The 115343-nt window shown below is 68.2% G+C and carries 111 protein-coding genes and 1 pseudogene (2 of these 112 cut by a window edge); 62 read left to right on the top strand and 50 right to left on the bottom strand.

The genetic code is table 11. The annotated features are described in order from the left end of the window. The 4 genes in view from LEL84_RS08945 to LEL84_RS08930 are tightly spaced (at most 46 nt apart) and all read right to left on the bottom strand, a layout consistent with a single transcriptional unit that may run on beyond the window. Positions 1-728: the 5' portion of an AIM24 family protein gene (locus LEL84_RS08945; protein WP_226513836.1), read on the bottom strand. The gene continues 700 nt to the left of window position 1, outside the view; only the first 728 of its 1428 coding nucleotides appear in the window; it begins with the start codon at positions 726-728; its stop codon lies off the left edge, out of view. A 46-nt stretch (positions 729-774) separates the two neighbouring features. Next, complete coding sequence (locus LEL84_RS08940) at positions 775-4173, bottom strand: helicase HerA domain-containing protein (protein WP_226513835.1); 3399 nt, start codon at positions 4171-4173, stop codon at positions 775-777. Positions 4174-4177: 4 nt separating this feature from the next. After that, positions 4178-4858: a MarR family transcriptional regulator gene (locus LEL84_RS08935; RefSeq protein ID WP_078113090.1), complete on the bottom strand. Its 681-nt coding sequence runs from the start codon at positions 4856-4858 to the stop codon at positions 4178-4180. Continuing rightward, positions 4840-5955, bottom strand: coding sequence for a DUF559 domain-containing protein (locus LEL84_RS08930; RefSeq protein ID WP_226513834.1), 1116 nt, complete (start codon positions 5953-5955; stop codon positions 4840-4842). The genes LEL84_RS08935 and LEL84_RS08930 overlap by 19 nt, the downstream gene beginning before the upstream one ends. Before the next feature lie 191 nt (positions 5956-6146). Between LEL84_RS08930 and LEL84_RS08925 the strand changes: the two genes are divergently transcribed. Next, the gene (locus LEL84_RS08925; protein WP_226513833.1) at positions 6147-7589 is read left to right on the top strand and encodes a PLP-dependent aminotransferase family protein; all 1443 of its coding nucleotides are present in this window, start codon (positions 6147-6149) and stop codon (positions 7587-7589) included. A 257-nt stretch (positions 7590-7846) separates the two neighbouring features. Continuing rightward, the gene (locus tag LEL84_RS08920) at positions 7847-7990 is read left to right on the top strand and encodes a hypothetical protein (RefSeq protein ID WP_226513832.1); all 144 of its coding nucleotides are present in this window, start codon (positions 7847-7849) and stop codon (positions 7988-7990) included. 22 nt (positions 7991-8012) lie between these two features. On the opposite strand, the gene LEL84_RS24825 is transcribed toward LEL84_RS08920, so the two are convergent. From LEL84_RS24825 to LEL84_RS08870, 11 genes and pseudogenes are all read right to left on the bottom strand, one after another. Then, positions 8013-9506 carry a sugar transferase gene (locus LEL84_RS24825; protein ID WP_413466974.1) on the bottom strand — a complete coding sequence of 498 codons (1494 nt, stop codon included), beginning with the start codon at positions 9504-9506 and terminating at the stop codon, positions 8013-8015. A gap of 33 nt (positions 9507-9539) precedes the next feature. Beyond that, a pseudogene (locus LEL84_RS24820) lies at positions 9540-10169 on the bottom strand (glycosyltransferase family 1 protein); the annotation flags it as partial. Between the two features lie 32 nt (positions 10170-10201). Next, complete coding sequence (locus LEL84_RS08910) at positions 10202-11665, bottom strand: O-antigen ligase family protein (RefSeq protein ID WP_226513830.1); 1464 nt, start codon at positions 11663-11665, stop codon at positions 10202-10204. 74 nt (positions 11666-11739) lie between these two features. After that, positions 11740-12351 (bottom strand): DUF4262 domain-containing protein, encoded by a 612-nt coding sequence (locus LEL84_RS08905; protein WP_058251985.1) that lies wholly within the window; start codon positions 12349-12351, stop codon positions 11740-11742. An 85-nt stretch (positions 12352-12436) separates the two neighbouring features. Continuing rightward, positions 12437-13645, bottom strand: a complete 1209-nt coding sequence (locus LEL84_RS08900) for a nitrate/nitrite transporter (RefSeq protein ID WP_078113085.1) — start codon at positions 13643-13645, stop codon at positions 12437-12439. Beyond that, positions 13642-14391 (bottom strand): respiratory nitrate reductase subunit gamma, encoded by a 750-nt coding sequence (gene narI / locus LEL84_RS08895; RefSeq protein WP_058251983.1) that lies wholly within the window; start codon positions 14389-14391, stop codon positions 13642-13644. The genes LEL84_RS08900 and narI overlap by 4 nt, the downstream gene beginning before the upstream one ends. An 8-nt stretch (positions 14392-14399) precedes the next feature. Continuing rightward, on the bottom strand, positions 14400-15065 hold the full coding sequence (gene narJ, locus LEL84_RS08890; RefSeq protein ID WP_226513829.1) for a nitrate reductase molybdenum cofactor assembly chaperone: 666 nt from the start codon (positions 15063-15065) through the stop codon (positions 14400-14402). Continuing rightward, a complete protein-coding gene (narH, locus tag LEL84_RS08885; protein WP_226513828.1) occupies positions 15062-16750 on the bottom strand; it encodes a nitrate reductase subunit beta in 1689 nt (562 codons plus the stop codon). Before narH ends, narJ begins: the two co-directional genes overlap by 4 nt. After that, positions 16750-20493: a nitrate reductase subunit alpha gene (locus LEL84_RS08880; protein WP_226513827.1), complete on the bottom strand. Its 3744-nt coding sequence runs from the start codon at positions 20491-20493 to the stop codon at positions 16750-16752. The genes narH and LEL84_RS08880 overlap by 1 nt, the downstream gene beginning before the upstream one ends. 125 nt (positions 20494-20618) lie before the next feature. Further along, positions 20619-20960: a LuxR family transcriptional regulator gene (locus LEL84_RS08875; protein ID WP_082652937.1), complete on the bottom strand. Its 342-nt coding sequence runs from the start codon at positions 20958-20960 to the stop codon at positions 20619-20621. Positions 20961-21241: 281 nt separating this feature from the next. Next, on the bottom strand, positions 21242-22342 hold the full coding sequence (locus tag LEL84_RS08870) for a PQQ-dependent sugar dehydrogenase (RefSeq protein WP_226513826.1): 1101 nt from the start codon (positions 22340-22342) through the stop codon (positions 21242-21244). A gap of 271 nt (positions 22343-22613) precedes the next feature. Between LEL84_RS08870 and rpsH the strand changes: the two genes are divergently transcribed. The 14 genes from rpsH (at position 22614) to LEL84_RS08800 (ending at position 34994) form a co-directional block, all read left to right on the top strand. Continuing rightward, entirely contained in the window at positions 22614-23012 is a 399-nt protein-coding gene (gene rpsH, locus LEL84_RS08865) for a 30S ribosomal protein S8 (protein ID WP_004023571.1), read from the top strand. A 15-nt stretch (positions 23013-23027) separates the two neighbouring features. After that, entirely contained in the window at positions 23028-23564 is a 537-nt protein-coding gene (gene rplF, locus LEL84_RS08860) for a 50S ribosomal protein L6 (RefSeq protein ID WP_058251979.1), read from the top strand. Positions 23565-23567: 3 nt separating this feature from the next. Further along, positions 23568-23972, top strand: coding sequence for a 50S ribosomal protein L18 (rplR, locus tag LEL84_RS08855; RefSeq protein ID WP_058251978.1), 405 nt, complete (start codon positions 23568-23570; stop codon positions 23970-23972). A gap of 46 nt (positions 23973-24018) precedes the next feature. Beyond that, on the top strand, positions 24019-24666 hold the full coding sequence (rpsE, locus tag LEL84_RS08850; protein ID WP_058251977.1) for a 30S ribosomal protein S5: 648 nt from the start codon (positions 24019-24021) through the stop codon (positions 24664-24666). Between the two features lie 2 nt (positions 24667-24668). Next, positions 24669-24854, top strand: a complete 186-nt coding sequence (gene rpmD, locus LEL84_RS08845; RefSeq protein WP_058251976.1) for a 50S ribosomal protein L30 — start codon at positions 24669-24671, stop codon at positions 24852-24854. Further along, a complete protein-coding gene (gene rplO, locus LEL84_RS08840) occupies positions 24851-25291 on the top strand; it encodes a 50S ribosomal protein L15 (protein WP_004023566.1) in 441 nt (146 codons plus the stop codon). Before rpmD ends, rplO begins: the two co-directional genes overlap by 4 nt. Before the next feature lie 206 nt (positions 25292-25497). Further along, positions 25498-26826 carry a preprotein translocase subunit SecY gene (gene secY, locus LEL84_RS08835; protein ID WP_058251974.1) on the top strand — a complete coding sequence of 443 codons (1329 nt, stop codon included), beginning with the start codon at positions 25498-25500 and terminating at the stop codon, positions 26824-26826. Continuing rightward, a complete protein-coding gene (locus LEL84_RS08830) occupies positions 26823-27377 on the top strand; it encodes an adenylate kinase (protein WP_004023564.1) in 555 nt (184 codons plus the stop codon). The genes secY and LEL84_RS08830 overlap by 4 nt, the downstream gene beginning before the upstream one ends. Before the next feature lie 54 nt (positions 27378-27431). Further along, positions 27432-28229 carry a type I methionyl aminopeptidase gene (gene map, locus LEL84_RS08825; RefSeq protein ID WP_058251973.1) on the top strand — a complete coding sequence of 266 codons (798 nt, stop codon included), beginning with the start codon at positions 27432-27434 and terminating at the stop codon, positions 28227-28229. Between the two features lie 136 nt (positions 28230-28365). After that, the gene (locus tag LEL84_RS08820; RefSeq protein ID WP_226513825.1) at positions 28366-30453 is read left to right on the top strand and encodes a bifunctional lysylphosphatidylglycerol flippase/synthetase MprF; all 2088 of its coding nucleotides are present in this window, start codon (positions 28366-28368) and stop codon (positions 30451-30453) included. Between the two features lie 88 nt (positions 30454-30541). Then, a complete protein-coding gene (locus LEL84_RS08815; RefSeq protein ID WP_226513824.1) occupies positions 30542-31456 on the top strand; it encodes a carbohydrate ABC transporter permease in 915 nt (304 codons plus the stop codon). Between the two features lie 116 nt (positions 31457-31572). Beyond that, positions 31573-32409: a carbohydrate ABC transporter permease gene (locus LEL84_RS08810; protein ID WP_226513823.1), complete on the top strand. Its 837-nt coding sequence runs from the start codon at positions 31573-31575 to the stop codon at positions 32407-32409. Between the two features lie 91 nt (positions 32410-32500). Further along, complete coding sequence (locus LEL84_RS08805; protein ID WP_065631826.1) at positions 32501-33814, top strand: ABC transporter substrate-binding protein; 1314 nt, start codon at positions 32501-32503, stop codon at positions 33812-33814. A 49-nt stretch (positions 33815-33863) separates the two neighbouring features. After that, a complete protein-coding gene (locus tag LEL84_RS08800) occupies positions 33864-34994 on the top strand; it encodes an ABC transporter ATP-binding protein (RefSeq protein ID WP_065631827.1) in 1131 nt (376 codons plus the stop codon). Here the strand turns inward: LEL84_RS08800 and fdhD are convergent. From fdhD to LEL84_RS08775, 5 genes are read right to left on the bottom strand one after another with little or no spacing between them, the layout of a single operon-like run. Next, entirely contained in the window at positions 34966-35832 is an 867-nt protein-coding gene (fdhD, locus tag LEL84_RS08795; RefSeq protein WP_226513822.1) for a formate dehydrogenase accessory sulfurtransferase FdhD, read from the bottom strand. The two genes, LEL84_RS08800 and fdhD, sit on opposite strands and share 29 nt — an antisense overlap. A gap of 40 nt (positions 35833-35872) precedes the next feature. After that, complete coding sequence (dtd, locus tag LEL84_RS08790; RefSeq protein ID WP_226513821.1) at positions 35873-36322, bottom strand: D-aminoacyl-tRNA deacylase; 450 nt, start codon at positions 36320-36322, stop codon at positions 35873-35875. Between the two features lie 40 nt (positions 36323-36362). Beyond that, positions 36363-37112 (bottom strand): SIMPL domain-containing protein, encoded by a 750-nt coding sequence (locus LEL84_RS08785; RefSeq protein WP_226513820.1) that lies wholly within the window; start codon positions 37110-37112, stop codon positions 36363-36365. Further along, on the bottom strand, positions 37109-37501 hold the full coding sequence (locus tag LEL84_RS08780; protein WP_058251965.1) for a phage holin family protein: 393 nt from the start codon (positions 37499-37501) through the stop codon (positions 37109-37111). Before LEL84_RS08780 ends, LEL84_RS08785 begins: the two co-directional genes overlap by 4 nt. Positions 37502-37528: 27 nt before the next feature. Next, positions 37529-37936, bottom strand: a complete 408-nt coding sequence (locus LEL84_RS08775; RefSeq protein ID WP_226513819.1) for an iron chaperone — start codon at positions 37934-37936, stop codon at positions 37529-37531. Positions 37937-38120: 184 nt separating this feature from the next. On the opposite strand from LEL84_RS08775, the gene infA reads away from it, so the two are divergent. The 8 genes from infA (at position 38121) to truA (ending at position 42930) form a co-directional block, all read left to right on the top strand. Then, positions 38121-38342 carry a translation initiation factor IF-1 gene (gene infA, locus LEL84_RS08770; protein ID WP_004023539.1) on the top strand — a complete coding sequence of 74 codons (222 nt, stop codon included), beginning with the start codon at positions 38121-38123 and terminating at the stop codon, positions 38340-38342. Positions 38343-38459: 117 nt separating this feature from the next. After that, a complete protein-coding gene (gene rpmJ, locus LEL84_RS08765) occupies positions 38460-38573 on the top strand; it encodes a 50S ribosomal protein L36 (protein WP_005207978.1) in 114 nt (37 codons plus the stop codon). 210 nt (positions 38574-38783) lie between these two features. Next, a complete protein-coding gene (rpsM, locus tag LEL84_RS08760; protein WP_004023537.1) occupies positions 38784-39152 on the top strand; it encodes a 30S ribosomal protein S13 in 369 nt (122 codons plus the stop codon). After that, positions 39152-39559, top strand: a complete 408-nt coding sequence (rpsK, locus tag LEL84_RS08755; RefSeq protein ID WP_004023536.1) for a 30S ribosomal protein S11 — start codon at positions 39152-39154, stop codon at positions 39557-39559. The genes rpsM and rpsK overlap by 1 nt, the downstream gene beginning before the upstream one ends. Positions 39560-39583: 24 nt before the next feature. After that, entirely contained in the window at positions 39584-40189 is a 606-nt protein-coding gene (gene rpsD / locus LEL84_RS08750) for a 30S ribosomal protein S4 (protein WP_058251964.1), read from the top strand. Positions 40190-40280: 91 nt separating this feature from the next. Further along, the gene (locus LEL84_RS08745; protein ID WP_058251963.1) at positions 40281-41333 is read left to right on the top strand and encodes a DNA-directed RNA polymerase subunit alpha; all 1053 of its coding nucleotides are present in this window, start codon (positions 40281-40283) and stop codon (positions 41331-41333) included. 81 nt (positions 41334-41414) lie between these two features. Further along, a complete protein-coding gene (rplQ, locus tag LEL84_RS08740; RefSeq protein ID WP_065631830.1) occupies positions 41415-42035 on the top strand; it encodes a 50S ribosomal protein L17 in 621 nt (206 codons plus the stop codon). Further along, complete coding sequence (truA, locus tag LEL84_RS08735) at positions 41992-42930, top strand: tRNA pseudouridine(38-40) synthase TruA (RefSeq protein WP_226513818.1); 939 nt, start codon at positions 41992-41994, stop codon at positions 42928-42930. Before rplQ ends, truA begins: the two co-directional genes overlap by 44 nt. Before the next feature lie 89 nt (positions 42931-43019). Here the strand turns inward: truA and LEL84_RS08730 are convergent, their stop codons facing one another. The 3 genes from LEL84_RS08730 to LEL84_RS08720 are packed head-to-tail and all read right to left on the bottom strand — an operon-like array spanning position 43020 to position 45395. After that, positions 43020-43700: a TM2 domain-containing protein gene (locus LEL84_RS08730; RefSeq protein WP_226513817.1), complete on the bottom strand. Its 681-nt coding sequence runs from the start codon at positions 43698-43700 to the stop codon at positions 43020-43022. A gap of 59 nt (positions 43701-43759) precedes the next feature. Then, positions 43760-44284 carry a hypothetical protein gene (locus LEL84_RS08725; protein ID WP_065631832.1) on the bottom strand — a complete coding sequence of 175 codons (525 nt, stop codon included), beginning with the start codon at positions 44282-44284 and terminating at the stop codon, positions 43760-43762. Positions 44285-44318: 34 nt separating this feature from the next. Then, entirely contained in the window at positions 44319-45395 is a 1077-nt protein-coding gene (locus LEL84_RS08720; protein WP_065631833.1) for an alpha/beta fold hydrolase, read from the bottom strand. Positions 45396-45636: 241 nt separating this feature from the next. Between LEL84_RS08720 and LEL84_RS08715 the strand changes: the two genes are divergently transcribed. Then, positions 45637-46263, top strand: a complete 627-nt coding sequence (locus tag LEL84_RS08715; RefSeq protein ID WP_065631897.1) for a DedA family protein — start codon at positions 45637-45639, stop codon at positions 46261-46263. A 298-nt stretch (positions 46264-46561) separates the two neighbouring features. Here the strand turns inward: LEL84_RS08715 and LEL84_RS08710 are convergent, their stop codons facing one another. Further along, on the bottom strand, positions 46562-48208 hold the full coding sequence (locus LEL84_RS08710) for a MinD/ParA family protein (protein WP_226513816.1): 1647 nt from the start codon (positions 48206-48208) through the stop codon (positions 46562-46564). 373 nt (positions 48209-48581) lie between these two features. Here LEL84_RS08710 and LEL84_RS08705 point away from each other — a divergent pair, with 373 nt between their 5' ends. The 12 genes from LEL84_RS08705 (at position 48582) to ahcY (ending at position 57557) form a co-directional block, all read left to right on the top strand. After that, entirely contained in the window at positions 48582-48962 is a 381-nt protein-coding gene (locus tag LEL84_RS08705; protein ID WP_226513815.1) for a hypothetical protein, read from the top strand. Positions 48963-48970: 8 nt separating this feature from the next. Further along, positions 48971-49282 (top strand): YbaB/EbfC family nucleoid-associated protein, encoded by a 312-nt coding sequence (locus tag LEL84_RS08700; RefSeq protein ID WP_226514273.1) that lies wholly within the window; start codon positions 48971-48973, stop codon positions 49280-49282. Between the two features lie 58 nt (positions 49283-49340). Beyond that, complete coding sequence (locus LEL84_RS08695; protein WP_058251955.1) at positions 49341-49649, top strand: type VII secretion target; 309 nt, start codon at positions 49341-49343, stop codon at positions 49647-49649. A gap of 47 nt (positions 49650-49696) precedes the next feature. Further along, positions 49697-50989 (top strand): hypothetical protein, encoded by a 1293-nt coding sequence (locus LEL84_RS08690; protein WP_226513814.1) that lies wholly within the window; start codon positions 49697-49699, stop codon positions 50987-50989. Beyond that, positions 50986-51297: a PE family protein gene (locus LEL84_RS08685; RefSeq protein WP_137810653.1), complete on the top strand. Its 312-nt coding sequence runs from the start codon at positions 50986-50988 to the stop codon at positions 51295-51297. The genes LEL84_RS08690 and LEL84_RS08685 overlap by 4 nt, the downstream gene beginning before the upstream one ends. Before the next feature lie 78 nt (positions 51298-51375). Next, a complete protein-coding gene (locus LEL84_RS08680) occupies positions 51376-52431 on the top strand; it encodes a PPE domain-containing protein (protein ID WP_226513813.1) in 1056 nt (351 codons plus the stop codon). Further along, the gene (locus LEL84_RS08675; RefSeq protein WP_226513812.1) at positions 52428-53249 is read left to right on the top strand and encodes an ESX secretion-associated protein EspG; all 822 of its coding nucleotides are present in this window, start codon (positions 52428-52430) and stop codon (positions 53247-53249) included. Before LEL84_RS08680 ends, LEL84_RS08675 begins: the two co-directional genes overlap by 4 nt. A 118-nt stretch (positions 53250-53367) precedes the next feature. After that, positions 53368-53688 carry a WXG100 family type VII secretion target gene (locus LEL84_RS08670; RefSeq protein WP_226513811.1) on the top strand — a complete coding sequence of 107 codons (321 nt, stop codon included), beginning with the start codon at positions 53368-53370 and terminating at the stop codon, positions 53686-53688. 46 nt (positions 53689-53734) lie between these two features. Beyond that, on the top strand, positions 53735-54037 hold the full coding sequence (locus tag LEL84_RS08665) for a WXG100 family type VII secretion target (RefSeq protein ID WP_058251950.1): 303 nt from the start codon (positions 53735-53737) through the stop codon (positions 54035-54037). Between the two features lie 188 nt (positions 54038-54225). Further along, positions 54226-55803, top strand: a complete 1578-nt coding sequence (locus LEL84_RS08660) for a sodium-dependent transporter (protein ID WP_226513810.1) — start codon at positions 54226-54228, stop codon at positions 55801-55803. Beyond that, positions 55800-55979 carry a methionine/alanine import family NSS transporter small subunit gene (locus LEL84_RS08655; RefSeq protein WP_058251948.1) on the top strand — a complete coding sequence of 60 codons (180 nt, stop codon included), beginning with the start codon at positions 55800-55802 and terminating at the stop codon, positions 55977-55979. Before LEL84_RS08660 ends, LEL84_RS08655 begins: the two co-directional genes overlap by 4 nt. Before the next feature lie 108 nt (positions 55980-56087). Next, positions 56088-57557 (top strand): adenosylhomocysteinase, encoded by a 1470-nt coding sequence (gene ahcY / locus LEL84_RS08650; protein ID WP_058251947.1) that lies wholly within the window; start codon positions 56088-56090, stop codon positions 57555-57557. 81 nt (positions 57558-57638) lie between these two features. Here ahcY and LEL84_RS08645 read toward each other — a convergent pair whose 3' ends face one another. Together LEL84_RS08645 and LEL84_RS08640 are read right to left on the bottom strand one after the other, a co-directional pair. Further along, entirely contained in the window at positions 57639-58154 is a 516-nt protein-coding gene (locus LEL84_RS08645; RefSeq protein ID WP_226513809.1) for a hypothetical protein, read from the bottom strand. Between the two features lie 379 nt (positions 58155-58533). After that, entirely contained in the window at positions 58534-59187 is a 654-nt protein-coding gene (locus LEL84_RS08640) for a dTMP kinase (RefSeq protein WP_226513808.1), read from the bottom strand. 88 nt (positions 59188-59275) lie between these two features. Here LEL84_RS08640 and mtrA point away from each other — a divergent pair, with 88 nt between their 5' ends. The 3 genes from mtrA to lpqB are packed head-to-tail and all read left to right on the top strand — an operon-like array spanning position 59276 to position 63377. After that, positions 59276-59962 (top strand): MtrAB system response regulator MtrA, encoded by a 687-nt coding sequence (gene mtrA, locus LEL84_RS08635; protein WP_091344371.1) that lies wholly within the window; start codon positions 59276-59278, stop codon positions 59960-59962. Continuing rightward, complete coding sequence (gene mtrB / locus LEL84_RS08630; protein WP_058251944.1) at positions 59959-61632, top strand: MtrAB system histidine kinase MtrB; 1674 nt, start codon at positions 59959-59961, stop codon at positions 61630-61632. Before mtrA ends, mtrB begins: the two co-directional genes overlap by 4 nt. Further along, complete coding sequence (gene lpqB, locus LEL84_RS08625; protein WP_226513807.1) at positions 61629-63377, top strand: MtrAB system accessory lipoprotein LpqB; 1749 nt, start codon at positions 61629-61631, stop codon at positions 63375-63377. The genes mtrB and lpqB overlap by 4 nt, the downstream gene beginning before the upstream one ends. Before the next feature lie 17 nt (positions 63378-63394). Here the strand turns inward: lpqB and LEL84_RS08620 are convergent, their stop codons facing one another. Further along, positions 63395-64024: a ComF family protein gene (locus tag LEL84_RS08620; RefSeq protein WP_137810668.1), complete on the bottom strand. Its 630-nt coding sequence runs from the start codon at positions 64022-64024 to the stop codon at positions 63395-63397. A gap of 395 nt (positions 64025-64419) precedes the next feature. On the opposite strand from LEL84_RS08620, the gene hpf reads away from it, so the two are divergent. The 9 genes from hpf to LEL84_RS08575 all read left to right on the top strand — a co-directional run bounded on the left by hpf (position 64420) and on the right by LEL84_RS08575 (position 76451). Further along, complete coding sequence (hpf, locus tag LEL84_RS08615) at positions 64420-65241, top strand: ribosome hibernation-promoting factor, HPF/YfiA family (RefSeq protein WP_058251942.1); 822 nt, start codon at positions 64420-64422, stop codon at positions 65239-65241. 152 nt (positions 65242-65393) lie between these two features. Beyond that, positions 65394-68222, top strand: a complete 2829-nt coding sequence (gene secA / locus LEL84_RS08610) for a preprotein translocase subunit SecA (protein ID WP_058251941.1) — start codon at positions 65394-65396, stop codon at positions 68220-68222. Positions 68223-68485: 263 nt separating this feature from the next. Beyond that, positions 68486-69007, top strand: a complete 522-nt coding sequence (locus LEL84_RS08605) for an Rv3235 family protein (RefSeq protein ID WP_319005263.1) — start codon at positions 68486-68488, stop codon at positions 69005-69007. 55 nt (positions 69008-69062) lie between these two features. Then, the gene (locus tag LEL84_RS08600) at positions 69063-70553 is read left to right on the top strand and encodes a wax ester/triacylglycerol synthase domain-containing protein (protein WP_058251939.1); all 1491 of its coding nucleotides are present in this window, start codon (positions 69063-69065) and stop codon (positions 70551-70553) included. Between the two features lie 66 nt (positions 70554-70619). Further along, positions 70620-71186, top strand: a complete 567-nt coding sequence (locus tag LEL84_RS08595; protein ID WP_226513806.1) for a DUF6912 family protein — start codon at positions 70620-70622, stop codon at positions 71184-71186. 76 nt (positions 71187-71262) lie between these two features. Further along, positions 71263-72378, top strand: a complete 1116-nt coding sequence (locus LEL84_RS08590) for a ferredoxin reductase (RefSeq protein WP_226513805.1) — start codon at positions 71263-71265, stop codon at positions 72376-72378. A 106-nt stretch (positions 72379-72484) separates the two neighbouring features. Next, on the top strand, positions 72485-73603 hold the full coding sequence (locus LEL84_RS08585) for a GNAT family N-acetyltransferase (protein ID WP_137810661.1): 1119 nt from the start codon (positions 72485-72487) through the stop codon (positions 73601-73603). 232 nt (positions 73604-73835) lie between these two features. Next, positions 73836-75179 (top strand): fatty acid desaturase family protein, encoded by a 1344-nt coding sequence (locus tag LEL84_RS08580; RefSeq protein ID WP_065631850.1) that lies wholly within the window; start codon positions 73836-73838, stop codon positions 75177-75179. A gap of 72 nt (positions 75180-75251) precedes the next feature. Then, positions 75252-76451 carry a fatty acid desaturase family protein gene (locus LEL84_RS08575; protein WP_226513804.1) on the top strand — a complete coding sequence of 400 codons (1200 nt, stop codon included), beginning with the start codon at positions 75252-75254 and terminating at the stop codon, positions 76449-76451. A gap of 12 nt (positions 76452-76463) precedes the next feature. Here the strand turns inward: LEL84_RS08575 and rsgA are convergent, their stop codons facing one another. The 4 genes from rsgA to LEL84_RS08555 all read right to left on the bottom strand — a co-directional run bounded on the left by rsgA (position 76464) and on the right by LEL84_RS08555 (position 79512). After that, entirely contained in the window at positions 76464-77498 is a 1035-nt protein-coding gene (rsgA, locus tag LEL84_RS08570; RefSeq protein ID WP_226513803.1) for a ribosome small subunit-dependent GTPase A, read from the bottom strand. A gap of 22 nt (positions 77499-77520) precedes the next feature. After that, positions 77521-78822: a 3-phosphoshikimate 1-carboxyvinyltransferase gene (gene aroA, locus LEL84_RS08565; RefSeq protein ID WP_226513802.1), complete on the bottom strand. Its 1302-nt coding sequence runs from the start codon at positions 78820-78822 to the stop codon at positions 77521-77523. Positions 78823-78894: 72 nt separating this feature from the next. Beyond that, positions 78895-79278: a VOC family protein gene (locus LEL84_RS08560; RefSeq protein WP_058251932.1), complete on the bottom strand. Its 384-nt coding sequence runs from the start codon at positions 79276-79278 to the stop codon at positions 78895-78897. Further along, the gene (locus LEL84_RS08555; RefSeq protein ID WP_211538392.1) at positions 79279-79512 is read right to left on the bottom strand and encodes a hypothetical protein; all 234 of its coding nucleotides are present in this window, start codon (positions 79510-79512) and stop codon (positions 79279-79281) included. A 156-nt stretch (positions 79513-79668) separates the two neighbouring features. On the opposite strand from LEL84_RS08555, the gene LEL84_RS08550 reads away from it, so the two are divergent. Then, positions 79669-80046, top strand: a complete 378-nt coding sequence (locus LEL84_RS08550) for a cupin domain-containing protein (protein ID WP_226513801.1) — start codon at positions 79669-79671, stop codon at positions 80044-80046. Between the two features lie 28 nt (positions 80047-80074). Here the strand turns inward: LEL84_RS08550 and LEL84_RS08545 are convergent, their stop codons facing one another. After that, the gene (locus LEL84_RS08545; protein WP_226513800.1) at positions 80075-81784 is read right to left on the bottom strand and encodes a nucleobase:cation symporter-2 family protein; all 1710 of its coding nucleotides are present in this window, start codon (positions 81782-81784) and stop codon (positions 80075-80077) included. Between the two features lie 79 nt (positions 81785-81863). On the opposite strand from LEL84_RS08545, the gene LEL84_RS08540 reads away from it, so the two are divergent. Next, positions 81864-82379 (top strand): NUDIX domain-containing protein, encoded by a 516-nt coding sequence (locus LEL84_RS08540; protein WP_413466952.1) that lies wholly within the window; start codon positions 81864-81866, stop codon positions 82377-82379. Here the strand turns inward: LEL84_RS08540 and LEL84_RS08535 are convergent. The 4 genes from LEL84_RS08535 to LEL84_RS08520 all read right to left on the bottom strand — a co-directional run bounded on the left by LEL84_RS08535 (position 82310) and on the right by LEL84_RS08520 (position 85903). Then, positions 82310-82975, bottom strand: a complete 666-nt coding sequence (locus LEL84_RS08535; protein WP_068970092.1) for a TetR/AcrR family transcriptional regulator — start codon at positions 82973-82975, stop codon at positions 82310-82312. The genes LEL84_RS08540 and LEL84_RS08535 overlap by 70 nt on opposite strands. A 41-nt stretch (positions 82976-83016) precedes the next feature. After that, the gene (locus LEL84_RS08530; RefSeq protein ID WP_413466951.1) at positions 83017-84789 is read right to left on the bottom strand and encodes an FAD-dependent oxidoreductase; all 1773 of its coding nucleotides are present in this window, start codon (positions 84787-84789) and stop codon (positions 83017-83019) included. 209 nt (positions 84790-84998) lie between these two features. Further along, positions 84999-85430: a chromate resistance protein ChrB domain-containing protein gene (locus LEL84_RS08525; RefSeq protein WP_004023491.1), complete on the bottom strand. Its 432-nt coding sequence runs from the start codon at positions 85428-85430 to the stop codon at positions 84999-85001. Next, on the bottom strand, positions 85427-85903 hold the full coding sequence (locus tag LEL84_RS08520) for a Chromate resistance protein ChrB (protein ID WP_226513797.1): 477 nt from the start codon (positions 85901-85903) through the stop codon (positions 85427-85429). The genes LEL84_RS08525 and LEL84_RS08520 overlap by 4 nt, the downstream gene beginning before the upstream one ends. Positions 85904-86075: 172 nt before the next feature. Between LEL84_RS08520 and chrA the strand changes: the two genes are divergently transcribed. Continuing rightward, positions 86076-87530: a chromate efflux transporter gene (chrA, locus tag LEL84_RS08515; RefSeq protein WP_065631860.1), complete on the top strand. Its 1455-nt coding sequence runs from the start codon at positions 86076-86078 to the stop codon at positions 87528-87530. Positions 87531-87555: 25 nt separating this feature from the next. Here chrA and LEL84_RS08510 read toward each other — a convergent pair whose 3' ends face one another. The 6 genes from LEL84_RS08510 to LEL84_RS08485 form a co-directional block, all read right to left on the bottom strand. Further along, a complete protein-coding gene (locus LEL84_RS08510) occupies positions 87556-89064 on the bottom strand; it encodes a PH domain-containing protein (RefSeq protein WP_068970086.1) in 1509 nt (502 codons plus the stop codon). Continuing rightward, the gene (locus LEL84_RS08505) at positions 89051-89569 is read right to left on the bottom strand and encodes a PH domain-containing protein (RefSeq protein WP_159371296.1); all 519 of its coding nucleotides are present in this window, start codon (positions 89567-89569) and stop codon (positions 89051-89053) included. Before LEL84_RS08505 ends, LEL84_RS08510 begins: the two co-directional genes overlap by 14 nt. 30 nt (positions 89570-89599) lie before the next feature. Then, a complete protein-coding gene (locus tag LEL84_RS08500; RefSeq protein WP_065631863.1) occupies positions 89600-90361 on the bottom strand; it encodes an SDR family NAD(P)-dependent oxidoreductase in 762 nt (253 codons plus the stop codon). A 65-nt stretch (positions 90362-90426) separates the two neighbouring features. Continuing rightward, positions 90427-92286 carry an acyl-CoA dehydrogenase gene (locus LEL84_RS08495; protein ID WP_226513796.1) on the bottom strand — a complete coding sequence of 620 codons (1860 nt, stop codon included), beginning with the start codon at positions 92284-92286 and terminating at the stop codon, positions 90427-90429. Between the two features lie 203 nt (positions 92287-92489). Then, positions 92490-93680, bottom strand: coding sequence for a helix-turn-helix transcriptional regulator (locus tag LEL84_RS08490; RefSeq protein WP_226513795.1), 1191 nt, complete (start codon positions 93678-93680; stop codon positions 92490-92492). A 32-nt stretch (positions 93681-93712) separates the two neighbouring features. Beyond that, complete coding sequence (locus LEL84_RS08485) at positions 93713-95095, bottom strand: FAD-binding oxidoreductase (RefSeq protein WP_226513794.1); 1383 nt, start codon at positions 95093-95095, stop codon at positions 93713-93715. Between the two features lie 734 nt (positions 95096-95829). On the opposite strand from LEL84_RS08485, the gene LEL84_RS08480 reads away from it, so the two are divergent. Continuing rightward, entirely contained in the window at positions 95830-97089 is a 1260-nt protein-coding gene (locus LEL84_RS08480) for an HNH endonuclease signature motif containing protein (protein WP_226513793.1), read from the top strand. A 517-nt stretch (positions 97090-97606) separates the two neighbouring features. Here the strand turns inward: LEL84_RS08480 and LEL84_RS08475 are convergent. Next, positions 97607-98812, bottom strand: a complete 1206-nt coding sequence (locus LEL84_RS08475; RefSeq protein WP_226513792.1) for a serine hydrolase domain-containing protein — start codon at positions 98810-98812, stop codon at positions 97607-97609. Then, positions 98809-100023 (bottom strand): pyridoxal phosphate-dependent aminotransferase, encoded by a 1215-nt coding sequence (locus LEL84_RS08470; protein WP_226513791.1) that lies wholly within the window; start codon positions 100021-100023, stop codon positions 98809-98811. The genes LEL84_RS08475 and LEL84_RS08470 overlap by 4 nt, the downstream gene beginning before the upstream one ends. A gap of 82 nt (positions 100024-100105) precedes the next feature. On the opposite strand from LEL84_RS08470, the gene LEL84_RS08465 reads away from it, so the two are divergent. Further along, complete coding sequence (locus tag LEL84_RS08465) at positions 100106-100579, top strand: NUDIX hydrolase (protein ID WP_068971499.1); 474 nt, start codon at positions 100106-100108, stop codon at positions 100577-100579. A gap of 101 nt (positions 100580-100680) precedes the next feature. Then, positions 100681-100881, top strand: a complete 201-nt coding sequence (locus LEL84_RS08460) for a hypothetical protein (RefSeq protein ID WP_078113354.1) — start codon at positions 100681-100683, stop codon at positions 100879-100881. Between the two features lie 7 nt (positions 100882-100888). On the opposite strand, the gene LEL84_RS08455 is transcribed toward LEL84_RS08460, so the two are convergent. The 4 genes from LEL84_RS08455 to LEL84_RS08440 form a co-directional block, all read right to left on the bottom strand. Then, positions 100889-102247 carry a hypothetical protein gene (locus LEL84_RS08455; protein ID WP_226513790.1) on the bottom strand — a complete coding sequence of 453 codons (1359 nt, stop codon included), beginning with the start codon at positions 102245-102247 and terminating at the stop codon, positions 100889-100891. Further along, a complete protein-coding gene (locus LEL84_RS08450; protein WP_226513789.1) occupies positions 102222-102521 on the bottom strand; it encodes a hypothetical protein in 300 nt (99 codons plus the stop codon). The genes LEL84_RS08455 and LEL84_RS08450 overlap by 26 nt, the downstream gene beginning before the upstream one ends. Further along, entirely contained in the window at positions 102518-104353 is a 1836-nt protein-coding gene (locus LEL84_RS08445) for a hypothetical protein (protein ID WP_065631870.1), read from the bottom strand. The genes LEL84_RS08450 and LEL84_RS08445 overlap by 4 nt, the downstream gene beginning before the upstream one ends. 84 nt (positions 104354-104437) lie before the next feature. Continuing rightward, positions 104438-105079 carry a hypothetical protein gene (locus LEL84_RS08440; protein WP_065631902.1) on the bottom strand — a complete coding sequence of 214 codons (642 nt, stop codon included), beginning with the start codon at positions 105077-105079 and terminating at the stop codon, positions 104438-104440. A gap of 374 nt (positions 105080-105453) precedes the next feature. Between LEL84_RS08440 and LEL84_RS08435 the strand changes: the two genes are divergently transcribed. The 6 genes from LEL84_RS08435 to malQ all read left to right on the top strand — a co-directional run bounded on the left by LEL84_RS08435 (position 105454) and on the right by malQ (position 111782). Next, positions 105454-106404 carry a ParA family protein gene (locus LEL84_RS08435; RefSeq protein ID WP_226513788.1) on the top strand — a complete coding sequence of 317 codons (951 nt, stop codon included), beginning with the start codon at positions 105454-105456 and terminating at the stop codon, positions 106402-106404. A 56-nt stretch (positions 106405-106460) separates the two neighbouring features. Continuing rightward, positions 106461-106904 carry a lipoprotein LpqH gene (locus LEL84_RS08430; RefSeq protein WP_226513787.1) on the top strand — a complete coding sequence of 148 codons (444 nt, stop codon included), beginning with the start codon at positions 106461-106463 and terminating at the stop codon, positions 106902-106904. 181 nt (positions 106905-107085) lie between these two features. Continuing rightward, a complete protein-coding gene (locus tag LEL84_RS08425) occupies positions 107086-107361 on the top strand; it encodes a GlsB/YeaQ/YmgE family stress response membrane protein (RefSeq protein ID WP_004023462.1) in 276 nt (91 codons plus the stop codon). Between the two features lie 168 nt (positions 107362-107529). Next, positions 107530-108183 (top strand): SDR family oxidoreductase, encoded by a 654-nt coding sequence (locus tag LEL84_RS08420; protein WP_226513786.1) that lies wholly within the window; start codon positions 107530-107532, stop codon positions 108181-108183. Then, on the top strand, positions 108164-109570 hold the full coding sequence (locus tag LEL84_RS08415; RefSeq protein WP_226513785.1) for an FAD-binding oxidoreductase: 1407 nt from the start codon (positions 108164-108166) through the stop codon (positions 109568-109570). Before LEL84_RS08420 ends, LEL84_RS08415 begins: the two co-directional genes overlap by 20 nt. Before the next feature lie 79 nt (positions 109571-109649). Beyond that, positions 109650-111782: a 4-alpha-glucanotransferase gene (gene malQ, locus LEL84_RS08410; RefSeq protein WP_226514272.1), complete on the top strand. Its 2133-nt coding sequence runs from the start codon at positions 109650-109652 to the stop codon at positions 111780-111782. Here the strand turns inward: malQ and LEL84_RS08405 are convergent. Beyond that, the gene (locus tag LEL84_RS08405; RefSeq protein ID WP_137810413.1) at positions 111754-112971 is read right to left on the bottom strand and encodes an MFS transporter; all 1218 of its coding nucleotides are present in this window, start codon (positions 112969-112971) and stop codon (positions 111754-111756) included. The genes malQ and LEL84_RS08405 overlap by 29 nt on opposite strands. 118 nt (positions 112972-113089) lie before the next feature. Between LEL84_RS08405 and LEL84_RS08400 the strand changes: the two genes are divergently transcribed. Beyond that, positions 113090-114571, top strand: coding sequence for a flavin-containing monooxygenase (locus LEL84_RS08400; protein ID WP_226513784.1), 1482 nt, complete (start codon positions 113090-113092; stop codon positions 114569-114571). A gap of 102 nt (positions 114572-114673) precedes the next feature. On the opposite strand, the gene LEL84_RS08395 is transcribed toward LEL84_RS08400, so the two are convergent. Beyond that, positions 114674-115343: the 3' portion of an SOS response-associated peptidase gene (locus LEL84_RS08395; RefSeq protein ID WP_226514271.1), read on the bottom strand. It continues 107 nt past the right edge of the window; the window shows 670 of its 777 coding nt (coding positions 108-777); the start codon falls outside the window, past its right edge — the gene reads right to left on this strand; the stop codon is at positions 114674-114676.

Raw genomic sequence — 115343 nt, 5'->3', positions numbered from 1 at the left:
GTGACCTCGGCGTGGGACGGCGCGAACAGATCGCTGTGCATGGGAACTCCCTGTGGTTGGGCGGTGACCGGGGGCCGGGGCGGAGGCGGCGGTGTGGACGGTGTATTCCATTGCGGGGCCGGTGGTTCGGGTGTCGGCGGCGGCGCGGTTGGCGTCGACGCGGCCGGCGGCCAGGGCTGCGGATCGGTGACTCGCGGCGGCCGTCCAGGAGGCGGCGTCGCGGGCTCGTCGTCGACCTCGATGCCGAAGGCGGTGGCGAGGCCCGCGAGACCGGCGTCGTATCCCTGGCCGACGGCACGAACCTTCCAGACGTCGTTGCGCCGGTAGATCTCGAGGCACACGACGGCCGCTTCGCTGGTGAGACCGGAGGGGCTGAAGACGAGTTCGGTGCCGCCTCCGGTCAGCGTCGCGCTGAGGGCGCCGGCGGTCGCGAAACTCGTGGGCCCGGTCCCGTCGAGGCTCGCCGCGACGACGACCGTCGCGATCTCCCGAGGCAGCGCGGCGGTGTCGACCGAGATGATGTCGGCCGAGCCGGCAGACCGGTATCCGACGCCGGGGCCGCTGGGCTGGTTGTAGAAGACGAGGTCCGCGTCGGAGCGGACGCGACCGGCATCGGTGAGCAGGATCGCCGAGGTGTTGACCGGCGATGCCGAGCGCACCGAGACGGTCACGGCCGTCGACGGCAGCGGACGGTTCTCTCCGGCGGTCAGCGTGAGCACGGTGTCCATTGTGCCAACCATCGTCTTCGGCCGTCGGCGAAGTCGGGCCCGGCCGTCACCGCGGACGCGGTGTCGTGGAGCGCGCCAGCTCGACGACCTCGTCCTCGGTAGGCGGACTCGACGGGTGGTAGGTGAGACAGAGCGGCGTCTCGGCCTTGGCGAACCGCCCGCCCTCACTCGCGATGTAGAACGTCCCCGCCGGGAGCTTGCCGATGTCGGGAATCCTGCTGCCCTTGTTGGCGGCGAGTTCCTTGGCGCGGTCGATCTGCGTCGGATGATTGAGCAGTCCGAAGATCTGGGTCGAGGAGTTGGCCGAGATCTTGTTGTCGATGCCGGTGGGCGACTGGGTCGCGAAGATGAGCCCGAGGCCGTACTTGCGAGCCTGCGACGCCAATGCGCTCGTGCTCTTCGACGCCGCGGTCATCCGGACGGACGGGGCGAAGTTCTGCGCCTCGTCCATAACGAGCAGTCCGCCGAGTGGCCGGTCGGCGGCCGGATTCTTCTTGATCCAGGCGAACAGCGCCATCTGGAGCTGATTGACGAAACCGGCCCGCCGGTCGTCAGTGCCCAGGCCGGCGAGGTTCACGACCGACACCCGGGCCCGGAAACCCGGTGAGGGAGTGAGCAGATACCCCGGGTCGGCCGGGGCGGCGTCACCCCCGAAGACCGGATCGATCGCCATCGAGGCCTTGAGGTTCTCCGCGAGTTCGGCGGCGAGCTTCGGGGCGTCGGCGAGGGTGCTCGCGTCGTCTGGCAGTTCGGTCAGCAGTCCGACGTATGCCTGCAGGGCGCCGCCGCCGCGACGTCCGAAGGCCTCCATGGACTGCTGCAGGACGGCTTGCTGCCGATAGGCTTTCGCGCTGGTCCCGATGGCCCGGGCATGCGGGATCAGGGCGCCGACGGCGGAGTCGACCGCGGCACGGAACTCGTCGGGGTTGCCGACCACCGTGCTGAAGTCGGGTAGCGGCTGGAAAGTCAATGGCCGCCCCGATGCCCGACCCGGCGTGAAGACCGCGACCTCGGTGTCGTGCAGGTAGCGCTTGGCGCGCTCGCGGTCGTCGGGCGTCCACGGACGCGGGTCGGCGTCCGGCCACGGTGTCCCCAGGCGTGCGAGGTCATTGTTCACGTCGAGGATGATCGACGAAACGCCCTGCAAGGCAGCCTCTTCGACGATGCGGCGGATCAACACCGTCTTCCCCGAACCGGATCCGGCGAACAGCGCCACATGCTTGCGCAGGGCGAGCAGCGAGACGGTCACCGCCTCGCCGGTGGCGACACTTCGCCCGAGGGTGATCGACTGTTCGCCGGCGGGTGCGGTTCGCGACGACGATTCGGCGGTGTCGTACCCCGCCGTCCCCGACCGAGGGTCGGTCGACCGGAACTCGTCCGTCGTCGTCTCGCGGGGTGGCGTCGTGGTCGAGCGTTTGTCCGCGGTGCCGGGCTCGTGGCGTTTGGCAGGCGTGTCCGAAGTAGTTGCCGCGGAATCCGTTGACTGCACGCGTGGCGCCGGCGCCTCGAGTGCGGGGCCCAGGATGTCGGTGAGAAAGGCGATCTCGGCAGCCGGGTTGCGGTCGGAGATCCACTCCCGGAGATGCGAGGGCCGTTCGGCCCGCAGTTGTGCCAGCGCGCTCAGCCGTTTGATGTCCTGTTCGGTCCAGGCGACGACCCGTCCGCCCCGATCGTGCAGTTCCTCGACCATCTGCCGGGTCTTGGGCCCGGTGGGCCAGGGATCTCGCCGCAGGATCACCAGGGTGCGTTCGATGTCGCCGAGGGTGAAACCGGAGGTCGTCGTCGCGCTCGACAGGCGCGTCTGGACGGCACGCGCGTTCGATGCCGCGATGGCACGGAAGCTCCAGGACTGCTCGATGTCCCGGTTCGGGTCGACGAGTTGTCGGATCCGCCCGTGCAGCGGACTCTTCGGTCCCGGCCGGGCATCGAGCTGCCAGCGGTCGGCGTCGCGGGACAGTGCCTGGATCCACGTCGCCAATCCGGCATGGAGCAGCGAGGGGACGATCCGGTCCTCGGTGTCGGGTACCAATGCGGGTAGCGGGTCGGCACGCCGGATCAACTCCGCGTACCGCTGGTCGAGCTTCGCGAACGCGGGATTGTCCGAGGTGGTCGTCGACGACGAGTCGGTTGACGACGACCCCGCAGACGACGACCCTGCAGACGACGATTCAGCAGACGACGAGCGCCCCCGAGCGGACGCCCCCGTGTCAGGAACGTCTGTCGTGGTGCGGGACTGGTTGATCAGGGGGAGTGTGCCCTGGCCGGCGGAGGTCTTGGACGTGGCGCCGGAGAGGTCGGTGATCTCGGCGAACGTGTCGCTGCGGAGCATCGCGGCGATCTGGCGGTCCACGGTCACCATCAGCTCGCGCGGGGTGTAATCGGTGGCCGCCGTCAGTGCGGTGTCGGTGACCGGCCAGGTGGGATGGGGCGGCGTGAATCCGACGCCGGCGAAACCCGGCGCGAAACGCCGGGCGAGCAGGAGCCGGCCGAAGTCCGCACTCGCGGGCCGTTGCAGGGTGGGTGGCAACCGGAACCGATCAACCGCTGATCGCATGACGTGTCCGGCGAGGTACTCCCACGCGGCGGTGATCGAGGAGACCACACATGTGGTCCGACTCATGGTGTCGCGCACCGACATCAGGCCGTGCGCCAGTTTCTCCACCTGTGATTCCTCGCCCGGCTCGGCGGTCTTGCCGGCCTCGATCAGGGTGTCGATCTGGTCGATCGCGAGAACCGCCGCATCGTCGAACGCGATGATCCGCGAGATGTTCTCGACGATCTCCTGATAACCGAGGCGGGCATTGCGGATGCCCCAGGCGGCGAGTTCCTCCGCGTCGTCGATGTCCAGGTGCAGAAACGCCTCGCCGAGGTCTTTGGCCGCGAAGTCGTCGGACTCCAGCAGTACGAGCGCACGCAGGATGTGCTGCGACCGGCGTCGGTGCCGCGAATGGCGGGTGTAGACGCCGTGGACGAAGTCATCGAGAGCGGCGGGTGTCAGCGACGCGCCGCCGGTCACGGCGTCACGTGTCCCGTCCGAGACCCCGGCGTCGATCGCGAGGCGGTGGAGGAGCTGATTCAGCTGCGAGCGGTGGCGGGGCGTCGGTCGGCCGAGGTCCTCGATGATCGCCACGAGCACCGAACGCCAGAAGTCGGTGGCGTCGAGCAGCTTGACGAGAAAGAAGTACCCGCCCTCCTCTTGGACACGATGCCGGACCCGGCCCAGGAGATGGGTCTTGCCGGATCCGGCCGGACCGCGCACCGTGACCCCGATCGGACTCCCCGACGGCGAACGACGGGCGTCGTCGAACGAACGGATGATGTCGACGATGGTGTCCTCGTGCAGGCCCCCGACGTGGAAGGGGTCGGCGGTGCCCCACACGTCGTCGGGGGTGTCGGCCCAGTTGAGGCGGATCGATTCCAGTGCGTGACGGGCGTCGGCGTCCATCGGATCAGCTCTCCTCGATCGCGAACAGATGGCACGGTTGCGTGCCCACCGTCACCGCGGCCGCCCGGTCGGCCGGAGTCAGCAACGCCTGGTCTTCCTGCGGGATGAGGCTGACCCCCGGCGCGCGCTGGAACTCCACCATCGTGGCGTCGAAGACCTCGTCGCTCATCCCGGGCAGGTCGGCGCGCAGATCGGTGACGAGGACGAAGTCGCCCGCTGTGGCGGCCCGGGCGCGGTAGGCGGCCGCGATCTGGTCCCGGGGATCGACGGTGGACGACGCCGGGTCGGACGTAGCCGTTGCGATCGGGGTCCCGGGCTCCTCGTGGGTGGGGCGTCGGGGACGGCCGAACACCTCGTGGAGACGGAGGTCCTCGTCGTCGAGGTACCGGGCGAGGCCGGCGAGGACCGCGTACATGGCCTTCGTCGGTGCGGTCGACCTCTTCGGTGGCTCGGATGTCAGTTCGGCCGCGCACCAGGCCCACCCGCGGTCGGTCAGGGTGTGGAAGTACGCGCGGCGCGCGCCGAGTCGAGAGTCGACGAGGCCGAGGGCGTTGAGATGGTTGCGAGCAGGCTTGTCCAGCGCTGCACCGAACTCCTTCAACTCTGGGTTGGAGAGCTCTCGGGACTCGGCCAGCAGGACGAACAGCGCCGCACTCTGGATCGGCGTCAGCTGGGCGTGGTCCACGGATGCTCCTCGCGGGTCGAAGGGGGTCGGTCGGGCGTCGGTCGGGACGGCGCCGGGTGTCGGGAGCGCTCGGCGATCACGGCGGCCAGCTCTGCGACGACAAGGGACGTGTCGTCGAGAACGTGGTCGTTCGTGTAACGCAGAACGAGGTACCCGGCACGCTGAAGCATGTTGTCGCGACGTCGATCTCGCGCGTACTTTACCGGGCCGCGATGATCCGCGCCGTCGACCTCCACGACCACGCGTTCACTCGGCCACAGCAGGTCGACGATCACCGCGGGGTGGAGCGGATCGAGGTCGCGCGGACTCCGGTTCCACTGTCGGTCGCGAGCCCACGGTGCACGCGCGAGGGCGCGTTCGAGGGTTTGCTCGGCATCGCTGTGCGGTGCCGGTCTCCCCGACGGACGGGAGGCGACGAGGACGGGTCTCGCCGAGGCCGATGACGGATCGGGCAGCGCCTCCACCGGACCGGACGGCGGGAATCGCCGCCCCGCGGGTACCCCGATCCGGATGGCCGGCACCCTGGTGACCGCGGGCAGGGCGTCGGCGGTGAGCCACACGGTGAGGGCCGCGCGGTCGGCCAGCCATTCGTACGCGGCGGCCGCCGCGTGCTGGGCCCGCTCGGCCAATGTGGTGTCCGCGCGCACGGCCAGGACCACGGAACCCCGTCCGTATCCCCGTCGCAGGAGGAATGTCAGCGCGGCCGCCCGGGCGTCGTCGGCGGGGCCGGGGCCGGGACGTCGCGCGCCGGCGGCCGCACGGGCCAGATGGATGACGGCGGGCGAGGGGAAGCCGGCGTCCCGGCACAGCAGGCGCGCCGTGGCCTCGGCGTCGTCGGCGTCGACCGGCAGGCCCGGCTCATGGCCCGGGAGCCAGACCGGGAAGAGGGCGACGACGATGTCCTCGAGCGCGTCGAGGACCTCCCGGACGACCTCCCGGGCGTTGCGATCGCCGGGCCCGCGATGGTCCAGGAACACCGGTAGGTCAGCCGAGACCGAGTCGACGAGGTCGGCCAGGGCGAGGCCGTCGACGTCATCGACACGTAGCACGTGCCCGGGACGCACGGCCGCGTCGAGAGCTGACGGGCGGATGTTCATCGACGCCGACGATATCGCCCGAACCCGACAGCCGCCCGGTGGTCACGGGTGATCTGTGGACCGCCACCACCGCTCGACGGCAGTCCACCGACCGCGGATTGGACCTTGTGGTGCCCGCGGGCACTGCGTTTGACTGGACGTCGACGGCCGCAGGGCGTCGTTGGACCCTGGCGACCGGTGAGGAGGATTCTGTGGGTGCACCGCGAGCCATCGGCCGGCCGGTGGCTCGCTCGAACCTCGGGGTGAAGCAACTTGTCACGCTGCTCGGTGAGTGGGAGAGCGCCTACGCGGCCTACGCGGCCCTCGCCGCCCGCATCCGACTCCTCATCGACGACGGCCGGATCGCGACATACACGCGGTTGCCCGCCGAGCGAATCCTCGCCGATGCGCTCGGGCGGAGTCGGACCACGGTGGTGTCGGCGTACGGAGCGCTGCGCGAGGCCGGCTATCTGGTCAGCGTCCGGGGATCCGGCTCCGTCGCGATGCTCCCGCGGAGGGGTCCGGGCGCGGTTGCCGAGATCGACTTCGCGCACGCCGTTCCCGAACCGGTGCCCGGTCTCGAGGCGATCATCGAGCGGGTCACGGGCAATGTGCCCGACCTGCTGCGCCGGCCCGGACTCGACCTGGTGGGCGATCCGCTGCTACGCCGACGAATCGCCGATCGATACACCGACCGCGGACTGCCCACGACCCCGGCGCAGATCGTGGTGACCCTCGGTGGGCAACACGCCATCGCACTCGTCGCGCGGACCCTGCTCCGACGAGCCGACCGGGTGGTCGTCGAGACCCCGACCTATCCGCACGCCTACGAGGCGATCGCCGAGGCCGGCGGACGGCTCGTGTCGACGCCGGTCACCGCGGCCGGTTGGGACATGGACCACTTCCTCGAGATCCTCAACCGGATGCGACCCGAGATGGCTTATTGCATACCGGATTTCCAGAACCCGACGGGCGCCTCGATGCCGTCCGCCCATCGAGAGCGACTCGCCGACGCGGCGCGCCGGGCCGGGACCGCGCTGCTCGTCGACGAGACGACTGCCGAGCTCGACATCGATCGTCGGACGGACCATTTCCCGTTCGCCGCGCATGCGCCGGTGAGGTCCTCGGTGCCGGTGGTGACGATCGGATCGCTGGGCAAGACGGTGTGGAGTGGATTGCGGGTGGGATGGATTCGTGCCGACGAGGACATCGTCGACCGGATCGTCCGACGGCGACCCGCCGGTGACCTCGGTTCGCCGATCATCGACCAGCAGATCGCCGCCGAGGTCTTGGCCGGTTACGACGACCTGCTCGCGGTTCGTTCCGCGCAGCTTCGTATCGGCCGGGACACGCTCACCGGACTTCTACGAAATCATCTGCCGGAGTGGGAGATTCCCGACGTCAACGGTGGGTTGGCGATGTGGGTCGGGCTCGGGGCGCCGCTGAGTTCCGCGCTCGCGGCCGCCGCCCTGAACCGAGGTGTGCGGATCAGCGCCGGACCGAAATTCGGCGTCGACGGGGCGCACGAACGCTACATCCGCGTTCCGTTCACCGAGGATGCCGACGACCTCGCCGCCGGCGTCGACGTGTTGCGGGACGTATGGGCATCACTTGATCGCCCGGGGGCACCGGACGCGTTGACGCGCCCGGCGTGAGAGATACCGACCGTCGCGGACTGCGTGTCGTCGCCGCACCGCACTTCTCGGCGGTGTGCCGAATGATGCTGTCCGTCGGCGATGCCGTCGCCGGACCCCGGCACCGGCCCGCGGGAGAAAATCAGTGGCGCCGCCCGGCGGAGTCGCGTCACCATGGGCGGGCAATTGAGTCCACGGATGCGCGGTTGGCATCTACCACCAGGTCGTGATCGGCGATTGAATGCCGGCAGACCATGTTCCGGCGTCAGGAGGTCGTCATGACCGCACTGCTCCTCGCGATCGTCTGCGGCATCATCCTGCTCGTCGTCGTCGTCGCCCGCACGTTGATCGTCACCATCCGCGACGAGCGGGGACGGGTGCCGTATCGCCCCGCGTACGACACCCGACGTCCGACGATGTGACGAGGCGGGTGGGTAACCGCGGCTACTCCGCCCGTTTGAGCACCGCGAGCACGGTCAGGAGCAGGATCTTGACGTCGAGCCAGAGTGACCAGTTCTCGATGTAGTAGTTGTCCCACTCGGCGCGGTCGGCGATGGAGGTCTGACCGCGCAGGCCGTGCACCTGCGCCCAGCCGGTGACCCCGGCCTTCACCCGGTGGCGTTCGCCGTATCGCCGGATCTGCACCTCGAACAGCGAGACGTACTCGGGACGCTCCGGGCGTGGACCCACGAGACTCATGTCCCCGCGGATCACGTTGAGCAGCTGGGGTAGTTCGTCCATCGACGTCGAGCGCATGATCTTGCCGATCCTGGTGCGGCGGTCGACGCCCTCGACGCCGCCGGGAGCGCTGCCCTCGGTCGGCCGGAACTTCTCCGCGGCGGGGTCCTCGGGCCGCATCGAGCGGAACTTCAGGCAGTTGAACACCCGCGCGTCGCGACCCACCCGCGGCTGGGCGAAGAAGATCGGGCCCGGCGAGCTCAGCCGGACCAGCAGCATGAGCGTGAAGAACAGCGGTGAGATCGCGGCGAGGATCAGGGCTCCGACCACCCGGTCCCCGATGTGTTCGGTCCGGAACTGCCACCCCCGCGGGTTGGTGTGCGGGACCGACATCAGGGGCAGCCCGCCGATGTGATCGACCCGACTGCGGCGTCCGACGACGTCGAACATGCGCGGCACGATCCACACCTTCACCCCATGCCGGTGGGCGATACGGACGGCGGCGGTGAGCCTTTCGACATTGGTGACCGCGAAGGCCACGACCAGGACCTCGGCCTTCGTCGCCCGGATCGCGTCGTCGAGTTCGTCCACCCCGCCGAGCTGCGCGATCTCGTTGGTGGGTCCCTCGTCCCGATCGGCGCGGGGTGGCGCGCCGGCGGCCAGGATGCCGACCGGCCGGAGACCGTGCTCCGGCGCGGCCACCATGCGGCCGACGACCTGTGCGGTGATCGGCCCGTCGCCGATGATCAGCGTGGGGGACAGCAGATGACCGTTCTTGCGCAGGCTCCGCTGGATGATGTCGCGGATGAGACGACCGAACGGAACCCAGAACAGCGCCGACACCCACACCTTGGTGACCGCGGCGCCGGGTCTGTCGTCGGAGTAGGGGAGGAGCAGAGAACACAGCAGGATCATCGCGGTGATCGTGCACCCGGTCATGACCCGGCCGACCTCGTCGAGGAACCGGCGATTGAGCCCCCGACGGTAGACCCCGCGCAAGGAGAAGACGATCACGAGGATCGGCACGAAGGTGATGAGTGTCCACAACGGCGGGTTCGCGCCGCTGCCACTCCTCACCCACCAGATCCCGGCGGCCACCGCGATCGTCGCGGACAACACGTCGATCGACACGGTCACGATCGTGCTCAGGGGATCGTCGCGGATCAGCTCGTGAAAGGTGCGCCGACCGTTGGGCGACGAGTACACCGGGGTGCGCCTCGTGGTCTGCGGGAACTCGGCCTGCGATACACGGGTCGACAAGTCCACTCCATCCGAAAGAACAGCCCCCCGTCCGGTCGCCGCGGCGTAGAGCGCCGGCAGGTCCCCGACATCGACGTAACCGAGCCCGACCGCCGACGACGGGGCATCCGGGCCCGTCGAACCCGCGCCGCCGAGCACGCACGGAATGTCGAGGCGCCGGGCGACCGCCGCGACGAGTTCGACGTTCTTGCGGGGTTCGACGGTGCCGATCTGCATCACGAAGCGTTCCGGCAGATCGTATTTCGCCCGAACCCGTTCGACATCGGCCGGCGCGGGTGGGCGGGCCCAGTCGGCGGGCGCGAGTTCGGTGACGTGGGCATCCCGTCCGCAGGTCTCGCGGATTCGTTCGGCGGTGAAGTCGGAGACGGCGATCAGCACGTCGGCCCGACGGAGGGTCGAGCGGACGAGTACGGATTCGCCCGCGGCGCGAAACCGGCTCGACGCGGACGGCATGTCGAGCACCGACAGGTCGTGCACGGTCGCGACCGTGGTGGCGGGGCCGGCGACCGGTAGGTCGACGTCGAGACCGTGGAACACGCCGCCCGAGCGGGTGGGGAGTACGCCGAACACCGCCCGTCGGACACCGTCGGCGACGGGACGCTCCACCGGGGTGATCGCCGGGGGCAGTTCGCCGACCGCGTCGGTCTGCACGACTGCGGACAGGGCGGCGCCGTCGACGTGGCCGGGCAGTGCCCTCAGGAGTTCGCGGATGTAGGTCTGGACGCCGCTGCCTCCGGGACGAAGTGCAAGCGCACCGTACGTGATTCGTGTTGTGCCGTCGCGCATCCAGCAGCTCCCAACAGTAACCAGAAGTAGAAGTCGAGCGGGAAGATCTCGAAGTAGGTGGCGACCAGGCAGGCCACCATCGCCGCGACCATCGACGCACTGACACCCAGGACGAGGGCTCCATCCGGGTCGGGCATCCGGCGCGAGTACTGCACGCACCAGATGATCGCGGTCACGATCAGGGCCAGGAACAACCACAACCCGATCGGCCCGAGTTCGATGAGCAGCTTCACGTAGTAGTTGTCCGGCTGGTAGTTCTTCGACAACTGCTGCACGGTACCGCCGGCGCCGGCGGTGATCGTCCGCGTCGTGTCGCCCTGGGCCGCCGACATCGCGTCGGCCGCCGATCCGCTCGACGCCAGGCCGGTCCCGAGCGGGTGCACCCAGATGCTCGCGAAGATCTCACCCCACCCGGAGCCGCGCTGACTCAGGCTGCTCGACGAGAAGAACACCTTGGTGACGTTCGACGGCAGGAACGGCAGCGAGATGACGGCGACGACCCCGACTGCGAGCAGCGGGGTGATGAGGCGGCGGAAGCGAAGGGCCGCAAGCCAGATCACACCGACGATGAGGCCGAGGATCGCCGCCCGCACCACCGACGTGGCCATCGTGATCGCCATGACCGGCCAGCAGACGAGGAACAACCGGTTGCGCCGGCGGGCGGTGTCCGACAGCGCCACTGCTCCGCCGACGAGCAGGGCCAGCGTGACGAAGAGTCCGAAACCGAAGGGCTGATTGAACGTGCTGAACGTCCGGAACAGCGGACCGCTCGTCCGCACCTGCTCGCCGAAGGTGTAGCCGAGTTCGACCAGCCGCGCCGGCCCCAGGAGCTGCTGGCCGATGCCCACGAGGGTGGTGAGCACCCCGAGCGCCATGATGATCGAGACCAGTCGGTCGCGGTCGAGCGTGTCGAACGGCGTCAGCCAGAGCGCGAGGACCACGAAGAGGTAGAAGAAGGTGACCTTGACGCCGTACAGCCCGATGGGGCCGTAGACGTAGAGCGCCGACACGACCCCGAACGCGACCAGCACGGCCGCGGCCGGCCACCACGGCAGCTGCAACGGCGGGTCCGTCCGGTCGGCGGGCCGGACCCGGCGATTGGCCGCGCAGATCAGCGTCAGCGCGAGGACGCCCTCCTTCCACGCCGAGGCGACGCCGGGCAACGGGGCGATGTCGAGGAGACCGTCGAGGGGGGTGAGCGCGGCCAAGACCAGGAGACCGCGTTGCGGACGCCGGTAGATGACGGCGACGAAGGCGACCGCGAGGACGAGGGCGACGAGTGCAGCGACCACGACCGGGAGGTGCGCCACGCCGACCTGCCTTCCACGTGCCCCCGTGGTCTGTTCGAGCCCCCAGACCAACCATGGTGGCATCTCCGGGCTCCGTTTGTCCGGGGCAACACGGACACATGTCGCCCCGGACACGCCGGGAGGCCGCCGGCCGCAGGTCAGTGACCCGAGATGCGACGTGCCCGTCGCGGGCGGGTTCGGTCGGGCCCGGATTCGGTTGTGAGAAGGCGTGGTTGCGGGCGCGGGGGATCCAGGAGTTGCGGCATCCCCTTCACCGGCTGGTGCATCGGGAGCAGGGTGTAGCCGTCTTCCCACGGGAGGTGGCCGTGGTCGTCGGGCCAGACCACCTGCAGTTTCGGGTGGTCGGGGAACAACAGGTTGGCCAGGAGCAGCTCGTCGTGGTCGAGTTGCTCGATGAGTCGGACGGTCACGGCGACCGTCTGCAACGGGATGTCGGACTGCGCGGCGACGAGATCACGCCAGTCCTCCTGGTGGAGCAGGGCGCCCAGTTCGTTCAGCACGTGCGTCGCGGTCAGGGGATCGACGCCGTAGATCGAGAGCTCCGGGATCGAGTGCAGCGAGAGTCCGGAGGTGTAGGAGAATCCGCACTCGGTTCGAGCACCTGCAGGCGGTGCGTCGAACTCGGCGTCCGCCTCGCCGACCGAGGTCACCTGCCAGCCGCAGCGCCGGATGGTCTCGATGGTGGAACGGATGAGCGGATTGGGATGCCACCGGGGCAGACCTCGGATCGCGGCAGCGTGGTCTGACATGGATCGCTCCTTTGTTCGACGGGTGCGAACATCAGAACACGAGGCCCCGACAATTCTCCCGACGCCGCAGCCGGTGAGGCGGGCGTCAGGTGTTCGCCGTGCGTCGGATGCCGAACACGGTGAACAGGGCCGCGCACGTGGCGAAGACGACCAGCAGTGCGAGCCCGATCGTGTAGCTGTGGGTGGTCGCGTCGTAGGTGGCCCCCATGACCATGGGCGGGAAGAAGCCGCCGAGCCCGCCGAGGGCACCCACGATCCCGGTGACCGAACCGACCCGCTCGGCGGGCGCGGCCTGCGCGACCCAGCTGAAGACCGACCCCGAACCGAGTCCCATGCAGACCGCCATCAGGACGAAGTCGAGACCGGCGGGTATCTCGAGGGGCGGCTTGGTGATCATCCACACGGCGAGCACGGCGGCACCGCCACAGGAGATCACGGTGATGATGCGCGGTCCGAAGCGATCGGACAGGACACCGCCGACGGGCCGGGCGATGACGGCCGCGATCGCGAAACCGGCGGTGCGCGTGCCGGCCGCCTGGAGGTCGAAGTCGTAGACGTCCTTGAGGTAGGTCGGCAGGTAGGTGCTGAAGGCGACGAAGCCGCCGAACGCCGCAGCGTAGAGAAAACCGAGCTGCCAGGTGATCGGCAGTTTGGCCGCACCGATCAGTTTGGGGACCACCGAGTCGTGGGACGCGGCCCACCTGGGTGAGTCGCGCATGAACAACCAACAGACCACGGCGACCACCGCGAGCGCGACGGCGATGATGATGTGCGTCGCGATGTATCCGAACCACGACACGAACCGGGGGGTGAAGAAGGCCGACAACGCCGTCCCGCCCATCCCGGCTCCGAAGACGCCGGTCGCGAACCCGCGCCGGGACTTGTCGTACCAGGCGTTCACGAAGGGGATGCCCACGGCGAACGTCGTCCCGCCGACGCCGAGGAAGAAGCCGGCGACGAGCAGCAACGCGTAGCTGTCGAAATGTCCGGCGGCGGCGACCAGCAGGACGAACGGAATGGTGGCGACCAGCAGAACGGTGAACATGAGGCGGCCGCCGAAGCGGTCGGTCAGTGCGCCGGTCAGGATTCGCCCGAGCGAGCCGACCAGGATCGGGATGGCGACGAGGATCGACTTCTGGGTGGCGCTCAGGTCGAGTTGGTCGGTGTAGACGACCCCGAGCGGACCGATGAGGTTCCAGGCCCAGAAGCTGATCGTGAACGCGAGTGTCGCGAGAGCGAGGTTCGTGGTCTGCGCACGCGAGCTGATGGCGGGCGTCGTGGTGTCGGTGCTCATCGATCACGATCCTTCACTCCGACGGGCGCCCACCCCGGCCGATGGGGCTGGTTACCCGGCGCGACACGTCGGTCGCGGCTTCGGTACACGATGTAGGGACGGAAGAGGTAGTGCACCGGCGCGGTGAAGATGTGCACCAGCCGGGTGAAGGGGACCATCGCGAATAGGAGCATCCCGATCAGGATGTGCACGTGGAAACGCAAGGGCGCCGCCGCCATCGCCGTGACGTCCGGTTGCAGCACGAACAGTGAACGGAACCAGGGCGAGACGGTCTCGCGGTAGTTCACGCCGGGCGCGTGCGGGTCGAGCGTGCCGATCAGCGTGATGTAGGTGCCTGCCACCAGCGCCGTGACCAGCACCAGGTACATCGCCTTGTCGTTACGCGTGGTGGCCATGAACACCGGGCCGACGGTCCGCCTGCGGTACACCAGCATCGCGACCCCGACGAGGGTGGCGACGGCCGCCAGGATCCCGAAACCCCCGGCACCCCAGTGGTACAGCGTCTCCGAGACGCCGATGGCCTCCGTCCACGACTCCGGGATCAGCAATCCGATCGCGTGGCCGATGATCACCACGAGCACGCCGTAGTGGAAGAGCGGCGACGCTATCCGCAGGAGGCGGGACTCGTAGAGCTCCGATGACCGCGTCGTCCACCCGAACTTGTCGTAGCGATAGCGCCAGATGGTTCCACCGATGAGCAGTCCTAGCGTCGCGTAGGGCACCACGCCCCACAGGAAGATGTCCACGGGTCACCTCACGCTCGGGTCGGGTTGATCGGCAGCAGGCGGGGGTCGAAGGGTTCCAGGCCCACGGTCTCCGTCGGTGCGGGTGCGCACATCGCGAGCGCCGTGGCCCGGTCGGGTGGGGAGGGACTGGGCAGGGTGGCGCACACCGCCGCCACCGCGCCGGCGTACGGCGACTCCGCGCCGAGCAGGGCGAACCGGATCAATTCCAGTGCTGCACGGTGCTTCTCGAGCAGCTCGACGCCGCGGCCCGGATCGGCCCGCGCGCTGAACTCGAGCACGATCGGCAGATGGTCGGGCAGTTCACCGCGCAGGTCCACGAGAAATCCACTGTCGCGGTAGGCCTGCTTGAACTCGCCCAGCGACGCGCCCCGACGCCGGGTGTCGCCGTCGGACCAGTACGACAGGTAGAGCGTGTGCCGTTTGGACAGGTCGAACACGTCGATGTACTCGCGGCGGAGGGCAATGGGTTCGCCACCGCCGAGGTGATCGACGGTCTGTCGCAGCAATTCTGTCGCGCGGGAGTCGTCCTGTTCGGCGAGGGCGGCCCGCATCAGATCGACGCGGCCGAGGACCTCGTCGTCGGGGTAGCTCAGACACCAGGACGCGATCAACCGTATGACGGTGCCCTCGTCGGTCGCCCGCGAGCGACGCGCGAACAACCGTGGTCCCCTCATCGTGCTTCCTCGTCGGGAGTCGACGGCCCGGGTACGCGTTCGGGGAACAGACCCGGTGGGGCCCCGTTCCCGTCCCAGTTGAGGAGGTTGGTCCGGCCCGCCATCGTGTGATCGCCGGCCGCGGTGTCGGTGGTCTGACGCTGACGCAGCGCATGGAACGTCTCCACCGACACCGGCGCGGGACGACCGCTGGCCTCGCCGAACGGCGACGAGTCGAACATGCCCGGGCCCTCGTCGTAGTCCAGTGAGCAACCCATCTCGTCGAGTTTCTCAGCCTGTTCCAGATGAGCCGTGGGGATCACGTAGCGCTCTTCATATTTCGCGATCGCCATCAGGCGGTACATCTCGTACACCGCCTCCTCGGTCATCCCCACCGCGGCCGGTATTCCGGCGTCGGGTTCACGGCCCAGGGTCACGTCGCGCATGTACGAGCGCATGGCGGCCAAGCGGCGCAACACCGTGTCGATGACGACCGTGTCACCGGCGGTGAACAATTCGGCCAGGTACTCCACCGGAATCCGAAGGGCCTCGATCGCGCCGAACAGCGTTCCCGCGCCCTCGGCGTCGTGACCCTGCTCGGCGAGCAGGTCGACGATCGGCGACAGCGGTGGGACGTACCAGACCATCGGCATCGTGCGGTATTCCGGGTGCAGCGGGAGCGCGACACGGTACTTCTTCGCCAGCGCGTAGACCGGCGATCGGCGCGCGGCCTCGAGCCAGTCGTCCGGGATGCCGTCGCGTCGAGCGGCGGCGATCACGTCGGGATCCTCGGGGTCGAGCATCAGATCGAGTTGCGCCTCATACAGATCGCGATCATCGGGGACCGAGGCGGCCGCCGTCACGGCATCGGCGTCGTAGAGGAAGATGCCCAGGTAGCGAAGCCGGCCGACGCACGTCTCGGAACACACCGTCGGCTGCCCGACCTCGATGCGCGGGTAACACAGCGTGCATTTCTCGGCCTTGCCGGATTTGTGGTTGAAGTAGATCTTCTTGTACGGGCAGCCCGTGATGCACTGCCGCCAGCCGCGGCAGCGGTCCTGGTCGACGAGCACGATGCCGTCCTCGCTGCGTTTGTAGATCGCACCGGAGGGGCACGACGCCATGCATGACGGATTGAGGCAGTGTTCGCAGATCCGCGGCAGATAGAACATGAAGGTCTGCTCGAAGCCGAACTTCACCGCGTCCTCGGACTCGCGCCGGAGCTTTTCGACGATGGGGTCGCGCTCGGCGAGTTCCGGTGCACCGCCGAGGTTGTCGTCCCAGTTCGCCGACCAGGTGACCTTGGTGTCCTTGCCGGTGAGCAGGGACTTGGGACGGGCGACCGGGAAATCGTCGCCGAGCGGGGCGTCGATGAGGGTCTGGTAGTCGTAGGTCCAGGGTTCGTAATAGTCCTCGATGGTCGGCTGGACCGGACTCGCGAACAGGGTCAACAGCTTCCGCACGCGGCCGCCGGCGCGCAGGCGCAGCCTGCCGTTGCGGTTGAGGACCCAGCCGCCCTGCCAGGTCTCCTGGTCGTCGTACCGTCGCGGATACCCCTGTCCGGGACGGGTTTCGACGTTGTTGAACCACACGTACTCGGTGCCGGACCGATTGGTCCACGCCTGCTTGCAGGTCACCGAGCAGGTGTGGCACCCGATGCACTTGTCGAGGTTCATCACCATCCCGACCTGGGCCATGACCCGCATCAGTACGTCACCTCCTGGCTGCGTTTGCGGATGGTCGAGACCATGTCGCGTTGATTGCCGGTCGGTCCGAGATAGTTGAAGGCGTAGGACAACTGGGCGTAACCGCCGATGAGGTGGGTCGGTTTCACCAGCAGCCGCGTCGGCGAGTTGTGGATGCCGCCCCGGCGGCCCGTCGCCTCCGACTTCGGGACGTCGATCGTGCGTTCCTGGGCGTGGTGGACGTAGCAGACCCCGGCCGGCATGCGATGGCTGACGATTGCACGGCACACGAAAACGCCGTTGGCGTTGGTGCATTCGATCCAGTCGTTGTCGGCGACGTCGATCGAGGCGGCGTCCTGGGGACTCAGCCAGGCGATGGGCCCGCCGCGGGAAAGCGACAACATGAATAGGCTGTCCTGATACTCGGAATGGATCGACCACTTGGAATGCGGCGTCAGGTACCGCACCGTGATCTCCCGCGACCCGTCGGCGCCGAGCTTGGGTTCGCCGAACAGGCGGTGCATGTCCAGCGGCGGCCGGTAGATCGGGAGCGACTCGCCCATGTCGATCATCCAGTCGTGGTCCAGATAGAAGTGCATCCGTCCGGTGAGCGTGTGAAACGGCTTGAGCCGCTCGATGTTCACCGTGAACGGGGCGTACCGGCGGCCGCCGGTCTCCGACCCGGACCACTCCGGCGACGTGATCACCGGCACGGGTGCCTTCTGGGTGTCGGCGAAGCGGATGCGCTTCTCCTCCGAACCGCGCGCGAGGTCGTCGAGGCGGAAGCCGACGCGTTGCTGCAGCTGTTCGAAGCCGGCCACCGCGAGTTCGCCGTTCGTGGTCCCCGACAACGTCAGGATCGCCTCGGCGAGTTTCTCGTCGGTGTCGATGGCCGGTCGGCCGTCGCCGGCGCCGCCGAGCATCACGCCGTTGGTTTCGCCGAGTGTGCGTGTTTGTTTCTCGAGCGGGTAGGTCACGTTCTTGACGGTGAAGCCGAGGGTGTCCGCGAGCGGTCCGATGGACGCCAGCTTGTCCGCGATCGCGGTGTAATCCCGTTCCACCACCGTGAAGTTCGGCATGTTCCGGCCTGGCTGTCCGACAACGCCGTCGTGTCGCCAGTCCAGAACCCGGCCGTGCGGTTGTGCAACCTCACCCGGGGTGTCGTGCTGCAGGGGGACGCTGACGAGATCGCGCCGTGTACCGAGGTGGGTGCGTGCCAGGTCCGACAGCTTGCGTGCGAGCCGGTGGAACAGGTCGAAGTCGGACTTCGCCTCCCACGGCGGGTCGATCGCCGGCGTGAACGCGTGGACGAACGGGTGCATGTCCGTCGAGGACAGGTCGTGCTTCTCGTACCAGGTCGCAGCAGGCAGAACGATGTCCGACAGCAGCGTGGTCGAGGTCATCCGGAAATCCGCCGACAGCAGCAGGTCGAGCTTCCCCTCCGGAATGTCGTCGTGCCAACGGATCTCGGCAGGCCTCGGGGTCTCGGGTTTCTCGGCGCCGAGTACGTTGTGGTGGGTGCCGAGCAGGGTCCGGAGGAAGTACTCGTTGCCCTTCGCCGACGAACCGAGCAGGTTGGATCGCCACAGCACGAGGGTCCGGGGCCAGTTCTCCGGTGCGTCGACGTCGGTGATCGCGGGTGTCAGTTCGCCGTTCTGCAGACGCTCGGCGACGTAGGACGCCGGATCGGCGGCGTCACCGCGGTCGACCGCAGCGGTAGCCTCGTCGGCGACGTCGAGAGGGTTGGTGGAGAACTGGGGATAGAAGGGCATCCAGCCGAGCCGCGCCGACTGGGCGATGGCGTCGGCGGTGTGCTCGTGGTCCATCGTGCCGCGCGACAGCGGAGAGGCGAGTGAGGATGTCGAGTATCCGTCGTTGCGCCATTGCCCGGTGTGCATGTACCAGTACGAGGTCCCGGTCATCGTCCGCGGCGGGCGCGTCCAGTCCAGCGCGTTCGCCAGCGAGATCCAGCCCGTGATCGGACGACACTTCTCCTGCCCGACGTAGTGCGCCCAACCGCCGCCGTTGCGGCCCATGCATCCGGTGAGGATGAGCAGGGACAGGATCGCCCGATAGGTCGCGTCACCGTGAAACCACTGGCAGATCCCGGCGCCCATGATGATCATCGAGCGGCCGCCGGATTCTTCGGCGTTGGCGGCGAATTCGCGCGCGACGCGAATCGCCGCCGCGGCCGGCACGCCGGTGATCTCGGCCTGCCACGCCGGTGTGTACGGCGCCGATGCGTCGTCGTAGCCGGTGGGCCACTCGCCGGGGAGCCCGTCCCGGGTGACGCCGTACTGCGCGAGCATCAGGTCGAAGACGGTCGTGACGAGCCGTCCCCCGATCCGCCGCGCGGGGACACCTCGGCGGACCACGGCGCCGCTGCCGTCGGGGGCATCGAAGACCGGGAACGCGACTTCGACGAATTCGGCCGCATCGCTCATGAGTGACAGCGCGGGTTGCGCGTCGTCGAGATCGAGATTCCATCGCCCCGCACCGGAGTCGGCGTACCGGAACCCCATTGAGCCGTTGGGCACCACCGGCTCATCGCGTGCCTCGTCCCAGCACACCGTCTTCCAGACGTCCTCGGAGGCAACAACTTCCGCGCCGGGCAACTCGTCGGCGGTCACGAACTTCCCGGGAACGAATTTCCCGGGTACGTCGGTGCCGGTCGAGTCGCCGTCCGGTCCGCCCGGTTCCTCGTCCAAGTGGATCAGGAACGGGAGGTCGGTGTAGCGGCGCGCGTAGTCGTCGAAGAAACGGGTCGAGCGCCGGACGAAGAACTCGGTGAGGATGACGTGTCCCATCGCCATCGCGAGCGCCCCGTCGGTGCCGGCCTGCGCGGGCAGCCATTCGTCGGCGAACTTGGTGTTGTCGGCGTAGTCGGGGCTGACCGAGACCACCTTGGTGCCGCGGTAGCGCACCTCGGCCATCCAGTGCGCGTCCGGGGTCCGCGTCACCGGGACGTTGGAACCCCACATCATCAGGTACGTCGCGTCCCACCAGTCCCCGGACTCCGGGACGTCGGTCTGGTCGCCGAACACCTGGGGACTGGCAACCGGCAGATCGGCGTACCAGTCGTAGAACGAGGTCATCACCCCGCCGATCAGCTGGATGAACCGGGTGCCGACGCAGTGGCTGACCATCGACATGGCCGGGATCGGGGAGAAACCCGCGCACCGGTCCGGGCCGTGGGTCTTGATCGTGTGGACGTGCGCTGCCGCGGCCATCTCGACGGCCTCGTCCCAGGAGACGCGAACGAGCCCGCCCTTGCCCCGTGCGCGCTGGTAGGAGCGTCGGCGCAGCGGGTCGCCGACGATGTCGGCCCACGCCAGCACGGGATCGCCCAGCCGGCGCTTCGCCTCGCGGAACATCTCCACCAGCACGCCCCGGGCGTACGGGTGTCGGACCCGGGTGGGGGAGTAGGTGTACCAGGAGAAGGCCGCGCCCCGCGGGCATCCGCGGGGTTCGTACTCGGGCCGGTCCGGGCCCACCGAGGGGTAGTCGGTCTCCTGGGTCTCCCAGGTGATGATCCCGTCTTTGACGTAGACCTTCCACGAGCAGGAGCCCGTGCAGTTCACGCCGTGTGTCGAGCGCACGATCTTGTCGTGGCTCCACCGATCCCGGTAGAACACGTCACCAGCGCGGCCGCCGTCCCGGAAGACGACCCGACGATCGTCGGTCTCGTCCCACTTGGTGAAGAATCTGCCGATGTCCAGCAGCGCGGTGGCTGCAGAACCCTGTACATCTTCTGACCGGGCCATGAGCGACACCCTACGGAGGGTCGGCCATTGTTTTTTCCCGAATCGCGAAGTCGATCAGATATGCCGAAATCGTTTGTGAGAAATACACCCGCCGGTCATTCGGGAAACAATTGTGGTCGCTTCGGTCAACGCGTGGCAACCGTCAACAGGATCGCCGAGTCCTCTTGTGCGGTCAGGCCGTGACGCGTCGACGGAATGGTCACCAGGTCGCCGGTGGCGCCCTCCCACCGGCCGGCCGGGTCGCCGTCCGCCGAGGTCAGGACGACATGCCCGCGCAGGACCTGCAGCGTGGCCTCGGTGGGACTGTCGTGATCCGACAGTGCCGCGCCCGCGACCAGTGCGATCACCGTTTGTCGAAGGTGGCGAGAAGAGTTGCCGTGCAACGTATGAGAGGCCCGCCGGCTCGATGCTTCGCGGGCCGAGGACAGGAGCTCGTCGACGAGCTCGGGCAGATGAGTCGAATCCACGTGTTCCACCATGACATCGCGGCGCGGCGACGAGGTGATGTTCGGTGGATCGAGGCCAGTTCGTTGTTCCGCTGTCGACCGACGCGGTGATCCTGCCGCCTGGAATAGGCCACACAATCGTTGCGAAAACACCCGGTGATGACGGGCTCGCACCCATGCGAGTCGGGCGATGAGACGGTTTCGGAAAATGGTTCCGCGAAATGGTTTGAGAATCGAACTGTCGATTCCGGACAGAACCGATCGACCGTCGGATGGCTTCGGGTCCGCGCGCCGAACTGGGGTCAGCCGAGCCGCATCCGGAGCAGACGATCGTCGCCGCCGGCCGGCCGGCCGCGTCCGTCGGTGTTGCTCGTGCCGAACCACAGTGAGCCGTCGGGCGCGGCGGCCACGACGCGCAGCCGCCCGAACTCGTCGGCGTACCTGCTCACCGGCTCGCCGGCGGCCGACTCCGTGAGCGGTATCTCCCACAGCCGCCGGCCGCGGAGCGCGGCCATGTAGGCGCGGTCGCCGATGATCGCCAGCCCGGCCGGGGACGCCTCCTGCGTGGTCCAGGTGGCGGCCGGCGCGACGAACCGCGGATCATCGGAATCGCCTTCGACCTCCGGCCACCCGTAGTTGCCACCCGGTCGGATCAGATTGAGCTCATCGCGACGGTTCTGTCCGAACTCACTGGCCCACAGCCGGCCTGCGCCGTCGAAGGCCAGGCCCTCGACGTTGCGGTGCCCGTACGAGTGGACCTCGTTGCCGAACGGGTTGCCCGGCCACGGGCGGCCATCCCGGTCCACCCGCAGGATCTTGCCGTTCAACGCGGTGACGTCCTGGGCGACCTCGGGTACGGCGGCATCGCCGACCGCGACGAACAGGCTTCCGTCCGAACCGAAGGCGAGGGCGCCGCCGTGATGGTTGTAGGCCGCGTCGAGTCCGGTGATCAGCGGTCGGGGACGGGTGAGCCGGTCGCCGTCGAAGTCCAGGCGCACCAGCCGGTTGTCGGTGGCGGTCGTGTAGTAGACGAACACCGCGCTCTCGTCGCCCGGGGCCACCGCGATGCCCTGCAACCCGCCTTCGCCGCGCGGAGCGGCGTCAGCGAACTCGCCGACGGTCCGGACCTCGCCCCCAGGGGACACCCGCACGACCGTGGCGTCGTCACGCTGGGTGACGAGGGCATCGCCGTCACCGAGGAAGGCCAGCGCCCACGGCACGTTCAGCCCGGATGCGACGGTCTCGACCGACGCGGCGTCCGCGGACGTGCCCGTCGGACCCGAGCCGGATCGATCCCGCGTCGGCGGATCGTCGGTGGCGCACCCGGTCACCAGCGACGTACCGGTGATGCCGAGCAGCCCGGCCCCGAGCAGGCCCGTTTTGAGGAGTTTGCGTCGATCCATACCCTCGATGGTGCCTGATGGTCGCCACTGCCGACCGGTGCCGATTTGGGTCTACGCTGCGGATTCCCTACACTAGACCGGTTGCCTGTGCACCTCAGGTGTCCGGGACACAACTGAATAGTCTCCGGTGCCGGCGAAAAGCCAAGGGCATCGGCGGCGAGAACCTTCAGAAACAACTATCCACTTCGTGGAAGGCCCACCGCAGGTCACCGGGATTTTCCGGCCACCGGCGCTGTATGGGAACCGCTACGAGAAAGGTTGACGGTCACCCATGACCATGACTGACCCGATCGCAGACTTCTTGACGCGTCTGCGTAACGCCAACTCGGCGTACCACGACGAGGTGACACTGCCCTCGTCGAAGATCAAGGTGAACATCGCCGAGATCCTCAAGCGCGAGGGCTACATCACCGACTACCGCACCGAAGACGCGGAGGTCGGAAAGAACCTCGTCGTCTCCCTGAAGTACGGCCCGAGTCGCGAGCGCTCCATCGCCGGTCTGCGCCGCGTCTCCAAGCCCGGCCTCCGGGTCTATGCAAAGTCCACCAACCTGCCCAAGGTTCTGGGCGGCCTCGGCGTGGCCATCATCTCCACGTCGTCGGGCCTGCTCACCGATCGCCAGGCAGCCAACCAGGGCGTGGGCGGCGAAGTCCTCGCCTACGTCTGGTAGGGGAGGTAACAACACATGTCGCGTATCGGAAAGAACCCCATCGAGATCCCCGCGGGCGTGGACGTCACCATCGACGGCCAGAACGTCACCGTGAAGGGCCCCAAGGGTGAGCTCTCGCTCACCGTCTCCGAGCCCATCTCGGTCGCCAAGGAGGACAACTCCATCGTCGTGACCCGCCCCAACGACGAGCGTCGCAGCCGCGCGCTGCACGGCCTGAGCCGTTCGCTCGTGAACAACCTCGTCGTGGGCGTCACGCAGGGCTACACCAAGAAGATGGAGATCTTCGGTGTCGGTTACCGCGTGCAGGCCAAGGGCAGCGACCTCGAGTTCGCGCTCGGTTACAGCCATCCCGTGCCGATCGAGGCCCCGGCGGGCATCACGTTCGCCGTGGAGTCCCCGACGAAGTTCTCGGTCTCGGGTATCGACAAGCAGCAAGTCGGCGAGATCTCGGCGGTCATCCGCCGCCTGCGTCGTCCGGACCCCTACAAGGGCAAGGGCATTCGCTACGAGGGTGAGCAGATCCGTCGCAAGGTCGGAAAGACGGGTAAGTAAGCCATGAGTGATTCAGCTACCAAGACAGTGCGCAAGCCGATCGGCAAGGACGTCTCGACGCGTCGTCGCAAGGCGACCGGCAACCGTCACTTCCGCCTCCGCAAGAAGGTCAGCGGAACCCCGGCCCGTCCGCGTCTCGCGGTCAAGCGCAGCTCGCGCCACATCCACGTCCAGTTGATCGACGACCTGGCCGGCAAGACGCTGGCCGCGGCATCGACGATCGAGGCCGATGTGCGTGCGGCCGGCGGCGACAAGTCCGCGCAGGCCCGCAAGGTCGGCGAGCTCATCGCCGCCCGCGCCAAGGCTGCCGGCGTCGACGCCGTCGTGTTCGACCGTGGCGGCAAGGACTACCACGGCCGGATCGCCGCGCTCGCCGACGCCGCCCGCGAGGGAGGCCTGAGCTTCTGATGACCATCTCGAACAGCTACACCCACATGACCGGAGGGAACCTCTGATGCCCGGACGTCAGCGTGACGGCGGAAACGGACCCGCCGGTAACGACAACAACCAGAACAACCAGGGCGGCGGCAACGACCGTCGCGGCGGTGGCCGCGGCGACCGTCGCGATCGTGGCGGCCGCGACCAGGACCGCAACCAGCTCGAGCGCGTGGTGACCATCAACCGCGTCTCGAAGGTGGTCAAGGGTGGACGTCGTTTCTCGTTCACCGCTCTCGTGGTCGTCGGCGACGGCCAGGGCATGGTCGGCGTCGGCTACGGCAAGGCCAAGGAAGTCCCGGCCGCGATCCAGAAGGGTGTCGAGGAAGCTCGCAAGAACTTCTTCCGCGTGCCCCTGATCGCCGGCACCGTGACCCACCCGGTCCAGGGTGAGGCCGCCGCCGGTGTCGTCATGCTCCGCCCGGCCAGCCCCGGTACCGGTGTGATCGCCGGTGGCGCGGTGCGTGCCGTGCTCGAGTGCGCGGGCGTCCACGACGTCCTCGCCAAGAGCCTCGGCTCGGACAACGCCATCAACGTCGTGCACGCCACCGTCGCGGCACTCAAGATGCTGCAGCGTCCCGAAGAGGTCGCGGCCCGCCGCGGTCTGCCGATCGAGGATGTCGCTCCGGCCGGTATGCTCCGCGCTCGCGCAGGACAGGGGGTCTGATCATGGCTCAGCTGAAGATCACTCAGGTCAAGGGCACCATCGGTACCAAGAGCAACCAGCGTGACAGCCTGCGGACCCTCGGACTCAAGGGCATCCGCCAGACCGTCACCCGCGAGGACACGCCGATCAACCGCGGCCTCATCAACGCGGTTCGTCACCTCGTGACAGTCGAAGAGGTTCAAGCATGACCATCAAACTCCATCACCTTCGCCCCGCTCCGGGGTCGAAGACCGACAAGACCCGCGTGGGTCGTGGTGAGGGGTCCAAGGGTAAGACCGCCGGTCGCGGCACCAAGGGCACCAAGGCACGCAAGAACGTGCCCGCCGGCTTCGAGGGTGGCCAGATGCCGATCCACATGCGGCTGCCGAAGCTCAAGGGCTTCACCAACCGCAACCGGATCGAGTACCAGGTCGTCAACGTCGGCGACATCGCCCGCCTGTTCCCGCAGGGCGGCACCATCGGCGTCGACGAGCTCGTCGCGGCCGGGGCCGTTCGCAAGAACAAGCTGGTGAAGGTTCTCGGCGACGGTGACCTGTCGGTCAAGGTCGACATCACCGCCGACAAGTTCACCGCCTCCGCCAAGGAGAAGATCGCCGCTGCCGGTGGCAGCGTCACCGAACTCTGACGGACACACACCGCGGTCGGGCGGCAGCATCGCTGCCGCCCGACCGGGGCGTTTCGGTGTGACTGTTAGAGTCTCAGAGGTTGTCCTGCCGGACACGCCCAAGACTGCCGCATCCCGAAAGATCATCGTCGATTGCCGAGCACACGGGGGTCGGGTCGCACCGACCCGGAACGTAGACCTCGCGTGGTCGTTACTAGGAGGAGTTAGTGCTTTCCCCCCTCTTCGCGGCCATTCGGACGCCGGATCTGAGGAAGAAGATCCTCTTCGTTCTCGGCATCATCATCCTGTATCGGCTGGGAGCGACCGTCCCGTCGCCGGGTGTCGACTACCAGGCCGTGCAGGCGTGTCTCGACGAGGTCTCGTCCGGTGAGTCGAGCTCGGTCTACTCCCTGATCAACCTGTTCTCCGGCGGCGCGCTGCTGCAGCTGTCGGTGTTCGCGATCGGCATCATGCCGTACATCACGGCGGCCATCATCGTGCAGCTGCTGACCGTGGTCATCCCGCGCTTCGAGCAACTCCGCAAGGAGGGCCAGGCCGGCCAGGCCAAGATGACGCAGTACACGCGCTACCTGGCCGTGGCCCTCGCGCTCCTGCAGTCGACGGGCATCGTGGCCCTCGCCGATCGTGGCCAGCTCCTTCCGCAGTCCTGTGCGCAGAGCGGCGAAGTCCTCAACGACCAGAGCATCTTCGGTCTCTCGATCATCGTGCTCGTCATGACCGCCGGCGCCTGTGTCGTCATGTGGTTCGGTGAGCTCATCACCGAGCGCGGCATCGGCAACGGCATGTCGCTGCTGATCTTCGCCGGTATCGCCGCGCGTATCCCCGCCGAAGGTCGCACCATCCTCAACAGCCGTGGCGGACTCGTCTTCGCCCTGGTCTGTGTCGCCGCGCTGATCATCGTCGCCGGCGTCGTGTTCATCGAGCAGGGTCAGCGCCGCATCCCGGTGCAGTACGCGAAGCGCATGGTGGGCCGCAAGATGTACGGCGGGTCGTCGACCTACCTGCCGCTGAAGGTCAACCAGGCCGGCGTCATCCCGGTGATCTTCGCCTCGTCGCTGCTGTATCTGCCGCAGCTGATCGTCGAACTCACGCGCAATCCCGATGGGACACAGTCGACCTGGCAGGAATACGTCACCAGGTATCTGACCGATCCGAGCAACGGCGTCTACATCGCCGTCTACTTCCTGATGATCATCTTCTTCACGTACTTCTACGTGGCGGTGACGTTCAATCCGGAGGAGCGCGCCGACGAGATGAAGAAGTACGGTGGATTCATCCCGGGCATCCGTCCGGGAGCGCCCACGGCCGAGTACCTCGGGTATGTGCTCAGTCGTATCACTCTGCCGGGCTCGATCTACCTCGGTATCATCGCGGTACTCCCGAACCTGTTCCTCGAGATCGGTAACAGCGGCAACGTCCAGAACCTGCCGTTCGGTGGTACGGCCGTACTGATCATGGTCGGCGTGGGTCTGGACACGATGAAGCAGATCAACAGTCAGTTGATGCAACGCAAGTACGAAGGATTCCTGAAGTGAGACTTGTCATTCTCGGCCCGCCCGGAGCAGGTAAAGGCACCCAGGCGGAGCTTTTGAGCGAAGCGCTCGGGATCCCCCACATCTCGACCGGTGACCTCTTCCGCGCCAACATCTCCCAGGGCACCGCCGTGGGTGTGGAGGCCAAGAAGTACCTCGACGCCGGCAACCTCGTCCCGTCCGAGATCACGGTGGACATGGTCCGCGCCCGCGTCGGCGAGCCGGATGCGTCGAAGGGTTTCATCCTCGACGGTTTCCCGCGCTCGACCGAGCAGGCCGACGCGCTGAACGACATCCTGGCGAATCTCGACGCCTCGCTCGACGCCGTGCTCTCGTTCGTCGTCGACACCGACGTCGTCGTGGAGCGCATGCTGGCGCGTGGCCGCGCCGACGACACCGAAGAGGTCATCCGCAACCGGATGGACGTCTACACCCGGGAGACCGCGCCGCTGCTCGCGTACTACGGCGACCAGGTCAAGACGATCGACGCGGTCGGTGACATCCAGGGCGTCCACCAGCGCGTCCTGAGCGCGCTCGGCGCCGGCGTCTCCTGACCCCGCTGCGTTCTGACCGCACAGTCTCCGACAACCGAGGAATCGCTGTAGGGCATGGGTTTTCGTAAGCGCAAGCGCGTCGTCCCCTTCCGCAGTGCGGGCGAGCTCGATGCCATGGCCGCGGCGGGCGCGGTTGTCGGGGCCGCGCTCGTCGCGGTGCGCGATGCGGCGAAGCCGGGGGTCAGCACCCTCGATCTCGACGAGGTCGCCGAATCCGTGATCCGGGGGGCCGGGGCGGTGCCCTCGTTCAAGGGCTACCACGGCTTTCCCGGATCCATCTGCAGCTCGGTGAACGACGTCGTCGTCCACGGCATCCCGTCCGCGGACGTCGTTCTCGCCGACGGCGATCTGGTGTCGATCGATTGCGGCGCCATCCTCGACGGCTGGCACGGGGACTCGGCCTGGACCTTCGGGGTCGGGGAACTGTCCACCGCCGACGAGGAACTCTCCGAGGCGACGCGGCTGTCGATGGAGGCGGGGATCGCGGCCATGGTCGACGGCGCTCGCCTCACCGACATCTCCCACGCCATCGAACTCGGTACGCGCGCCGCGGAGAAGAAGTTCGGCCGGCCCTTCGGCATCGTCGACGGTTACGGCGGACACGGCATCGGCCGCGAGATGCACATGGAACCGTTCCTGGCGAACGAGGGTGAACCCGGCAAGGGGCCGACGCTCGTGATCGGCTCCACCCTGGCCATCGAGCCGATGCTGACGCTGGGCACAACGGACACCACCGTCCTCGACGACGATTGGACAGTCGTCACCGACGACGGGTCGCGTTCCGCCCATTGGGAACATACCGTCGCGGTGACCGCCGACGGACCCCGCATCCTCACCCCGCGCCCGGTCTGACTCCACGCCAGTGCGGGATTCGTACCGGGAACCGATACGAATCGCGCACTGTGCGAATGGTGGGTTCCAGCGTCCGGCGCGTGACCGATCAACCAGATGACCGTGTGCGGCGGGTCGTGTCGTCGTACCGTTGACCATGCATTCCGACGTCTCCTGGCTCACCGTCGTGCGGCGGCTTCCGTTCACCGTCGCCCTCGCGGCGGCCCTGCTGATCGTCGGCGCGACGACCGGATCGCTGTGGGGTAGGGCGAACGACAAGTCGTGGTATCACGAGGTGGCCTTCGGGCTTCCCGCCCTTCGGGAGGGCAAGTGGTGGACGCCGGCCAGTTCCGCGTTCGTCGAACCCGGACCCTGGCTGTACCTGCTGGCGCTGGTGGCGGTCGTCGTCGGAATGGGTTGGGCCGAGTGGCAGTTGGGCACCGTGAAAGCCGTTCTGGTCGGTGTGGGCGGCCACTTGATCGCATCCCTGCTGACGGTGTTGCTGCTGTGGTTGCTGTCCTCCGAGGTGACGTCGTGGCGGTGGGCGGAGCAACTCGCCGAGTCGCGCGCCACCGGGGTGGGGGCGTTGGTGGTCTCGGCGGTCGCGGTGGCCTCGGCGACAGTGCGTTCGCCCTGGCGGCTACGTGTGCGGGTCCTGTTGGGCGCCATCGTTTCGGTCGCGTTCCTGTTCGAGGGGACCCTCGCCTCGGTCGAGTACGTCCTCGCCGCGATCGTCATGCTGATCGTGGGGGAGAAGTTCTTCGCCACCAACGAACACGGTTGGGTGCCGCGTACCCGGCGTGAGGTCCGCATGCTGGGTTGCGCTGCCCTGCTGATTATCGCGGGCGCGAACCTCCTGGTGTTCCTGTTCCCGGGCAGCGGGCCGCTCGGGCCGACCGACTCCGGGGACGACTCGGTGTTCACGATGCTCATCGGCCTCGCCGTCAACGTGCTCATCGCCGATCAACTCCGGCGGGGAAAGCGGTGGGCGTGGTGGGTAGCCGTCGTCCTCGGTGCGCTCAACGTCATCGCGACCCTCCTGGCGGTGATCCTGGTGGTCTTCACCGACGTGTCATCGGAAGGTGCGGTGACACTCGGAACCACACTCCTGTGGGTCATGGTCCTGGCCATTCTCATACCGGGCCGTTTCGCCTTCGCAGTGCCGTGGCGCGTTCGGCAGGTCGGTGCGTCCGGTTCGGACGACGATCCGGTCGGCCGCGTCAAGGAACTGCTGCGGGTGCACGGCGGCGGCACGATGTCGTGGATGACGACCTGGCCGGGCAACAGCTACCAGTTCACCGGCGCTGCGGGCGATCTCGACGACCAGTCCGTCGTGACCTACCGAAAGCACGTCGGGACCATGGTGGCCCTGGCCGACCCGGTGTGCGCACCCGAGCGGTTGGCCGACGCCGTCGACGCCTTCGTCGACCTCGCGGAGAGCGCCGGCGCGACTCCGTGCTGGTTCTCGATCGGCTCGGCGACCTCGGAGATCGTCACCGGACGCGGATGGCTCAGTGTGCAGATCGCCGAGGACACGATCGTCGACCTGTCGGGTCTGGAGTTCAAGGGCAAGCCTTGGCAGCACGTGCGATCGGCGATGAACAAGGCCACCAAGCAGGACATCTCGATGCGGATGGTCTCGCTGGCCGACGAGTCGTTCGCCGTCAAGACCCAGGTGCGCGCGATCTCGGAGGAGTGGGTGGGGGACAAGGGCCTTCCCGAGATGGGGTTCACCCTGGGCAGTGTCGAGGAGGCGATGGACCCCGCGGTCCGGGTGGCACTCGCGGTGGATCCGACGGGCAACGTGCACGGCGTGCTCTCGTGGCTACCGGTGTACGCGCCGGGTGGCGACGTCGCGGGATGGACGCTCGACATCATGCGACGCCGTACGGACGGGTTCGGGCCGGTCGTCGAGTATCTCATCGCCTCGTCGGCAGTCGCCTTCAAAGACGAGGGTGCGCAGTTCATCTCGCTGTCCGGAGCGCCGCTGGCGCGAACGGGCGACTTCGACGCCGACCCGCTCGACAAACTGCTCGACACGCTGGGCGCCGCGCTCGAGCCCTATTACGGATTTCGCTCGCTGCACACCTTCAAGAAGAAGTTCAATCCCCGCTACGAGCCCGTCTACCTGGCGTTCCGCGACGAATCCGACCTTCCGCGTATCGGTGTGGCCATCTCCAGGGCGTACCTGCCGGATGCCACTACCGGCCAGCTGATCCGGCTGGCGGCGTCACGAGGGGACTGACCCGCCCGCCCCGGCTGTGAAGGCATCGTTCACGGAAATCGCCGCCTGAGTTCACCATCCGGTCGTCTCCTACGGCGAGACTTCGCCAGTGTCATCGGTCGACGAACATGTGCTGCCCGCAACGGGGCGGCGTCCCTGGCGAAGCTATGGGCTGTTCCTCCTGCTCGTCGTGCCGAACCTCGTCCTCCTCGGCGTGTTCACGTATCGACCGCTCGTCGAGAACATCCGGATGTCTTTCTACGACTGGAACATCGCCGAGGCGGGAGCGACGTTCGTCGGGATCGACAACTACGTCGAATGGTTCACCCGTGCCGATACCCGGGTGATCGTCGCCAACACCGTCATCTTCACGGTTGCCGCTGTCGTCGGCAGCATGGTCATCGGCCTGGCGCTCGCACTGTTGCTCGACCGTAAACTGCGCGGCCGACATCTGGTGCGGTCGGCAGCTTTTGCTCCGTTCGTGCTGTCCGGGGCGGCGGTCGGCATCGCCTTCCAGTTCGTCTTCGACCCCAGTTTCGGCCTCGTCAACGACGTGATGGTGCGCCTCGGACTGGGCTCTGCGCCTGACTTCTACCAGCAGCCGTCGTGGGCACTGTTCATGATCACGGTGACCTACATCTGGAAGAACCTCGGTTACGCGTTCGTCATCTATCTGGCTGCGCTGCAGGGTAAACGGACCGATCTGGACGAAGCGGCCGCGATCGACGGGGCCGAATGGTGGACCTACTTCCGCAAGGTGCTGTTGCCGCAACTGCGGCCGATGACGTTCTTCCTGTCGATCACCGTGCTGCTCAACTCGTTACAGGTGTTCGACATCATCAACGTGATGACCCGGGGCGGCCCGTTGGGCAATGGCACCACCACGATGGTCTACCAGGTTTACGAGGAGAGTTTCGTCAACTTCCGTGCCGGCTACGGCGCCACCGTCGCGACAGTCATGTTCGTCGTCCTGCTGGCCATCACGGTGATCCAGGTGCGCATGATGGACAGGGGAGCGCGATGAGGCCCGTCACCACGAGTCCGGTGTCCAGACGGGTTGCCGAGCCGGGCCACACAGACGAGTCCGGACATCCGCCGGCGGGTCCCGGGCAGAAGCGACGGCGCCCCGACGGTGAGGCGATGACGCCGCCCACCCGCCGACGACTGGCCGACGCGTGCGGGTACGCGGCGATGACGGTGGTGCTGGTGATCATCGCGCTGCCGGTGGTGTGGATCCTGTTGGCCTCGTTCAAGGATCGCACCGAGATCTACGTGCAACCGGCCGTGTGGTGGCCGTCGACGTGGCGTCCCGAGAACTACGTCGAGGCCACGACGTCGGTACCGTTCTGGAGCTACCTGCGCAACTCGGTCATCGTGACCTCGATCCTCGGCGTGGCCAAGTTCGTGCTGGGCGTGCTGAGTGCGTACGGACTGGTGTTCCTGCGGTTCCCGGGCAAAAACATCGTGTTCGTCGTCATCATCGCCGCGCTCATGGTGCCCAACCAGATCACCGTCATCACCAACTACGCCCTGGTGGCCCAACTGGGACTGCGGAACACCTTCATCGGCATCATCCTGCCGCTCGCCGGTGTCGCATTCGGGACCTTCCTGATGCGCAACCACTTCCTGTCCATCCCGCCCGAGATCATCGAGGCGGCGCGGATGGACGGGGCAGGTCACTTCCGCCTGCTCACCAGAGTGGTGCTGCCGCTGTCGATCCCGACGATGGTCGCCTTCGCGACGATCACCCTCGTCAACGAGTGGAACGAGTACCTGTGGCCGTTCCTGATGGCCGACGACGCCTCGGTCGCCACGCTACCCGTGGGATTGACCCTCCTGCAGAACAGCGACGGTCTCACCAACTGGGGCCCGGTCATGGCGGCAACCGTGCTCGCGATGGTGCCGATGCTCGTCCTCTTCCTGGCCCTGCAACGGCACATGATCAAGGGTCTGACCTCCGGGGCCGTCAAGGGCTGACCGGCCGGCACCCCACCAGCCAGAACACCTGGCACGAGAACGCCCAGCACGAGAACCACTGACACACAGATGATCAAGAAGGAGACGACAGATGATGAACATGTCCCGGCGCGGGTTCCTCGCCGCGTCCGCGACGGCCGCGGCCGGTGCTCTGGTGGCCGCATGCGCCGGAACCTCGGGTGACGGCGGCTCGTCGTCGGGCGACGCCTCGAAGCTGAGCTTCTGGTCGAATCACCCCGGCAAATCCATCGAGGTCGAACGAGAACTCATCTCTCGGTTCGAGGCGGCCAACCCGGGCATCACCGTGCAGCTCGTCGACGCCGGCAAGAACTACGAGGAGGCGGCGCAGAAGTTCAACGCCGCGCTGTCCGGCGGTGCCGTGCCCGACATCATGATCCTGTCCGACGTCTGGTGGTTCAACTTCGCGCTCATCGGCGCGATCAGCCCCCTCGACGACCTCTTCGGCCCTGCGAACGTGAACACCGCCGACTACGTCGATTCGCTTGTCGGCGACTACAAGTGGAACAACCAGACGTGGGCGTTGCCGTACGCGCGGTCGACTCCGCTGTTCTACTACAACAAAGACGTGTGGCGCCGGGCCGGCCTGCCCGACCGCGGCCCGCAGACCTGGGACGAGTTCGACGACTGGGGCCCGCGGATCCAGACCGTGGTCGGCGGCGACAAGCGCGCGCACGGCTGGGGCAACGCGACCGACTACCTCGGATGGACCTTCCAGGGGCCGACCTGGACATTCGGCGGCGCCTACTCGAACGACTGGGAGCTGAAGTTCACCGATCCGAAGACCGTTGCGGCCGCGCAATATCTGAGCGAGTCGATCAACACGAAGCGGTACGCGAAGATCTCCAACGACATCGCCGGCGACTTCAGCGCCGGCATCATCGCCTCGACCATCGCCTCGACCGGCGATCTGTCGGGCATCACGGAGAACGCCGCCTTCGACTTCGGTACCGCCTTCCTGCCCGCGCCGCAGGGGGTCTCGGGTTGCCCGACGGGCGGTGCCGGTCTCGCGGTCCCGGCCAAACTGTCCGACGAGCGCAAGGTCAACGCGCTGAAGTTCATCGAGTTCATCACCAACACCGAGAACACCGCCTACTTCTCGCAGAATGTCGGCTACATGCCGGTGCGCAAATCCGCGCAGGACGACCCGTCGATGGTCGCGTTCCTGGAGAAGAACCCGAACTTCGCCACCGCCATCGAGCAGCTTCCGCGGACACAACCGCAGAACAACGCGCGGGTCTTCGTCCCCGGCGGCGACAAGATCATCGGCACCGGTTACGAGCGCATCGGCCTGCAGAACGCCGATGTCGCCGCGACCCTCGCCGACACCCAGCGCCAGATCGCGCAGATCTACGAGGCGCAGATCGCGCCGAAGCTCCCGTCATGACGGGCGACGTGGCGGGGCCGGTCGTGGGCCGGCGACGAGGGGGCCGGTCGTGGCATCGGTGACCTTCGACGGCGCGACCCGGCGCTTCGCCGACGGCCAGAAACCCGCCGTCGACTCGCTCGACCTGGCCGTCGACGACGGCGAGTTCATGGTGCTCGTGGGACCGTCGGGATGCGGCAAGTCCACGAGCCTGCGGATGGTCGCGGGTCTGGAGTCGGTCGAATCCGGTGCGATCCTGATCGACGACGTCGACGTCGTCGGGATGGCGCCGAAGGCCAGGGACGTGGCGATGGTCTTCCAGAACTACGCCCTGTACCCGAACATGACGGTCGCCGACAACATGGGCTTCGCGCTCCGCAATGCCGGGATGAGCAAGTCCGACACCGCGGCCCGGGTCGGTGAGGTGGCCGAGATGCTCGAGCTCACCCCGCTTCTCGGTCGCAAGCCGGCGAAGCTGTCCGGCGGGCAACGGCAGCGGGTGGCGATGGGGCGGGCGATCGTGCGGCGTCCCAAGGTCTTCTGCATGGATGAGCCGCTGTCGAACCTCGACGCCAAGTTGCGGGTGAGCACGCGTGCCCAGATCGCGGCCATGCAGCGGGAACTCGGCATCACGACGCTCTATGTGACCCACGACCAGGTCGAGGCGATGACCATGGGACACCGGGTCGCGGTGCTCGATCACGGTGTGCTGCAACAGGTCGGGAGTCCGCGCGAGATCTACTCACGGCCCGCGAACCTGTTCGTGGCGTCGTTCATGGGCTCACCGCAGATGTGTCTGATCGACGCCCGGGTGGACGCAGGCATCGTACGCCTCGGTGGCGCCGAGGTCCGGGTTCCGCCGTCGGTGCTGTCGTCGGCGTCCGCGGGCGACGTCGTCGTCGGTCTGCGTGCCGAGTCGTGGCAGGTGTCGGCTGCACCGCAGGCCGGGAACCTCACTGCAACGGTCGATCTCGTCGAGGAGCTGGGGGCCGAACAGTTCGTCTACTGCAGCGCGGACGTCCGGCTGCGCGGGAGTCGCATCGTCATCCGTGTCGATCATCGCCGGACGATCGAGGTCGGTGACGTGATCGGGCTGACCCCGGAGGTCGACGAGACGTACTGGTTCGATCCGATCAGCGGGGTCGCCCTCGACGACCCGCGTCGTCACGACCTCAGCGCGGGACCGAAGCCTCTTCGGTGATCGCGGCTTCGGACAGGGAGATCCGATCGGGACGGCTGTAGATCACCATCGACTCGCCGCGAGAGAAGCCGACGAGCGTGATGCCGAGGTCGTCGGCGGCGTCGGCCGCCAGTGACGACGGCGCGGAGACCGCGCACAGCATCGAGATTCCCGCCATCGCGGCTTTCTGGACGAGTTCGAAGCTCGCGCGGCCGGAGACCTGGAGGACGGTGCCCGACAGGGGTAGTCGGTCGGCGAGAACCGCCCACCCGATCACCTTGTCCACGGCGTTGTGCCGACCGACGTCCTCCCGGACGGCGAGCAGGCGACCATCCGCGTCGAACAGCGCGGCGGCGTGCAGGCCACCGGTCTTGTCGAAGACGCTCTGTTCGGCGCGCAACCGGTCGGGGAGGTCCAGGACCGTCCCGGCTGCCACGGTCATGGTGTCGGCGGCGGGATCATGGACCGACGCGGTGTGGACCGCGGCGATGCTGTCCTTGCCGCAGATGCCGCATGCACTCGTGACGGGGTTGGTGCGGACCAGCTCGGAACCGGGTGGCGGCACATGCGGGGCGAGCGTCGCGTCGATGACGTTGTAGGTGTTGGCGCCCTGCGCGTCGGTGCCCGCGCAGTAACGGGCCGTCGAGTAATCCGCGCCGGTGGTCACCACACCTTCGGAGACCAGGTAGCCGGCGACCAGTTCGAAGTCGTGGCCGGGAGTGCGCATGGTGACCGCGAGTGTGCGCCCGCCGACCCGGATCTCGAGCGGCTCCTCGACGGCCAGGGTGTCTGCGCGCTTTGTCGGCTCCGCGTCGCGTCGGACGCGGGTGACGCGGCGGCGTGCGGTGATTCGTCCCACCGGCACCACGGTAGTCCTGCGACTGTTCGTGGCTGCGGTCTCAGACGTCGAGCACCAGGGTGACCGGCCCGTCGTTGACGAGACCGACTTCCATGTGCGCGCCGAAACGGCCGGTGGCCACCGTGGCGCCGGCGGCCCGGAGGGCGCCGACCACCGCGTCGACCAGCGGTTCGGCGACCGGTCCCGGCGCGGCGGCATTCCACGACGGGCGCCGGCCCTTCGCGGTGTTTGCATAGAGCGTGAACTGGCTGATCACCAGGATCGGGGCGTCGAGGTCGGCGGCCGCGCGTTCGGGACCGTCTCCGCCGTCGAAGATCCGCAGGCGCCAGATCTTGTCGGCGAGCCGGACCGCGTGGTCGGTGGTGTCGTCGTGCGTGACCCCCACGAGCGCGACGAGACCCGCGCCGCCGGGCGGGATGTCGAGCTCGCCGACGACCTCGCCGTCGACGCTCACACTCGCTCGGCTGACGCGCTGGAGAACGGCGCGCATCGATTCTCCGATCTCCGGGTGCGGTGCACGGACGGGGTGTTCAGTCGAGCGCGAACGTGACCGTGACGGTGAAGGTGAGCTCCTGCTCACCGGGCTCGACCGGTACGGGCGCGGCCGCCACGTCGCGTTCGAAGGTACCGGGCGAGACCGGATGCTCCTGGCCGCTGGTGCTCTCCTTGATGGTCAGCACGTCGCCGAGCGAGTCGCCGGCGAGACCGGCGTACTGTTCCGCGCGGCCCCGGGCGTCGGTGAACGCGGCTTCGCGCGCCTTCTCGAGGAGTTCCGAGTCGTCGTCGATGGCGAAGGCGACGTTGTTGATGCGCGTGTTGTCCCCACCGGCGGTCGCGGCGGCGCTCAGCACGGTCGACGCCGTCGAGATGTCGCGGATGGTCACGCGGATGGTGTTGGTCGCGGTGTATCCACTGATCTGGCTCGAACCGCCGGGTGCGGGACTCGAATACTGCGGGTTCACCGACACCTGCTGCGTGGCGACGTCCTTGCGCTCCACTCCCGCCGCGACGACCGCGTCGGTGACCGCGGTGACCTTGGCGCTCGTCTCGTTCAGCGCGGTCGTCACATCGGACGCGGTCGCCTCCACGCCGATGTCGGCGCGCAGGGTGTCCGGGGTGCCGCTGACCTGGCCCGACCCGACGACGGTCACCGACCGTGGCTGCCCGCCGGTGTCGCTGCCGCACCCGGCCACCACCAGGACCACGGCGGCGAACGCCGCGAGGACCGACGTCGCCCGGAGTGCGGGGCGTCGTGTGTCGGCGCCGCGTGTTGTCGTCATCGGTCGACCGGGTCGCGCATCAGCAGGGCCAGCAGCCACCCGACCACCGACACGACGATGGCTCCGAAGATCGCCGACCAGAAGAAGTCGTCGACCTCGAGTCCCCAGTGCGTGGTGTTGCGGGTGATCCACGCGGTGAGCTCCAGCATCAACGCGTTGATGACGATGTGGATCAGACCGAGCGTGAGGATGTAGAAGGGGATCGCGATGATCTGCACGATCGGTTTGATGATCGCGTTCAGAACACCGAAGATCACGGCGACCACCAGGGCGATACCGACCTTCTCGGCGGTCGTCGAACCGCCCACGAAGTCGATGCCCGGCACGATCAGCGTCGCGACCCACAGGGCCACCGCGGTCAGCACGGTGCGGACGAGGAAGGCAAGCATGGGCGACAGTGTGCCAGCACCCTCGCCTCAACCATCGATCTGATCGCGACGGAACGTCATCATGGCGCGGATCGCGTCGTCCGACGGAGGGGCGTCGGGCTGGAAACGTACGGTGCCCTTCTGGACGTCGAAACCCGCGAGGAACGGCCGCCCGGCGTCGACCGCGTCGGGGCTGAACGGGTACAGCCCGATGTGCTTCTTGGTGCGCATCACCGACAGGAGCGGGCTACCGCGATACGTCAGGGCCGGCATCCCGTAGCCCTTGCCCTGCGCGGTGCCGGGGACCGTGTCGCGGGCGACGTCATAGATCCGGGAGATGACCGCGCGGTCGTCCGGGTCGAGCCCGTCGAGATAGTCGTCGACCGTCCCCATCCGCTTGGACCTCCTTGCGACGCCGCGCACGCATTTGGCCTGGCCTGCCTGTTCGCGTAGCATGGACCGTCGGTGCGCATCGCGCGCCGGGCCTCGGCGTGTCAGCACGTGGGTCCGGTCGGCGCACACCGGGTGCAGGTCCTCGCGGACCGGTGCCCACACCCTAACGGACAAACACTGATTCAACCCGGCCAATGGGCCGCGACGTCGCCCGGATGTCGTGGTCACGGCCAGGATCGCGGAGGACATGGCGAAGAAAGACGGGGCCATCGAGGTCGAGGGTCGAGTGATCGAACCCCTGCCCAATGCGATGTTTCGTATTGAGCTGGAGAACGGACACAAGGTTCTCGCCCACATCAGCGGCAAGATGCGGCAGCACTACATCCGCATCCTGCCCGAGGACCGGGTCGTCGTGGAACTCTCGCCCTACGACCTGGCTCGTGGGCGAATCGTGTACCGCTACAAGTAGGACTTTCCCGGCGTCGCCGGGGACAGACTTCCCGGACATCCGTTCGGGAGGAGACCGACACCCACGTGTACGGCCGTTTCGGCGTGCGCGCGGGCGAGCCGAGCAGGAGAGATTGACGTGAAGGTTCAGCCGAGCGTCAAGCCGATCTGCGAGAAGTGCAAGGTGATCCGTCGTAACGGTCGGGTCATGGTGATCTGCGAGAACCTGCGTCACAAGCAGCGTCAGGGCTGATCACGCGCACCCTCCGGGTCGCTTGAGTCAGAACAACTGAAGACCGACAACTGAATACAACAGGACCTCCCAACACCAGCGGCGACAGACGCGTCACCGCCCACCTCCGGATCAGAGGCCGGAGCCCACGAGGCCGGACACACGGTTCGGCACCAGCTCGCGGGACGGACTGGGAGCAGACCTCTGAGAATCGAAAAGGAAATCCGCCACATGGCACGTGTTGCTGGTGTGGATCTCCCCCGCGAGAAGCGGCTGGAGATCGCACTGACCTACATCTACGGAGTTGGGCGCACCACCTCCAAGGAGATCCTCGAGGGAACGGGCCTGAGCCCCGACCTCCGAGCGAAGGATCTCACCGACGCAGACGTCTCGAAGCTGCGTGAGTACATCGAAGCCTCGGTGAAGGTCGAGGGTGACCTCCGTCGCGAGGTGCAGGCCGACATCCGTCGCAAGATCGAGATCGGCTGCTACCAGGGTCTGCGCCACCGTCGTGGCCTGCCCGTTCGTGGACAGCGCACCAAGACCAATGCCCGCACTCGCAAGGGCCCGAAGAAGACCATCGCCGGGAAGAAGAAGTAATGCCTCCGAAGTCACGTAGCGCAGGCCCCAAGAAGGGCACCCGCCGTCGCGATAAGAAGAACGTCCCGCACGGCCACGCACACATCAAGTCGACGTTCAACAACACCATCGTGTCGATCAGCGATCCCAGCGGCAACATCATCAGCTGGGCGTCGTCGGGCCACGTCGGTTTCAAGGGCTCGCGCAAGAGCACCCCGTTCGCGGCTCAGCTCGCGGCCGAGAACGCTGCGCGCAAGGCCCAGGAGCACGGCGTCAAGAAGGTCGACGTGTTCGTCAAGGGACCGGGTTCGGGTCGCGAGACCGCCATCCGCTCCCTGCAGGCAGCCGGCCTCGAGGTCGGCACCATTTCCGATGTCACCCCGCAGCCGCACAACGGTTGCCGTCCGCCCAAGCGGCGTCGGGTCTAGCGGGAAAGGGAGGAACAGAGAAACATGGCTCGTTATACCGGCCCCGCAACCAAGAAGTCTCGTCGTCTTCGCGTCGACCTGATCGGTGGAGACGCTGCCTTCGAGCGTCGCCCCTACCCGCCCGGCCAGCACGGCCGCTCGCGGATCAAGGAGAGCGAGTACCTGCTCCAGCTGCAGGAGAAGCAGAAGGCGCGCTTCACCTACGGCGTCCTGGAGAAGCAGTTCCGCCGCTACTACGAAGAGGCGAACCGTCGCACCGGCAAGACCGGTGACGAACTGCTGAAGATCCTCGAGACCCGTCTCGACAACGTGATCTACCGCTCCGGCATCGCGCGTACCCGTCGCCAGGCCCGCCAGCTGGTCAGCCACGGCCACTTCACCGTCAACGGTGTGAAGGTCGACGTGCCCAGCTACCGCGTCAGCCAGTACGACATCATCGATGTCCGCCCGAAGTCGCTGCAGACCGTCCCGTTCCAGATCGCCAAGGAGCTCGTCGGCGATCGTCCGGTTCCGGGTTGGCTCCAGGTCGTGCCGTCGACCCTGCGTGTTCTCGTGCACAGCGTGCCCGAGCGTGCCCAGATCGATGTCCCGCTGACCGAGCAGCTCATCGTCGAGTTCTACTCCAAGTAGTCCTTCGAGCAACACCCGCCCGACAGCAACAGCTGTTCGGTACACCCTCGAGGCCGTCATATAGCGGGCGGCCAAAGGAGAGATCCACAGAATGCTCATCTCACAGCGACCCACCCTCACCGAGGAAGTCCTCGCCGAGAACCGCTCGAAGTTCGTCATCGAGCCGCTCGAGCCGGGCTTCGGCTACACCCTCGGCAACTCGCTGCGTCGTACCCTGCTCAGCTCGATCCCGGGTGCAGCCATCACCAGCATCCGCATCGACGGTGTCCTCCACGAGTTCACCACCGTGGCCGGGGTCAAGGAAGATGTCACCGACATCATCCTGAACCTCAAGGGCCTCGTGGTCAGCTCGGACGAGGACGAGCCGGTCACCATGTACGTGCGTAAGCAGGGTCCGGGCACCGTCACCGGTGCCGACATCGTGCCTCCGGCCGGTGTCACCGTGCACAACCCCGATCTGCACATCGCCACCCTGAACGACAAGGGCAAGCTCGAGATCGAGCTCGTCGTCGAGCGGGGCCGCGGCTACGTCCCGGCCGTGCAGAACAAGGCGTCAGGTGCCGAGATCGGCCGCATCCCGGTCGACTCGATCTACTCGCCGGTGCTCAAGGTGACCTACAAGGTCGAGGCCACCCGTGTCGAACAGCGCACCGACTTCGATCGACTGGTGCTCGATGTGGAGACCAAGAACTCGATCAGTGCGCGTGACGCGCTGGCATCGGCGGGCAAGACCCTGGTGGAGCTGTTCGGGCTCGCCCGGGAGCTCAACGTCGAGGCCGAGGGCATCGAGATCGGGCCGTCGCCGGCCGAGGCCGACCACATCGCGTCGTTCAGCCTGCCGATCGAGGATCTCGAGCTGACCGTTCGTTCCTACAACTGCCTCAAGCGCGAGGGTGTGCACACCGTCGGCGAGCTGGTTGCACGGACCGAGTCGGATCTGCTCGACATCCGCAACTTCGGTCAGAAGTCGATCGACGAGGTCAAGGTCAAGCTGCACGCGCTCGGTCTGTCCCTCAAGGACAGCCCGGCCAGCTTCGATCCGTCGCAGGTCGCGGGTTACGACCCGGCCACCGGCACGTGGTCGGAAGACGCGTCCTTCGACGCCGATTCCGGTGAGGATTTCGCGGAGACCGAGCAGCTGTAGTCGCTACGACGCGGCGGTAGCTGTCACTGCCCAACCCTGACTTCCGCATCGAGTGATGCGGGGTCCTCCTAGGAGAAGACAATGCCCAAGCCCACCAAGGGTGCCCGCCTCGGCGGGTCGGCCAGCCACCAGAAGGCGATGCTGGCGAATCTCGCCACCTCGCTCTTCGAGCACGGCCGCATCACCACCACGGAAGCCAAGGCCAAGCGCCTGCGTCCGTACGCGGAGAAGATCATCACCCACGCCAAGGCCGGCAAGCTGGCCAACCGCCGTGAGGTGCTGAAGGACATCCGTGACAAGGACGTCGTGCACACGCTGTTCGACGAGATCGGCCCGTTCTTCGCCGATCGTCCCGGTGGCTACACCCGCATCATCAAGACGCTGCCGCGCAAGGGTGACAACGCCCCCATGGCCGTGATCGAGCTGGTGCGCGAGTCCACCGCGTCGAGCGAGGCCAGCCGCGCGACCCGCGTCGCCGCCTCCAAGAAGGCCGCCGAGGACAAGCTCGACGCCACCGAAGAGGTTGTCGCTGATACCGATTCGGCTGACGCGAACGTGGTGGAGGCCGTCGAGGCCGACGCCACCGATGCCGAGGTCGCCAACGCCGAAGCTGTCGCCGAGGCCGTCGACGACGAGTCCACCGCCGCGACCGCTCCCGATGCCGAGGCAGCCGGAGCCGACGTCGACGGTGAGAAGAAGTAGTCGACTGAGTCGAGAACCGCAGACCGAACCCGTCGGCGCCGATTCCGGTGCCGGCGGGTTCTGTCGTCTCCGCTTCGACATCTCGTACGACGGCACCGACTTCGCCGGATGGGCACGGCAGGTCGGCCAGCGCAGCGTGTGCGAGGAACTCGAGACGAGGTTGTCGACGGTCCTACGGGTGCCGGTGCGGCTGACCGTGGCGGGGCGCACCGACGCCGGTGTGCATGCGACCGGGCAGGTCGCACACGCCGCGGTTCCGCGGTCGGTGCTGGAGACCCGATCGATCGCCGGCGACCCCGCGACGCTCGTCGGGCGTCTCGCGAAGATGTGTCCCGATGACGTCCGGGTGACGGCCGTGCGCGTCGTCCCGGAGGAGTTCGACGCTCGGTTCTCGGCGCTGCGCCGGCATTACCGCTACCGGTTGACCGATGCACGGTGGGGTGCCGAACCGGTGGTCGCGCGGACGACCGCGACATGGCGTCGGCCGCTCGACGTGGACGCGTTGAACGCGGCATCGTCGGAGTTGCTCGGCCTGAACGACTTCGCGGCGTTCTGCCGTCGGCGGGAGGGTGCGACCACGATCCGGGAATTGCAGCGGTTCTCTTGGACTCGGGACACCGAAGGAGTCCTCGTCGGCGAGGTGATCGCGGACGCGTTCTGCTGGTCGATGGTGCGTTCGCTGGTCGGCGCGGTGGCGAGTGTCGGCGATGGCAGACGCGACATCGACTGGTGCCGTGGGCTTCTCGACGAGCGCGAACGAAGCAGCCAGGTGCCGGTCGCCGAGGCGCGGGGTCTGTGCCTGGTCGGCGTCGACTATCCCGCCGACAACGAACTCGCCGCACGCAACACGGTGACCCGCGACGTGCGCGGGTCGACCGGTTGCTGTGGTGGGTGACCACCCGCCGTCTCGACGGCGACCCCGGAGTTGTTGTGACACGAGGAGGCCCCGGGGACAGATCCCCGGGGCCTCCTCGACCGCAGCGGTCAGTTGCCCAGCTTGAGGCCGTTCTTGTCTCGAACACTGCCGGTCAGCATCATGATGCCGTCGACCAGCGCCCAGATGGCGACACCGAAGATGATGACGAACCCGATCAGGAAGATCGCGGTGATGTAGCCGAGGATCGTCAGGCCGAGTTGGATCGCGCCGGTGGTGTTGTCGCCGATGTAGAAGCGGCCGACGCCCAGGCTGCCCAGGAAGATCTGCAGCAGGCCGGCAACCAGCTTCGACTTGTCGGACAGCGGTTCGCCGGTGGCCGGGTCGCGGCCATAGGGAGCAGTGGGGTCGGGAGCGCCGCCGTAGCCGTAACCGGGCGCCGCGGGATACCCGCCCTGCGGAGCCCCGTACTGCTGGGGTGCGCCGTACTGCTGCGGTGCCCCGTACTGCTGGCCACCGTACTGCTGGTCACCGTACTGCTGGGGTGCCCCGTACTGCTGGTTCCCGTATTGCTGGTCGCCGTATTGCTGGTCGCCGTATTGCTGTTTCCCGTATTGCTGGTCGCCGTACTGGGGATTGCCGACGCCGGGCTGCGAGGGCCCCGCGGTGCCGAACTCCGAACCCACCGGCTGCTGGCCGGGGTCGGTGCCGTACGACGGCGAGGCGTCGGCCGGTGGCTGCTTGACGAACGGGTCGTGGGGCTTGTCGCCCGGGTTGTCTGGTGTGGTCATCGGGTGGTCCTCCTCGTGACTGGATGGAGCGGCGTGCTCATCTCGAACGTGCGGGCGGCTCAGGCGACGGTAGCCAGTTCGCGTGCGTAGTACACGCGACCGGACACATCGCTCATCGTCCAGGGCGACGTGGCGGGGATGTTGGTGACGTGCATCGCGCCGCCCGCGCCCCGGACCCGTACCTGGATGAAGCCCGTTGTGCGCCGTTCTTTCATCAGCAAGAACAGCAGACTCAGAAAGCAGATCAGAAAGAACCCGACGAGCGCCAGCACCAGGCCCGTCTGCGACATCTGTTCGGAGGACACGGACATGTCGGTGACCTCCCACTGCGAACCCGCGAGCGGGAACGTGCCCGACGGCGTGATCACGTAGTGCTGGGTGCACGTGATGTCACCGATGACCACGAGCGGCGGCTCGGGTAATGCTGCGGCACCCGCGTCGAAGAACGGCCCGGGCGGCGCGTAACCCATGCCGGGGCCCGGGAATTGGGCGGGAGCGGGCACGAAGCCGGGACTGGAGTCGTAGGCGTTCGGCTGATGCGGCAACGGACGGGTGCCGTCATTGCCATTCCCCGGGTACGTCATCCCGCAATGGTGGCATACGAGTGTGTGTTTCGGGTCAGGTGGCGTTGCGCTCGTCTCCGAAGGCCTCGAGCACCTCGTCGACGGTCTCGTCGTCGCCGACGAACTGCTCCGGATGGGCGCCCTCGGACATCAGATGCCGCCAGTTGAGCGGATCGAATTCCACCGGCGCGTGGCGCGCGATGAAGTCGATGACGATCCGGCAGAACCGTTCGGGGTCGTCGTGGAACGGGAAATGTCCTGAGCCGGAGAAGGTCTCGAACTCCGAGTGTGGGATCGCCGAGTGCGCCAGTTCGCCGTGGTGATGGGGGATCACGATGTCCCGGTCGCCCCACACGAGCAGGACCGGCAGGCGTTCGGTGAGGTAGCAGCGGTCGAGCATCGTGACGGACTGGCCGCGCCAGTCGACGACGGCGCGCAGGGTGCGGAGGAAGGCGGCCGACGCGGTGGGGTCGGCGAGCCCACCGAGGACCCGCATGAGGTCCTCGTGGTCGGCCAGTAGATGTTCGGGCGTGGCCGAGGACGGGAACAGGGGCGGCACCGGCGCGGCGACGATCGCTTTCGCGAGCGTCGTGAGACCAGGGATCACGCCGGGGACGCGGAGTACCGACAGCACCTGCGGGACGACGGGCAGCGAGAACAACCGCAGGGCGGGGTTGACGTCGCGGGTGACCCCGCCGGCCGCGACCAGCACCAGGCGCTCGACGAAGCGCGGGAACTGATAGCAGAACTGCATCGCGACGCCGCCGCCCAGGGAGTGGCCGACGACCGTCACCTTGCTGATCCCCAGGACGACGAGGAGGTCGCGCATGCCGTTGGCGAAGGCCGGCACCGAGTAGTCGGCGCGTGGCTTGTCCGATTCCCCGTGGCCGAGCAGGTCGGGTGCGATGACGGTGTAGTGCTGCGCGAGGATCGGGATGACCTCGTCCCACGTCGACGAGTTGTCACCGATGCCGTGGATGAGCAGCAGCGCCGGACCGCTGCCGGCGATCCGGTAGGCGCGCCGGTAGCCGTGGATGGTGTGGTACTCGATGCGGACGTCGGTGTCGGAGACCGGACGCAGCGTCGGACCGGACGTCGTGGTCGGGGACGGATCCCGGTGCTTGGTGGGCACTGTCTCTCCCCTCGGTGTCGCTCGGGCGGTGTCGGTCGCGTCCTCGCGACGGAGCGGTGGATGGCAACGGGCGTTGTCCCGCTAGTCGTCGAGTAAACCGCATCACCGGTCGTCGTGCGCGTCGGGTGCCGGGGTGCCGGCCGGACCTGGGTTGCCGGGATCTGAATGGTTGCCGACGCTTTGCCACGTCGCGACGGTCACCGGGCCCCGGCGGGTCGCTGCGCCACTAGTGTTGGATTCGATGAACCCCTTCGACATCGAGTCCTTCGTGGCCACCGGTGGCCTCATCGGACTCTGCGTGCTGATCTTCGTGGAGACCGGCATCCTGGTCGGGTTCATCTTTCCCGGCGACTCGGTGCTCTTCACCGCCGGCGTGTTCGCTGCGCAACCCGATCCCTTCGCACCGCTGTGGCTGTTGTGCCTGGCTGTGCCGCTGGCGGCGATCATCGGCGACCAGTGCGGCTACTTCATCGGCCGCCGTGTGGGGCGCGGGGTGGTCGAGGGCAAACTGATGCGCACCATCGGACCCGAGTATCTCGCCAAGACGAACCACTACTTCGACCGCTTCGGGCCGCTCACCGTGTTCTTCGGCCGGTTCATCGGGATCGTCCGCACCCTGACCCCGCTGGTCGCCGGCTTCAGCGGCATGCCACATCGGACGTTCACCCTGTTCAGTGTGCTCGGCAGTTTCACCTGGGCGGCCGGGATCATCCTGCTCGGCTACTTCCTCGGCAACATCCCGGTCATCCGCGACAACATCGAGATCTTCATCATCGCCTCCGTGTGCACGATCGTCATACCGACGTTCATCCACTTCGGTCGGCGCTGGCGGATCGCGCGCCGGGATCGGCGCGCCGAGACGCCTTGAGGCGAATCACCGGTCCCTGAGGAGCGCACGGAGCTTGCGGAGGGCGTGACCAGCCCCCGGTCCCTGAGGAGCGCCCGGAGCTTGCGGAGGGCGCGACCAACCCACGCTCCCTGAGGAGCGCCCGGAGCCTGCGGAGGGCGCGACCAACCCACGCTCCCTGAGGAGCGCCCGGAGCCTGCGGAAAGGCGCGACCAACCACCGGTCCCTGAGGAGCGCCCGGAGCCTGCGGAGGGCGCGTCACGAAGGGTCGGCCCCGCGTCTCACCAGGTCCCGTCGGCCGCGCGGGATCAGGGGTCGGTCAGCGGAGGAACGGCTCCTCCCGTTGTCCGGGGGCACCCGAGAAATCGTCGGCGATGGTCGCGGCGAGTTCGATGAACGATCGCTTCGTCGGCTTCGACATCAGTTCGAGGTCGACGTCCGCGCCTTCGGCGAGATGGTCGTCGAACGGGATCTTGTGCACGGCGCGGCACCGCGTGAGGAAGTGCTGACCCAGCTGGTCGGTGTCGATGGTCGACGACCCGGGTCGCGACGAACTCAGGACGACCACGGCGCGCGAGACGAGGTGTCCGAAACCGTGCGCCTCCAGCCAGTCCAGGGTCGCGCCGGCGCTGCGGGCGCCGTCGAGAGCCGGGGAACTGACGAGGATGATCGTGTTCGCGAGGTCGAGGACCCCGTTCATCGCCGAGTGGCTCAGACCGGTGCCGCAGTCGGTGATGATGATGTTGTAGAAGCGCTGCAGCACGGTGATGACGCCGCGGTATTCCTCCTCGTTGAACGCCTCGGCCATCGCCGGATCTCGTTCGGAGGCAAGGACTTCGAGGCGACTCGGCGCCTGCGACGTGTGGGCCCGGACGTCTGAGTAGCGGTAGACGTTCTCATCGGCGAGCAGGTCGCGGACGGTCGACCGGGTCTGCTGCGGAATGCGCTGTGCGAGCGTACCGAGGTCGGGATTGGCATCGACGGCGATGACGCGGTCGCCCCGCAGGGAGGCGAACGTCGAGCCGAGGCCGACGGTGGTCGTCGTCTTGCCGACTCCGCCCTTCAGCGACAGCACGGCGATCCGATAGTCGCCCCGGACCGGCCGGTTCACCCGTTCGAGCAGCTGCTGATATTCGATGTCGCCCTGCGACTCACCGGGATTGATCGCGCCGGCCGACAGCGTGTGCACCGCACGACGCCAGCCGCGACTCGGTGCGCGACGGGCCTTTCGGATGAGGGCCACCTCGTCGAGCGAGGGGCCTCCCGACGGTGGCCCGTACCCGTGCTGCATCGGCTGCCCGGGAAAGGCGGGGGCGGGACCGGGGCCCATCGGAGCGGGGCCCGCGTACGGCGGAGGTTGATGGCCGGCGACCGGAGTCGGTGGCATCCCCGGCTGGGCGGACCACGCGGGAGCGGACTGGGGAGCCGGCGGGGCGGGCGGCACGATCTGCGGCGAGGCGGGGTGCGGCGGCATTCCGGATGCCGGTGCCGGGCCGGTGACGTGCCCGGGTCCGAGGTTGTCGGGTCCGAAGTGGTCCGGCCCCGGGACGGGAGGAGCCTGCGGCGGCCACGGGGGAGCGACCGGGTTCTCGGTCGATGAGATCTCGGGACGCGGCTCCGGCGGAACGGGCCCGCCGTGAGGACGGGGATCGGCGGGCGCGGGCCCCGGGCGGTCGGCGGCGCCGGGATGGTCGGCGGACGGACGAACGGCGGCGGGATGGTCGGGCGGTGGCGCCGACCGGCTTTCGAAGTCCGGCCGCGGGGGCATCGTCTCGCGGGCCGGTGATGCGCTGTCCGGACGTGCGGACGGTCCCCGGGGTGCGGGCGGCGCGGGCGCTGCAGCCGGCGGCTGTTGTGGAGCGGCGGTCGGCGGGGCGAACTGCAGCCAGGGCGGCGGCGCCGGGGCGTCGGCATCAGGAGCGCCGGGCCCGGTTCCGTCCGGTCTCGTCGGGTTCTCGTACGTCATCGGGGAATCCTCTGGTCAAGCGGCCGGGCGCCGATCGCGTTGCGGCGAGTTCGGCGAGGCGTGCAGCGATCCGCCCCGTTTTGTCGATCGACCCCGGCTGCGTCCTGCGGCAGTCTACCCAAGGTCCTCGACCTGGTCCGGACGACGTCCACAGGGCCGCCTCGAAGACACGCGTTCGGCATAGTGCATCTCTGGTGTGGTGGGGCCGAACCGAGTATGGCACTATGCAGGCACTCAACACATGTGCGCAGCGGGGTGCGCGGTTCTTCACGGATCCGTATGTGGGAGGTCTGGTTCCGTCGAACGAAAATTCGATGGAACCGGAAGGGACCCCGGCTGCGTCATATTCGGCGTGAAGGGGGTGCAGCTTTCCATGACCTACTCCGACGATCCTCGGGATCTCGTCGACAGTGATCCCGACGACCCGTGGGCGGTGTTGCACGAGTTCGTGACCGCGCGGTCACGGTCGGGCGGGCTCGGCGTCCGAACCACCGCGCAAGGTCTTCCGGTGGCGGTTCGTATCGAGGCGTCCGAACTCGACAAGGATCCGGCTCTGCTCGCCGGCGACATCCTCCGACTCTGTCAGCAGGCGGCGATGTCCGCCGGTATCCGGCTCCGCGAGAACCTGCTCGCCGCCGGCATCGACCGAGACCTCGTGCAGGAGATGCAGTTGCCCCGCCCGGACGATCTCGCACGAGCCGAATGGCGCGACGACGAGGAAGCCGACGCGCCCGCGTCGTGGTTGCAGCGATGACCTGGGGGATGGACGAACTCGAGGCGCGCGCGCAACGGCAGCTCGACGGCCTGCACGGGTTTCAGGAGAAGCTACGCGCGATCTCGGTCCGGGAGACGTCGTCCGACGGGCTGGTCACCGCCGAGGTGGACGGCAAGGGCGCGCTCATCGACCTCGAATTCGCGTACGGCGCCAACGAACTCGGCGCGAGCCGGCTGGCCGAACAGGTCGTGACGACCGCCGCGCTGGCCGCACAGAAGGTCTACGCCCGGATCGCCGCGGTGACCGAGGAGTTCAACGAGTCGTTCGGCGACATGCTGACCGCTCGTCCGGCCGAATGACGGACCCGGCCGACATGACACCGATCCATCAGACTGACACCCACGAGGGGGTTCGAGAATGACGAACGTCAAGGTGACGCCGGAGGTGCTCGAGGGCTTCGCCGCCACGAACGCCGCGATGGCAACCGCCGTCGGCACCGCCGGGTCGATCGACGCCGCGGCCAACACCGCGGCGATGGTCCCCGTCTTCGGGCTCATCGGGCAGGAATTCCTCGCCGCCTTCATCGCTGCGCAGGCCAGTCACCTCATGTCCGTGGGGCAGCTCGCGGCCGTGCATGCCGCCACCGCGGCGTCGACTGCGGCGGGTCTCGCCGAGTTCGAGGGCACCGACGCCGCCAGCGCCGCAGCCATCCGTTCGGTGCTGTGACGGTTCCACCGCTACCGGGCATCCCGGATGTGCCTGCCCTGAATCACATGACGGTGCAGGAGATGATCGAGGCGACCCCGCTCGGCCCGATCCTCGACCGCACGGTCGCCGACGTCCTGGGCGGACTGGGTCTGCCTCCGCTGCCGGTGCTGCCCCCATTGCCGCCGATGCCGGGACTGCCACCGCTGCAGCCACCGAATCTGGACATGTTCATCAAACCGATGACCGATCTGCTGGGTGGTTTCGGCACCGGTGATCTCTCGGGTGGCGGATTCGACCCGACCGTCATCTTCGAGAGCCTCACCAAGGTGCTCGAGACGTCGATGACGATAGGGCAGAGCGCACTCAAGCTCGCCGACCAGCTGTGGACCGGGCAGGGCGCGGTGAGCGCCGGCGCCAAGACCGCCGAAGCGGGGGCGAACAGTTCGGCTCTGGCCACGCAGGGGTCGGGGATCTCGCTCGACACCAAGACGGCGGCCGCGATCGTTGCCAAGGGGCTCGCAGTGGTGCAGGGGATCATCGCGGCAACGGTCGCCAAGATCACCAGCATGGCGGTCCCCATGATGATGACACCGGCGGTCGGCGCGGGCTTCGCGGCAGCGGCCGGGTTCGCCTCCGTCGGATTGTCGCAGGCGACGGCCGCGGTCGCGGTGACCCGGGCCGAACTACTCGGCCCGACGACGGCGATGGCCGTGAACGGTGCCCCGGTCGCCGTCACCGGTGCACCCACCGCGGGCGCGGGACAATCTCCGTTCACGCTGGCCAGTTCGATCCTCGACGTCGTGTCGCCGGCCATGTCGACGGCCACCGAACTGCCCACCTCGCTGATGCAACCGATCAGCAAGATGCTGAACGTCGAACACGGTTCTCCTGCCGTCGCCCCGGCTGCGCTGTCGCCGAAGTCGAAGGGCGCGGGCGGCGGTGGTGGTGGCGGGGGAGGCGGCGGAGGCGGTGGCATCGGAGGCGTGGGCGGAATGGCGACGCCGCTGGGTGCCTCGCGGCCGACCGTCCCGACGAACTTCACCCTCGGTGAACCCGCGCTCGGTGCATCGACGACCGCCAGGCCCGTGACGGCGCCCGCCGCGATGCCGATGGGTGGCGCACCGATGGGCGGTGCCCCGATGGGTGCCGCCGGTGCGCGCGGCGCGGGCGCCGCGGACGACCAGCACTCGGTACCCGACTATCTCGTCACCGAGGACAACGGCCGTCGCGTGGTCGGTGAGTCGCCTGAGGTCGCACCAGCGGTCATCGGCCATGAGGAAGCCGCGGAAGCCGATCCCAGCCCGGACATCGAACTGCGACTGGGCGTGCCCGGTCCGAAACGAAACGAGGAAGTATGAGCAACTCGCAACTCCGCGTCGAACCCGCCGAACTGATCTCGGCGGCAAGCGACCTCGACCGGATCGCCGATCGCCTGGAACACGCGCTCACCGCCGCCGGTCGGGCGTTGCCCGTGGCCGCGCAGGGTCGCGACGAGGTCTCGACCGCAGCTGCCGAGAGTTTCACGACGGTGGCCGAGAAGTTCGAAACGGACACGGCGACGGGAGTTCTGGAGATGCGGAAGATCGCCGCCGTACTCCGCGCGCAGGCCGCCGGCTTCATCGAGGGCGATGCCGAGGCGTCGGACGCCTTCCGGGTGGCGCTGTAGGAGAGCGCGAACCCCCCTGCATAGCAACATCATTCCGCTCACACATCCACAACCCGCCGGCATCGAAGGGAGGCGCTCGTGATCGGCTTCACCGGAGTCAACTGGGACACCCGTCCGACCGAACAGCTCGCCGCCGACCTCGGCGCCGGACCCGGGCCCGCGCCGCTGGCGGAAGCGGGCCTGGCCTGGGCCGCTCTCGCCGCGGAAGTCGGGGAAGCCGGTGTCGAATACGCCGCCGTGCTGGCACGCCTGGGGGTGCATTGGCAGTCCGCCCACACCAGTGCGGTTTTCGAGAAGCTGACCCGGCTGGCCCCATGGTTCGCCGAAGTCGCAACCGAGGCGGCCGAGAATGCCACACGCGCGGAATCCCAGGCCGCGGCGATCACGGTCGCGCGGTTGAACATGCCCGACCTCGCCGAGGTCGACGTCGTCGAGAAACTGCACGAGATCGCAACCACCGCCACCGCGGTCGCACCGATCATCGCCGGTGCGGCCGCCCAGGCCGAGCGTGCGGTCGCGCACCAGCGAATGCGGGCTGCCCGTGTGATGCAGACGTACGAGAATGCCACCGAACCTGTTGCCGCGCCGTGGGAATCGGCGAAACCCGCACCGGGACTCGTGTCCGGTGACGCGCTCGCTGCCGAGCAGGCGGCGGCGGCCCGCGCGGCCGCGCCACCTCCGACCCCGGCGCCGGCCGCGCCTCTGGGTGCGGCGATGCCCGCGGGCATCGGGGGAGTGTTCCTGCCGCCGCCCGAGAAGCTGAAGTACGCACCGACGATCGTCGCGAGCGGACCATCGCAGGTCGCCGCCGCGACGTCCGGCGGCGGTCCGGGGACGTCGGCCCCCGGCATCGGCCCCGGCGTACCGCCGCCGGTGGCTCCGGGTGTCGCCACGGCGGACCGCGGTTCGGTCGTCCGCACCGTCGGCGCCGATGCCGCCGAACTGGACTCGTCCGACCCTCCGTCCTCGGTGGCGACCGAATCCACGGAACAGTCGACCTGGGCCGAGCTGGCCACGTCAGATCGCCCTGCTGCGCATTATGTCTCGGCGCCAGACGGGCATGGTAGTCCCGACGTCGATCCGCGCTATCTGTCGGAGACGCTGATGCTCGGCAATCCGGGTGAACGCCGATGATGCCGATCACGCACGACGCCGGGATGACGTTCGACGCCGCAGTCCTGTGCCGGCTCGGCGAACGTTTCGGAGTCCAGACCTGGCCGGTCGTCCTCGATCTCGAGAACGCCGCCGTGGAGTCCGGCGCCGGCACCGAATCAGCCCAGGCCGACCCCGACGCGGTGATCGCGGCGCTCGAACTCGTCGAGCACGGTGAGCCCACACCGTGGGCGTCGACGGTGCTACGGGTGCTGGCGCAACCGCAGCGCGAGATCGAGATCCGCTCCTACACCGACGACGCGGTTCGCCGAATCTGTGTGGCGCGCAACGGCCACGACCACGTACTCGTGACGCGGACGGGCCGTCGCGTCGACGTCACGGTCGTCGATGTCGCCGACGTCGAGGCCCTCGCCGCGGTCGTGCGGGCTCAGTTCGACGCTCTCGAATCCGGCGCGGCGCCAGCTGAATTCACGGCCTTCTCGGCTCCGTCCGACGAGGTCGTCGCCCGGCTCGGCCGTTGTCGGGCCGGCACCGAGACGACCTACGCCCTGCACGCGCTCGGCGCCGCACCGGCCGATGCCGTCGTCGTCTCGGCAGGGTTCGCGTCGTGCCGGACGCGCACCGAGATCGTCGCCTCGATGAACGAGGACGGACGATTCGCTCAATCTTCTGGAGCTGTCGCGATTTTCGACACCGAACGGGGTCGAATCGTGTCCAGTCCCAGCAAGTCCCCGGACGGTCGGGTGTGGACCACCTTCTCGCCGGGATCGGGTCATCGAATCGCACAGGCGGTCAGCCTGTTGATAGAGACCCTGCCCGACGGGAAATGGATGCCATGATCCGCATCGGGGGATTCCGCGGAACAGACCGCCGCGGGAATCAACTGTCAGGGGTATCTGTGTCACGGATACCAACGGGGGCATCGCCAAACGGTGCCGTTACACAGGAGGAGCACTCATGCTGAACTTGCCCGGAGCAGGCGGCGCCGGCGTCACCGTGAACGTCGCGGACGGACAGGCCACCGCAGCCAAGGTCGGCAGTCTCGTCGAGGACATGAAGACTGTCATCAACCAGATCGCGCAGCACGCCGGAAACGCCACACCCACGTGGCAGGGCTCGGCCGGTGTCGCGTTCGACGGCACGCACACCGACTGGAACAAGGCCGCGCTGACGATGAATCAGCTGCTGGAGCAGATCAAGACCCAGCTCACCAACGGCTTCGCCGGCTACGAGGACCAGGACGCGGCTGCCGCGCGCGGACTCAACACCAGCGTCTGACACCGGTCCGCATCCCGAACCTCACGTTCTGCGAAAGGAACCCACCATGAACGGCTCCATCAATTACGACTTCGCCGCTCTCGGCGATCTCAGCGGCGGCCTCCGGGCTGCCTTCACCCGGCTCGAGGACCTGAACTCGCAGCTCAAGGCGCAGGTCGCCGCCCTTGACGGGAACTGGAACTCCCAGCAGGCCAAGGCCGCCTACGTCGACGCGCAGGGTGCCTTCGATCGGATCTTCACCCAGTCCCGTGACTCGCTGACCGCGCTGGAGCAGGGTGTCAGCAACGCCAGCCGCGTCATGCAGGACACCGACGCAGCGATCGGAACGGGTTTCCGCGGTCTCGTCTGACCGCCGACCGATGCGTAGCCCGACGTCAGGACGGGGACCCCACGGCCGTGCGCCGGGGTCCCCGTTCGCGTTCGGGCGCGCCGTCTGCCAACGCCCGCGGGAGTCCCGCTTCGTGCGATAGCGTCGACGTCTACAGACCTCGCGGCACCCGTGCCCCGAGGGCGCAGATCTCGACGAGGAGGTAAGCGGTGGCATCTGCCAAGACCGTCGGAGGTGGTCGGGAGCAGTTCACCCGGAACTCCGGCTTCATCTTCGCCGCAATCGGTTCCGCAGTGGGCCTCGGCAACATCTGGCGCTTCCCGGGCGTCGCGTACGAGAGCGGCAGCGGCGCGTTCCTCATCCCGTACCTGGTCGCCCTGCTGACCGCGGGCATTCCCGTGCTGTTCCTGGACTACGCGGTCGGGCACCGCTTCCGCGGCACCGCACCGTTGTCGTTCCGGCGCATCAAGAAGCCGGTCGAGACGCTCGGCTGGTTCCAGACCGGTCTGCTGTTCGTCATCGGCGTCTACTACGCGGCGGTCATCGCGTGGGCGGCCAGTTACTTCGTCTTCTCGTTCAACCAGAGCTGGGGCGACGACCCGGCGACCTTCTTCACGCAGGACTACCTCCAGGTCGGTGATCCGGGTGTCTCGACGACCATCGTCGGCGGCGTCGCACTGCCCCTGGTCATCGTGTGGCTCGCGGTGCTGGCCGTCCTGGCGCTCGGTGTCGCGAACGGCATCGAGAAGGTCAACATCGTGTTCATCCCGTTGCTGTTCATCGGGTTCACCGGTCTGGTGATCCGGGCGATCACCCTGCCCGGCGCCGCCGACGGGCTTAACGCCCTCTTCACCCCGCAGTGGGCCGCTCTGAAGGACCTCGACGTGTGGATCGCGGCCTACAGCCAGATCTTCTTCTCGCTGTCGATCGCGTTCGGCATCATGATTGCCTATGCGTCGTTCCAGCGACGCAGGGCCAACATGACCAGCTCGGGTCTGGTCGTCGCGTTCGCCAACTCCTCGTTCGAGATCCTCGCCGGCATCGGCGTGTTCTCGGCGCTCGGCTTCCTGGCCTACCAGCAGCAGGTGGCCGTCTCGGATCTCGAGGGTCTGACCGGTCCGATCCTGTCGTTCGTCACCTTCCCGGCCGTCATCTCGGAGATGCCGGGCGCCGCGTTCTTCGGGGCGCTGTTCTTCGGCTCGCTCGTGATCGCGGGCTTCACCTCGCTCATCTCGCTGATGATCGGTGTGTCCGGTGCGCTCCAGGACAAGTGGGGCATCAGCCGCACCAAGGCGGCGGTCGGCGTCTCCGGTATCTGTGGCCTGATCTCGATCGCCCTGTTCTCCACGACCTCCGGCCTGATCGCTCTCGACACGGTGGACATGTTCGCCAACAACGTCGGCGTCGTCGCGTCGGCGATCATGATGACGGTCATCCTCATCTGGGTGCTCCGCCGTGGAGACATGCTGCGCCAGCATCTGAACGCCGTCTCGACGTTCAAGGTCGGCAAGATCTGGCTGGCGCTCGTCGGGGTCGTGGCGCCGATCTTCCTCACGATCATGCTGGTGCAGAAGGTGTGGTCGGTCATCGACGAGGGATACGAGGGGTACCCGACGTGGTACCTCGGCGTCTTCGGCTGGGGCACGATCGCGCTGGTCGTCGTGGCTGCGGTGCTGCTCACCCTGCCGTCCTGGAAGGGCCGGGATCAACCGGACTTCCTACCGTGGCCACCGCTGGCCGACACCGGCCGCACCTCCGGCCCGTCCACGAAGGAGACCGTCCGATGAGCGGTATCGCCATCGTCATGCTCATCGTGTCGATCACCATCGTGTGGGGTGGGCTCGTCGCGAGCATCGTGTTCCTCCGTCGTCGGCCCGAGGTGGAGGACCTGGCAGAGGATCCGGACCTGGTCCGGGAGGACGCCGACCGCGCGGCCCGGCCCCACCCTTCGCGCGACACCTGAGGCTGGGAGCACCTGCCCCTCGGAACCGCCCGGTCGTTCGGTTAGCCTGGATCGAACGCATTCGCGCCTGCATCGACGGGCGCCCGACGCGAACGACAAGGGGATCAAGTGACGACTGCTCAGGACGAGCTGAAGGCCGACAGCCGCAACGGAATCGACTACAAGGTGGCCGACCTGTCCCTCGCGGACTTCGGCCGCAAGGAGATCGAGCTCGCCGAGCACGAGATGCCCGGACTCATGGCGCTTCGACGCGAATACGCGGACGTGCTGCCGCTCAAGGGAGCTCGTATCTCCGGCTCGCTGCACATGACCGTGCAGACCGCGGTCCTCATCGAGACCCTCACCGCTCTCGGCGCCGAGGTGCGATGGGCGTCGTGCAACATCTTCTCCACCCAGGATCACGCGGCCGCGGCGATCGTCGTCGGCCCCAACGGCACGCCGGACGAGCCGAAGGGTGTGCCGGTCTTCGCCTGGAAGGGCGAGACCCTGGAGGAGTACTGGTGGGCGGCCGAGGAGATGCTGACCTGGCCCGGTGAACCGGCGAACATGATCCTCGACGACGGCGGGGACGCCACCATGCTGGTGCTCCGCGGTGCCGAGTTCGAGAAGGCCGGCGTGGTCCCGCCCGCGGAGGACGACCACCCCGCCGAGTACAAGGTGTTCCTCGAACTGCTGCGCAAGCGGTTCGAGACGGACAAGGGCAAGTGGACCGCGATCGCCGAGTCGGTCCAGGGCGTCACCGAGGAGACCACCACCGGTGTGCTGCGGCTGTACCAGTTCGCCGCCGCCGGCGACCTCGCGTTCCCGGCGATCAACGTCAATGACTCGGTGACCAAGTCGAAGTTCGACAACAAGTACGGGACCCGCCACTCGCTGATCGACGGCATCAACCGCGGCACCGATGTCCTCATCGGCGGCAAGAAGGTGCTGATCTGCGGCTACGGCGACGTCGGCAAGGGATGCGCGGAATCGCTCGCCGGCCAGGGCGCCCGCGTCCAGGTCACCGAGATCGACCCGATCAACGCGCTGCAGGCGCTGATGGACGGCTTCGACGTCGTCACCGTCGAGGACGCGATCGGCAACGCCGACATCGTCATCACGTCGACCGGCAACCTCGGCATCATCACCCTCGAGCACATGCGGGCGATGAAGCACCAGGCGATCCTGGGCAACATCGGCCACTTCGACAACGAGATCGACATGGCCGGTCTCGAGCGGTCGGGTGCCAAGCGCATCACCGTCAAGCCGCAGGTCGACCAGTGGATCTTCGAGAACGGCAAGTCGATCATCGTGCTCTCCGAGGGGCGTCTGCTCAACCTCGGCAACGCGACCGGTCACCCCTCGTTCGTCATGAGCAACAGCTTCTCGAACCAGGTCATCGCGCAGATCGAGCTGTGGACGAAGAACGACGAGTACGACAACGAGGTCTACCGCCTGCCCAAGCACCTCGACGAGAAGGTGGCCCGCATCCACGTGGAGGCGCTCGGCGGGAAGCTCACCAAGCTCACCAAGGAGCAGGCCGAGTACATCAACGTCGATGTCGAGGGGCCGTACAAGCCCGAGCACTACCGCTACTGATCGATCGGCAGAGAAAAGGAGCCCCACCTCGGTGGGGCTCCTTTTTCTATGACCGGGGGTTCGAAAGCCGGGTCCCCGAGGTCAGGTTCCGATGTCGGGTTCGGCGTCGGGGCAGTAGATCCACGAACCCTCCTCCTTGAGGAAGCGCTCGTTCGACTTCTCCGATGCCGTTCTCTCCGTGCCCTTCTCGAGGTGGGACACGACCTCGGACTGGGCGACGTCGCCGTCGAAGACCGTGTCGAGGAAGCCGTCGAGAACGATGTCTCCGCCGTCGGCAGGGGGTACGCCGGTGATCCGGTCGCGGGACTGGGTGCACACCGCGGCGCGCATGCGCGCGATGTCGCGCTCGTTGCGGGCGGTGATGTAGGCGAGCAACGCCGCCCGGATCTCAGATAGGGCGGTGTAGTCGGTCGATCCCGGCTCCGACCCGCTCTCACTCGGCGACGGGTCGTCGGAGACGGAGGTCGGGCCCGACGTCGCGCTCGACGAACCGGCGACCACCGTGTCGTCCGACGACGATCTGGTCACCACCACCGTGAGGACCAGGGCGATCACCGCGACGACCGCGACGCCGCCGAGCACCCAGGCGACGATCACCCCGGTGTTGCCACGCGGCGGCGGGCCGGGCGGACCCCCGAAGCCGGGGGTCCCGGGCCCGGAGGGACCGTACTGTCCCGGGGCGAATGGGGGGCGGCCGTACGGGGCGGGCGGAGGGCCGTATCCCCCCGGGCGATGCGGACCGGGCACTGGTTGCCGACCCGGGCCGTACTGCTGACCGGGACCCTGTTGACCGGGGCCCTGCCTGCCGGGACCCGGCGGGCCCGAACCCTGAGGACCCGGGCCCGGCCGGCCGGGGCCCGGCGGACCGTACGGCGGCGGTCCACCACCTGGTGGCGGTGGCTGATAGGTCATGAAACGCCCTTCAGAATCGGTGGTCCAAGGCTATCGAAAGGGCGCCGCGAGGTCATCGGACGCGTCATTCGGTCGGTGCTGTCCGGTCGGTACGGAGGTCGTCGGCCAGGCCCGCGACATCCTCGCCGTCGAACAGGTACCAGGGCGACATCCAGCCGTCCCCCGCGAGTTCGCGATAGACGGCGTCGACCCGGCGCTGCAGGGCGTCGTCGCGTTCGTAGGCGTCCCGGGCTCGCGCCGCGTCCTGGTCGGCGCGCGACGCAGCACGCTGCATCGCGACCTCCGGTGGCACCCCGAGCAGGACATGGCGATCGGGGACCGGCATGTCGAATCGGCCGAACTCCAGGTCGACGACCCACCGCACCATCTCACCGCCGGCGCCCTGCTCCAGACGTGCGGCGTTGTAGGCGGCGTTGGACGCGACATAGCGGTCCAGGATCACGATGTCGTGGGCTTTGGTGGCGGCGTGGATGTCCTCCGCCGCTCCGGCCCGGTCGAGCGCGAACAGCAGTGCCATCGCGTACACGCTGTCGCGTAGATCGCCATGCGAACCGTGGAGCGCTTCGGCGGCGATGTCGGCGGTCGCCGACCGGCCATAGCGCGGGAAGGTGAACGTGGCGACCCGGAGTCCGGCCGCTGACCACCGATCGATCAGACCGGTGACCAAGGTGTTCTTTCCGGCGCCGTCGAGCCCTTCCACGGCTATCAATTGACCCACGCCGGGGAGTCTAGGTGGTTAAACCAAACGGGTCAGAACGTCCGTCCCGGCGCGTCGATCACCACGGTTTCATCACGGTGATGTCACCATTGACAACATGAAACCCCGCATCCTCGTCGTCGACGACGACGCCGCACTCGCCGAGATGCTGACGATCGTGTTGCGCGGCGAGGGTTTCGAGCCCTTCGTGGTGGGCGACGGCACACAGGCTCTGACTGCGGTCCGGGAGATCCGTCCCGATCTGGTGCTTCTCGACCTCATGCTGCCCGGCATGAACGGCATCGACGTCTGCCGTGTGCTGCGTGCCGATTCGGGTGTGCCCATCGTGATGCTGACGGCGAAGTCCGACACCGTCGATGTGGTGCTGGGCCTGGAATCCGGCGCCGATGACTACATGGTCAAACCGTTCAAGCCGAAGGAGCTGGTCGCCCGGGTGCGTGCGCGCCTGCGCCGGACCGACGAGGAACCGGCCGAGCTGCTGTCGATCGGCCCGGTGGAGATCGACGTGCCCGCCCACAAGGTCACCCGCGATGGCGTGCCGATCTCGCTGACCCCGCTCGAGTTCGACCTGCTCGTCGCGCTCGCGCGCAAGCCCCGTCAGGTGTTCACCCGCGACGTCCTCCTCGAACAGGTGTGGGGATACCGGCATCCGGCGGACACTAGACTCGTCAACGTGCATGTCCAGCGGTTACGCGCGAAGGTCGAAACCGACCCGGAGAATCCCGAGGTCGTCCTGACGGTGAGGGGGGTCGGCTACAAGGCCGGCCCGCCGTGATCGGTCGATCTCGACGACGGGTCAACAGCACTCTCGGACGCTTCACCCGCACCGCCGGCGCTGTCGGACGTGCCTTCGGGCACATCTGGCGGCGCTCGCTGCAGTTGCGGGTCGTGGTGTCCACGTTGGTGCTGTCGGTCGTCGTTCTCCTCATTCTCGGTTTCGTCCTCGTCACCCAGATCACCGACCGGTTGCTCGACGTCAAGCTGGCGGCGGCGACCGAGGAGATCGATCGCGCCCGCATCTCGGTGGAGCGCGATCTGTCGAGCGGCGCGGGCAACATGTCCGTCCAGAACCGTTTGCGTCAGACGCGGTCCCTGCTCACCGACCGGGACGCCGACACCGGGCAGGCGTCGGGTGCCGTCGGTGCCTTCGACACCGTCCTGCTGGTACCGGGCGGCTCCGACAACGGGGTCGCGAGCGGCGTCGGGCCGACGGCCGAGGTGCCGTCGAACCTGCGGGACATGGTCCGCGGCGGTCAGGTGGCCTACCAGTACACCCAGGTCCCCGACGGGACGGGGGGTCGGGCGCCGGCGCTGATCGTCGGCAGTCCCACGAACGCCTCGGTGCCCGGCCTCGAGTTGTACCTGGTGTTCCCGCTGACGGCGGAACAGAACACGCTCGACCTCGTCCGCGGCACGCTGCTGACGGGCAGCATCGTGCTGCTCGGCCTGCTGGCCGCGATCGCGTGGCTCGTGTCGCGTCAGGTCGTCATCCCGGTGCGGTCGGCGTCGCGGATCGCGGTGCGGTTCGCCGACGGCCGACTGAAGGAGCGGATGCCGGTCCGCGGTGAGGACGACATGGCCCGGCTCGCGATGTCCTTCAACGACATGGCCGAGAGCCTGTCCAAGCAGATCACCCATCTCGAGGAGTTCGGCGGACTGCAGCGGCAGTTCACCTCCGACGTCAGCCACGAACTGCGCACGCCGCTGACCACCGTGCGGATGGCCTCCGACGTGCTCTACGAGGGCCGCGAGGATCTCGACCCGGTCCGCAAGCGGTCGGTGGAATTGCTGGACAAGGAACTCGACCGCTTCGAGACGTTGCTCAACGAGCTCCTGGAGATCTCGCGTCACGACGCCGGCATGGCCGAACTGGCCGCCGAGCGGATGGACATGGCCATCCCGATCGACGGTGCCCTGGCCACCGTCGGTCACCTCGCGGAGGAGACCGGCACCGAGCTCGTCCTCGATCTCCCGGCCGAACCCGTCCTGGCCGAGATCGATCCGCGTCGCGTCGAACGCATCCTGCGGAACCTGCTCGCCAACGCCATCGATCACGGCGAACGGAAACCGGTGACGCTCACCATGCGTTCGGATGGTGACGCGGTGGCCATCACCGTGCGCGATCAGGGCATCGGATTGCGGCCGGGGGAGGAGAAGCTGGTGTTCAACCGGTTCTGGCGATCCGACCCGTCGCGATTCCGGCGTTCGGGCGGTACCGGCCTCGGCCTCGCCATCAGCATCGAGGACGCCCGCCTGCACCAGGGGCGCCTCGAGGCGTGGGGTGAACCGGGCAAGGGCGCGTGCTTCCGGTTGACGTTGCCGCTCGTGCGCGGGCACAAGGTCCTCGGTTCGCCGCTGCCCCTGAAATCGGTGGGCACCCTGCAGCGCACCTCCGCGCCCAGGACGGGTGGGCGCGCCGCGGGCCCGGGAGCGGGTGCCGAATGACGCGGTCATCCCGGTCCGGCCGCGCCGTCCTGGCGCTGGCGCTCGGCATCGCGGCGCTGCTGCTGGTCACCGCGTGCGGGGCGATCCCCAACGACTCGTCGCCCCAGCCGATCAAATCGTTCGAACGGGAGGGCGCGACCAACGCCGTCCCGGTGCCCCAGGCCGACATGGATCCCGAGGCCCTGGTGCGGGCCTTCCTCAAGTCCACCGTCGATCCCGACTCGGCGCATCGCTCGGCGCGCGCATTCCTGACCTCGGTCGCCTCGCAGCAGTGGGACGACCGCGGCGACGCGCTGATCGTCGACGAGATCAACACCTTCGTCGACCAACGCAACGAGGACTCGGTGCGGATGCGGCTCATCGGCGACAACGTCGGGACCCTCAAGTCCGACGGTCAGCTGCTGCCGGCCTCGGGACGGGTCGAGACCAGCATCAGCCTCACCCGCTCGGGAGACCAGTGGCGCATCGACGGGCCCCTGCCGAACGGCACGATGATCGACCGGGACCAGTTCGACAGCACCTACCGGCCGGTCTCGCTGTACTACAGCGACCGCACCGGGCGCCGGCTCGTCCCCGACCCGCGCTGGCTCTACGCGGGACAGGCGACCGACCCGACCGTGCTGGTGAACCGGTTGATCGCGGGACCCGCGTCGGACCTCGCGGCGGCAGTGGACAGCGGCTTCCCCAACGGAGCCGCGCTGCGGGGTCCGGTCGTCGGCCTCGCCGGGGGCGGCGTGCGTGTGGATCTCGACGGCATCGGGAGCGCCCCCGCGCGGGATCGCAACCTGCTGGCGGCGCAGATCATCTGGACGCTCGACGGCGCCGACATATCCGGGCCCTACGTCATCGACGCCGACGGCGCGCCGCTGGCCGCCGAACGCGCCTCCGGATGGCAGACCACCGACGTGCGGGCCTTCGATCCAAACTCTGTGACGACCACCGATGTCGGGCTCAACATCGTCACGGGCGGCGCGTTGCGAGCGGTGACCGACACCGCGACCGTGCCGGTGCAGGGGCCGCTCGGGTCGGCGCGCGATCTGCGGTCGGCGACCATCTCCGACAACGGGGCGCGGGTGGCCGCGGTCCGGAGTCTGTCCGGACCCGAGCGCAGGCTCGAACTGGTGATCGGCGACTACGGCGGCGACGTCGGACCGATCGTCGGCGGGTCGTCGATCACCCGGCCGTCGTTCGGCTCCGACGAGAACACCGTGTGGGTCGTCGTCGACGGCAAACCGATCCAATGGCAACGCGACGACGACGGCACCGCCACCGTGCCCGTCGAGGCTTCGGCGATCCCTACGGTCGCGCGAGGCGCGATCACCGAGATGCAGGTGGCCCCGGACGGTGTGCGCACCGCACTGGTGGTCGGCGGACAGATCGTCTTTGCGGTGCTGTCGACCAACACCGAGGGCCAGGTGTCGCTGACCAGCCCGCGGATCGCGGCCTACAACATCGGCAACCGCGCGGTCTCGGTGGACTGGGCGTCGCCGACGACGCTGATGATCGCGCGCGAGGCACCCGAGTCGCCGGTCGTGCAACTGTCGATCGACGGCACCCCGGCGGTTGGCCTGCTGAGCGGCAACGTGTCACCGCCGGTGCGGGCGGTGGTCGCCAACGCCTCGACGATCTACGTGGGCGATCAGCGCGGTGTGCTGCGACTCGGCAGCAGCAACGGCCAACCCGACCAGTACTGGACCGAGGTCGAGCCGGCGATGATCGAGGGCGCGATCCCGGTCCTGCCCTGAAATCCGAGCCGCTACCGTCAGGCAGCTGCGAGCACGACGACCGCCGCGACGTCGACGCCGTTCTCGGCGAGCACGCGCACCGATTCGGTCACGGTTGCGCCGGTCGTCAGCACGTCGTCGACCAGGATCGCGCTCGCCCCGGGGGCCGGGACGGCGCCGGAGCGCAGCCGGACGGCGCCGCGTAGATTCCGGGCGCGGGCCCGGGCGTCGAGTCCGGCGGAGTCCCGTGCCGTCGCCGACGTCACCAGCAGCGGTGCGACCCGTACCCGTCGGCCCAGTGCGGGCGCCGCGTTCGCCGCCACCGCCGTGACGGGGTCCCCGCCGCGCCGCCGCGCCGTCATCCGGCGGGTCGGTGCCGGGATCAGGAGCAGCCGTTCGGCGTCGGGGAGCTCACCCCACCGGGCCAGCACGCGGACACCGAGCGCGAGGGCGGTGCCGAGGGGCCGGGCGAGATCGCGACGGTCGTGTTCCTTGAGCGCGATGATCGCCTGCCGATGCGGACCGCGGTACCGGCCCAGCGCCCAGACCGGGACGCCGGGCGCGACCCGAGGGTGGGCCGCGATGGGGGCGTCGGACAACGCGCGCTCGCATCGTCGGCACCACCGGGTACCTGGGCGACCGCACCCGCCGCAGACCATCGGGAACATCAGATCGGCTCCCGCCTCGAAGACCTCCCGGCGCCACGTCACGCGCCGACGGTAGTGCACCTCGCACAGGTGTGCGGGGCGGTGGGCGAGGGTGTGCACAACCGGGGCACGGGTGCTCGCGGGAGGATCTCGTGCCCGTTCGTCCCGACATGCCGACGCCGCGCCGCAAAACGTGGCCGAGACCGGAACTTGCGGCTACGGTCGGGGGTACAGCAGGTTGCCGGAGGCCGTCGAGGTGTGCCGGCCACGACCGCTTTTGCCGGGAGGTGATGCCCCTGTCTTTGAGTGTCAGCTGTCAGCTGACATGGACACATCCTCGGTGCCGTTCGAATCGCCAGTGCGACAACAGATCACGGCGATTCAATCGGCTTCGGGACAATTCAGGAGGTAGTTGAATGTCCACAGTCATCCACCGCAAAGGCCAGCGCGAACCGAAGACCGCCGACCCACGGCCGACCGTGGAGGAGGGTCCCGCGCCCGACCGCCGATCAACCGAGAACGATTCCTACGATCCGGAGTTCGCCTTCGTCCGCCCACCGGGAACGGTGGACGCCGACGAGCCGGCCGAACCCACCGCGAAGGTCGTGTTCAGCGGCCGCAACGTCGAGATCCCCGACCACTACCGCATCTACGTCGGCGACAAACTCGCTCGTCTCGAGCGATTCGATCCGACCATCTACCGATTCGACGTCGAGCTGAACCACGAGCGCAACCGGAGACAGTCCAAGGTCTGTCAACAGGTGGAGATCACCGCGACGGGCAAGGGGCCGATCGTCCGGGCGCAGGCCTGCGGCGAGAACTTCTACGCCGCCCTCGAACACGCGCTCGACAAGGTCGAGTCCCGGCTGCGCCGCGTCAAGGACCGCCGGCGTGTCCACCACGGCAACCGTCGGCCGCTCTCGGTCGCCGAAGCCACCGAGATCGGAGCGCCGCCCCTCCGCGACAACCAGCTCTCCGTGGACGGTTTCGTCGGTGATCCGAACTCGACGGCGGCCGACTCCGCCGAACAGTGGGACGACGGCGTGGAGGAATACACACCCGGTCAGATCGTCCGCGTGAAGGAGCACACGGCCGTGCCGATGACCGTCGACGACGCGCTCTACGAGATGGAACTGGTCGGCCACGACTTCTTCCTGTTCCACGACAAGGAGACCGACAAGGCGTCCGTCGTCTATCGCCGGCACGCCTTCGACTACGGGCTCATCAGGTTGACCTGACGCCCGAGCGGGCCCCGCAGGCGGTCATCCGGTCGATGTCCGACGATCCGATCAGGGTCTGCTCAGCTCACCTCGGTACCATGGGATCCGGTCTGTGCGTTCGCGCGGGCCGGATTCCGTGTGTTTTCTACAGGTGAGGGACTCGATCCACGGTGCTGAACAAGCTGTTGCGTGTCGGCGAAGGCCGCATGGTCAAGCGACTCGATGCGATCGCATCGCACGTCGAGACGCTGTCCGATGACGTCGAGGCGTTGACCGACGCCGAGTTGCGTGCCAAGACAGACGAGTTCAAAGAGCGCATCGCCGACGGGGCGTCGCTCGACGAGCTGCTGCCCGAGGCCTTCGCGGTCGCCCGCGAGGCGGCGTGGCGAGTGCTCGACCAGAAGCACTTCCACGTGCAGATCATGGGCGGGGCGGCGCTGCACTACGGGAACATCGCCGAGATGAAGACCGGTGAGGGCAAGACGCTCACCTGTGTGCTCCCGGCCTACCTCAACGCGCTCTCCGGCGACGGCGTGCACGTGGTCACCGTCAACGACTACCTGGCCAAGCGCGACTCCGAGTGGATGGGCCGCGTGCACCGGTTCCTCGGTCTCGACACCGCCGTCATCCTCACCGGCATGAGCTCGGCCGCGCGGCGCGAGGCCTACGCCGCCGACATCACCTACGGCACGAACAACGAATTCGGCTTCGACTACCTGCGCGACAACATGGCGCACTCGCTCGAGGACCTCGTCCAGCGCGGCCACTCGTACGCGATCGTCGACGAGGTCGACTCGATCCTCGTCGACGAGGCCCGTACCCCGTTGATCATCTCCGGCCCCGCCGAGGGGTCGAGCAAGTGGTACACCGAGTTCGCGCGGATCGCCCCGCTGCTCGAGCGCGACGTGCACTACGAGGTCGACATCAAGAAGAAGACCGTCGGTGTCCACGAGGCCGGCGTCGAGTTCGTCGAGGACCGCCTCGGCATCGACAACCTCTACGAGGCCGCCAACTCGCCCCTGGTCAGCTACCTGAACAACGCGATCAAGGTCAAGGAGCTGTTCCAGCGCGACAAGGACTACATCGTCCGCAACGGCAACGTCATGATCGTCGACGAGTTCACCGGCCGCGTGCTCGACGGGCGTCGCTTCAACGAGGGCCTGCACCAGGCCATCGAGGCGAAAGAGGGCGTCGAGATCAAGGCCGAGAACCAGACGCTCGCCACGATCACACTGCAGAACTACTTCCGCCTCTACGAGAAGCTGTCCGGGATGACCGGTACCGCCGAGACCGAGGCCGCCGAGTTCGACCAGATCTACAAGCTCGGGGTGCTGCCGATCCCGACCAACAAGCCGATGATCCGCAAGGACCAGGGTGACCTGATCTACAAGACCGAGGAGGCGAAGTTCGCCGCGGTCGTCGACGACGTCACCGAGCGCCATGCGACGGGTCAGCCTGTCCTGATCGGTACGACCAGCGTCGAGCGTTCGGAATACCTCTCCCGCCAGCTCAAGAAGCGCGAGATCCCGCACAGCGTCCTGAATGCGAAGTTCCACGAGCAGGAAGCGCAGATCATCGCCGAGGCGGGTCGGCTCGGCGCGGTCACCGTGGCCACCAACATGGCCGGTCGCGGTACCGACGTCGTGCTCGGCGGCAACCCCGACATCATCGCCGACACCCGGCTTCGCAAGGCCGGTCTCGACCCGGTGCAGACCCCCGACGAGTACGAGGCCGCGTGGGACGAGGCCATCGAGGTCGCCCGCACCGACGCCGCGAAGGAGGCCGAGGAGGTCCGCGCGGCCGGCGGTCTGTACGTGCTGGGCACCGAACGCCACGAGTCACGCCGTATCGACAACCAGCTGCGCGGCCGTTCCGGCCGCCAGGGCGACCCGGGTGAGTCGCGGTTCTACCTGTCGGTCGCCGACGAGCTCATGCGTCGATTCAACGGCGGTGCGCTCGAGGCGATCATGAACCGGCTGCCCGACGACGTCCCCATCGAGGCGAAGATGGTGACCAAGGCGATCCGCAGCGCGCAGACGCAGGTCGAGCAGCAGAACTTCGAGATGCGCAAGAACGTGCTCAAGTACGACGAGGTGATGAACGAGCAGCGCAAGGTCATCTACGCCGAGCGCCGCACCATCCTCGAGGGCGAGGATCACCACGAGCAGGTCAAGCAGATGGTCGACGACGTCGTCGGGGCCTACGTCGACGGTGCGACCGCCGAGGGTTACGCCGAGGACTGGGATCTCGACGAGCTGTGGACCGCACTGCGTGCGCTGTACCCGATCGAGCTCGATCCGAAGGATGTCGTCGGTGAGTCCGAATACGGCGAGCGCGATGACATCTCGGCCGACGAGCTGCGCGAGAAGCTCGTCGCCGACGCGCGCGCCGCGTACGACACCCGTGAGAAGCAGATCGACGCGATCGCCGGCGAGGGCGCGATGCGACAGCTCGAACGGAGCGTGTTGCTGAGCGTGCTCGACCGCAAGTGGCGCGACCACCTGTACGAGATGGACTACCTGCGCGAGGGCATCCACCTGCGTTCGATGGCCCAGCGTGACCCGGTCGTCGAGTACCAGCGCGAGGGCTTCGACATGTTCCACGGCATGCTCGAGGGCTTGAAGGAAGAGACGCTGAGCATCCTGTTCAACGCGCAGGTGCAGACACAGCAGCCGGCGGCCGAGCAACCGCTCCCGAGTGCTGCCGACCTGCGCGCGGCCGTGGGCGCGGGTGCCCCGGCACCGGTGCCCGCTCCCGCTCCGGCCGCCGACTCCGGTGCTCAGGCCCCGGCCGCCCTGCGGGCCCCGACTCAGTCGGCGGACGCGGCGGTCACATACTCGGGCCCGGGCGAGGGCGGCGGTACGGTCGTGCACTCCGAGGAGGAGGAGCTCTCGGGCGCCGCGGAATCCGCCAGCCGTCGCGAGCGCCGCGCCGCGGCCCGCGCCACCACCAAGGGGTCCCGGCCGAAGCCGCCGAAGTCCAAGAAGCAGCGCCGCTGACCGGCGCCCCAAGCGGGTGCCGCCACCAGCAGTGACCGCCGACGGTCGGTCCCGGAGAAGTCCGGGACCGACCGTCGACGTTTTTCTCGGATTCGATGGAACCGGGACGCCGCCCCGTGCGTCCAAATCCCATGCGTCCACTCCTGGCGGGTCCTGAACTCGCACCCACGAGCACGTCGCGGCCGCACGGATCGCGGCCGTCGCAGCAGACACCGCGGGTCCGGGTTCGTCCGGCGCCGCCGTACGAGCCCGCCGGTCCGGTGGTGGCAGCACCGCACGGCCTCGCGACTCCGACGGCCATCCGGCCGTTCCCGGGGTCGGCTCCGGGTGCCGGTTCGGCGCGCAAGACCGCGGTCGCCGCGGCCGAGGCCCGCCGCTTCACCGTTGCGGTGTCCCGGCTGCTGTTCGAGGTGGTCGATCGGCGTCGCTCGGTCGCGCACCTCGGCGACGTCGTGTCGCCGGCGATCGCCGACCAGGTCGCAGCCCTCGTCCGGCACGACGCCTTCCGGATTCCGGAGTCGACCGGAACCGGGACGCCGGGGACCGTATCGACGCCGGTGGCGCAGATGTCGACCGGGAATGTGCTGCGGCGCGTGCACGTCCAGGTGTGCGATCCCAGCGCCGCAGAAGTGTTCGGCTCGTACGAGGGGGGTGGGCGGACCCGGGCGTTCGCGGGCCGCATCGAGCGCAAGCCGATCCGGGTCCGTGGCGCCGCGGACCCAGGCCGGCGATCGTTGGGTCGAGTGGAATACCGGTGGCAGCTGGTGGCCCTCGAGTTCGGCTGACGGGTAGCTCCTGCGCAGACCACGGAAATCCGCGTCGACGGCTACGATCGGCGTCGTGGTCACCCGTCTGTCGCCCCGCGACGCGATGTACTACTTCCTCGACGATTCGCGGTCCACGACCCACCTCGGGGCGTTGCTGATCGTCGATCCCGCGGCCGCGCAGGCGACCTCGGAGAACGCCGAATCGGGCGACACCGGATCCGAAGCGTCCGACGCGGCCAGGCGAGCGTCCCGGCAGTCGACGCTCGACTACGCGGGTCTGGTCTCGCTGGTCGAGAACCGCCTTCAACTCATCCCGCGGTATCGCCAGGTCGTCCGCGAGGTGACGCTCGGGCTCGCGCGCCCGGTCTGGGTCGACGACCCCGACTTCGACATCAACTTCCACATCCGTCGCGCGGGTCTGCCGCGGCCCGGTGGAGCCGTCGACGTCGACGAACTCGTCGCCCGGGTGATGTCGCGGCCGCTCGACCGCACGCGACCGCTCTGGGAGATGTATCTCATCGAGGGTCTCGCCGACGGCCGACTCGCGATCCTGACCAAGTCGCACCGATGCCTCATCGATGATGCGGGCAGCCGGGAGATCAGTGAGGTCATCTGCGACGACACCGAGACAGCGGAACCGCTGCCGGAGGAGTTGTGGATGCCGGGCAGGCCGCCGGGCGGCACCCATCTCGTCGCCGGTGCCCTCGCCGAGGCGCTCGCGCGTCCGGGCGACCTCGTGGACACGGTGCTCCACGGCAACGGAATCGTGTCCGAGATGCGGTCCGCCGTCGGCACGACCGTGCGGCGCGTGGGGGACGTGGTGTCGCAACTGACCGATTCGGCGCCACGCAGTCCGTTGAACAACGCGGGCACCACCACCCGGTCCTTCACCACCGTCGCACTGCCGCGACGGGGGTGCGCAAAGGTCGCCGAGCATCACGGTTGCACCATCAACGACGTCGAGCTGGCCATCATCTCCGGCGTCATGCGCAAGTGGATGCTGTCGTTCGATCCGGCCGAGGTCCCTGCCGACACCGTGCGGGTCGTCGTGCCGCTGTCAGCACGCGACCCGGGTGTCGAGCGCACGGCCGAGCCGGAACCCGGGTGGATCGGGGTCGGCAAACCGAGTTTCGTCACCGATCTGCCGGTGGGGGAGAGTAATCCGGCCGTTCGGCTGGCGCAGGTGGCCGGCCTGGCCGACCGATATGCGCAGTCGCCGCGCCGGATGACTCTCGGTCCCAGCCCGCTCTTCCCCGAACTGGGTGTGGTGCCGTTCCCGGAGATCAGCTCTCGGGCGTTCCGGTCGCTGAACAGCCGTGCGTACAACGTGCCGGTGGCGATGAGCACGTCGCCGGTGCCGGACCGTTTCGTCCTCGGCGCACCGGTGCGCCAGGTCTTCTCGATTCCCACCCTCGTGTCGCAGCGTGCGCTGGCGATCAGCGTCGTCGAGTACCGTGACCATCTGCACTTCGCCTTCGTCGCCGACCGCGGAGTCATCGCCGATCTGCCCGCGATGGCCGACTACGTCTTCGAGTCCCACGAAGAGTTGACCCAGAAGAGTTGACCCAGAAGAGCTGACCCAGAAGAGCTGACCCAGCCCCACCGCTGGCCGAACGGGAGTAGTTGACGAATGAGGGTGTACCTGCCGGCGACATTGGCGATGCTGTTGCGGCTCGATGCCGACGGCGAGTTCCGTCCGCTGGGCGGCACGGGCTTCGCCCTGACGCCCGCGCTGCGTGAGGCCTTCGTCTCCGGGGATGACGAGGAGCTGTCCGAGGTCGCGCTGCGCGAGGCCGCGCGTGCGTCGCTGCGCCTGCTCGCCGGGGAGGCCCCGGAGGCCGGCGACCGCGAGTCCGAGTCCGAACTGGTCGCCGACGAGGCGGTCACCGACCCCGCGGACACCCCGCGTCTGCCGCCCCGGCGCGTGGTCGTCGCGGCCGACGTGGCGGACGTGACACTGCGTCCCGACCTGGACGACGCGGTGGTCAAGATCGCCGGGCCCGTCCCGGTGTCGGCGATCGCGTCGGTGCATGTCGACGTCGCCGAGGCGGAGCCGAAGGTCCGTGCGGCCGTGGTGGTCATCGACGCCGCCGACATGGGTGACCTCGATGCCGAACTCGCGGTCGGCGACGTCGAGGACTTCGATCTCGCGTGGTACGCGACTCAGGAACTGCCGTTCCTCCTCGAGCTGCTCTGAACCGAACCACTAACCTACGGTTGCGTAGGTTATGGTGGCTCCGACACGTTCCCCGACGTCGAAGGCGGTAAGTGAGATGGGTTTGCTCGAGAGGTTCGAGGAACCGGTTTCCGGCGTCGCGGCCTGCAGCCGCGGCTCGCAGTGGGCCCGCGCCGCGCTCACCCGGATCACGACGCCGCTCCTGCCCGACGACTATCTCCACCTGGCGAATCCGTTGTGGTCGGCCCGCGAGCTGCGCGGCAAGGTCGTCTCGGTGACCAAGGAGACCGAGGACACCGCGACGATCCGCATCCGACCCGGTTGGGGCTTCTCGTTCGACTACGCCCCGGGTCAGTACATCGGCATCGGCGTCCTGATGGAGGGCCGCTGGGCGTGGCGTTCCTATTCGCTGACCTCGACCCCCGACTCGTCGGCGAACGACAAGACGATCTCGATCACGGTCAAGGCGATGCCCGAGGGCTTCTTGTCCAGTCACCTGGTCAACGGTCTCCGGCCCGGCACGGTCGTCCGGCTCGCCGCACCGCGCGGGGAGTTCGTGCTGCCGGACCCGTTGCCGGCGAAGGTTCTCTTCATGACCGCCGGAAGCGGACTCACGCCCATCATCTCGATGCTGCGCACCGCACGACACCGCGACCAGCGCACCGACATCACACTCGTGCACTCGACGCCCACGCCGGCCGATCTGCTCTTCGCCGACGAACTCCGAGACGTGGCGGACAGCGGCGTCGTCGACCTGCACGTGCAGTACACGCGAACCGACGGGCAGATCACTCCCGACGTGCTGCCGTCCCTCTGCGCCGACTGGCGCGAACGTCAGACCTGGGCGTGCGGACCCGCCGGGTTCCTCGACGGCCTGCAGCGCCTCTACGCGGAGGCGCACCTGACCGAGCAGTTGCACATCGAGCGGTTCGCCCTCGAACGCGGCGTCGTCGGGGCCCAGGGCGGCACCGTCACGTTCTCGCGGTCCGGGAAGTCGGCGGTCGTCGACGGTGCGACCACGTTGCTCGAGGCGGGGGAGACCGCGGGCGCGATGATGCCGTTCGGATGCCGGATGGGGATCTGCCAGAGCTGCGTGGTCATGCTCGACAAGGGATGCGTGCGCGACCTGCGTTCGGGCGTCGAACACGTCGAGGGCGAGCGCATCCAGACCTGTGTTTCCGCCGCGGCGGGGGACTGCACCCTCGCCGTCTGAGCAGCGTCTTCGTCTCGTGTGGCTCGCGCGCATCGGTGAGCCGGTAGGGTGAACGACGTGCGTGGCGAGAGGAATCTGTTCTGTGGAAACGCCGGCGAAGGCACCAGTGACCGCTGAGGTCCCGGTCCCCAGCGAGATCCCCGTCCTGAGCGACGGAGGCGTCACCCTGCGGCCGCATGAGCCCCACGACCTCGACCGCATGGTCGAACTCGCGGCGGACCCGGCCATGATGCGGTGGACCCCGATACCGGCGCCCTACAGTCGTGCGGCAGCCGAGCGTTTCGCCCTCGATTACGCGCCGCGTAGCTGGGCGAAGGGCACCCGGATGTTGTGGGCCGTCGAATTCGACGGCCGGTTCGTCGGCACCGTCGACATCGAGGGCGAGGGACCACTCACCCGACTCAGCTACGACCTGCACCCCGACGCCCGAGGGTGGGGGGTGATGAAGCGCGCCGTCCTGCTGGCCGTCAACTACGCGTTCACCGAGGCGGACAAAGAGGTCGTCCGATGGACGACCGTCGCCGGCAACATCGACGCGCTGCGGGTGGCCCACTCCTGCGGTTTCCGTCTCGACGCCGCGGTCCCCAACGGCATCGAGGTGCGCGGTCACATACGCGACGCCTGGGTGGGATCGCTGCACGCAGGCGATCCTCAGCATCCCAAGACCGATTGGCGGACAGACGTGTTCGAGACCGAGCGCTTCCGCCTGCGGCCGCTCGCGGAGACCGACGATCCGCGCATCCGGGAGACGCTCGACGACCCGGTGTCGCGCAAGTATCTGTTCGCGCGCCCCGATCCGCTGGAACTCGAACACGCTGCGGCCGAACGCCTCCGCAAGTGGTGGACGGCCGCGCAGGGCACGACATGCACTTGGGCGGTGGCGGATCGCGAGACCGACGACTACCTGGGCGACATCACCCTGCTGCACATCGACGAGGTCACCGGCGCCGAGGCGGGTTTCTACACCCACCCCGAGGCCCGCGGCAAAGGCGTTTTGGGCGAAGCATTTCCGGCTGCGGTCCGGTACGCCTTCGACAAGCTGGGGTTCCGCCGCCTCACCCTCTTCGCCGCCGACAGCAACGAGGGCAGCAAGAAGCTCGCCCGCATCGCCGGCTTCCGCGAGTTCGGCACACAGAAACTCGCCGCCCGGTCCGACGGCGTCTTCGAGGACCTCGTGGGATTCGAGCTGTTCCGCGACGACTACGAGGCCGACCGCAAGGACTGACTGGTCCCGCCCCGTCGACCATCCTGTGTCTCGCGTCGATTGTGCAGCTTCCTCGCCGGCACGGAACCCGTTCCGTTGATCGGTTGAGTCCCGGTTCGTCACACTCACTGGACACGACGCCGTCGCCAACCTACGCTTGCGTAAGTTACGGAAACGTAGGCGTAGGCAGTGGTCGACACGCGCACCTCGAAGTCGCGCCATCGACCGACCACCGGCGAAGGGAACCACACGTATGGCGATCTCTGACATCCCCGAATACGCGCACCTGACCGAGTCCGACGTGGCCGCATTGGGAGCCGAACTCGACGCGATCCGCGCCGACATCGAAGCCGACCGTGGTGAGCGGGATGCGCGGTACCTGCGCAACACGATCCGGTTCCAGCGCGGGCTGGAGGTCACCGGCCGCGCCCTGCTGTTCGGTTCGACTCGGAAGTCGGCCTGGTGGGCGGGTGCGTGCGCCCTCGGCGTCGCGAAGATCGTCGAGAACATGGAGCTCGGGCACAACGTGATGCACGGGCAGTGGGACTGGATGAACGACCCGGAGGTGCACAGCACCACCTGGGAGTGGGACAACACCGACCCGTCGGCGCACTGGAAGCACACCCACAACTACATCCATCACAAGTACACGAACGTGCTGGGCATGGACGACGATGTGGGCTACGGACTGCTGCGCGTCACGCGCGATCAGCGGTGGCGTCCGTTCAACTACGGAAATCTCGTCTACAACACGATTCTCGCGCTCGCCTTCCAATACGGGGTCGCCGTGCAGCATCTCGAGCTGGGCAAGAAGCGCAAGACCCCGGAGGCCCAGGAAGAGTTCCGGCGCAATCGCAACGAGGTCCTGTCGAAGATCGGCAAGCAGGTCGCCAAGGACTACCTCGCGTACCCGGCGCTGGTCAGTGCCGCCACCGGGCACAAGGTCGGGTACGGCCGCGCGTACGCCAAGGCTGCGACCGCGACCGCGCTCGGCAACGTCATCCGCAACGTGTGGAGCAACGCAGTCATCTTCTGCGGTCACTTCCCGGACGGCGCGGAGAAGTTCACCAAGCAGGACATCGACAACGAGACGCAGGCGGAGTGGTACCTGCGCCAGATGCTCGGCAGCGCCAACTTCGACGCCGGATTCCCGCTGGCCTTCATGAGCGGGAACCTGTCGTACCAGATCGAGCACCATATCTTCCCCGATCTCCCCAGCAACCGGTACGCCGAGATCGCGGTGCGCGTGCGGGCCCTGTGCGACAAGTACGACCTCCCGTACACCTCGGGTCCGTTCCCGGTGCAGTACGCGAAGGCGTGGCGGACCATCGCCAAGCTCTCGTTGCCGGACAAGTACCTGTCGGCGACCGCGGACGACGCACCCGAGACCGCTTCCGAACGCCGCTTCAAGCAGGGCCTGCCGGAAGGTGCGCGTCTGCAGGCGACGATCGACGAGACGACCGGCGCGCGCCGGGGACTCCGCTCGGCCATTGCGTCGCTCCGCTCCCGGCGGCGAGACCAGGGTTCGCTCCGCTCGCTTCGTTCCCGAATCGGTGTCGATACGTCGGCCGCCCGCTCCGACGAGCAGGCCGCCTGATCGGCGCAGGTCAGACGGCCGGCACACATCGAGACCAAGGCAGTGGCCCCGACAGGGGCATAATGAGGCGCAATGGCAATCACTGATATCAACGAGTACGCGCACCTGACCGACGCCGACGTGGAAGCACTCGGTGCCGAGCTCGACGCGCTCCGCCGTGAGATCGAGGCGGACCGCGGCATGCGCGACGTCCGGTATCTGCGGCGCACCATCTTGGCGCACCGTGCTCTCGAGGTCGCGGGCCGCGCGGCTCTCATGGGCAGCCGTTCCCGGCCGCTCTGGCTGCTGGGCACCGGAGCGCTCGCGCTGTCGAAGATCATCGAGAACATGGAGCTCGGGCACAATGTGATGCACGGGCAGTGGGACTGGATGAACGACCCGGAGGTCCACTCGACCACCTGGGAGTGGGACATGGTGTGCGCGGCGCCGCACTGGAAGCACTCCCACAACTACATCCATCACAAGTACACCAACGTCCTCGACATGGACCACGACGTCGGTTACAAGACGTTGCGGGTCACGCGGGACGAACCGTGGGAGCCCAAGCAGCTCCTCCAGCCGGTCACCAACATCCTGCTCGCGGCGCTGTTCGAGTGGGGCATCGGTTTGCACGACCTCGACATCAAGGACGCGATCTCGGGGAAGAAGCCCAAAGAGGTCGCGATCCCGCAGCTGAAGGTGTTCGCGCGCAAGGTCGGCAAGCAGTTGGCCAAGGACTATGTCCTGTTCCCCGCGCTGTCGGGACCGAATTTTAAGCACACGCTGACCGCGAACCTCAGTGCCAATCTGATCCGCAACGTGTGGGCCTACGTCGTCATCTTCTGTGGTCATTTCCCGGACGGCGCGGAGAAGTTCACCGCGGAGTCGCTCGAGAACGAGACGCAGGGCCAGTGGTACCTGCGCCAGATGCTCGGTACGGCGAACTTCGACGCCGGGCCCGCGATGGCCTTCTTCAGCGGGAATCTCTGCTACCAGATCGAACACCATCTGTACCCGGACCTGCCGAGCAACCGGTACGCGGAGATCGCGGTGCGGGTGCGCGCGCTGTGCGACAAGTACGATCTGCCCTACACCACGGGATCGATTGTGCTGCAGTATCTTCAGACGCTGCGCACGATCAACAAGCTGGCCCTGCCCGACTCGTTTCTGCGCGACACCGCCGATGATGCCCCGGAAACCGCGTCGGAGCGGCGTTTCGCCGGGATGACCCCCCGCGCCGCCGGCCTCAAGACCGCGATCCGCGAGCTGCGCGCCCGGCGTCGCCGGCGGTAGCACGCCACTCGGTCACTCCGCTGTCCGTGGCTCCTCGGACGCGTCGCCCTCACCGCCGCTGACCGCCACCAGGAGGTGGCGCACGGCCATCGCGCGACGATACGAGTGACCGGTCAGCTCGTCGAGCTTGCATTCTGGATCGGCCGGTGGACCCAGATGTGTACAGCCGCGGGGACATTCCTCGATGGCGGCGTGCAGATCGTCGAAGGCGGCGACGATGTCGTCGGGTCCGACGTGCGCGAGTCCGAACGATCGGATGCCGGGGGTGTCGATGACCCAGCCACGCGGGCCGGCGTCATCGGGCAGGGCCAACGCCACCGACTGGGTGGACGTGTGCCGGCCCTTGCCCACTCCCGACACCACGCCGGTCGCCCGATATGCGTCCGGGACGAGACGATTGACCAGAGTGGACTTGCCCACCCCGGAGTGGCCGATGAACGCGGTGATCCGACCGCGCAACGTCGACAGGATCTCGTCGAGCGGGTCGTCGCGGCCCGCGCACACCACCGGCAGGTCGAGATCGGCAAAGGCCGCGGTGAATTCGGCGGGATCGGCGAGATCCGATTTCGTCAGGCACAGAATGGGGGACAGGCCGCCCACATAGGCCGCGGCCAGTGCGCGTTCGACGAATCCGGTGCGCGGCGGCGGATCCGCCATGGCGGTCACGATGAGGAGCGCATCGGCATTCGCCACGACGATCCGCTCGTAGGGATCGGAGTCATCGGCGGTGCGGCGCAACACCGTTCGACGATCGGCCACCCGGACGATGCGCGCCAGCGTGTCGGGCCGGCCGGACAGGTCGCCCACCACCGACACGTCGTCGCCGACGACGATCGGGGTGCGACCCAGTTCGCGGGCGCGCATCGCGACGACGCGCCGATCCGGGTCGCCGTCGAGCACCACGCCCCAGCGACCGCGATCGACCGAGACCACCATGCCCTGCTCGGCGTCGTCGTGCGACGGTCGCGTCTTGGTGCGCGGTCGGGTGCCCTTCCCGGGACGGACCCGGACGTCGGATTCGTCGTAGCTCGCCGCGCGGCGACTCAACGGCGCGCCTGTCCTCGAGAGCTCATGCGCGCCCCAGCATCTGCTGCCACATCCCCGGGAAGTCCGGCAGCGTCTTGCTCGTCGTCTCGATGTCGGCGACCACCACACCGGGTGTCACCAGGCCGACAATTGCTCCGGCGGTGGCCATCCGGTGGTCGGCGTAGGACTCCCAGGTACCCCCGCGTAACGGGGAACCGGCGGTGCCGGTGATGCGCAGTCCGTCGCCGGTTTCGGCGCATGTCCCACCCAGGCGGGTGATCTCGGTGGTGAGCGCGGCGAGCCGGTCGGTCTCGTGGCCGCGGAGATGGGCGATTCCGGACAGCACCGACTCCCCGTCGGCGAGCGCGCACAGCGCGGCGATGGTGGGGGTGAGTTCACCGATGTCGCGGAGGTCGAGGTCGACGGCCTTGAGTACCGCGGGTCCGCGAACCGACAGCGTGCCGTCGAGATGCTCGACGGCACAACCCATCGCGGCGAGGACGTCCGCGATCCGTGCACCGGGCTGGGTGGTCACGGCGGGCCAGTACGGCACCCGCACGGTACCGCCGGTGACGGCGGCCGCGGCGAGGAACGCGGCCGCATTCGACAGGTCGGGCTCGACCGTCCAGTCGACGGCCGCGATCGGTCCCGGGGCAACGCGCCAGACATTCGGTTCGGAGGTGTCGACGACGACGCCGGCCGTCGCCAGCATCTCCACGGTCATGTCGATGTGCGGGGTCGACGGGACGGCCGCGCCGACATGCCGGACCACGACGCCGGCGTCGAAACGCGCCGCCGAGAGCAGGAGCCCCGATACGAACTGCGATGACCCGGATGCGTCGATGGTGACCTCGCCGCCGGGCACGGTGCCGGTGGCGTCGATGGTGAACGGCAATCGATCGCCGTCGACGGCGACACCCAGCCCGCGCAACGCGTCGAGGATGGTGGTCTGCGGCCGTTCGCGCGCGTGGGGATCGCCGTCGAAGACCACGCGCCCGGTGGCCAGGGCCGCGGCCGGCGGCAGGAACCGCATCACGGTCCCGGCGAGGCCGCAGTCGATCGCGGCACCCCGCAGGGGTCCGGGCACGATCGAGACCGTGGTCTCGCTCGCGGGGTCGATGCGGATCTCGGCGCCCAGGGCCTCGAGCGCGGCGAGCATCAGGTTCGTGTCGCGGCTCCGGAGGGTTCCACGGACGGTCGACGGCCCGTCGGCGAGGGCGGCGAGGACGAGAGCGCGGTTGGTGATCGACTTGGAACCCGGCAACTCCACGGTTGCATCCAGGCCGCCTCCGGCGGGGGCATCGCGGCCGCCTTCGGTGATCGTCGGCGCGTTCCAGGAACTCATGGCGTCCAGTCTGTCATGGGGTGCTCACGTTCCCCGGCGCCGATGGGCCGTCCACGGCGATGGGATCCCGATCTATCGCGTGTCCTTGCGCAGCGGGTGATCGGCGGGGATCTGGACGACGATCAGGGTCCGGCCGTCGGGATCGGTCGCGTGCATCTCGATGAGACCCCACGGCTCGGTGCGCGGCTCGCGGGTCACGGGAACGCCACGGTCGCGGAACTCGTCGGCGACGGCCTCGGCATCCCGGACCTGAAGCCAGAGAACCGAATCGCTGGACGGGGCCGGCTCGTCGGTCTTCATGTGCGACGAGATCTCGATGAGCCCGTTGCCGGCGAAGAACACGACACCACCCGGATACTCGCGGTGGACCGGCAGACCGAGCCGCTCGCGGTAGAACGACTGCAGGCGTTCGGGGTCGGCCGAGAGCAGGAGCACCCGGCTGGCCAGGACCTCCATCTACTGCCCCTCGGTGGTGCCGGCGGAGCCGCCCAGGGCGTGTCCGCGGTTGAGGTCGCTCCCGTGGCTCGCGGCCTCGTACGCGGCCCGTTCGCGGGCCAGCCGTTCCGTCTCGCCGATGGGCGTCGAATCGCCGAACGCGAACGCGGAATCGTGCGGCCACTCGTGCGGGAGGTCGGGGTCGACGATGCGCCCGTCGTCGTCGATCGGCTCGGGATCAGAACTGGGGGACATGGGTTCCACGATAGGCCGAACCGGGCGCGGTGCGCGGGATTCGGGAGCGGCCCGACCGTTGCGCGATCGTGCGGTCGTCGCAGTACAAACGCAAGGTCGGCGGCCTACCGTTGTCGTCGGGGTCGGGCGTTTCGTACGCGATCACCGGGAGGGATCATGACCAGCATCGAGCACCGAACCGAACACCGCGCCTTCGCCGAACCCGACGAGGTGCGCACCTTCGGGCACGGGCAGGTGGAGCTACTCACCGTTGGGACGTCGGACATCGGCCGGCTGACCCTGGAACCGGGCTGGCGATGGTCGGTCGACGTCAAACCGATCGCCGGTACCGAACTGTGCGAGGCACCGCACTTCCAGTACCACGTGTCCGGGGTCATCCACGTCGTGATGGCCGACGGCACCGAGTTCGACGCCGGGCCGGGATCGATCACGTCCCTGCCGTCCGGCCACGACGCCTGGGTGGTCGGCGACGAACCCGTGGTCCTCGTGGACTTCTACGGCGCCAGCAACTACGCCAAACAGCAGACCGGGTGACGACCGACCACGGCCCGAACCGAACCCGTCACGAACCACGCCGCGAGAACCCGCCCGAGGTGTAGCCGTCCCAGGTGTCGAAGAGCCGCAACACCTTCGGGTCGCCGAGGCTCTTGATGTGATCGGCCAGGTCCTTGGGCGTGGCCGGATTGGTGACGATGAACGGGTGCAGCGACGCGTCGTGGTCGGCCAGATAGCGGAGCGTGTCGGCCGGGGTGTCGGGGTCGGCGGCCGCCAACGCGTCGCGCGGGTCGAAGGCGGCGGCGCGGACGCCGTCGGCGCCGGAGAGGTCGGTTGATCCGTCGGGTGCGCCGACCACCGCAATGTCGCCGGTGTTGTGGTAGTCGACCGGATCGGCGGAGACGCTGCGCGTGTTCAGCAGGAGGTTCAACACGATCGCGGTGAGCGCACCCGCCGAGATCCCCGAATGGAAGATGGTCTGGAACCAGTCGGGGAACTGGGCGTAGAGATCCAGGACCACGTTGACCGGCGCCTCGCCGAGTTCGCGGTCGGTGTAGTAGATCTTGGCCTCGGTCAGCATGGCGACACCGACGGAGATCGCGACGACCAGGACGTTCGTGTTGTTCAGCTTCGCCTTCGCGAGCGTCCGGATGCCGCTGGCCGCGACCATGCCGAACAGGGCGACGCCGGCGCCGCCGAGTACCGGCAGCGGTATGCCCTCGACGACGGCGGCCATCTTGGGGAGGAGGCCGAGAACGACCAGGATCACGCCGGCGCAGGTCGCGACGTGTCGCGTCTTGACCCCGGTGATCGCGACGAGGCCGACGTTTTGCGCGAAGGCCGTGTAGGGGAACGTGTTGAACACGCCGCCGAGTGCGGTGCCCAGGCCGTCGGCGCGCATCCCGTCGGCCAGCTTGCGCGGGGTGATCTTCTTGTCGACGATCTCGCCGACGGCGACGATGTCGCCGGTGGTTTCGGTCATGATCACGACGCCGACGATGATCATCGCGATGATGGCGCTGACCTCGAAGGTGGGTGCGCCGAACTGGAACGGCTGCGGGATGCCGACCCACGGGTACTCGCCGACCTGATCCCAGTGCGTCATGCCGAACGGGATCGCGATCAGGGTGCCGACCGCCAGGCCGAGCAGGATCGACACCCGGCGGATCGCCGCGGGGGCGAATCGTTCGATGCCGATGATGACGGCCAGGGTGAGGAATCCGAAGGCGATGTTCTTCGGGTCGCCGAAGTCGGGGCCCGCGGCGGTGCCGCCGCCGAACCAGCCGGCCGCCACCCGCATCAGGGACACCCCGATGATGAGGATGATCGTCCCGGTGACCAGCGGCGGGAAGAAGCGGATCAGTCTCCCGACGATCGGTGCGACGGCGATCATGAACAACCCGCACGCGATGACCGACCCGTAGATGGTGGTGATGCCGTACGAGGTCCCGATGGTGATCATCGGGCCGACCGCGGCGAAGGTGACGCCCTGCATCAGCGGGAGTCGGACCCCGAACCGCCAGAACCCCACGGCCTGCAAGATCGTCGCGATGCCCGCCACGAACAGGTCCGCCATGATCAGGTGGACGATGTCACCCTGCTCGAGTTGGCCGGCGCCGACCATCGCGCCGCCGACGATGAGGGGTACCGCGACGGCCCCGGCGTACATGGCCAGGACGTGCTGGAGGCCGAGCGGGAACAGCTTGATGAACGGCGGGATCTCGTCCACCGGATGTGCGGCGGACCTTCCGTTCTTGACGACATCGAGAACCGACATGGTCAGTGTTCTACGGTTCGCACGTTTCCGTGAAGGCGCGAGCGTGTATCCGCGACGTTTCCGCCAAGATATATCCGTGATGGCCAGCGCCTCCCGCCGCAGCGCGGGAATCCTGCTCTATCGCCGGACGACGTCGGCCGACGGTGCCGCTGCCGTCGAAGTTCTCCTCGTGTTCCCCGGGGGTCCGATCTGGGCGCGTAAACCGGACGCGGGGTCGTGGTCGGTGCCCAAGGGGCTCGTCGAACCGGGCGAGGACGAGTGGGCCGCCGCGCGACGCGAGTACGCCGAGGAGATCGGGAGCCCGGTGCCCGACGCCCCGCCGATCGAACTCGGCGAGGTCAGGTTGAAGAGCGGCAAGAGGGTGATCGGATTCGCCGTGGAAGGCGACCTCGACGTCGTGTCGGTCGTCAGCAACACGTTCGAGCTGATGTGGCCACCGCGGTCGGGACGGATGCAGGCGTTCCCCGAGATCGACCGCGCCGAATGGTGTTCCGTCGATCTCGCGCGGACCCGGCTCAACCCCGCTCAGGTTCCGTTCGTCGACCGTCTGCTCGAGGCGCTGGGGTCCGCGGACCCGGCGTCACCGAGGAGGTAGGTGCGCGTCAGGTCTCGCCACAGCGGGAGATGCGGGTCGGTCAGCGGGTCGCGCCGGTCGATGAGGTAGGTGGTCGCCGCGCCGCGCATGCTCGTCAGGAGCAGCGGGTAGAGGGCGGCGTAGCGCGGCGACGCGGTCAACTCGGGACCGAGGAACCCGGCGACCGCGCGCCGGACGGTCTGGCCGATCTCGCGTTCGGTGGGGAGCAATGCCGTCCGCAGATTGGCATTCGTCCGCGCCGCGACCCACAACTCCATCGACGCGACGAAGTACGGCTGGTGGAACGTCGACCACCCGACGTCGGTGGCCAGCGCGATGCGCTGGACCGGATCGGCCGGCCATTCGACGTGGCTGGGCAGTTCGGCGATGCGGGTGCGGGCGAGGTGTCCGACGGCCGCCATCAGCAGGACGTCCCGCGACGGGTAGTGGTGCAACAACCGGCCCCGGCTCACGCCCGCCTCGTTCTGGATGGCGACCGTGCTCGCGGCGGCGTATCCGCGATCGACGAGGACTCGGATCGCGGCATCGAGGATGCGGGTCTGCGTGACCCCGCTGCGTTGCTGCCGCGCGCGCGGGGCGCCGGGAGAGGTGGTCACACGAGGATCGTAGTTCGGCACGGCGCGGATGACCCGCGGCCTCACACGTCGAGGATGTGCGGGAGGCCCGCGCGGTAACGATCGCGGTCGATCTGTTTCAGCGGCTCGAGCATCGGCAGTTCCCAGAGCGGGAAGACGGTCGCCGCGCGGGCGGGGCTGTCGGCCGCGGCGATGATCGCGTTGGTCACCCGGCGGCCGGATTCGTTGGCGCCCTCCATCGTCGCGAGATCGATGTTGCTCCGGACGTGGTCGCCGCCGATGAACAGATTCGGAATCGACGTGTAGGCGTTCGGCCGGTTCTTGTACGAGCCGGCGGTGTTGACCATGAGCGGTGTGGCGTTGGCGATGGACGGCGACCAGGTGATCCCGGGGTCGAGGGACCAGGTAACGATCTCCTCCGAACGCAGGAGCTTCCGGGCCCCCGAGTTCATCGCTCGGCTCATCTGGGCCCACACTTCCCGCGCGATCTCTTGCCGGGTGCACTGTTTGGCGGGTTTGCCGTAGAGGATGCCTGGCTTCTCCCACTCCGAGATGTCAATGGACAGAAAATCTTTCACTCGCCCGTCACCGTAGGTGCGCGCGAAGTCGACGTTCCAGGGGCGGGCCTGGAACAGGCCGGTCAGAGCCCAGGGGGTACCCAGCGCGGCGATGTGGCTCGGCGGCATGTCGGCGCGCCGGGACAGGAAGTACTGGATGCCGACCATCCAGTCGTCCTTGAGAGCGTGGATACCGGCCAGCGACGGGTCGGCCGTGACCAACTCGGGCGACAACAACGGACGGAGGCGATCGATGGGCATCGCGGCGACATACCAATCGGCATCGACCGGGGCGCCGGAGGTGAGTTGCGCTCCACTGATCCGGCCGCGCGTCAGATTCAGTCGCGCCAGGCCGGTCCCCATCTCGAAGCGGACGCCGCGACCGCGGAGGTGGGCCACCCACGGGTCGATCCACGCATGATTGGTGGGGCGGTTGAGGATCCGGTCGACGCCGCCGTGTACGAGCCCGGCGTCGTATCCGCTGATCAATCCGGTCGCCGAGGTGGCCAGTGCCAGTCCGATCTGGCCGATCGTCCGTGCCGACGCGGTGTCGGGTTTGGCGGCCACAAGCGCTCGCGTGAGGGCGCCCACGAGATATCGCTGATACGCCCGTGACTTGCCCTTGGACTTCACGAACTGCATCCAGGACTGGTTCTCCCACTGGCCGATTCGACGTTCGGTGCAACTGGTCGCGATGATCAGCTCGCGGGTGACGAAGAACGCGAGTTCGGGAGGCGGCACATCGACGACGAACTTGAGTCCGCTCATGAACGCGTTGCGCAGGTTGTCCAGCGTCACGATCTCGTTCGCGTGTTTGACGAAACCCATGATCGATGCCGGGGCGGTGGTCGGGGCATACCCGGCGTCGTCGAAGGCGATGACCGCCGACTCGACGTCGATGAGGTGACGGTCACGAACGTTGCTGTTGCCGACGGGGATTCGCTCCATGGTGTCCGGCACGTGCTGGTAGCAACCCGGGAAGAACCGGAAACCGTGCTCGCCGGGGAGAGCGAGGCGACCACCCCGTGCGGTGCCGGGGACGTCGTGGCTGTAGGCCTTGCCGCCGAGGCGCGACGGCTCGTAGACCGTGACCCCGAAGCCGCGCTCGACGAGTTCATGCGCCGCGGACAAGCCGGCCATCCCGCCGCCGAAGATCGCGACGTCGCGGCCGCGACCGGCACCGGAGCGGGGCACCGCCCGCGCCGAGGGGACCGTGACGCCCGGTAGGGCCACTGCGGTACCCGCCAGGACTGCGGCGGCAGCCGATCCGCGCAGCATGGACCGACGCGGAAAGCTGTTCGGCGAGTTGCTTTTCGAAGTGAAAGTGGCGTCCGACATCCCCATGACCCCTTTGTCGACGACTGTCCGCGACGGTAGAGAACAGTCAGCGTTGACTTATCTGCTGTGATGTCTACCACAGCGTCAAAGTGGGTCGGACGGTTTTGGCGAATCGTCTCACGGGGTGCTCCCACGCGCCCTGCGGCTGACTACGACGGTTCGCGGCCGGTGAGGGTGCGTTGGCGAAAGTACTCGTGCAAACCGTCGAAAACGGCATCCGAGACCGACAGCGTGTGTTCGTCGTCGCCGATGAGGGAGAGGCCGCGCAACACGACATCGAGGCCCGGCGCTTCCGGAGCGTCGTAGCGGTCGTCTTCGATGTCGGCTTCGTGGATGATCTCTGCGATCGCCCACAGGACCGGGTCGGTGAGTTCGTACCGTTTCAGGATCGTTTCGAACGTGCAGTCGCCGTCATGATGGCCCAGTTCGACCCCGCGCATGTCGAACGGCGTTGCATCCGAGGGGATTTCGTCTGCGCTGGTGACGAAGACGAACTCGGCGGCGGGATCGACGTACCGGCGGATCAGCCACGCGCACGCCGCCCGGTCGATGTGCACGCCGGCCCGGGTCGCCCACCTCACGACGGCCTCGCCGGTTCGGTCTCGAGGAGTCGGTCGGCCAGTGTGCGAAGTGCTTGTCGGGCGGTCTCGCGCGACTCGGTCGGAAAATGATCCCGTCGGGTGATCTCACGGAACCTGCGACGCAGGACGCCGAGCTGTTTCGCGGGGTCGGCATGGTCTTCCGCCTGCTGCGCCTCGACGACTATCTCCGCATACTCGGCTCCGCGGGCCGACTGGAGTTCGGCGCGGATGCGTTCGAATTCGGCCGGGTTGGTGGGCGCGGCCGACCAGACCTCGCCGGATCCGCCTGCGCTGACCGCATCCTCGGCCACCCACTCGAGCTGTTCGCGGGTCCGGGCGCTCGCGGGAAGCAGTACCACCCCATCGGTCAGCTGATAGGCGCCGTACTTCCGGAGTTTGCGCCAGATCGCGATCCGCGGCGTCGACGGCTCTCGGGGAACCCGATACACGAGCATCACCCAGTCTTCGGACACTCCAGCACCTCCTCGGCATGCCATCCGATCATGCACCAGCGGTCGATGTCGTGACCCGCCGCTCACCGCGCGTTCAACCCTGGACAATCTGATTGTAACCGTGGTTGCATCTGCTGGGAGCCGCACGATCGCGGCGACGCGGGCACGTTGGTGCGTGGTGGAAGGGGTGCGAGTGGCGATGTCGGAGAGATCCGGTCGACCCGGGAGTTCGGATGCGTCGAGACGTGCGGACAGTCCGCCGGAGGCCGAAGGGTCGGCGGCCGTCGAGTCGGGTGACCACGTCGACCCGACCGCGGGGGTCTCGCTGCGGACCGCGACCCGCGCGTGGTTCCTGATCTCGCTGCAGACCTTCGGGGGTCCCGCGGGTCAGATAGCGGTGATGCAGCGAGCACTGGTCGACGACCGGCGCTGGATCGGCCAGCGCCGGTTTCTCCACGCCCTCAACTACTGCATGCTGCTGCCCGGGCCCGAAGCCCAGCAATTGGCCATCTACGTGGGTTGGCTGCTCAACGGAACCGCCGGTGGGCTGATCGCGGGCATCCTGTTCGTCCTGCCCGGGGTGATCGCGATACTCGGGCTGTCGGCGATCTACGTCGCCTTCGGCGCGACGACCATCGTGGCGGCCCTGTTCGCCGGCATCGGCCCCGCGGTGCTCGCCATCGTCGCCCAGGCGGTCACGCGGGTGAGCAAACGGGCGCTCACCGGGCCGGTGCAGATCGCGATCGCGGTCGCTGCGTTCATCGCCCTGGCGGTCTTCGCCGTCCCATTCCCGATAGTCATCGCTGTGGCCGGCGTCCTGGGCTGGCTGACCGGCCGCCGTGTCGTCGCTGCCCAGAAGGAGGTCGCCGACGACGGGCCCGCGCCGATCATCGCCGACGACGCGATCCACACGGCATCCCCGAGCTGGCGTCGCGCCGGGTTGGTGCTCGGTGTCGGTGCGCTGGCCTGGATCATCCCGATGGGCATCGTCGTGGCGACCACGGGGACGGGCAGTGTGTTCACCCAGCAGGGCACGTTCTTCACGTGGACCGCCCTCATCACCTTCGGCGGCGCCTACGCCGTCCTGGCCTACATCGCCCAGCAGGCGGTCGAGGTCTACGGCTGGGTCACGCCGGGTGAGATGGTGCGCGGACTCGGACTCGCCGAGACGACCCCCGGCCCTCTCATCATGGTCGTCCAGTTCGTCGCGTTCCTCGGCGCCTATCGCGATCCGGGCGGTCTCGACCCCTGGGTCGCGGCGACCATCGGCGCACTCCTGACCACCTGGGTCACGTTCGTGCCGAGTTTCGTGTTCATCTTCCTCGGCGCGCCGTTCATCGAGAAGCTCCGCAACAACCGGCATCTGACGTCCGCGCTGAACGGCGTCACCGCCGCGGTGGTCGGCGTGATCGCCAATCTCGCACTGTATTTCGCACTGCACACGCTGTTCCGGGACACCACGGTCGTCACCGCCGGGCCGTTGCACCTCGCGGTCCCGCATCTCGACACCCTGCGTCCGTTGGCCGTGGTGATCACCGTGATCGCCTTCGTCCTGATCTATCCGCTCAAGCAGTCGGTGCTCCGGACCCTCGGCATCTGCGCGGTGCTCGGCCTGCTCGCCGCCGCCGTCGGCCTGCCCCTGACCTGAACGACCCTGACCTGAACGGGTGTCGTCAGGGCACGAGGAACGGGCGGATCCAGTCGGGCGAGACATCACGGGCGACGCCGGCCGCGGTCTCCTCGTCGACGTCGACGAGAGGGTAGTGCTCGGCGCCCGCCGCGGTGGCGAGAATGAGTGTGGTGACGCCCGCCCGGCGCTGGAAGAGCGACGTACGGCTGGCCCAGCCGATCACACCGTCCCGGTCGACGACGACGCGTTGCCGCGCGACGCTCGGCGGTGCGATGACCACCGAACGAGAGGTCAACCGATGCCCGAGGTGCCGGGCGCGGACGACACCGAGCGCCGTCGAGCCGAGAACGGCGACGACCCCCACCGCCAGCCATGGCGCCGGCAGGGCGCGCGTGAGTACCGCGACGCCGATGGCGATGAACACCACTGCGCCGGACAGGAATCCGCGGTTGATCCGACGCCGCCCGGCGGTGACGCCGTGTCCGACGAGCGGCGTGGTGAGCTCGGTGCGTTCGTCGGTGACCAGACCGGCGACGCGCATCGCCTCGTCGATCGGTGCCGGTGGGAGCAGTAGCGGGTGCTTGGTGCTGCCGGTGGCGATCGCCTGCAGGCGAGCGCCTTTGAGTGGGCGCATGAGGACCGGCTCGGTGAGGTGACTGCCGCGGATGCGCCGTTCGTCGAAGCTGATCGCGTTGGTGGTCAGCAGTCCGCGTTCGGTGCGCAGGGTCCCGTCGGGGGAGCGGAGGAGCCGGAAGTTCCAGTAGTTCAGGACGTACCCCAGGACGGACAGGATTCCGCCGACGACGATCACGAGCAGACAGGCACCCAGCACGACGAGTCCGATCGCGGTCTCGCGGATGGAGTCGACGGCATCGCGCGCGAATCCGATCCCCTCCGCGAATACCCCGGCGTCGTTGGCGATCTGCGCGGCGAGGCCGGCGGCGCCCGCGGCCAGTGCGAGCCCGGCGACGGAGAAGGGGGAGTAGCGCAGCCACGAGGTCTGGAACCGCGCCAGGACCGTGGGGTCCTCGGCCGCCACCGGGGCGGTCGGGTCGTCGGGGTCGGTGCCGGCGGGCGCCGACGGTCCCCGCAGGGTGCGCGTGGCCATCAGATTGTCGTGCAGCGCCCGCGCCTCGTCGACGGTGAGTGCGGTGAGGACGACCGCCGACGACTCGTCGTCCCCTCCGGTGCCGATCTTGACCTTCTGCAGTTTCAGCACGCGGTGAACAGGGGACGCGGTGAGGTCGACGCTGCGGATGCGGTCCCGGCGCGCGGTCGCGACCTTACGTGTGACGAGCCCGCTGCGCACCCGGACGTGCTCATCGGTGACCTGGTAGCGCGTGGTCAGCCAGGGCACCACCGTCACGAAGGGCACGATGACCGCGGTGGCGATCAGGGTGAACAACGGCGCGCCCGAGCCGGCGAAGACCAGCGCGATCACGACCGGGATCAGTGAGGGCAGGAGCTCGACGGGTTTGACGGCCATCATCCACGGCGACAACCGGTGCCAGTCCTCCGGCCCGTCGACGGCGAACGGCTCAGGTCGCGTCATCGGTGAAAGCCTGTGTGCGAATGGTCAGATCGGCGGCGGTAGTCCGTGCGACCTCCGCGTCGAGACCGGCGATGTGGATCGTCCCGGCCGACGACGCCGTGGTCACGGTGAGGGTCGCCAGCCCGAGGAACTGTTCGATCGGCCCGGCCTCGGTGTCGACCACCTGGATCCGGGCGATCGGGATGATCACGCGGTGCCGGACGAACCAGCCCGATTGCGAGTACACCGCGTCGTCGCTGACCTCCCAGCGGTGAAAGCGGTAGCGCCACTGCGGGACAATCGCGACCCAGGCGACGGTCACGACGACCACCGCGACAGCGGCGAGCACCGCGATCCATCGCGTCTGGTCGACGACGACGGCCACCAGGACGGCGGCGACCACGCCCAGGACCCCGAGAACGAGCGGGCCGATGCGCCACAGGGTCTTGGCGCGTGGATCGACACTGTTGACCGGGTCACGCAGGGTCGGGTGCACCGGCACGGTCGGATCAGATGAGGGCTCCATTGCCGTCAGTCTAGGGGTGGGTTCCCCGCCCTAGGTGACGGTGATGCCGCCGTCGACGGGCAGCGTCTGGCCGGTGACGTATCCGGCTGCGGCCGAGGACAACCAGATCGCGGTGGCGGCGAGTTCCTCGCCGTGTCCGGTCCGGCCGAGGAGTACCCGGGGCATCTGGGAGTCGAGATATCCCGGTTGGTAGGTGTCGGTCATCTCGCTCTCGAAGAACCCGGGGGCGATGGCGTTGACGCGAATGCCCTTGCGCGCGCCCCACTGCTGGGCCAGGTCGCGGGTGAGGCCGATGACGCCGGCCTTGCTCGCGGCGTACGCCGCCTGCGGCAACCCGGCGGTGGTGATGCCGAGGATCGACGAGATGTTGATGATCGAGCTACCCGGTTGCATCACCCGCCCGCAGGCCTGGGCCATCCAGTAGGAGCCGTTCAGGTTCACATCGATGACGCCGCGGAACTGCTCGGGGGTCTCGCGGGTTGCCGGGTACGCGGTCCCGACGCCGGCGTTGTTGATGAGCACGTCGACCTTGCCGAAGGTCTCCATCGCGGCGTCGACGACCCGCTGACACTGCTCGGGGTCGGCGACATCGGCGGGGACCACCAGCGCCTTGCGGCCCAGTTCCTCGACGGCGGCAGCGGTGTCGGCGAGCTTCTCCGCCCGGCGCGCGGCGAGTACGACGTCCGCGCCCGCCTCGGCGAAACCGCGGGCGAACGAGACCCCCAGCCCGGACGAGGCGCCGGTCACGATGACCACCTTGCCGGTGGTGTCGAACAGATCCATCACGGACATCGTTGTCTCCCTTGAGTACTCAGCACGGTGACCGACGCGGGGCGCCGGTCGAGTCGGAATCGGTGTCAGAACCAGGACGGTTCGACGTCGAGGGTGGTGCGGTCGAGTGCGGTCAGTAAGTCGAGCTGTGGGCCGGTTTTGGGTAGTTCATACCGGAAGAAGTACTGTGCCGCAGCGCGTTTGCCGTCGTAGAAGTCACCGGTCCGGCCGTCGGCGGCGAGGAGTTGTTCGAGCCAGATCCAGGCGATCACGATGTGGCCGGCCGTCTCCAGGTAGACGGTCGCGTTGGCCAGCGACAGCTTCGGGTCGCCCGCCGACCAGATGTGCGCGGTCACCTTCACCAGCCGGTCCACCACCGCGTGCAGCGTGTCGGCATGGGTGTCGAGTCCGTCGACAGCCCGTGCGCGGGCGACGGTGGCCTCGATCGTCTCGGCCAGCGCGGCGAGACCGGCCCCGCCCTGCATGATCACCTTGCGCCCGAGCAGGTCCAGGCCGTGGATGCCGTGGGCGCCTTCGTGGATCGGGTTGAGCCGGTTGTCCCGGTAGTACTGCTCGACGTCGAATTCGCGGGTGTAACCGTATCCGCCGTGGACCTGGATCGCGAGGCTGTTCGCCTCGAGACACCACTGGGAGGGCCAGCTCTTCGCGATCGGGGTGAGCACCTCGAGCAACAGGTTCAACCGGTCGCGTTCGGCGGGGTCGGTCGTGGTGGCCGCCTCGTCGACGAGGGTGCTGCAGTACAACCCGAACGCGAGAGAGCCTTCGACGTAGGACTTCTGGGCGAGCAGCATGCGACGCACGTCGGCGTGTTCGATGATCGGGACCGGTTTGGTCGACGGGTCCTTGTGGTCGACGGGTCGGCCCTGCGTACGCACCTTCGCGTAGTCGAGGGAGGCCCGGTACCCGGCGTAACCCAGTGCGGTGGCGAGGAATCCGACGCCGATGCGCGCTTCGTTCATCATGTGGAACATGTAGGACAGGCCGCGGTGTTCGTCGCCGACGAGGTAGCCGACAGCGCCGGGAGCGGAGCGAGCGGGCTGATCGTCCACAGCGCCGGGAGCGGAGCGAGCGGGCTGATCGTCCACAGCGCCGGGAGCCGTCGGGGTGGAGTCGACGGGGAAGGTGCCGTCGCCGAAGTTGAGCAGGGTGTTGGTGGTGGCGCGGTTGCCCATCTTGTGGTTGAGGCCGACGAGCGCGACGTCGTTGCGTGTTCCGTCGGCGAGGTATTTGGGCACGATGAACAGCGAGATGCCCTTGACGCCGGGGCCGCCGCCGGGGATCTTCGCCAGGACGAGATGGACGATGTTCTCGGTGAGTTCGTGGTCTCCGCCCGAGATCCACATCTTGGTGCCGGTGATGCGGTAGGTGCCGTCGCCGGCGGGTTCGGCCTTGGTGGTGATGTCGGCCAGCGACGAGCCGGCCTGTGGCTCGGACAGACACATCGTGCCGGAGAAGCGGCCTTCGACGAGGGGGCGGACCCAGGTGTCGCGCTGCTCGGGGGTGGCGTACTCGGCCAGCAGGTTCGCGTTGCCGACGGTGAGGAAGTTGTACGACGACATCGCGGCGTTGGCGGCCTGGAACCATACGGCGGAGGCCTGGCGGATGACGGTGGGCAGCTGCATGCCGCCGAGTTCGTCGTCGAAGGAGGCCGAGATGAGACCGGCCTTGCGGTACTCGGTGAGGCCGGCGACGATCTCGTCGGGCAGGACGACCTTGCCGTCGTCACCGATGTAGGGCTCGTTGGCGTCGCCGATCTTGTTGGCGGGTGCGAAGCACTTCATCGCGATGTCGGCGCTGAGTTCGAGCACGGCGTCGAAGGTCTCCCGCGAGTGTGCCGAGAAGCGCTCCCGCGAGGTCAGCGACTCGACATCGAGCCATTCGTAGAGCAGGAACTCGAGGTCCCGCCGGGACATGGGTGTGGTCATCGCACTTCCTCGTCGTTCAGGTGGGCGGACGCTGGTACGCGGATGTGTCCGTCGCCCGTCCATCATGCCCCGGCACGCCGCGCCCGCGTGCGAGACCCCGGCCCGTTCGTCACACGGTGCGGCAGGGCGTACGTCTCACTATGAGACGACGACGAACCCGCCCGGTGCGATGCGCGCACTGGGCGGGTACGGGGGAGGAGCTGCTAGAGCTCGGTGTCGGGGGTGGCGAACGACCCGGACGGCAGCAGCGGATCGTTGAGACGCTGTGCGTACTGGTCGAAGTAGATCCGCGCGATCAGCTCGCGGCGGCTGCGGACGCCGGCCTTGTCGAAGATCGATTTGAGGTGGTCCTGCACGGTGTAGGCGGAAACGTGCAGGGCGGTGGCGATGTCCTTGGTGGCCACGCTCTGCAGCACCATCTGGGTGACGTCGCGCTCACGGGCGGTGAGCCCGAACGCCTCGACGACCAGCGGGATGATCTCCGGCGGGCGGGCCTCCTCGATGGTCACCACGACCTCGCCGACCCGGCCGTCGGCCGACGACAGCGGCGACGCGTGGATGACGAGCCACATGCCCGACGCCCCGCGCACCCGGAGGCGCGGCGGGACGGAGGACTCACCCGAGCCGTAACGGCGGGCAGCCCCGATCAGGCCGTAGATCGGGTTCATCACCGCTGCGCCGTTCGGGCCGGACGCGAGGTCGGCGATGCGCTCCTGGCTGCCGGCGCTCATCTGCACGATCTCGTTGCTGCGGTCGATGATCAGCACCGCCGGGCCGTGGCCGGTCGCCGGTGGCGCACCCGGCGCGTCGACGGCGGCCGGGGCAGCGGCACTCGCCCCGCCGGCGACCACACTGCTCAGCAACCCCACGCGGACGCCGTAGGCGAGGGTGCGCGACAGCGAACCCAGGAAGTCGATCTCGTCGGCGTCGAAGGGCCGGCACCCGGCCCCGCTGCGGAACATCGCGATCCCGGCCCACGCCCGGTCCCCGTCACGAAGCACCAGCCGGGCCTCGTCGTGGAAGCAGTATTCGGGAATCATCAACTGCGACATCCGATTGGACCGTTCGGTGGCGCCCCGGTTGAGGAGGTTGAGTCCGACCGCGTCGCGTTTGGCGGCCACCATCTCGCGGTAGGCCGTCGGCTCGACCTGCCCGTATTCGAGGAGACCCCAGTCCGGGTCCCGGTGATCCTCGCCGAGCAGTGATCCGTACTTGCGGGCGCTGGTCAGCAGGACGGTGTTGGGATCGAAGGTGCCGATGCACACCGCGTCCACCGGTATCGCGCGACCCAGCGAGGCGACGGTCTCGGCGAAGAAATCGTCGAGACCGAGGCCGGCGTGGGCCACGACCTCGATGTCGCGGCGCACACGCTCGGCGGTCAGACTCGATGTCATTCGACAATTGTGGGCGTGAGCTGCGCGGATGTCTATCCCACAATAGTGGGGTCCCCCGGACGGAGGACACCGGCCGGATCGTGGCGTCGTCGGATGGTCTCCAGGCGTGTCCGCTGGTCGGTCGACCACAGCGCGTCGCGTTGGGTTGCCGTCCGCCCGGAGAAGTTGAGCAGCGCTCCACAGGAGTGGGCGGCCACCGCGTCGGTGACGGCCGCGAGATGCTCACCGACCTGTTCGCCCAGCGGGCCGGCGGGTACGCCGATGGCGAGGACGGAGAACGCGCCGTCGCGTCCCACGACGGCGTTGGGTACGCGCTGCGGCGACCGCAACCGGCCACCCAGGAGACGGACCTCGACGATGGCCAGCGGGCTCGCGACCTGCGGCCCGGCTACCGCGAGCAGCGCGTCCACAGCAGATGCCGGGAAGTCGGCGAGTACGCAGCCGCGTTCGGCACTCGGCATCGGCCCGGGCGGGTCCATGTGTACCGCGTCGAGCGCAGCGGTCGGGAGGACGTCGATGTTCTCCAGGAGGATCGGACCCGCCGACCGCATCGGTGCGAGCAACGCGGCGGCGGTGGCCGGGTCCCCGGTGTGGGTGTAGCGGACGTGCACGGCGAGCTGACCCTGCAGGGGCGGGGGCAGGTTGGGGTCCGGCGGGAGGCGGAGGATCGCCACCGAGGTCCCGGCCTCCTCGGGCAGGGAGGGCGCCCATTCGCGCCAGGCGTGCAGGACGTCGGCGGCCGCCGAGCCGGCGAAGAAGATCCCGCCGCCGTAGACCGTGGGCAGATCGAAGAGCTCGAACTCGAGTGCGGTGACGATGCCGAACCCGTCCCGTCCGCCGAGCAGTGCCCAGAACAGGTCCGAACCCGCGGATGCGTCCACCGTGCGGACGAAACCGTCGGCGGTGACGAGCTCGATCGACCGGACATGGTCGGCGGCATAACCGAACTGACGACCCAGCGGACTCAGCCCGCCGCCGAGTGTGTACCCGACGACACCCACCGACGTCGACGAGCCGACGAGCCCGGTGAGGCCGTGCGGCGCGGTCGCGGCGACCACATCGCGCCACCGCGCACCGGCTTCGACGCGCGCGGTCCTGGTCACCGGATCGACACTCACCCCCGCCATCCGGGACATGGTGACGACGACCGTGCCGCGCCCTTCGATCGGCGATCCGTGCCCGGTCGCCCGCGCACCGATCCGCATCCCGTTCGAGCGCGCATACCGCACGGCGGCGGCGACGTCGGCGGCGTTCGTCGCCCCGACGACCACGTCAGCGGCGGGTATCGCCGCGAGGTTGAAGCCGGTCAGTTCGGCGGTGTAGCCCTCGTCGGCCGGGGTCAGAACGGGACCGCTGACCGCCGAGAGCAGGGCGTCGAAGTCGGTGAAGTCGATGGGTTCGGAGGTGATGGACACGGTATTTCCTTCGTAATGATCTGCGGATGAACGGGTTCGAGCGTCGGTGCTGCTGTGGTGGGCCGCCGGACTCGGCAGCTCCATGGGACTCAGAGTGGCCGACGCCCTTTTGTTCCCGCCATCCCTCGAACGCGGGAAATGCCCGCGCCAGAGTTCTGGGTTCGTGTGCGTCCCAGAAGTCTGGGGGGCGTCAGTCGACCCGACCCCCGCTGGTTGAGCCGGCACCGAGCGGAGCCGCCGGGCCGAGCAAGCGACGAAGGAGCGCGTCGAGGTCGAGGCGCCGAGTCGAAGCCACTTGGCGACCTGACCCCGCTCGTTGAGCCGGCACCGAGCGAAGCGACCCCCTGGTTGAGCCGGCGTTGAACCTCCGCTGGTTGAGCCGGCACCGAGCGGAGCCGCCGGGCCGAGCAAGCGACGAAGGAGCGCGTCGAGGTCGAGGCGCCGAGTCGAAGCCACTTGGTGACCCGACGCCGCTGTACAACCCCCTGCAGACCCAGCGCCCCACGCACGGCAGGTTGCGGATTCGGACCGGGGAAGCGAGTTCGCGCGGGATCTTCGGTCCACTTCAGACTCGCAACTTTCCACCCAGAATCCGTAACGGATGTGACTGAAGTTCACCACTGTCAACGATCCACACACAGTCGACGGGAGTCGACGCACACTCAACGAAAAACGCTTCACAGTCGAAGGTTTCGAGATTTCTGAGCCTGTGGAAACTCCTCGTAGTCGAACGAATGTTCCGTTACCTTGGAGTCATGCCAGAGCTCACCACGCTCCTCGATCAACTCATCGAGACCACCCCACCCACCGACGACCCGACGGGCAGAGCAACATTCGACGCCCTCGACACGTGGCGACTGATCCGCAACCTTGCCGACCACCAGATCATCACCCACGCAGCACAACTCGACGAACTCGGCGTCGCGCAGAAAGCCGGCAGCACCACCAAGAAACTGCTGATCGAGTCAGGGCATGCCCCGGCCGCTGCTCTTCGCACCATGCGAAGTGCCGATGCCCTGCCTACGCTGCCGGCCGTGGCGCGTCATGCCGCCGATGGGCGGTTGTCCGGCGAGATTGTCGATGCCATCGTCCGCAGCATGAACGAGATCGAGAAACGATGTGGTGGAACCCTTTCCGAGAATGAAAGCACCCGGTATGAGCTCGAACTCATCGCCCAAGCACTCTCCGGTGCAACACCGACTGAAGTACTCAAGCATGCTCACGCCATCGGCAACGCTCTCGCCGATGCTTCTGCTGCCGGAACCCCGGCGTCGGACGATGCACGCTTGAACTCGGTGAACGCGCACACCACCGACGACGGCCGCGTCGAGGTGCGTGCCGACCTCACCCAGGTCGTGGGTGAGAAGTTCCTGGCCATGATCGACGAACGGTCCTGTCCACGGCCCGAACCCGACGGCGCCGAGGATCGTCGCACCGCCGAGCAACGCCGCGCCGACGCTTTCGAGTTGATCCTCGACCAAGCCGCGATCGGCGCGAGCATCGACACCGTCGGAAGCCCACGCACCCAGTTGATGCTGACCATTCCCGCGACCGGAGACCTCGCAACGCTGCCGTGGACCGGATCGGTCAGCCACGCCACCGCGAAACAGGTCTCCTGCGACGGGTCCCTGACCGAGATCATCCTCGACCGTGAGGGCGTGCCGCTGCAGATGGGCCACACCCACCGCTTGTTCCCGACGCACCTGCGCAGAGCAATCATCGTCCGCGACGCCTGCTGCATCAAATGTGGTGCACCGCCGTCCCATACACAGGTGCATCACATCAAGTCGTGGGCCGACGGCGGACTCACCGACCTCGACAACGGGTGTCTGCTGTGCCAGCGCTGCCACACCCAGGTCCACCACCACGGCTGGGACATCGTGATGGGTTTCGACCGACACCCCTGGCTCGTCCCACCCGCCAGTATCGACCCGCACCGCCGACCGTTACCCGCCTACAACCGACGCACCATGCGACTCGACGACGCCGCCTGAGCATCCAGCCAGAGACCACCAGATTTTCGCGTAGCACCTTCCGCACCCGGAGTCCGTCCGGGATCGCAACCGTACCTTGACAACTCCACAGTGATGTCCCTCCGTGCCCTGTTCCCGCTGCGATCACCTTCGGGGACGGGGTTTATGGACAACGCAAGAACGGCCCCGCTCACCGGCAATCGACCCGCGAGACACGCTCCGTGGCGGTTCACTGCTCGACCGCGACCACCTGGCCGCCCCGCCGATCACCCAACCGGGTTCGGGTTCATGGCAAACGTCGAGTCGGCGCGCCGCGATTCGTGGCTCGCCTGAGAGCAGCCTGGGTCGGCCGCATCCACAGCCGGCTGCGTTCGTCGGTGACGATCTCGGAGTGCGCCGGGCAGGAGTGGTCGTCGGCGGCGTGGTGCGGGTAGAAACAGCCGCGCGATGTTGGTACCGATCCAACGTCTTCGCAATCTCGCCTGGGTCGGGCAACCGGGTGTCGCTCAGCGACACCTCGTGCTGAACGCGCCGTAGGTCAGTCCACCAACGCTCGGTACGTCGCCGCCTCGAAGTCGCGGTACCCGTCGATCGATGCGGGGTCGACGAAGGGGAAGATCTGGGTGGCCCAGAAGCCGCCGATCCGGGTGTGGGGATCGATCCAGTAGTAGAGGTTGGCCAGCCCGGCCCACGACTGCGAACCCGCCTTGCGGCCGGTGGGGGTGTCGGTGTCGTTCACCATGAACGGATACGACCAGGATTTCGGTGTCCCCGGATCGAATTCGACATCGTGGCTCAGCGGCGGGATCACTCCGGGCAGCCGCCGCACCGCGAGATCGCCGATCTGGTTGCGCAACGCCGTGGTGACGGTCTCCGGGCGCAGGATCTGCTCACCGCGGTCGGAGCGGCCTTCGCGCAACCACATTCGCAGGAAGGTCAGATAGTCGGGGACGGTGGACCAGAGGCCCTGCCCGCCCATGTCGATCTCGGGATCGGCAGGCTGTTCCCAACGGTGGTTGGGGACTAGCTCGCCCCGCTTGCGCATGTGCAGTACCGCTCGCCGACGCCGGGCGTCGTCGGACAGCGCAAAACCGGTGTCGGACATGCCGAGTGGGTCGAGCACCCGCGCGGCCATCACCTCGCGGAGACGGCGTCCGGTGACGGCCTCGATGACCTGGCCGGCCCAGTCCACCCCGGAGCCGTACTCCCACTCCGTGCCGGGATCGAACAGCAGCGGGGTTCGCAATGAGGCCATCGTGGCCGTGGCGACGGCGGGCACACCGTGGTCCGCGGTCAGTCGACGGTAGTTCTCGTTGAAGAAGTCGTAACCGAAACCGGCGGTGTGCGTGAGCAATTGGTGAGTCGTGACATCGGAGGCGGGTGGCCGCAGCCGCGGCCGCCCGTCGTCGTCGAAGCCCTCGATCACCTGCAGTTCGCCGAGCGCCGGGACGTAAGTGCGGGCCGGTGCGTGCAGGTCCAGCGCGCCCTCCTCGACGAGCTGCAGGGCGACCGTCGCGGTCACCGCCTTCGTCGCCGAGAACAGAGCGAAGACGGAGTCGACGGTCATCGGCTGCTCGTCGTCGAGCGCACGCACCCCGGCGGCACCGAGGAAGACCGTCTCCTCGTCGGTCGTGACGCCCGCGACCACACCCGGCACCCGAGGTGCGCCCTCGGTCCGGGCGGTCAGGATCGGGGTCACCTCCTCGGCGAGGCGTTCGGATCGGACTGGTCCCGCAGAGCTCATGGAATGGTCTCTCCTGATCGAAGTGGAACGTGACCGGCCCCGACGAACGTCCGGAGTCGTTCGATGGCGAGGGTGAGGTCGTCGGTGGATGCGGCGTAGGACAGACGGACGTACCGGTCCGCGCCCGCGACCCCGAAGTCGTGGCCCGGGGTCAAGGCGACATGGGCTTCGGCGAGCGCCCGGTCGCAGAACTCGGCCGACGTCAGGCCCGTGGAGCCGACGTCGAGGTAGACGTAGAACGCGCCGTCGGGGATGACCGGCACGTCGAGTCCGATGTCCGCGAGCCCGTCCACGACGAGTTGCCGGCGTCGCGCGAACTCACGACGGTTCTGTTCGGCCACCGCCAGGGAATCCGGCGTGAAGCAGGCCAGCGCCGCGTACTGCGACGGCGTGGGCGGGCACACGTAGAAGTTCTGCGCCAGCCGCTCCAGCACCCCCACGAGTTCCGCGGGCACGATGCACCATCCCAGCCGCCAACCCGTCATCCCGAAGTACTTGGAGAAGCTGTTGATCACCACCGTCTCCGCGACGCCCGGCGAATCGGCGGCCAGGATGCTGCGCGGCGGCCGACCGTCCGGTCCGGGGTCGGACAGCCCGAGGTAGATCTCGTCGACGATCGACCAGCCGTCCCGGGTCGCCGCGAGCTCGCACATGGCGACGAGTTCCTCACCCGGCATCGAGGTGCCGGTCGGGTTCGACGGGGTCGCCACGATGACGCCGCGGGTCGCGTCCGTCCACGCGTCGTCGATTTCGGCGGCGGTGAGCTGGAACCGGTTGGCGGGGCTGGTCGGCAGGAGCCGGACCTGTGCGCCGAAGGCGTGCGCGAACTGGCGGTTGCACGGATAGGACGGGTCTCCGATGAGGACTTCGTCGCCCGGGTCGATCAGTGCCGCGCAGGCCATCAGGAGTGCCGCCGACGCGCCGGCGGTGACCGCCACCCGCGCCGGATCCACCGACGCCCCGAAATGGTGGCCGTAGAAGTCCGCAATCGCCTCGCGCAACTCCGGGAGGCCGAGGGCGCCGGTGTAGGCGAGGGGACGGCCGGTCGCCTCGCGGGCGGCGGCGAGGACCGCCGGCGGTGCCCCGAAATCGGGTTCGCCGATGTTCAGCTTCACGACGGAATGACCAGCCGCCTCGAGTTCGGCGGCGCGCTTCGCGAACTCCATCGCCTGGAACGGGGCGATCCCTTCGGCCCGTCGGGAGATCCTCATGGGTGACATTGTGCGCGTCGGGATATCTGGCACCGACCCCACCTCTTCGGCGGCGACGCGCACCGGCAGGCAGGATGTGGGGGTGCCCATTCCCGAATTCATCCGCGATCTGCGTGCCCAGGTCGGGACCCGCGAACTCTGGTTGTCCGGCGTCAGCGTCGTCGTCTGCGACGACGCCGGGCGGGTGCTGCTCACGCGCCGCGTCGACAACGGACAGTGGGCCGTCGTGTCCGGCGTCCTCGAACCGGGAGAGGAGCCGGCGCGGGCGGCCCTGCGCGAGGTCCGCGAAGAAACCGATGTCACCGCCGAGATCGTCAGACTGACCAGCATCGACGTCACGCCGCTGATCACCTACCCGAACGGCGACCGGACCCGCTATCTCGACGTCTGCTTCCTCGCGCGCCACGTCGACGGCGATCCCCGGGCCGCCGACGACGAGAACTCCGACGTCGCGTGGTTCGCGCCCGACGCATTGCCGTCCGACCTGACCGACACGTCGGCACTGCGGATCGAGAAGGCGCTGGCCGGCAACGCCGAGGCGTGGTTCCGACGGTAGGGGTTCCAGCGGTAGGGGGTCCCTCAGGGAAGTCCCTGAAGTTCGCCCCAGAAGTGCCGCCGAGCATCGCTTTCCGGCTTCGGCGGGCGCAGACTGGGCTCATGAGCACATCGACGAACAACACCACCGGCATGACCTTCTGGAAGGTCCTGGGCGTCATCGCGGTCGCGCTGATCGCACTGGCCGTCCTCGGCCCGCTGCTCGAGGGACTCTTCTGGATCGCCCTCGTCGCACTCGCCCTCTACGGCGGCTACATGCTGTTCCGTTCGAACAAGAAGAACACGCCCCCGACCACCTACTGACCGGGCGTCACCCGCCGAACAGCAGCCAGAGCCCGAGGAACGTGTAGAAGACCATCAGCACCATCATGGTGAGCTGCCCGGTCAGCTGGTGCCGGCGGGGCAGGAGACGCAACGATGCGTCGTGCGCCGCGGCCACTCCCAACATGTGGCCGCCGAGTACGAACGCCACCTTCAGGGTCACCGTGACCGTCGGGTGGTCACTCATCACGTACACCGGATGAGCATCGCTGAGCCACAACACATTCCATCCCCTCCCCAGCGGATCGCCGAGCGCGAGGACGGCTTCTTGTCCCTGTTCGACGAGTGACTGCAGGTAGTGGGCGAGGATGTAACCGATCACGATCGGGACCAGCGAGTGCGCCATCAGGCCGGGGAGGCGGCGCCGAAGGTCCGGTTGCACACCGCCGACCGCGCGGGCGGCCGTCCAGAACGTCACCACGACGACGCCGATGAACACCAACAGGCCTGCGGTCGAGTACACGGTGGCGGCCGCCCGGCTGTCACCGGCAGCGTCGGCGACGAGGTCCTGCCAGAACGCGATCGCCGAAAAGCTGTCGAAAGCGGTGGAGCCGAGCAGGATCGCGAGAACGGTGACGGTACCCGGGAGCACCGGGAGCACCGGGAGCGTGGGCAGCGAGTTCATCGGACTGCGGAGGATCACCCGGCCGGCGCTGTTGCGCGCGAACGGGGACAGGCGCGAGGCCACGGTGCTGTACACCGCGAACGGGTCGGCGTCCACGGTCCACCGCAACCCGAAGACCACGCCGCCGACGAGGGTGACGACCAGGTAGCAGAGAAGCCAAATCCGCACCGACGACACCGAACTCGGTTCGGGCGACGCCAATTCGAGCCAGACGAAGGCGAACAGGCCCAACGCCGCGGGCCACCAGCCCAGCCGACGCGGATACTCCCGCAGGCCGACGACCCGCGGGCCCCCGACACCTCGGGCGGCCCGCAGCAGGGTGCGGACCGGGGACAGCAGTCGCCACACCGGTCCGAGGAGTACCGACAGCACGGTCATGCCGACCCAGAGCAGCACATAGAACGCGCCCGGTAGGGGGTTCTCGTCGTTGTCGGGGCCGACGGCGGCCACGATCAGCCATGCGGTGAGAACCACTGCGGCGCCGCTGATCACGCCGCGCAACCAACGGTTGTCGACGGCCGCCGTCACCCATGCCGGTAGCTCTCGGCCGGCGTCCGGCCGACCGAATCGTGGTGTACGCCAAGCGAACGCGATGACCGCGAACGAGATGGTCAGCGCCCAGGCGCCGCCGATCAACACCGCGGTCAGCGGGACGGGCAGGTACTCCGAACCACCCAGTCCGTGGGCGAGCAGAACGTCAGTCGGCCTCGCGGGCGGGGTCATCGGCCTCGTCTCCGGTCGGGGGAGCGGTGGAATCGGGGTCGCCGCCTGCCGGCTCGGCGGCAGTGCGGCCGGCCTCGCCTGGGCGGCCTGCCGCGTCGTCCTCGTCGTCCTCGTCGTCCTCGTCGTCCTCGTCGTCCCCGCGTCGACGGTCGATGATCGCGATCGCGACGATGACGCCCACCACCAGGAACGCGGGGATCACGGCCGGCAGCGCCAGCACCAGCGGGTGCGTCGCCAGGTGGTGGACGCCGGGGTCGGCAGCGAGAGCGATCACGGCTGCGGCTGCAGTTCAGGCTCCCGCGCGCCCGATGTCGCCTCCCGGGCGTTCACCCGGCCGGCTCCCCACGACAGCGCCGCGATGAGCAGCAGCGAACACACGAGCACCACCAGGGAGGCGGCGCCGAACAGCCACGACGGGTAGTCGAAGGTGCGCTCGCGCTGCAGGATCGATATCTCCGCGACGAACGGTTTCGTCGACGTCAGCTGAGCCGGCTCGCCCTCCGCGCCGATCGCCGGGTCGGCCGGCAGATACACCGGCACGCCCGCCATCGTGGTGCCGTCCTGTACGCGCAGGATGGTCTTCCATGATCCCGACACCGGCATCGGTTCGGTGGACCGGAAGTGGTTGGGGCCGACGCGCTCCAGCCGGTCGATGACGATGCCGCGGTCATTGTCGATCCCGCCCTGCCACGACATCAGCGTGACCCACTCGGGGTCGTCGCTGAGCGCGTCGGCCGGGTCGAGGAAGACCTCGGCCGTCACGTTCTCGTCGGCAGCCTCGTTCGGCCCGGCCGGGGTGAGGACGACGCGCGCCGTGACATCCGCGGGGACCGAGACCCGCAGGCCGTTGGCGACGGCCCCGCCGATCACCAGGACGGAGAGCACGACCGCGGTGATGCTGACCCAACGGGTCGGGAGCCGCTCGCCGACGCTGACGAGACCCAGCAGCCCGCCGCACACACCGGCCGCGATGCCCACGGGGATCGCCATCGCCAACGCCTCACCCCACATGCCGGTGACCCACGGGAACGGGTAGGCCGCGGCGATCCACCAGGACTCGATCCAGAGACCGAGGGTCGCGACTCCGAGCCCGGCCACCGCGCCGAAGAGCACGCGGCGCTTGAGCAGCGGGGTCAGCGCGAGCAGTTCGATGACCACGGCCGCGCCCAGGTAGAGCGGGAAGACGTTGATCGGCGCACCCAGCGCCGGACCCACGACGACCGCGACGACACCACGCAGCAGGATCGCGAAGACGGCCGCGACGAGCGCGGCGCCCGGCCCGAGACAGATCCGCGCGGCGACGAGGGCGAACGCCCCGGCCCCGGCGATCATCATCGGCTGCAGCACGAGCCGGAACTGCTCGACGCCGAAGTCGTACTCGATCTGGAACACCGACATGCCGATCACGAGCCCGCCGAAGGCCAGGCAGCGCACGAGCCACTGGCTTCGGCCGTCGTCCGGGGCGTCGGGACCCATCGCGGCCCGGCCCTCACGATCGAGGATCACGACGGCGATGAGCGACAGGCCCGCGCCGCCGATGAGCATCAGGTGGGTCGGGCCCCAGAGGGTGACGTCCTGGCCGAAGATCCGATGCCAGACGTCGTCGAGCGGGAACCCCAGCAGTGCGTAGAAACCGCAGCCTGCCAACAGGATTCCGCCCACCGGTGCGTACCAGTGACGCGTGATCCGGATCGCCGAGCGGCCGGGCTTGTCGAAGGGGAGGAACACCGACAGCATGCCGGAGATGAACAGCAGGAACAGGCCTACCAGGATGAAGTAGTGCGCCGGGTTCGCCAGCGGCCCCTCGTCGCGACCGTCGCCGATGTGCAGGCTCACGTCCCAGAGGAAGCCGAACAGCGCGCAGATGATCGTGCTGGTGAACAGGAAGATCGGCAGCGCCGCCCACGGTGGGCGGTTCACCCGGCGCGCGGCCCATTCGGACAGCGTGGTCAGCCACGTGATCTTGCGCGTGCGATGCAGATAACCGATCCAGAGCAGTCCGACCGACACGACGGCCGCCACCGCCGACATCAGGAAGACCTGGTCGAGTGCCGCTCCACCACCCTCGGCGGCGAGATGGACGCGCGTGACATCGCTTGTTGACATGGTCGAAGTATGCACAACCGCACCCGGGTCCCGGGAGTGCATTGGGCAAAACGGCGATCACGCGCGGTGAACGGCCCGCTCAGCTCATCCGACGGGGACGCACGACGACGTCGTGCAGATCTCCTCCGGCAGCTCGATCCCCGGGAGTCCGGGGATGTCGGGCAGGCCCGGGATGCTCGGCAATCCGGGCGCCGCCGGGGTCTCCGATTCCGGGGCCGGTGCCGTTGCCGCTCCGCCCGGCACGGTTACCCGCAGCGGTGCGGCGACCGTCGGGGTCGTCCCTGTCACCGGTGGGTTGGTGCCCCAGAACTCCTCGGCTGCCCCGGTGCCCGGTGGCAGCGTGATCGTGGTGCATCCCCAGTAGATGTCGTACCTGCCGTCCGGGATCGTCGTCGTCCCACTGGGTGTCGGCGGCGTGCCCTGAGAGATTCGCAGCGGCAACGACTTCGACGAGCCGGGGGAGATGAGCGCACCGAGCTCCTCCGGTGTCTGGTATCCGAAGACGACATTGGTCGGGGCTCCGCCGGCCGGGACGCCGACGATCTCGCAGCCGATGCGCTTCGCGGCGTTGTTCGTCACCGTCAGGGTGACGGTGTTGCCGGACACCGAGGGTGTCGCGGTCACATCGCTCGGCGCTGCGGTGGCGACGGGCGCGAGGGCGGCTCCGAATGCCGCTGCGGCGCACACCGCCAGGCCGACGGTGGCTGTCCGGACTCGGTTGCTCATACGGGTGTCCTTCCACATGGGTTTTCAGTACCGACCAGGAAAAAGCAAGTCGCACGGTCGTCGAAAATATGCGGGATTTCGCATCCCGTTCGATTCTCGTCAACGATTGTCAAGTCGTTCTCACCTGACTCTGAATCACACGACCGAATCGACAGAAATATCCGGTCAATGCTCGACCCGGTCATTCTTACAGATATGGGTAATGCCCGCAGAATGAGGGTGGAAAAGACATTCGGCGTCGGATTCGCAGGTTCGAGGGGCCGGGCGGCCGTCGCGGCGCCACCGAACACCCGGTGGCCTACGCGTCGGCTCGGTAATCTACTCGCGACGCAGGACGCCCGAACAGCAGGGCGACCGAACAGACCGGGGACGCCATGCCGACGGTGATCGCGACCATCAGTCTCAAGGGCGGGGTCGGGAAAACCACGCTCACGGGAGGCCTCGCCGACTTCCTCGCCGGCGTCTTCGGCAAGAAGGTGCTGCTCGTCGACCTGGACGCCCAGACCAACCTGACGACGATGATGATCGGGCAGGAACACTGGCTGACGTGCAACGCCCGGCGGCACACCGTCGCGACACTCTTCACCGACCTGCTCGACGGCACGGAATCGTTCGACCTCGAGGGCAGCGTGCAGCGCGATGTCTCGACCGTGGCCGGGCTCACCGGGATCGACCTGCTGCCGTCGTCCCTGGACCTCATCGAACTGGCCGAGGAGCTCAGTGCTCACCGGGTTGCTGCGGACGACCATCTGGCGGCCGTGGAGGTACTGACGAACGCGTTGGCCCCCATCGCCGGGCAATACGACTACATCCTCGTCGACTGCCCGCCCAACGTCGGACCGTTCAGCCTCAACGGGCTGGCGATGGCCGCCGCATATCTGATCCCGACCATCCCGGATGTCCTGTCCACATATGCGATTCCGCACATCCAGCGTCAGGTCGCCGATTTCGGCACCGAATTGGGGCGGGAAATCGTCGAATTGGGGGTCGTGATCACCAAGTACCGGGCGGCGTCGACGCTCCATCAGGACACGGTGCGGCGACTGAGACGGGACACCTCGATCCAGAACGTCCTGCCGACCTACCTGCACGAGGGCAATGCGATCGGTGCCGCCGCCGACTTCGCAACCTGGCCGAGCCTGCATGCGAAGTACGGCTACCACGGCCACTACGAACAGTTCCGCGATCTGACCCGCGCCGTGATGGTCGAGGCCGAAGCCAAACTCGCTCGGGCCGAACTCGCTCGGGCCGAACTCTCGGGGGCGGTTCCGAGTTCCCGCGGCCCATTCGATCGACCGACGCCGAACCGCAGCACAGGCGTCTAAGTTCATCTCAGCCGCCGACCGGTGGCGCCTCGCTCGACTCCTCAGGAGCTCCCATCATGCGCAAAGTGCACATCACCTCGGTTCTCGGCGCCGCAGCACTGGCCGTCGTCCTCACGGCGTGCGGTTCCGATGACTCGGCGTCGGGTGGCACCGACGCGGAGGCCACCGTGACCGTCGACGGTCAGGAACTGGAACTGGCGGACAAGACGGTCGGGTGCACCGACGCCGCGGGCAAGGTGACCATCGGGATCGGATCGGGTGGGGGCTCGGGTATCGGCGTCGTCCTGACGTCGGGTGACTCGCCCGAGGTGGAGTCCGTGGGGCTGGGCTCGCTCGACGGTGTGGTGCTGGCCTATCAGAAGGGTGCCGGCGGCGGCAGCGGCGAGGTCACCAAGGACGGGGACACCTACACGGTCACCGGTGACGCATCCGGGATCGATCCCGCCAATCCGACCGAGCCCGTGACCAAGTCCTACGAGATCAAGGTGACCTGCCCCTGATCCCGGTTCCGCCGCTTGGTCTCGGTCCGGTGACCGGTCCGGTCTCGATGTGTACACATTTTCCGCGGACACTGTTTGACGCTCTGTCGGTCTGGGTACGTTCCGATTCGTAGCGATTCGAGAGGTCTTCGCGATCTCTAACGATTTGCACAACGGATCACGACGACCATAGGAGGCAGACATGCTGGGAATTGGCATCATCGCGTGGATCATCATCGGCGGCCTGGCCGGCTGGATCGCCAGCAAGATCATGAAGACAGATGCGCAGCAGGGCATCATCCTCAACATCGTCGTCGGTGTCATCGGCGGCCTCCTCGGCGGCTGGCTGCTGACGTTGTTCGGCGTCGACGTCGAGGGCGGGGGCTGGATCTTCAGCTTCATCACCTGCCTGGCGGGCGCATGCATCCTGCTGTTCCTCGTGAAGCTGGTGACCGGCCGCGGTCGTACCCGCGTCTGAGGTCCACCGGATACGTCCGACTCAACTCCGCCCCGGCTCGACGTTCGCACCGAACGTCGGGCCGGGGCGGAGTCGCGTCAGGGCCGTGTCCGGTGCGCGCATGTGCGTACGTTGGATTGGGTACGAGAGTGGCGACCGCACAAGTGAGCAACCGAAAGTGAGCATCCAGTGACCCGAGTGGCGATCATCGGCGGACACGGCAAGATAGCGCTGCGGCTGGCGCGGATTCTGTCGGAACGCGGCGACGAGGTGACCTCGATCATCCGCAATCCCGAACACGCCGAAGACGTCGCGGACACCGGGGCCGTTCCCGTGGTCGCCGACGTCGAGACCCTCGACACCACCGGCATCGCCACCGCGATCTCCGGCCACGACGCGGTGGTGTGGACCGCGGGGGCCGGCGGTGGCGACCAGAAGCGGACGTACGCCGTGGACCGCGATGCCGCGATCCGGTCCATGGACGCCGCCGTGCGGGCCGGAATCCGCCGGTACGTGATGGTGTCCTACTTCGGCGCCGGACCCGATCACGGTGTGCCCGAGGACAACTCTTTCCACGCCTACGCCGAGGCCAAGGCGGCAGCGGACACCTACCTGAAGTCCACGGAACTCGACTGGTCGATCCTCGGACCCAGCAAGCTGACCGACGAGGACGGCACCGGCAGCATCACGCTCGGTGGCGACCGGGTCGAGGGTGACGAGGTCAGCCGGGACAACGTCGCCCAGGTCGCGGCGGCCGTTCTCGACCATCCGGCGGCGGTGCACGAGGTGATCGAGTTCAACGACGGCGACACCCCGATCCTCGATGCCTTCCCACGGTCCTGAGGAGCCGGATTCCCCTCTTGCCGCCGTTATCGCGGCTTGTCGCGCGATCGTCGGCGACGCGCATGTCCTCACCGACCCGGACGCCACGGCAGGGTTCCTGACCGACTGGACCGGGCGGCATCGCGGAGCGGCGGAGGCGGTGGTCCGGCCCCGCACCACCGACGAGGTCTCGCGCGTGCTCACCGAATGCGACCGGTCGGGCATCCGGGTCTGCGCGCAGGGCGGCAACACCGGACTCGTCGGCGGCTCGGTGCCACCGGCCGCCGCCGTCGGCGAGCGCTGGATCGTGCTGTCGACGGTGCGGATGACCGACATCGACGAGGTGGACACCGTCGGTCGTTGTGTCGGCGCCCAGGCCGGCGCGACCGTCGAATCCATCGACCTCCGCGCCGCGGCGCACGGCCTGTCGTTCGGTATCGACCTCGCCTCCCGCCAGAGCGCGACCGCGGGCGGGGTCGTGTCGACCAATGCCGGTGGGACGCGGATGATCCGGCGGGGCAACGCGAGGTCGCAGATCGCGGGGATCGAGGCCGTCCTGGCCGACGGCCGGGTCCTCCGCCGGTGGACATCCCTCGTCAAAGACAATGTGGGATACGACCTTCCAGCTCTCCTGGCCGGCAGCGAGGGAACCCTCGCGGTGATCACCCGGGTCCTGTTCCGACTCGTCGCGCCGCCCTCGGCCGCGACCGTCGCGGTCGCCTCGATCGAGCGCGTCGAGAACGCCATCGGGCTGATCGGCGCCGCGTCGGCGGCGGGACTGACCGTCGAGGCCGCCGAACTGATGACCGAGGCCGGGGTTGCGCTCGTCGCCGAGTACGGGCACCGGCGCCCGACGACGACGCCGGGACCGTTCTATGTCCTTCTCGAGGCGTCGGGGACCGGGGACATCGAGACCGCCACCACCGAACTCCTCGGTGATGCCACCGGGATCATCGACGCCGTGCTCGCGCCGGCGCCGGCTCGCGCCCTGTGGTCCGGTCGCGAGGGCCACACCGAGGCCATCGCCCGGTCGAGCGCGACACCGGTCGTCAAGCTCGACATCTCGGTTCCGATCCGGGCACTGCCCGAGGCATTCGCCGAACTGTCCCGTGTGGGTGTCGAAAACGAATTTTTCTGTCGGCCGATTCTTTTCGGACACGTCGGTGACGGCAACATCCACGTCAACCTGCTCGACGTCCCGCCGGCGCAGGCCGGCGCGGTCACCGACCACGTGTTCGGGATCGTGGCCGCCAACGGCGGGAGCATCAGTGCCGAGCACGGTATCGGCCGCGCGAAGTCGGCCTGGACGCACCTCGGCCGCGACGCCACCGACCTTGCGACCGTGCGCGCGATCAAGGACGCGCTGGACCCGCGGGGAACCCTGAACCCGGGGGTGATCTTTCCGTGAGGACCGAACCGGTGGACCGAACCCGGCGGCGCGGGCGGCGGGCGCACGGAAATCCTGCGATCATGCACGGGTGGCTGATGTGAACCTCGATGGGTTGACCGCACTGGCGGATCGCTACGGCGTCGCTTCCAGCTATGTCGGCTGGGGTGACGAGCGGCACGAGGTGGACCAGGACACATTGGTCGCGGTGCTCCGGGCGCTAGACGTCCCCGCGGGTTCGCCCGAGGAGATCGAGAACTCGATTCGCGAGATCGACGAACAACCGTGGCGTGAGTTCGTCCCCGCCGTGACCGTCGTGACCGAGGGCTCGGGAGCCACGTTCGCCGTGCATGTTCCGCACGGGCACCTGGTGAAGGTGTGGGTGGTCAGCGAAACCGGTGACGACGTCGCGGCCCCCCAACTCGATGTCTGGGTCGAGCCGCGCGAGGTCGACGGCGTGCTGATCGGCCGTGCGACGTTCGCCGTGCCCGACGACCTCCCCACCGGATATCACCAGATCAAGGCGATCGATCTCGACGATTCATCGGCCTCGAGCGCGCCCCTGATCGTGACGCCGCGCCGACTGCACACCGCCGACCGGCTGATCGGCCGGAAGCGATGGGGACTCGCCGCGCAGCTGTACTCGATCCGATCGGCTGACTCGTGGGGCGTGGGCGACTTCGCCGATCTCGCCGGGATCTGCGAGGTGGCCGCCAGTGCGTACGGCGCCGACTTCGTCCAGGTCAATCCACTTCACGCCGCCCAGCCGAAAGCGCCGATCGAGGCGTCGCCGTACCTGCCGGTGACAAGACGATTCGTCAACCCGCTCTACATCCGGATCACCGACATCCCCGAGCTGGACGGGCTGTCGAAGTCGCAGCACAAGTGGGTCAAGGCGTTGAAGCGCAGCTTCCTCGACGAGAACACCGCGACCGACAAGATCCGGCGCAACAGGGCATTCCGCGCCAAGCTGGAAGCGCTCGAACTCATCTACGGCGTCCCGCTCGCCCCGGCTCGTGCGCACGCCTACCGCGCATTCCGGCGCCGGGAGGGGAAGGGCCTCAAGCGTTTCGCGACGTGGTTCGCGCTGGCCGAGCGGTACGACGCCGACGACCCGCGCTGGCAGGGCAAGTTCGCAGACCCCGCGTACATGAAGAAGAAGCGTCGAAAGATGGCCCGGCGCATCGACTTCCACATGTGGCTGCAGTGGATCTGCGACGAACAACTGGCCACCGCCGCGCACGCGGCGCGATCGGCCGGCATGGAGATCGGTGTGATGGCCGACCTCGCGGTCGGGGTCGCACGGCACAGCGCCGATGCGTGGGCCCTCGGTGACGTACTCGCCTCCGGTGCGACGGTGGGGGCGCCGCCCGACGGTTTCAACCAGCAGGGCCAGGACTGGGACCAACCGCCGTGGCATCCACGACGCCTCGCCGAGGCCGGTTACGAGCCCTACCGCGACATGATCCGCACCGTCCTCCGACACGCGGGCGGTGTGCGCGTCGACCACATCCTGGGATTGTTCCGGCTCTGGTGGATACCCGACGGCAGCAGCCCGGCCCAGGGCACCTACGTGCACTACGACAGCGAGGCGCTGATCGGCATCCTGGCGCTCGAGGCGCAGCGCGCCGACGCGGTGGTCGTCGGTGAGGATCTCGGGGTGTTCGAACCGTCGGTGCAGGACTCACTCCGCGAACGCGGAATCCTCGGCACCTCGATCCTGTGGTTCGAACAGGGGCCCGACGCCGCGACCCCGCCCGAGGACTACCGCGAGCTGTGTCTGACCTCGGTGACGACCCACGATCTGCCGCCGACCGTGGGATATCTGGCGGGCGACCACATCACGCTGCGATCGCGGCTGGGCCTGCTCGCCTCCGGGGAGGACGCGGAGCGGGCGCGCGATGCACGTGAACGCGACGCCGTCCTCGAACTCGCCTACGAACGCGGCCTGCTGTCCCGGGACACCCCGCTGACCAACCCGAAGGTCGTCGATGCGTTGTATGCGGTGATCGCCCGCAGCCCGTCGGTACTGCTGAGCGTGGCCCTCGTGGATGCGGTGGGGGAGCGGCGAATCCAGAACCAGCCGGGTACCGACAGCAGTCAGTACCCGAACTGGTGTGTCCCGCTGGCCAATTCGGAGGGCGACGTCGTGCTCGTCGAGGACCTCGTCAGCAGCGTGCGCTTCCGCCGCCTCATCTCGGTGCTCAACGAGTCGGGCGTGCCAGGTTCCTGACCGAGACGATGGTCAGTACGAGTGCGATGAGGGCCAGCACGGCGACCCCGATGTTGAAGGCGATCCCGGCGGGCCGGAGACCCCAGTGCTGCGCGGTGATTCCCTGGCCGACGATCGGGATCGAGATCGCGACGTAGGCGACGACGAAGTAGGTCGAGGTGACCTCGGCCTTGCGTCCCGCCGGGGTCGCCGCGACCACCGACGCCAGTCCCTTGCTGAACGACATGCCCTGCCCCACACCGCAGATCACCGCTCCGCCCAGCAACGCCGGGGTCGATGCGGCGACCAGTCCCAGGATCGACAGGCCGGTCCCGAGGATGAGGATGGCGCAGCCGGCGATCAGGGCCGGTTCGGTCGGCATCCGGCGCACGACGATCTGGGTGACCGCTGAGGACGCGAACAGGACGAACACCAGGAAACCGGTGAACGCGTGGTCGTCGATGCCGAGGATGTTCGTGACGAAGGACGGCATCACGCCGGTGAAGGTGCCCATCACCGCGAATCCGGCGAAGGCCGCGATCGACGCCCGGACGAAGACGCCGCGGATGTCGGCCGGGACCGACAGCCGCTGGATGCTCAGCCGGGCGCCGGGGACGACGTCCACCGTCTCGGGCAGCCGCCAGATGCCGAGGAAGACCAGGACCAGTAGCGCCAGATCGAGTACGAACGGGGTGTGCAGCGGGGACGGGGCGTACTCGGCGAGGACTCCGGCGATCAGCGGTCCGAGGCCCAGGCCGCCGATGTTGGCCGCGGTCGCCACGGCCGGGGCGCGTCCCCGCCACGACGCGGGGGCCAGTTCGATGACCGCGGTGGTGGCGGCGCCGGCGTAGATGCCCGCGGACAGACCCGACAGCACCCGGCCCAGCAGCAACTGCCAGACCGGGCCGGCCGTGAGGAAGACGACGGCGCTGACCGCCGACAGAATCGCGCCGGCGATGAGCATCTTGCGCCGGCCGATGACGTCGGACCAGCGTCCGAAGCCGATCAGCGCGGCGATGACGCCGGCGGCGTACACGGCGAAGATCACGGTCGTGGTGGTCACGCCGAAACCGAGTTCCTCGCCGTAGATCGCGTAGAGCGGTGTGGGCAGCGTGGTGCCCAGCATGATCACGGCGAAGGCGTAGACCGCCGCGGCGAAGGATGCGCCGGTCGGCGCAGGGGAGGCGGGGGTATGCGAACGGTCAGACATGGCAGCTGACACGCTACCGCCGCGTCCGGGAGGGTCCGGCCCTGGTCTCCCGGCTGTGTGCTGGGTTACGGTAACTGTCGGTAACGGTAATTCAGGGTGAGCGAAGAGGGGGTGTCGGATGCAACCAGAACTCGACGTCGTGATCGTGGGTGCCGGCTTCGGCGGGATGGGTGCCGCGATCGAACTGAAGCGACAGGGCTTGGACAACATCGCGATCCTCGAGCGGGAGGACGACCTGGGCGGGACGTGGCACGTGAACCACTACCCGGGACTCGCCGTCGACATCGCGTCGGTCACCTACTCCTATTCCTTCGAGCCCAACCCGTACTGGTCCCGGCTGTTCGCCCCCGGAGCGGAGCTGAAGCGTTACGCCCACCACGTCGCCGACAAGTACGACCTCAAGCGGCACATGGAATTCGGAACGGTCGTCGAGTCCGCGACCTGGGACCCCGACGAGCAGCTGTGGCGCGTCCGCACCGGGTCCGGCACCGAACGCACGGCGCGTTATCTGGTGACCGCGACCGGGTTCCTGTCCCAGCCGCACGTCCCGGAGTTCCCGGGCATCAAGAACTTCGCGGGCACGATCCTGCACACCGCGGACTGGCAGGACGGGTTCGACTTCACCGGTAAGAAGGTCGCCGTGATCGGTACCGGCGCGACCGCGGTGCAGCTCATCCCAGAGATCGCCGCCCGCGCCGAGGCCCTGACCGTCTTCCAGCGCACCGCGATCTGGGTGGTGCCCAAGATCGACTTCGCGATCCCGCCGCTCGTCCAGCAACTGTTCGGCCGGTTCCCGCTCACCCAGCGTGCTGCGCGACTGGTGAACTCGTCGCTTCTCGAAGTGCTGATGGTGTTCGGCGTCCTGCACTACAAGCAGGTGAAGCCCGGCAACAAACTCGCCGCCCGACTGGCCCAGGCGCACCTGCGGCGCCAGGTCGCCGACCCGGAACTACGGCGGAAGCTCACCCCGGACTACGACTTCGGCTGCAAACGCCCCACCTTCTCCAACACCTACTTCGCCAGCTTCGCCCAGCCGAACGTGAGCCTGCAGACCAGCGGCATCGCCCGCCTCGAAGCCGATGCGATCCTCGCCGCGGACGGCACCCGGACCGAGATCGACACCCTCGTTCTCGCCACCGGGTTCAACCTCTGGGACACCAACTTCCCGGCCTTCGACATCGTCGGCCGGGACGGGCGCAACCTCGGCGAGTTCTGGCGCGAGAACCGCTTCCAGGCCTACGAGGGCGTCACCGTCCCGAAGTTCCCGAACCTGTTGTCCCTCAACAGTCCTTACTCCTACAGCGGCCTGTCGTACTTCACGACCATCGAAGGGCAGATGAAGCACATCGCCCGCCTCTTCGGAGAACTGCGCCGCCGCGGGCAACGGACGTTCGAGGTGACCGAGGAGGCCAACGACGCCTTCCTCGACGAGGTGACCGATCGTCTGCAGTCCTCGGTGTTCTACAACGGGGACTGCGCGACGTCACGCAGTTACTACTTCAACCAGCACGGCGAGGCGACGCTGCTCCGCCCGGCCTCGACGCTGCGGACTCTCCGCGAGATGGACTCGTTCCCGTTGCGCGACTACGAGTTCAGCTGAGCGCTCCTCTCCGACAGCTCCCTGAGGAGCGCCCGGAGTTTGCGGCGGGCCCGCCCTCACCCCTTGCTCCCTGAGGAGCGCCCGGAGCTTGCGGAGGGCGCGTCACGAAGGGTTCAGCAACTCCGGCCCGTTGTTGGCGACGCGGTTGACCAGCGGGGCGACCTCGCGGATCGCGATCGCATCGACCAGCGACTCGGCGGGTGGGGCGAACAGCTCATCGGGTGCCCGGCCGTCCGGGTCGAGCCAGGCATCCCAGTGTTCGTACGGCATGATCAGCGGCATCCGGTCATGGACGTCGCGCAGCTCCCCGACCGCGTCGGTGGTGAGGATGGAACAACTGAGCAGTGGCTGGGCGGCCTTCTCGGACGACTCGGGGTCGGTCTTGGGGTGCCAGACCGACCACAACCCGGCCATGAAGAGCCGGGTCCCGTCCTGCGGCGACATGAAGAACGGGATCTTGGTGGGTTTGCCCTTGCTGTCGGCCGGACCCTTCTTCCACTCGTACCAGCCGTCCATCGGCACGAGGCAACGCCGCGACTTGACCGACGAACGGAACGAACTCTTCTCCGCGGCGCTCTCGGCGCGCGCGTTGAACAGCAGCGGCCCCTTCCCGACCTCCTTCGCCCACGGCGGCACCAGCCCCCAGCGCATCGCGCGGACGCGGAGCAGCGGATCGTCGTCGGGATCGTCGGGCGAGTGGCGCTTGACGACGGTCATCACGGTCGTGGTCGGCGCGACGTTGTAGTTCACGCCCGGTGACCGGGGCGCCGCA

The organism is Gordonia sp. WA4-43, from assembly GCF_020520305.1.
Lineage (GTDB): Bacteria > Actinomycetota > Actinomycetes > Mycobacteriales > Mycobacteriaceae > Gordonia > Gordonia hongkongensis.
This window is presented reverse-complemented; position numbering and strand designations above follow the sequence as displayed.

What these genes read in the sequence shown, in the direction of transcription:
- LEL84_RS08940 (WP_226513835.1), bottom strand. Translation starts at nt 4,173, where the DNA reads ATGGACGCCGACGCCCGTCACGCACTGGAATCGATCCGCCTCAACTGG.
- LEL84_RS08930 (WP_226513834.1), bottom strand. Translation starts at nt 5,955, where the DNA reads ATGAACATCCGCCCGTCAGCTCTCGACGCGGCCGTGCGTCCCGGGCAC.
- LEL84_RS08920 (WP_226513832.1), top strand. Translation starts at nt 7,847, where the DNA reads ATGACCGCACTGCTCCTCGCGATCGTCTGCGGCATCATCCTGCTCGTC.
- LEL84_RS08910 (WP_226513830.1), bottom strand. Translation starts at nt 11,665, where the DNA reads ATGCCACCATGGTTGGTCTGGGGGCTCGAACAGACCACGGGGGCACGT.
- LEL84_RS08905 (WP_058251985.1), bottom strand. Translation starts at nt 12,351, where the DNA reads ATGTCAGACCACGCTGCCGCGATCCGAGGTCTGCCCCGGTGGCATCCC.
- LEL84_RS08900 (WP_078113085.1), bottom strand. Translation starts at nt 13,645, where the DNA reads ATGAGCACCGACACCACGACGCCCGCCATCAGCTCGCGTGCGCAGACC.
- narJ (WP_226513829.1), bottom strand. Translation starts at nt 15,065, where the DNA reads ATGAGGGGACCACGGTTGTTCGCGCGTCGCTCGCGGGCGACCGACGAG.
- narH (WP_226513828.1), bottom strand. Translation starts at nt 16,750, where the DNA reads ATGCGGGTCATGGCCCAGGTCGGGATGGTGATGAACCTCGACAAGTGC.
- LEL84_RS08880 (WP_226513827.1), bottom strand. Translation starts at nt 20,493, where the DNA reads ATGGCCCGGTCAGAAGATGTACAGGGTTCTGCAGCCACCGCGCTGCTG.
- LEL84_RS08870 (WP_226513826.1), bottom strand. Translation starts at nt 22,342, where the DNA reads ATGGATCGACGCAAACTCCTCAAAACGGGCCTGCTCGGGGCCGGGCTG.
- rpsH (WP_004023571.1), top strand. Translation starts at nt 22,614, where the DNA reads ATGACCATGACTGACCCGATCGCAGACTTCTTGACGCGTCTGCGTAAC.
- rplF (WP_058251979.1), top strand. Translation starts at nt 23,028, where the DNA reads ATGTCGCGTATCGGAAAGAACCCCATCGAGATCCCCGCGGGCGTGGAC.
- rplR (WP_058251978.1), top strand. Translation starts at nt 23,568, where the DNA reads ATGAGTGATTCAGCTACCAAGACAGTGCGCAAGCCGATCGGCAAGGAC.
- rpsE (WP_058251977.1), top strand. Translation starts at nt 24,019, where the DNA reads ATGCCCGGACGTCAGCGTGACGGCGGAAACGGACCCGCCGGTAACGAC.
- rpmD (WP_058251976.1), top strand. Translation starts at nt 24,669, where the DNA reads ATGGCTCAGCTGAAGATCACTCAGGTCAAGGGCACCATCGGTACCAAG.
- rplO (WP_004023566.1), top strand. Translation starts at nt 24,851, where the DNA reads ATGACCATCAAACTCCATCACCTTCGCCCCGCTCCGGGGTCGAAGACC.
- map (WP_058251973.1), top strand. Translation starts at nt 27,432, where the DNA reads ATGGGTTTTCGTAAGCGCAAGCGCGTCGTCCCCTTCCGCAGTGCGGGC.
- LEL84_RS08820 (WP_226513825.1), top strand. Translation starts at nt 28,366, where the DNA reads ATGCATTCCGACGTCTCCTGGCTCACCGTCGTGCGGCGGCTTCCGTTC.
- LEL84_RS08810 (WP_226513823.1), top strand. Translation starts at nt 31,573, where the DNA reads ATGACGCCGCCCACCCGCCGACGACTGGCCGACGCGTGCGGGTACGCG.
- LEL84_RS08805 (WP_065631826.1), top strand. Translation starts at nt 32,501, where the DNA reads ATGATGAACATGTCCCGGCGCGGGTTCCTCGCCGCGTCCGCGACGGCC.
- dtd (WP_226513821.1), bottom strand. Translation starts at nt 36,322, where the DNA reads ATGCGCGCCGTTCTCCAGCGCGTCAGCCGAGCGAGTGTGAGCGTCGAC.
- LEL84_RS08785 (WP_226513820.1), bottom strand. Translation starts at nt 37,112, where the DNA reads ATGACGACAACACGCGGCGCCGACACACGACGCCCCGCACTCCGGGCG.
- LEL84_RS08780 (WP_058251965.1), bottom strand. Translation starts at nt 37,501, where the DNA reads ATGCTTGCCTTCCTCGTCCGCACCGTGCTGACCGCGGTGGCCCTGTGG.
- LEL84_RS08775 (WP_226513819.1), bottom strand. Translation starts at nt 37,936, where the DNA reads ATGCTACGCGAACAGGCAGGCCAGGCCAAATGCGTGCGCGGCGTCGCA.
- infA (WP_004023539.1), top strand. Translation starts at nt 38,121, where the DNA reads ATGGCGAAGAAAGACGGGGCCATCGAGGTCGAGGGTCGAGTGATCGAA.
- rpsM (WP_004023537.1), top strand. Translation starts at nt 38,784, where the DNA reads ATGGCACGTGTTGCTGGTGTGGATCTCCCCCGCGAGAAGCGGCTGGAG.
- rpsK (WP_004023536.1), top strand. Translation starts at nt 39,152, where the DNA reads ATGCCTCCGAAGTCACGTAGCGCAGGCCCCAAGAAGGGCACCCGCCGT.
- rpsD (WP_058251964.1), top strand. Translation starts at nt 39,584, where the DNA reads ATGGCTCGTTATACCGGCCCCGCAACCAAGAAGTCTCGTCGTCTTCGC.
- LEL84_RS08745 (WP_058251963.1), top strand. Translation starts at nt 40,281, where the DNA reads ATGCTCATCTCACAGCGACCCACCCTCACCGAGGAAGTCCTCGCCGAG.
- rplQ (WP_065631830.1), top strand. Translation starts at nt 41,415, where the DNA reads ATGCCCAAGCCCACCAAGGGTGCCCGCCTCGGCGGGTCGGCCAGCCAC.
- truA (WP_226513818.1), top strand. Translation starts at nt 41,992, where the DNA reads ATGCCGAGGCAGCCGGAGCCGACGTCGACGGTGAGAAGAAGTAGTCGA.
- LEL84_RS08730 (WP_226513817.1), bottom strand. Translation starts at nt 43,700, where the DNA reads ATGACCACACCAGACAACCCGGGCGACAAGCCCCACGACCCGTTCGTC.
- LEL84_RS08725 (WP_065631832.1), bottom strand. Translation starts at nt 44,284, where the DNA reads ATGACGTACCCGGGGAATGGCAATGACGGCACCCGTCCGTTGCCGCAT.
- LEL84_RS08715 (WP_065631897.1), top strand. Translation starts at nt 45,637, where the DNA reads ATGAACCCCTTCGACATCGAGTCCTTCGTGGCCACCGGTGGCCTCATC.
- LEL84_RS08710 (WP_226513816.1), bottom strand. Translation starts at nt 48,208, where the DNA reads ATGACGTACGAGAACCCGACGAGACCGGACGGAACCGGGCCCGGCGCT.
- LEL84_RS08705 (WP_226513815.1), top strand. Translation starts at nt 48,582, where the DNA reads ATGACCTACTCCGACGATCCTCGGGATCTCGTCGACAGTGATCCCGAC.
- LEL84_RS08700 (WP_226514273.1), top strand. Translation starts at nt 48,971, where the DNA reads ATGGACGAACTCGAGGCGCGCGCGCAACGGCAGCTCGACGGCCTGCAC.
- LEL84_RS08695 (WP_058251955.1), top strand. Translation starts at nt 49,341, where the DNA reads ATGACGAACGTCAAGGTGACGCCGGAGGTGCTCGAGGGCTTCGCCGCC.
- LEL84_RS08690 (WP_226513814.1), top strand. Translation starts at nt 49,697, where the DNA reads ATGACGGTGCAGGAGATGATCGAGGCGACCCCGCTCGGCCCGATCCTC.
- LEL84_RS08685 (WP_137810653.1), top strand. Translation starts at nt 50,986, where the DNA reads ATGAGCAACTCGCAACTCCGCGTCGAACCCGCCGAACTGATCTCGGCG.
- LEL84_RS08675 (WP_226513812.1), top strand. Translation starts at nt 52,428, where the DNA reads ATGATGCCGATCACGCACGACGCCGGGATGACGTTCGACGCCGCAGTC.
- LEL84_RS08670 (WP_226513811.1), top strand. Translation starts at nt 53,368, where the DNA reads ATGCTGAACTTGCCCGGAGCAGGCGGCGCCGGCGTCACCGTGAACGTC.
- LEL84_RS08665 (WP_058251950.1), top strand. Translation starts at nt 53,735, where the DNA reads ATGAACGGCTCCATCAATTACGACTTCGCCGCTCTCGGCGATCTCAGC.
- LEL84_RS08655 (WP_058251948.1), top strand. Translation starts at nt 55,800, where the DNA reads ATGAGCGGTATCGCCATCGTCATGCTCATCGTGTCGATCACCATCGTG.
- lpqB (WP_226513807.1), top strand. Translation starts at nt 61,629, where the DNA reads ATGACGCGGTCATCCCGGTCCGGCCGCGCCGTCCTGGCGCTGGCGCTC.
- LEL84_RS08620 (WP_137810668.1), bottom strand. Translation starts at nt 64,024, where the DNA reads ATGTTCCCGATGGTCTGCGGCGGGTGCGGTCGCCCAGGTACCCGGTGG.
- hpf (WP_058251942.1), top strand. Translation starts at nt 64,420, where the DNA reads ATGTCCACAGTCATCCACCGCAAAGGCCAGCGCGAACCGAAGACCGCC.
- LEL84_RS08595 (WP_226513806.1), top strand. Translation starts at nt 70,620, where the DNA reads ATGAGGGTGTACCTGCCGGCGACATTGGCGATGCTGTTGCGGCTCGAT.
- LEL84_RS08590 (WP_226513805.1), top strand. Translation starts at nt 71,263, where the DNA reads ATGGGTTTGCTCGAGAGGTTCGAGGAACCGGTTTCCGGCGTCGCGGCC.
- LEL84_RS08580 (WP_065631850.1), top strand. Translation starts at nt 73,836, where the DNA reads ATGGCGATCTCTGACATCCCCGAATACGCGCACCTGACCGAGTCCGAC.
- LEL84_RS08575 (WP_226513804.1), top strand. Translation starts at nt 75,252, where the DNA reads ATGGCAATCACTGATATCAACGAGTACGCGCACCTGACCGACGCCGAC.
- aroA (WP_226513802.1), bottom strand. Translation starts at nt 78,822, where the DNA reads ATGAGTTCCTGGAACGCGCCGACGATCACCGAAGGCGGCCGCGATGCC.
- LEL84_RS08560 (WP_058251932.1), bottom strand. Translation starts at nt 79,278, where the DNA reads ATGGAGGTCCTGGCCAGCCGGGTGCTCCTGCTCTCGGCCGACCCCGAA.
- LEL84_RS08555 (WP_211538392.1), bottom strand. Translation starts at nt 79,512, where the DNA reads ATGTCCCCCAGTTCTGATCCCGAGCCGATCGACGACGACGGGCGCATC.
- LEL84_RS08550 (WP_226513801.1), top strand. Translation starts at nt 79,669, where the DNA reads ATGACCAGCATCGAGCACCGAACCGAACACCGCGCCTTCGCCGAACCC.
- LEL84_RS08545 (WP_226513800.1), bottom strand. Translation starts at nt 81,784, where the DNA reads ATGTCGGTTCTCGATGTCGTCAAGAACGGAAGGTCCGCCGCACATCCG.
- LEL84_RS08540 (WP_413466952.1), top strand. Translation starts at nt 81,864, where the DNA reads ATGGCCAGCGCCTCCCGCCGCAGCGCGGGAATCCTGCTCTATCGCCGG.
- LEL84_RS08530 (WP_413466951.1), bottom strand. Translation starts at nt 84,789, where the DNA reads ATGCTGCGCGGATCGGCTGCCGCCGCAGTCCTGGCGGGTACCGCAGTG.
- LEL84_RS08510 (WP_068970086.1), bottom strand. Translation starts at nt 89,064, where the DNA reads ATGACGCGACCTGAGCCGTTCGCCGTCGACGGGCCGGAGGACTGGCAC.
- LEL84_RS08505 (WP_159371296.1), bottom strand. Translation starts at nt 89,569, where the DNA reads ATGGAGCCCTCATCTGATCCGACCGTGCCGGTGCACCCGACCCTGCGT.
- LEL84_RS08500 (WP_065631863.1), bottom strand. Translation starts at nt 90,361, where the DNA reads ATGTCCGTGATGGATCTGTTCGACACCACCGGCAAGGTGGTCATCGTG.
- LEL84_RS08495 (WP_226513796.1), bottom strand. Translation starts at nt 92,286, where the DNA reads ATGACCACACCCATGTCCCGGCGGGACCTCGAGTTCCTGCTCTACGAA.
- LEL84_RS08490 (WP_226513795.1), bottom strand. Translation starts at nt 93,680, where the DNA reads ATGACATCGAGTCTGACCGCCGAGCGTGTGCGCCGCGACATCGAGGTC.
- LEL84_RS08480 (WP_226513793.1), top strand. Translation starts at nt 95,830, where the DNA reads ATGTTCCGTTACCTTGGAGTCATGCCAGAGCTCACCACGCTCCTCGAT.
- LEL84_RS08475 (WP_226513792.1), bottom strand. Translation starts at nt 98,812, where the DNA reads ATGAGCTCTGCGGGACCAGTCCGATCCGAACGCCTCGCCGAGGAGGTG.
- LEL84_RS08470 (WP_226513791.1), bottom strand. Translation starts at nt 100,023, where the DNA reads ATGAGGATCTCCCGACGGGCCGAAGGGATCGCCCCGTTCCAGGCGATG.
- LEL84_RS08460 (WP_078113354.1), top strand. Translation starts at nt 100,681, where the DNA reads ATGAGCACATCGACGAACAACACCACCGGCATGACCTTCTGGAAGGTC.
- LEL84_RS08455 (WP_226513790.1), bottom strand. Translation starts at nt 102,247, where the DNA reads ATGACCCCGCCCGCGAGGCCGACTGACGTTCTGCTCGCCCACGGACTG.
- LEL84_RS08445 (WP_065631870.1), bottom strand. Translation starts at nt 104,353, where the DNA reads ATGTCAACAAGCGATGTCACGCGCGTCCATCTCGCCGCCGAGGGTGGT.
- LEL84_RS08440 (WP_065631902.1), bottom strand. Translation starts at nt 105,079, where the DNA reads ATGAGCAACCGAGTCCGGACAGCCACCGTCGGCCTGGCGGTGTGCGCC.
- LEL84_RS08435 (WP_226513788.1), top strand. Translation starts at nt 105,454, where the DNA reads ATGCCGACGGTGATCGCGACCATCAGTCTCAAGGGCGGGGTCGGGAAA.
- LEL84_RS08430 (WP_226513787.1), top strand. Translation starts at nt 106,461, where the DNA reads ATGCGCAAAGTGCACATCACCTCGGTTCTCGGCGCCGCAGCACTGGCC.
- LEL84_RS08425 (WP_004023462.1), top strand. Translation starts at nt 107,086, where the DNA reads ATGCTGGGAATTGGCATCATCGCGTGGATCATCATCGGCGGCCTGGCC.
- LEL84_RS08415 (WP_226513785.1), top strand. Translation starts at nt 108,164, where the DNA reads ATGCCTTCCCACGGTCCTGAGGAGCCGGATTCCCCTCTTGCCGCCGTT.
- LEL84_RS08405 (WP_137810413.1), bottom strand. Translation starts at nt 112,971, where the DNA reads ATGTCTGACCGTTCGCATACCCCCGCCTCCCCTGCGCCGACCGGCGCA.
- LEL84_RS08400 (WP_226513784.1), top strand. Translation starts at nt 113,090, where the DNA reads ATGCAACCAGAACTCGACGTCGTGATCGTGGGTGCCGGCTTCGGCGGG.